General features: G+C 53.2%; 117 protein-coding genes, 1 pseudogene, 3 riboswitches and 1 other annotated feature (1 of these 122 running past the window's edge). Of the genes and pseudogenes, 83 read left to right on the forward strand and 35 right to left on the reverse strand.

What is annotated here, in order from left to right; genetic code table 11:
• From NI000_RS18505 to NI000_RS18540, 8 genes are all read left to right on the forward strand, one after another.
• Positions 1 to 930, forward strand: a 930-nt coding sequence (locus NI000_RS18505; RefSeq protein ID WP_253412947.1) for a zinc ribbon domain-containing protein, incomplete at its 5' end; no start/stop codon positions are given.
• 449 nt (positions 931 to 1,379) lie between these two features.
• Positions 1,380 to 2,246, forward strand: a complete 867-nt coding sequence (locus NI000_RS18510; protein WP_253412948.1) for a hypothetical protein — start codon at positions 1,380 to 1,382, stop codon at positions 2,244 to 2,246.
• 366 nt (positions 2,247 to 2,612) lie between these two features.
• Positions 2,613 to 3,608: a DNA cytosine methyltransferase gene (locus NI000_RS18515; protein WP_253412949.1), complete on the forward strand. Its 996-nt coding sequence runs from the start codon at positions 2,613 to 2,615 to the stop codon at positions 3,606 to 3,608.
• Positions 3,592 to 4,476, forward strand: a complete 885-nt coding sequence (locus tag NI000_RS18520) for an NgoMIV family type II restriction endonuclease (RefSeq protein WP_253412950.1) — start codon at positions 3,592 to 3,594, stop codon at positions 4,474 to 4,476. Before NI000_RS18515 ends, NI000_RS18520 begins: the two co-directional genes overlap by 17 nt.
• A gap of 133 nt (positions 4,477 to 4,609) precedes the next feature.
• Complete coding sequence (locus tag NI000_RS18525; RefSeq protein ID WP_253412951.1) at positions 4,610 to 5,551, forward strand: hypothetical protein; 942 nt, start codon at positions 4,610 to 4,612, stop codon at positions 5,549 to 5,551.
• A gap of 7 nt (positions 5,552 to 5,558) precedes the next feature.
• Positions 5,559 to 6,041: a hypothetical protein gene (locus NI000_RS18530; RefSeq protein WP_253412952.1), complete on the forward strand. Its 483-nt coding sequence runs from the start codon at positions 5,559 to 5,561 to the stop codon at positions 6,039 to 6,041.
• Between the two features lie 47 nt (positions 6,042 to 6,088).
• On the forward strand, positions 6,089 to 6,538 hold the full coding sequence (locus tag NI000_RS18535; RefSeq protein WP_253412953.1) for a very short patch repair endonuclease: 450 nt from the start codon (positions 6,089 to 6,091) through the stop codon (positions 6,536 to 6,538).
• Between the two features lie 332 nt (positions 6,539 to 6,870).
• Complete coding sequence (locus tag NI000_RS18540) at positions 6,871 to 7,494, forward strand: cupin domain-containing protein (protein ID WP_301292575.1); 624 nt, start codon at positions 6,871 to 6,873, stop codon at positions 7,492 to 7,494.
• Positions 7,495 to 7,631: 137 nt separating this feature from the next.
• Here the strand turns inward: NI000_RS18540 and NI000_RS18545 are convergent, their stop codons facing one another.
• On the reverse strand, positions 7,632 to 8,255 hold the full coding sequence (locus tag NI000_RS18545; RefSeq protein WP_253412954.1) for a flavin reductase family protein: 624 nt from the start codon (positions 8,253 to 8,255) through the stop codon (positions 7,632 to 7,634).
• A gap of 192 nt (positions 8,256 to 8,447) precedes the next feature.
• Here NI000_RS18545 and NI000_RS18550 point away from each other — a divergent pair, with 192 nt between their 5' ends.
• Together NI000_RS18550 and NI000_RS18555 are read left to right on the forward strand one after the other, a co-directional pair.
• The gene (locus tag NI000_RS18550) at positions 8,448 to 9,101 is read left to right on the forward strand and encodes a TetR/AcrR family transcriptional regulator (RefSeq protein WP_253412955.1); all 654 of its coding nucleotides are present in this window, start codon (positions 8,448 to 8,450) and stop codon (positions 9,099 to 9,101) included.
• Positions 9,102 to 9,119: 18 nt separating this feature from the next.
• A complete protein-coding gene (locus NI000_RS18555; RefSeq protein WP_253412956.1) occupies positions 9,120 to 9,800 on the forward strand; it encodes a formylglycine-generating enzyme family protein in 681 nt (226 codons plus the stop codon).
• A gap of 99 nt (positions 9,801 to 9,899) precedes the next feature.
• On the opposite strand, the gene NI000_RS18560 is transcribed toward NI000_RS18555, so the two are convergent.
• Entirely contained in the window at positions 9,900 to 10,364 is a 465-nt protein-coding gene (locus NI000_RS18560; protein WP_253412957.1) for a DinB family protein, read from the reverse strand.
• A gap of 180 nt (positions 10,365 to 10,544) precedes the next feature.
• On the opposite strand from NI000_RS18560, the gene NI000_RS18565 reads away from it, so the two are divergent.
• The 3 genes from NI000_RS18565 (at position 10,545) to NI000_RS18575 (ending at position 12,730) form a co-directional block, all read left to right on the forward strand.
• Positions 10,545 to 11,456, forward strand: a complete 912-nt coding sequence (locus tag NI000_RS18565) for a LysR family transcriptional regulator (RefSeq protein WP_253412958.1) — start codon at positions 10,545 to 10,547, stop codon at positions 11,454 to 11,456.
• A 36-nt stretch (positions 11,457 to 11,492) separates the two neighbouring features.
• Positions 11,493 to 12,482, forward strand: coding sequence for a hypothetical protein (locus NI000_RS18570; protein ID WP_253412959.1), 990 nt, complete (start codon positions 11,493 to 11,495; stop codon positions 12,480 to 12,482).
• Between the two features lie 62 nt (positions 12,483 to 12,544).
• Positions 12,545 to 12,730, forward strand: coding sequence for a type II toxin-antitoxin system PemK/MazF family toxin (locus NI000_RS18575; protein WP_253412960.1), 186 nt, complete (start codon positions 12,545 to 12,547; stop codon positions 12,728 to 12,730).
• On the opposite strand, the gene NI000_RS18580 is transcribed toward NI000_RS18575, so the two are convergent.
• Positions 12,717 to 13,595 carry a LysR family transcriptional regulator gene (locus NI000_RS18580; protein WP_253412961.1) on the reverse strand — a complete coding sequence of 293 codons (879 nt, stop codon included), beginning with the start codon at positions 13,593 to 13,595 and terminating at the stop codon, positions 12,717 to 12,719. The genes NI000_RS18575 and NI000_RS18580 overlap by 14 nt on opposite strands.
• A gap of 102 nt (positions 13,596 to 13,697) precedes the next feature.
• Here NI000_RS18580 and NI000_RS18585 point away from each other — a divergent pair, with 102 nt between their 5' ends.
• A complete protein-coding gene (locus tag NI000_RS18585; RefSeq protein ID WP_253412962.1) occupies positions 13,698 to 14,288 on the forward strand; it encodes a DJ-1/PfpI family protein in 591 nt (196 codons plus the stop codon).
• Between the two features lie 63 nt (positions 14,289 to 14,351).
• Here NI000_RS18585 and NI000_RS18590 read toward each other — a convergent pair whose 3' ends face one another.
• Positions 14,352 to 15,239, reverse strand: coding sequence for a fructose bisphosphate aldolase (locus tag NI000_RS18590; RefSeq protein ID WP_253412963.1), 888 nt, complete (start codon positions 15,237 to 15,239; stop codon positions 14,352 to 14,354).
• Between the two features lie 194 nt (positions 15,240 to 15,433).
• Between NI000_RS18590 and NI000_RS18595 the strand changes: the two genes are divergently transcribed.
• The 7 genes and pseudogenes from NI000_RS18595 (at position 15,434) to NI000_RS18625 (ending at position 23,528) form a co-directional block, all read left to right on the forward strand.
• Positions 15,434 to 18,097, forward strand: a complete 2,664-nt coding sequence (locus NI000_RS18595; protein ID WP_253412964.1) for a LuxR C-terminal-related transcriptional regulator — start codon at positions 15,434 to 15,436, stop codon at positions 18,095 to 18,097.
• Positions 18,098 to 18,175: 78 nt separating this feature from the next.
• Positions 18,176 to 18,456 (forward strand): annotated as a pseudogene (locus NI000_RS18600) (zinc-binding dehydrogenase); the annotation flags it as partial.
• Between the two features lie 30 nt (positions 18,457 to 18,486).
• The gene (locus NI000_RS18605; protein WP_253412965.1) at positions 18,487 to 19,080 is read left to right on the forward strand and encodes a hypothetical protein; all 594 of its coding nucleotides are present in this window, start codon (positions 18,487 to 18,489) and stop codon (positions 19,078 to 19,080) included.
• A gap of 257 nt (positions 19,081 to 19,337) precedes the next feature.
• Entirely contained in the window at positions 19,338 to 20,006 is a 669-nt protein-coding gene (locus NI000_RS18610; protein ID WP_253412966.1) for a FusB/FusC family EF-G-binding protein, read from the forward strand.
• Positions 19,996 to 21,396 (forward strand): MFS transporter, encoded by a 1,401-nt coding sequence (locus NI000_RS18615; protein WP_253412967.1) that lies wholly within the window; start codon positions 19,996 to 19,998, stop codon positions 21,394 to 21,396. Before NI000_RS18610 ends, NI000_RS18615 begins: the two co-directional genes overlap by 11 nt.
• 151 nt (positions 21,397 to 21,547) lie before the next feature.
• Positions 21,548 to 21,973: a MarR family winged helix-turn-helix transcriptional regulator gene (locus tag NI000_RS18620; RefSeq protein ID WP_054973530.1), complete on the forward strand. Its 426-nt coding sequence runs from the start codon at positions 21,548 to 21,550 to the stop codon at positions 21,971 to 21,973.
• A 178-nt stretch (positions 21,974 to 22,151) separates the two neighbouring features.
• Positions 22,152 to 23,528, forward strand: coding sequence for an MFS transporter (locus tag NI000_RS18625; protein ID WP_253412968.1), 1,377 nt, complete (start codon positions 22,152 to 22,154; stop codon positions 23,526 to 23,528).
• Here the strand turns inward: NI000_RS18625 and NI000_RS18630 are convergent.
• Positions 23,525 to 24,556: a serine hydrolase domain-containing protein gene (locus NI000_RS18630; protein WP_253412969.1), complete on the reverse strand. Its 1,032-nt coding sequence runs from the start codon at positions 24,554 to 24,556 to the stop codon at positions 23,525 to 23,527. The genes NI000_RS18625 and NI000_RS18630 overlap by 4 nt on opposite strands.
• Before the next feature lie 444 nt (positions 24,557 to 25,000).
• Between NI000_RS18630 and NI000_RS18635 the strand changes: the two genes are divergently transcribed.
• The 4 genes from NI000_RS18635 (at position 25,001) to NI000_RS18650 (ending at position 28,404) form a co-directional block, all read left to right on the forward strand.
• Entirely contained in the window at positions 25,001 to 25,291 is a 291-nt protein-coding gene (locus NI000_RS18635; protein WP_127458932.1) for an ArsR/SmtB family transcription factor, read from the forward strand.
• 79 nt (positions 25,292 to 25,370) lie between these two features.
• Complete coding sequence (locus NI000_RS18640) at positions 25,371 to 26,552, forward strand: MFS transporter (RefSeq protein WP_253412970.1); 1,182 nt, start codon at positions 25,371 to 25,373, stop codon at positions 26,550 to 26,552.
• Between the two features lie 18 nt (positions 26,553 to 26,570).
• The gene (locus NI000_RS18645; RefSeq protein ID WP_253412971.1) at positions 26,571 to 27,806 is read left to right on the forward strand and encodes an ISL3 family transposase; all 1,236 of its coding nucleotides are present in this window, start codon (positions 26,571 to 26,573) and stop codon (positions 27,804 to 27,806) included.
• Positions 27,807 to 27,819: 13 nt separating this feature from the next.
• A complete protein-coding gene (locus NI000_RS18650; protein ID WP_253412972.1) occupies positions 27,820 to 28,404 on the forward strand; it encodes a DUF5991 domain-containing protein in 585 nt (194 codons plus the stop codon).
• Positions 28,405 to 28,453: 49 nt separating this feature from the next.
• Here the strand turns inward: NI000_RS18650 and NI000_RS18655 are convergent, their stop codons facing one another.
• Positions 28,454 to 29,356 carry a LysR family transcriptional regulator gene (locus NI000_RS18655; RefSeq protein WP_253412973.1) on the reverse strand — a complete coding sequence of 301 codons (903 nt, stop codon included), beginning with the start codon at positions 29,354 to 29,356 and terminating at the stop codon, positions 28,454 to 28,456.
• Positions 29,357 to 29,480: 124 nt separating this feature from the next.
• Here NI000_RS18655 and NI000_RS18660 point away from each other — a divergent pair, with 124 nt between their 5' ends.
• Both NI000_RS18660 and NI000_RS18665 read left to right on the forward strand, forming a co-directional pair.
• Positions 29,481 to 30,152 carry an O-methyltransferase gene (locus NI000_RS18660; protein ID WP_253412974.1) on the forward strand — a complete coding sequence of 224 codons (672 nt, stop codon included), beginning with the start codon at positions 29,481 to 29,483 and terminating at the stop codon, positions 30,150 to 30,152.
• Positions 30,153 to 30,285: 133 nt separating this feature from the next.
• Positions 30,286 to 30,765, forward strand: coding sequence for a VOC family protein (locus NI000_RS18665; RefSeq protein WP_253412975.1), 480 nt, complete (start codon positions 30,286 to 30,288; stop codon positions 30,763 to 30,765).
• A gap of 62 nt (positions 30,766 to 30,827) precedes the next feature.
• On the opposite strand, the gene NI000_RS18670 is transcribed toward NI000_RS18665, so the two are convergent.
• Positions 30,828 to 31,994, reverse strand: a complete 1,167-nt coding sequence (locus tag NI000_RS18670; protein WP_253412976.1) for an MFS transporter — start codon at positions 31,992 to 31,994, stop codon at positions 30,828 to 30,830.
• Between the two features lie 196 nt (positions 31,995 to 32,190).
• Between NI000_RS18670 and NI000_RS18675 the strand changes: the two genes are divergently transcribed.
• Entirely contained in the window at positions 32,191 to 32,553 is a 363-nt protein-coding gene (locus NI000_RS18675) for a winged helix-turn-helix transcriptional regulator (RefSeq protein WP_253412977.1), read from the forward strand.
• A gap of 66 nt (positions 32,554 to 32,619) precedes the next feature.
• Here the strand turns inward: NI000_RS18675 and NI000_RS18680 are convergent, their stop codons facing one another.
• Positions 32,620 to 33,498 (reverse strand): LysR family transcriptional regulator, encoded by an 879-nt coding sequence (locus tag NI000_RS18680; protein ID WP_253412978.1) that lies wholly within the window; start codon positions 33,496 to 33,498, stop codon positions 32,620 to 32,622.
• 96 nt (positions 33,499 to 33,594) lie between these two features.
• On the opposite strand from NI000_RS18680, the gene NI000_RS18685 reads away from it, so the two are divergent.
• The 10 genes from NI000_RS18685 to NI000_RS18730 all read left to right on the forward strand — a co-directional run bounded on the left by NI000_RS18685 (position 33,595) and on the right by NI000_RS18730 (position 42,964).
• Entirely contained in the window at positions 33,595 to 34,500 is a 906-nt protein-coding gene (locus NI000_RS18685) for a DMT family transporter (RefSeq protein WP_253412979.1), read from the forward strand.
• A gap of 139 nt (positions 34,501 to 34,639) precedes the next feature.
• Positions 34,640 to 35,041 (forward strand): Rrf2 family transcriptional regulator, encoded by a 402-nt coding sequence (locus NI000_RS18690; protein WP_253412980.1) that lies wholly within the window; start codon positions 34,640 to 34,642, stop codon positions 35,039 to 35,041.
• Between the two features lie 81 nt (positions 35,042 to 35,122).
• On the forward strand, positions 35,123 to 36,235 hold the full coding sequence (locus NI000_RS18695; RefSeq protein ID WP_253412981.1) for an AbrB family transcriptional regulator: 1,113 nt from the start codon (positions 35,123 to 35,125) through the stop codon (positions 36,233 to 36,235).
• 41 nt (positions 36,236 to 36,276) lie between these two features.
• Positions 36,277 to 36,801 carry an isochorismatase family protein gene (locus tag NI000_RS18700; RefSeq protein WP_253413164.1) on the forward strand — a complete coding sequence of 175 codons (525 nt, stop codon included), beginning with the start codon at positions 36,277 to 36,279 and terminating at the stop codon, positions 36,799 to 36,801.
• A 48-nt stretch (positions 36,802 to 36,849) separates the two neighbouring features.
• Positions 36,850 to 37,080, forward strand: a binding site (T-box leader).
• 98 nt (positions 37,081 to 37,178) lie between these two features.
• Positions 37,179 to 38,717, forward strand: a complete 1,539-nt coding sequence (locus tag NI000_RS18705) for a 2-isopropylmalate synthase (protein ID WP_253412982.1) — start codon at positions 37,179 to 37,181, stop codon at positions 38,715 to 38,717.
• 38 nt (positions 38,718 to 38,755) lie between these two features.
• Positions 38,756 to 39,241: a YbaK/EbsC family protein gene (locus NI000_RS18710; protein WP_253412983.1), complete on the forward strand. Its 486-nt coding sequence runs from the start codon at positions 38,756 to 38,758 to the stop codon at positions 39,239 to 39,241.
• Positions 39,242 to 39,405: 164 nt separating this feature from the next.
• Positions 39,406 to 41,286, forward strand: a complete 1,881-nt coding sequence (gene htpG, locus NI000_RS18715) for a molecular chaperone HtpG (protein WP_253412984.1) — start codon at positions 39,406 to 39,408, stop codon at positions 41,284 to 41,286.
• A gap of 364 nt (positions 41,287 to 41,650) precedes the next feature.
• Positions 41,651 to 41,953, forward strand: coding sequence for an ArsR/SmtB family transcription factor (locus NI000_RS18720; RefSeq protein ID WP_253412985.1), 303 nt, complete (start codon positions 41,651 to 41,653; stop codon positions 41,951 to 41,953).
• 87 nt (positions 41,954 to 42,040) lie between these two features.
• Entirely contained in the window at positions 42,041 to 42,523 is a 483-nt protein-coding gene (locus NI000_RS18725; protein WP_253412986.1) for an SRPBCC family protein, read from the forward strand.
• 42 nt (positions 42,524 to 42,565) lie between these two features.
• On the forward strand, positions 42,566 to 42,964 hold the full coding sequence (locus tag NI000_RS18730) for a DoxX family protein (RefSeq protein ID WP_253412987.1): 399 nt from the start codon (positions 42,566 to 42,568) through the stop codon (positions 42,962 to 42,964).
• A 46-nt stretch (positions 42,965 to 43,010) separates the two neighbouring features.
• Here the strand turns inward: NI000_RS18730 and NI000_RS18735 are convergent, their stop codons facing one another.
• The 5 genes from NI000_RS18735 to NI000_RS18755 form a co-directional block, all read right to left on the reverse strand.
• The gene (locus NI000_RS18735) at positions 43,011 to 43,868 is read right to left on the reverse strand and encodes an NAD-dependent epimerase/dehydratase family protein (protein WP_253412988.1); all 858 of its coding nucleotides are present in this window, start codon (positions 43,866 to 43,868) and stop codon (positions 43,011 to 43,013) included.
• 109 nt (positions 43,869 to 43,977) lie between these two features.
• Positions 43,978 to 44,175 carry a helix-turn-helix domain-containing protein gene (locus NI000_RS18740; RefSeq protein WP_309247916.1) on the reverse strand — a complete coding sequence of 66 codons (198 nt, stop codon included), beginning with the start codon at positions 44,173 to 44,175 and terminating at the stop codon, positions 43,978 to 43,980.
• Between the two features lie 338 nt (positions 44,176 to 44,513).
• The gene (locus NI000_RS18745) at positions 44,514 to 44,699 is read right to left on the reverse strand and encodes a hypothetical protein (RefSeq protein ID WP_253412989.1); all 186 of its coding nucleotides are present in this window, start codon (positions 44,697 to 44,699) and stop codon (positions 44,514 to 44,516) included.
• 64 nt (positions 44,700 to 44,763) lie between these two features.
• A riboswitch (cyclic di-GMP riboswitch) is annotated at positions 44,764 to 44,847 on the reverse strand.
• Positions 44,848 to 44,997: 150 nt separating this feature from the next.
• Positions 44,998 to 45,783: a CAP domain-containing protein gene (locus NI000_RS18750; RefSeq protein WP_253412990.1), complete on the reverse strand. Its 786-nt coding sequence runs from the start codon at positions 45,781 to 45,783 to the stop codon at positions 44,998 to 45,000.
• A gap of 5 nt (positions 45,784 to 45,788) precedes the next feature.
• Positions 45,789 to 45,923: riboswitch (cyclic di-AMP (ydaO/yuaA leader) on the reverse strand.
• Positions 45,924 to 46,047: 124 nt separating this feature from the next.
• The gene (locus NI000_RS18755) at positions 46,048 to 46,395 is read right to left on the reverse strand and encodes a hypothetical protein (protein ID WP_253412991.1); all 348 of its coding nucleotides are present in this window, start codon (positions 46,393 to 46,395) and stop codon (positions 46,048 to 46,050) included.
• A 222-nt stretch (positions 46,396 to 46,617) separates the two neighbouring features.
• On the opposite strand from NI000_RS18755, the gene NI000_RS18760 reads away from it, so the two are divergent.
• The 10 genes from NI000_RS18760 to NI000_RS18805 all read left to right on the forward strand — a co-directional run bounded on the left by NI000_RS18760 (position 46,618) and on the right by NI000_RS18805 (position 55,560).
• On the forward strand, positions 46,618 to 47,667 hold the full coding sequence (locus NI000_RS18760) for a FecCD family ABC transporter permease (protein ID WP_253412992.1): 1,050 nt from the start codon (positions 46,618 to 46,620) through the stop codon (positions 47,665 to 47,667).
• Positions 47,664 to 48,464, forward strand: a complete 801-nt coding sequence (locus NI000_RS18765; RefSeq protein WP_253412993.1) for an ABC transporter ATP-binding protein — start codon at positions 47,664 to 47,666, stop codon at positions 48,462 to 48,464. Before NI000_RS18760 ends, NI000_RS18765 begins: the two co-directional genes overlap by 4 nt.
• A 13-nt stretch (positions 48,465 to 48,477) precedes the next feature.
• Positions 48,478 to 49,548 (forward strand): ABC transporter substrate-binding protein, encoded by a 1,071-nt coding sequence (locus NI000_RS18770; RefSeq protein WP_253412994.1) that lies wholly within the window; start codon positions 48,478 to 48,480, stop codon positions 49,546 to 49,548.
• Complete coding sequence (locus NI000_RS18775) at positions 49,545 to 50,498, forward strand: ferrochelatase (protein ID WP_253412995.1); 954 nt, start codon at positions 49,545 to 49,547, stop codon at positions 50,496 to 50,498. Before NI000_RS18770 ends, NI000_RS18775 begins: the two co-directional genes overlap by 4 nt.
• Positions 50,499 to 50,702: 204 nt before the next feature.
• Positions 50,703 to 51,926: a GTP-binding protein gene (locus tag NI000_RS18780; protein ID WP_253412996.1), complete on the forward strand. Its 1,224-nt coding sequence runs from the start codon at positions 50,703 to 50,705 to the stop codon at positions 51,924 to 51,926.
• Between the two features lie 31 nt (positions 51,927 to 51,957).
• The gene (gene rpmG / locus NI000_RS18785) at positions 51,958 to 52,107 is read left to right on the forward strand and encodes a 50S ribosomal protein L33 (protein WP_253412997.1); all 150 of its coding nucleotides are present in this window, start codon (positions 51,958 to 51,960) and stop codon (positions 52,105 to 52,107) included.
• 82 nt (positions 52,108 to 52,189) lie between these two features.
• A riboswitch (cobalamin riboswitch) is annotated at positions 52,190 to 52,391 on the forward strand.
• A gap of 176 nt (positions 52,392 to 52,567) precedes the next feature.
• Positions 52,568 to 52,942, forward strand: coding sequence for a (2Fe-2S) ferredoxin domain-containing protein (locus NI000_RS18790; RefSeq protein WP_253412998.1), 375 nt, complete (start codon positions 52,568 to 52,570; stop codon positions 52,940 to 52,942).
• 187 nt (positions 52,943 to 53,129) lie between these two features.
• On the forward strand, positions 53,130 to 54,017 hold the full coding sequence (locus tag NI000_RS18795; RefSeq protein ID WP_253412999.1) for a cation diffusion facilitator family transporter: 888 nt from the start codon (positions 53,130 to 53,132) through the stop codon (positions 54,015 to 54,017).
• Between the two features lie 26 nt (positions 54,018 to 54,043).
• Positions 54,044 to 54,826, forward strand: coding sequence for an ABC transporter ATP-binding protein (locus NI000_RS18800; RefSeq protein ID WP_253413000.1), 783 nt, complete (start codon positions 54,044 to 54,046; stop codon positions 54,824 to 54,826).
• Positions 54,808 to 55,560: an ABC transporter permease gene (locus tag NI000_RS18805; protein ID WP_253413001.1), complete on the forward strand. Its 753-nt coding sequence runs from the start codon at positions 54,808 to 54,810 to the stop codon at positions 55,558 to 55,560. The genes NI000_RS18800 and NI000_RS18805 overlap by 19 nt, the downstream gene beginning before the upstream one ends.
• Positions 55,561 to 55,594: 34 nt before the next feature.
• Here the strand turns inward: NI000_RS18805 and NI000_RS18810 are convergent, their stop codons facing one another.
• Entirely contained in the window at positions 55,595 to 56,350 is a 756-nt protein-coding gene (locus NI000_RS18810; protein ID WP_253413002.1) for a hypothetical protein, read from the reverse strand.
• A 280-nt stretch (positions 56,351 to 56,630) separates the two neighbouring features.
• Here NI000_RS18810 and NI000_RS18815 point away from each other — a divergent pair, with 280 nt between their 5' ends.
• The 4 genes from NI000_RS18815 to NI000_RS18830 all read left to right on the forward strand — a co-directional run bounded on the left by NI000_RS18815 (position 56,631) and on the right by NI000_RS18830 (position 60,264).
• Positions 56,631 to 57,596, forward strand: coding sequence for a Gfo/Idh/MocA family protein (locus NI000_RS18815; RefSeq protein WP_253413003.1), 966 nt, complete (start codon positions 56,631 to 56,633; stop codon positions 57,594 to 57,596).
• A gap of 60 nt (positions 57,597 to 57,656) precedes the next feature.
• Complete coding sequence (locus tag NI000_RS18820; protein ID WP_253413004.1) at positions 57,657 to 58,514, forward strand: amidohydrolase family protein; 858 nt, start codon at positions 57,657 to 57,659, stop codon at positions 58,512 to 58,514.
• Between the two features lie 165 nt (positions 58,515 to 58,679).
• Complete coding sequence (locus NI000_RS18825) at positions 58,680 to 59,474, forward strand: sugar phosphate isomerase/epimerase family protein (RefSeq protein WP_253413005.1); 795 nt, start codon at positions 58,680 to 58,682, stop codon at positions 59,472 to 59,474.
• Between the two features lie 127 nt (positions 59,475 to 59,601).
• Complete coding sequence (locus tag NI000_RS18830; RefSeq protein WP_253413006.1) at positions 59,602 to 60,264, forward strand: hypothetical protein; 663 nt, start codon at positions 59,602 to 59,604, stop codon at positions 60,262 to 60,264.
• A gap of 60 nt (positions 60,265 to 60,324) precedes the next feature.
• On the opposite strand, the gene NI000_RS18835 is transcribed toward NI000_RS18830, so the two are convergent.
• Genes NI000_RS18835 through NI000_RS18845 form a run of 3 tightly spaced genes read right to left on the reverse strand, consistent with a single transcriptional unit; the run spans position 60,325 to position 63,938 of the window.
• Entirely contained in the window at positions 60,325 to 61,464 is a 1,140-nt protein-coding gene (locus NI000_RS18835; RefSeq protein WP_253413007.1) for a glycoside hydrolase family 18 protein, read from the reverse strand.
• A 5-nt stretch (positions 61,465 to 61,469) separates the two neighbouring features.
• Positions 61,470 to 62,570, reverse strand: coding sequence for an acyltransferase (locus NI000_RS18840; RefSeq protein ID WP_253413008.1), 1,101 nt, complete (start codon positions 62,568 to 62,570; stop codon positions 61,470 to 61,472).
• Between the two features lie 42 nt (positions 62,571 to 62,612).
• Entirely contained in the window at positions 62,613 to 63,938 is a 1,326-nt protein-coding gene (locus NI000_RS18845; protein ID WP_253413009.1) for a glycosyltransferase family 2 protein, read from the reverse strand.
• A 498-nt stretch (positions 63,939 to 64,436) separates the two neighbouring features.
• Here NI000_RS18845 and NI000_RS18850 point away from each other — a divergent pair, with 498 nt between their 5' ends.
• Positions 64,437 to 64,913 (forward strand): hypothetical protein, encoded by a 477-nt coding sequence (locus NI000_RS18850; protein WP_253413010.1) that lies wholly within the window; start codon positions 64,437 to 64,439, stop codon positions 64,911 to 64,913.
• On the opposite strand, the gene NI000_RS18855 is transcribed toward NI000_RS18850, so the two are convergent.
• The gene (locus NI000_RS18855; protein ID WP_253413011.1) at positions 64,908 to 65,858 is read right to left on the reverse strand and encodes an SPL family radical SAM protein; all 951 of its coding nucleotides are present in this window, start codon (positions 65,856 to 65,858) and stop codon (positions 64,908 to 64,910) included. The genes NI000_RS18850 and NI000_RS18855 overlap by 6 nt on opposite strands.
• A 110-nt stretch (positions 65,859 to 65,968) precedes the next feature.
• Here NI000_RS18855 and NI000_RS18860 point away from each other — a divergent pair, with 110 nt between their 5' ends.
• The 5 genes from NI000_RS18860 (at position 65,969) to pflA (ending at position 72,983) form a co-directional block, all read left to right on the forward strand.
• Entirely contained in the window at positions 65,969 to 66,247 is a 279-nt protein-coding gene (locus tag NI000_RS18860; protein WP_054977745.1) for an alpha/beta-type small acid-soluble spore protein, read from the forward strand.
• A gap of 361 nt (positions 66,248 to 66,608) precedes the next feature.
• Positions 66,609 to 67,139: a hemerythrin domain-containing protein gene (locus NI000_RS18865; protein WP_063179882.1), complete on the forward strand. Its 531-nt coding sequence runs from the start codon at positions 66,609 to 66,611 to the stop codon at positions 67,137 to 67,139.
• A gap of 190 nt (positions 67,140 to 67,329) precedes the next feature.
• The gene (adhE, locus tag NI000_RS18870) at positions 67,330 to 69,954 is read left to right on the forward strand and encodes a bifunctional acetaldehyde-CoA/alcohol dehydrogenase (RefSeq protein ID WP_301292578.1); all 2,625 of its coding nucleotides are present in this window, start codon (positions 67,330 to 67,332) and stop codon (positions 69,952 to 69,954) included.
• A gap of 33 nt (positions 69,955 to 69,987) precedes the next feature.
• Entirely contained in the window at positions 69,988 to 72,261 is a 2,274-nt protein-coding gene (pflB, locus tag NI000_RS18875) for a formate C-acetyltransferase (protein ID WP_253413013.1), read from the forward strand.
• A complete protein-coding gene (pflA, locus tag NI000_RS18880) occupies positions 72,258 to 72,983 on the forward strand; it encodes a pyruvate formate-lyase-activating protein (RefSeq protein ID WP_253413014.1) in 726 nt (241 codons plus the stop codon). Before pflB ends, pflA begins: the two co-directional genes overlap by 4 nt.
• 44 nt (positions 72,984 to 73,027) lie before the next feature.
• Here the strand turns inward: pflA and NI000_RS18885 are convergent, their stop codons facing one another.
• The gene (locus NI000_RS18885; RefSeq protein ID WP_253413015.1) at positions 73,028 to 73,156 is read right to left on the reverse strand and encodes a DUF6254 family protein; all 129 of its coding nucleotides are present in this window, start codon (positions 73,154 to 73,156) and stop codon (positions 73,028 to 73,030) included.
• A gap of 207 nt (positions 73,157 to 73,363) precedes the next feature.
• Here NI000_RS18885 and NI000_RS18890 point away from each other — a divergent pair, with 207 nt between their 5' ends.
• Both NI000_RS18890 and NI000_RS18895 read left to right on the forward strand, forming a co-directional pair.
• On the forward strand, positions 73,364 to 74,941 hold the full coding sequence (locus NI000_RS18890) for a basic secretory protein-like protein (protein WP_253413016.1): 1,578 nt from the start codon (positions 73,364 to 73,366) through the stop codon (positions 74,939 to 74,941).
• 196 nt (positions 74,942 to 75,137) lie between these two features.
• Positions 75,138 to 76,175 (forward strand): HD-GYP domain-containing protein, encoded by a 1,038-nt coding sequence (locus NI000_RS18895; protein ID WP_253413165.1) that lies wholly within the window; start codon positions 75,138 to 75,140, stop codon positions 76,173 to 76,175.
• A gap of 145 nt (positions 76,176 to 76,320) precedes the next feature.
• On the opposite strand, the gene NI000_RS18900 is transcribed toward NI000_RS18895, so the two are convergent.
• From NI000_RS18900 to NI000_RS18915, 4 genes are all read right to left on the reverse strand, one after another.
• Positions 76,321 to 77,574 carry a CynX/NimT family MFS transporter gene (locus NI000_RS18900; RefSeq protein WP_253413017.1) on the reverse strand — a complete coding sequence of 418 codons (1,254 nt, stop codon included), beginning with the start codon at positions 77,572 to 77,574 and terminating at the stop codon, positions 76,321 to 76,323.
• Positions 77,571 to 78,275 carry a FadR/GntR family transcriptional regulator gene (locus NI000_RS18905; protein WP_253413166.1) on the reverse strand — a complete coding sequence of 235 codons (705 nt, stop codon included), beginning with the start codon at positions 78,273 to 78,275 and terminating at the stop codon, positions 77,571 to 77,573. The genes NI000_RS18900 and NI000_RS18905 overlap by 4 nt, the downstream gene beginning before the upstream one ends.
• Before the next feature lie 176 nt (positions 78,276 to 78,451).
• On the reverse strand, positions 78,452 to 78,634 hold the full coding sequence (locus tag NI000_RS18910) for a hypothetical protein (protein ID WP_253413018.1): 183 nt from the start codon (positions 78,632 to 78,634) through the stop codon (positions 78,452 to 78,454).
• Between the two features lie 105 nt (positions 78,635 to 78,739).
• A complete protein-coding gene (locus NI000_RS18915) occupies positions 78,740 to 79,177 on the reverse strand; it encodes a MarR family winged helix-turn-helix transcriptional regulator (protein WP_054977682.1) in 438 nt (145 codons plus the stop codon).
• A 216-nt stretch (positions 79,178 to 79,393) separates the two neighbouring features.
• On the opposite strand from NI000_RS18915, the gene NI000_RS18920 reads away from it, so the two are divergent.
• The 10 genes from NI000_RS18920 (at position 79,394) to NI000_RS18965 (ending at position 89,383) form a co-directional block, all read left to right on the forward strand.
• Positions 79,394 to 79,816, forward strand: a complete 423-nt coding sequence (locus tag NI000_RS18920) for a MarR family winged helix-turn-helix transcriptional regulator (RefSeq protein ID WP_253413019.1) — start codon at positions 79,394 to 79,396, stop codon at positions 79,814 to 79,816.
• A gap of 46 nt (positions 79,817 to 79,862) precedes the next feature.
• The gene (locus NI000_RS18925; RefSeq protein ID WP_253413020.1) at positions 79,863 to 80,516 is read left to right on the forward strand and encodes an HlyD family secretion protein; all 654 of its coding nucleotides are present in this window, start codon (positions 79,863 to 79,865) and stop codon (positions 80,514 to 80,516) included.
• A 33-nt stretch (positions 80,517 to 80,549) separates the two neighbouring features.
• The gene (locus NI000_RS18930) at positions 80,550 to 82,124 is read left to right on the forward strand and encodes a DHA2 family efflux MFS transporter permease subunit (RefSeq protein WP_253413021.1); all 1,575 of its coding nucleotides are present in this window, start codon (positions 80,550 to 80,552) and stop codon (positions 82,122 to 82,124) included.
• A 58-nt stretch (positions 82,125 to 82,182) separates the two neighbouring features.
• Complete coding sequence (locus NI000_RS18935) at positions 82,183 to 83,421, forward strand: efflux RND transporter periplasmic adaptor subunit (RefSeq protein WP_253413022.1); 1,239 nt, start codon at positions 82,183 to 82,185, stop codon at positions 83,419 to 83,421.
• 49 nt (positions 83,422 to 83,470) lie between these two features.
• Positions 83,471 to 85,210 carry a hypothetical protein gene (locus tag NI000_RS18940; protein WP_253413023.1) on the forward strand — a complete coding sequence of 580 codons (1,740 nt, stop codon included), beginning with the start codon at positions 83,471 to 83,473 and terminating at the stop codon, positions 85,208 to 85,210.
• A 218-nt stretch (positions 85,211 to 85,428) separates the two neighbouring features.
• On the forward strand, positions 85,429 to 86,391 hold the full coding sequence (locus tag NI000_RS18945; RefSeq protein WP_253413024.1) for a D-2-hydroxyacid dehydrogenase: 963 nt from the start codon (positions 85,429 to 85,431) through the stop codon (positions 86,389 to 86,391).
• Positions 86,392 to 86,430: 39 nt separating this feature from the next.
• Positions 86,431 to 86,691, forward strand: a complete 261-nt coding sequence (locus NI000_RS18950) for a YciI family protein (RefSeq protein WP_253413025.1) — start codon at positions 86,431 to 86,433, stop codon at positions 86,689 to 86,691.
• Positions 86,692 to 86,851: 160 nt separating this feature from the next.
• Positions 86,852 to 87,661 carry a DeoR/GlpR family DNA-binding transcription regulator gene (locus NI000_RS18955; RefSeq protein WP_253413026.1) on the forward strand — a complete coding sequence of 270 codons (810 nt, stop codon included), beginning with the start codon at positions 86,852 to 86,854 and terminating at the stop codon, positions 87,659 to 87,661.
• Between the two features lie 44 nt (positions 87,662 to 87,705).
• Positions 87,706 to 88,677, forward strand: coding sequence for an ROK family protein (locus tag NI000_RS18960; protein WP_253413027.1), 972 nt, complete (start codon positions 87,706 to 87,708; stop codon positions 88,675 to 88,677).
• 385 nt (positions 88,678 to 89,062) lie between these two features.
• Positions 89,063 to 89,383, forward strand: a complete 321-nt coding sequence (locus tag NI000_RS18965; RefSeq protein ID WP_253413028.1) for a hypothetical protein — start codon at positions 89,063 to 89,065, stop codon at positions 89,381 to 89,383.
• A 153-nt stretch (positions 89,384 to 89,536) separates the two neighbouring features.
• On the opposite strand, the gene NI000_RS18970 is transcribed toward NI000_RS18965, so the two are convergent.
• From NI000_RS18970 to NI000_RS18985, 4 genes are all read right to left on the reverse strand, one after another.
• Positions 89,537 to 90,910: a polysaccharide deacetylase family protein gene (locus NI000_RS18970; RefSeq protein WP_253413029.1), complete on the reverse strand. Its 1,374-nt coding sequence runs from the start codon at positions 90,908 to 90,910 to the stop codon at positions 89,537 to 89,539.
• Positions 90,903 to 92,072, reverse strand: a complete 1,170-nt coding sequence (locus NI000_RS18975) for an MFS transporter (protein WP_253413030.1) — start codon at positions 92,070 to 92,072, stop codon at positions 90,903 to 90,905. The genes NI000_RS18970 and NI000_RS18975 overlap by 8 nt, the downstream gene beginning before the upstream one ends.
• A 49-nt stretch (positions 92,073 to 92,121) precedes the next feature.
• Complete coding sequence (locus NI000_RS18980; protein ID WP_253413031.1) at positions 92,122 to 93,261, reverse strand: MGDG synthase family glycosyltransferase; 1,140 nt, start codon at positions 93,259 to 93,261, stop codon at positions 92,122 to 92,124.
• A gap of 236 nt (positions 93,262 to 93,497) precedes the next feature.
• Positions 93,498 to 94,124 carry an FMN-dependent NADH-azoreductase gene (locus NI000_RS18985; RefSeq protein WP_253413032.1) on the reverse strand — a complete coding sequence of 209 codons (627 nt, stop codon included), beginning with the start codon at positions 94,122 to 94,124 and terminating at the stop codon, positions 93,498 to 93,500.
• Positions 94,125 to 94,318: 194 nt separating this feature from the next.
• Here NI000_RS18985 and NI000_RS18990 point away from each other — a divergent pair, with 194 nt between their 5' ends.
• Complete coding sequence (locus NI000_RS18990) at positions 94,319 to 94,681, forward strand: hypothetical protein (RefSeq protein ID WP_253413033.1); 363 nt, start codon at positions 94,319 to 94,321, stop codon at positions 94,679 to 94,681.
• Positions 94,682 to 94,753: 72 nt separating this feature from the next.
• On the opposite strand, the gene NI000_RS18995 is transcribed toward NI000_RS18990, so the two are convergent.
• On the reverse strand, positions 94,754 to 95,029 hold the full coding sequence (locus tag NI000_RS18995) for a hypothetical protein (protein WP_253413034.1): 276 nt from the start codon (positions 95,027 to 95,029) through the stop codon (positions 94,754 to 94,756).
• A gap of 198 nt (positions 95,030 to 95,227) precedes the next feature.
• Between NI000_RS18995 and NI000_RS19000 the strand changes: the two genes are divergently transcribed.
• Entirely contained in the window at positions 95,228 to 95,893 is a 666-nt protein-coding gene (locus NI000_RS19000) for a tetratricopeptide repeat protein (protein WP_253413035.1), read from the forward strand.
• Here the strand turns inward: NI000_RS19000 and thiO are convergent.
• Entirely contained in the window at positions 95,888 to 97,036 is a 1,149-nt protein-coding gene (gene thiO, locus NI000_RS19005) for a glycine oxidase ThiO (RefSeq protein WP_253413036.1), read from the reverse strand. The genes NI000_RS19000 and thiO overlap by 6 nt on opposite strands.
• A complete protein-coding gene (locus NI000_RS19010; RefSeq protein WP_253413037.1) occupies positions 97,033 to 97,677 on the reverse strand; it encodes a thiamine phosphate synthase in 645 nt (214 codons plus the stop codon). The genes thiO and NI000_RS19010 overlap by 4 nt, the downstream gene beginning before the upstream one ends.
• Before the next feature lie 198 nt (positions 97,678 to 97,875).
• Between NI000_RS19010 and thiD the strand changes: the two genes are divergently transcribed.
• Complete coding sequence (gene thiD, locus NI000_RS19015; protein ID WP_253413038.1) at positions 97,876 to 98,685, forward strand: bifunctional hydroxymethylpyrimidine kinase/phosphomethylpyrimidine kinase; 810 nt, start codon at positions 97,876 to 97,878, stop codon at positions 98,683 to 98,685.
• A 136-nt stretch (positions 98,686 to 98,821) separates the two neighbouring features.
• On the forward strand, positions 98,822 to 99,277 hold the full coding sequence (locus NI000_RS19020; RefSeq protein ID WP_253413039.1) for a DUF86 domain-containing protein: 456 nt from the start codon (positions 98,822 to 98,824) through the stop codon (positions 99,275 to 99,277).
• Between the two features lie 31 nt (positions 99,278 to 99,308).
• Here NI000_RS19020 and NI000_RS36970 read toward each other — a convergent pair whose 3' ends face one another.
• Complete coding sequence (locus NI000_RS36970) at positions 99,309 to 99,698, reverse strand: GyrI-like domain-containing protein (RefSeq protein ID WP_309247914.1); 390 nt, start codon at positions 99,696 to 99,698, stop codon at positions 99,309 to 99,311.
• A 502-nt stretch (positions 99,699 to 100,200) separates the two neighbouring features.
• On the opposite strand from NI000_RS36970, the gene NI000_RS19030 reads away from it, so the two are divergent.
• Positions 100,201 to 100,839 carry a helix-turn-helix transcriptional regulator gene (locus NI000_RS19030; protein ID WP_054977330.1) on the forward strand — a complete coding sequence of 213 codons (639 nt, stop codon included), beginning with the start codon at positions 100,201 to 100,203 and terminating at the stop codon, positions 100,837 to 100,839.
• Between the two features lie 51 nt (positions 100,840 to 100,890).
• Here the strand turns inward: NI000_RS19030 and NI000_RS19035 are convergent, their stop codons facing one another.
• Together NI000_RS19035 and NI000_RS19040 are read right to left on the reverse strand one after the other, a co-directional pair.
• Complete coding sequence (locus NI000_RS19035) at positions 100,891 to 102,300, reverse strand: DUF2339 domain-containing protein (RefSeq protein WP_253413041.1); 1,410 nt, start codon at positions 102,298 to 102,300, stop codon at positions 100,891 to 100,893.
• 198 nt (positions 102,301 to 102,498) lie between these two features.
• Positions 102,499 to 103,626, reverse strand: coding sequence for an LCP family protein (locus NI000_RS19040; protein WP_253413042.1), 1,128 nt, complete (start codon positions 103,624 to 103,626; stop codon positions 102,499 to 102,501).
• Positions 103,627 to 103,918: 292 nt separating this feature from the next.
• On the opposite strand from NI000_RS19040, the gene NI000_RS19045 reads away from it, so the two are divergent.
• The 4 genes from NI000_RS19045 to NI000_RS19060 all read left to right on the forward strand — a co-directional run bounded on the left by NI000_RS19045 (position 103,919) and on the right by NI000_RS19060 (position 107,985).
• Complete coding sequence (locus NI000_RS19045; RefSeq protein WP_253413043.1) at positions 103,919 to 105,181, forward strand: hypothetical protein; 1,263 nt, start codon at positions 103,919 to 103,921, stop codon at positions 105,179 to 105,181.
• Positions 105,174 to 105,881 (forward strand): response regulator transcription factor, encoded by a 708-nt coding sequence (locus NI000_RS19050; protein WP_253413044.1) that lies wholly within the window; start codon positions 105,174 to 105,176, stop codon positions 105,879 to 105,881. The genes NI000_RS19045 and NI000_RS19050 overlap by 8 nt, the downstream gene beginning before the upstream one ends.
• Positions 105,878 to 107,344 (forward strand): sensor histidine kinase, encoded by a 1,467-nt coding sequence (locus NI000_RS19055; RefSeq protein ID WP_253413045.1) that lies wholly within the window; start codon positions 105,878 to 105,880, stop codon positions 107,342 to 107,344. Before NI000_RS19050 ends, NI000_RS19055 begins: the two co-directional genes overlap by 4 nt.
• 74 nt (positions 107,345 to 107,418) lie before the next feature.
• On the forward strand, positions 107,419 to 107,985 hold the full coding sequence (locus NI000_RS19060; protein ID WP_088833992.1) for an NAD(P)/FAD-dependent oxidoreductase: 567 nt from the start codon (positions 107,419 to 107,421) through the stop codon (positions 107,983 to 107,985).
• Positions 107,986 to 108,640: 655 nt separating this feature from the next.
• Here NI000_RS19060 and NI000_RS19065 read toward each other — a convergent pair.
• On the reverse strand, positions 108,641 to 109,276 hold the full coding sequence (locus NI000_RS19065; RefSeq protein WP_253413046.1) for a bifunctional 4-hydroxy-2-oxoglutarate aldolase/2-dehydro-3-deoxy-phosphogluconate aldolase: 636 nt from the start codon (positions 109,274 to 109,276) through the stop codon (positions 108,641 to 108,643).
• A gap of 151 nt (positions 109,277 to 109,427) precedes the next feature.
• Here NI000_RS19065 and selD point away from each other — a divergent pair, with 151 nt between their 5' ends.
• From selD to NI000_RS19085, 4 genes are all read left to right on the forward strand, one after another.
• The gene (gene selD / locus NI000_RS19070; protein WP_253413047.1) at positions 109,428 to 110,486 is read left to right on the forward strand and encodes a selenide, water dikinase SelD; all 1,059 of its coding nucleotides are present in this window, start codon (positions 109,428 to 109,430) and stop codon (positions 110,484 to 110,486) included.
• Positions 110,487 to 110,552: 66 nt separating this feature from the next.
• Positions 110,553 to 111,584: a tRNA 2-selenouridine(34) synthase MnmH gene (mnmH, locus tag NI000_RS19075; RefSeq protein ID WP_253413048.1), complete on the forward strand. Its 1,032-nt coding sequence runs from the start codon at positions 110,553 to 110,555 to the stop codon at positions 111,582 to 111,584.
• 163 nt (positions 111,585 to 111,747) lie between these two features.
• On the forward strand, positions 111,748 to 112,191 hold the full coding sequence (locus NI000_RS19080; protein ID WP_253413049.1) for a DUF948 domain-containing protein: 444 nt from the start codon (positions 111,748 to 111,750) through the stop codon (positions 112,189 to 112,191).
• A gap of 6 nt (positions 112,192 to 112,197) precedes the next feature.
• Positions 112,198 to 112,602, forward strand: a complete 405-nt coding sequence (locus tag NI000_RS19085; protein ID WP_253413050.1) for a YtxH domain-containing protein — start codon at positions 112,198 to 112,200, stop codon at positions 112,600 to 112,602.
• Positions 112,603 to 112,672: 70 nt separating this feature from the next.
• On the opposite strand, the gene NI000_RS19090 is transcribed toward NI000_RS19085, so the two are convergent.
• Positions 112,673 to 113,318 carry the 3' portion of a phosphodiester glycosidase family protein gene (locus NI000_RS19090; protein ID WP_253413167.1) on the reverse strand. Its footprint extends 368 nt past the window's final position, so the window shows 646 of its 1,014 coding nt (coding positions 369-1,014); its start codon lies beyond the right edge, outside the window — the gene reads right to left on this strand; its stop codon occupies positions 112,673 to 112,675.

The following is a 113,318-nucleotide window of genomic DNA, read 5'->3' on the forward strand; positions in this document are numbered from 1 at the left end:
GAATCCACTTACCTAATGAAGCATTCATTTACTATGATGCCAACGGATAGTTGGGTAAAACCAACTGAACAAGTCAAAAGCTTGGTTATTGTACCTGAACATATTTGGGATAAGGTTCAACAAATACGCATTGGGAGGAATCCTGAAAACACGAACGACCCAAATGTTGAAAAAATAAAAGTAACTAAGAGTCCTCTTTTGTTTGTAGGAATGATAAATTGTGGTTATTGTGGTGCCCCTTTAACGACAACTTACAATAGAAAAAAATATACCCTAGCTGATGGAACTGAACAGAAATGGGTATCCGCAAAATATCGTTGTAGCGGGAAGGCATTAACGAAAACAAAATGTACCGGACAGACGGTGTATGCACCTAATAAAATAGAAACAACCGTTATGAGCGAATTGCAATATTATCTTAACGAACTAAGAACAGTTGATCTTTCCAAAGAAATCGACAAGTACTACAAAGAAAATTTACTACGAGAAAATAACGAATTGGAACTAAAGCAAAAAGAAATCGAAAAGTATTATACGGAGCTTTCGGCACTCAAAAATGAGATCACAAAAAGTATTATGGGAGAAAGTGCTTTTAAACCCGAAATACTTAATGATCTTATTGAAAAAAAGGAAGAGCAGATAAGCCTTCTATCTGAAAAAATAAGGCAAATACAATCAAACATAAAAGACAACAGTATTGAACTTCATACTATTGAAGAATTAAAAAATAATCTGCCGAAGTGGAAAACGGTATTTGATGAAGCTTCAATTGAAAGAAAGAAGATGATGCTAAAAAGTCTCATTGATAATATTGTAGTGTTTAGAGATGGTATTGAATTAAATATCAAGCTAAACATAAAAAGCTTTCTTTCGTCTGCCAATGGTAGTGTAATTGAATCACTAGGGAGAGCGCATCGCTGGCAGCGATGAGGTCAGGGGTTCGATCCCCCTAGGCTCCATATTTGGAAAACCCTTGAGAAATCAGGGGTTTTTCCTTTTTTATGGACTGCAGAATGATCTGAGATTGGCCCGTTCTTGCTCCGTGATCACATCCGCGCTCACCAAAAGTTTTTATGCTCACGATTGATCACAATTCGAGCAAATAAAAAGGCTCTGTCCGTATGAATATCATCATACGAGCAAAGTTACAGCCAAGTTCAATTATGAGCTTCAGCACAATGGAACTGATTGGACAGTTCGAAACAAGATGTTCTACGATAACGAACGCAGAGCTGAGAAGTAAGGGAATCATGTGAATGGAATCGCGCCCATGAGGCGCTTTTCTTATGCCCCAAAAGAGGGATACGCGCTGTTTCTGTCGAACATTTAGGCGAATAATCGAATGCTCGGTGGAAGAATAGCTTGAACGTAATGGAGTGATGGTATTGTCGATATTGAATACATCCAGCCCTGACGCTTTGTATGATTCGTTAGCTAAGATATTCTCAGCTCCTAGACATATGATCGAATACGCTGTAATTAGAAATACTGCTGCGTTTCAAAGGTTAAGTTCGGCTGAAGAAGTCGACTTGAAGAGTATAAAAAAAACCATCGAGGATAAGACAGGTACTGAAACCATTATGGGCGATTTCGACTATGCTACGGTAACCCATCTAACCACGCGCAGTGAATCCTCGGTAAGGAACCCTGAGCCTATTTATAACCTTCATGATTTGCTTCTACGTGACACAGAGCTATCAATGAAGCTGAGGGAGTCAGGTATTACATTCAGCAAATCGAAGAACGGGATCGATACCTACTTAAATGGGGAACTTGTCGATTGGGAGACCATGATTCCAAGAAGTAATGAGGAACCATGTATCAGGATGGTTATGCGCAGATTGCAACCAAACCGTTTTTTCCCTGAGGCTGATAAGTGTATTAACGGCTTTCTGTTTGGCGGGGATATTTGGGAGAACAGTGATGTACGTCATATTGTGGTTATGCCAGAGTTTGCGGAGAACATCCTAAGAGTACTGAGTAAACATAAGGCTATTAATGATTGGAGAGCCACAGTTAAACCGTATGTAATCACCTTTCAAGTACCAATAAGCGGGATCGTCTTCGATGGCTCAAACAAACTAAACAGGCGGCAGACGCAGTTACGCTTGGTACGTCATGCATTTTACTATCTAAGTAAGATAAGGCAAGATGAGTGGGATCAGTGGTATAATCCTATTATCCGACTAGATGATGAGCTTAGTGTGGATGCTAACCAGGTTCTATCGATAACCCCAGTGATCTAGGAGGAGGATGTATTGTTCCAGTGTAAAGAATGCGGGGGGCTCTTATTGTAATTGGCGTCGAATCGCCCCCAGATCACTTAACCAAGCAGGAGAAGCTTGTAATAACCGAGTCCGTGACGTTCAATGTGCTGATTGTAAGAAGGTATATTATTCACAACCGTACGATTTCGGCAAGAGGCTGAATAGTGTTCGTAAAGTGACCAAATAAAAAAGACCTCCAAGAAGGTGCGTCCTTCCCGAGGTCTTAGCTGCCGATGCTTTCGGACAATTTAAAATTACTATGCTTAGTTAATTGTTTCAATTAATTTAGATGGATTCCTACCTTATGTTTTATTATAATGGAAACATATGTTTGGAGGTGCGCTTATGGCAAGAATACTTACTTCTTTGGAAATTTGTGCGGGTGCTGGCGGTCAAGCCATAGGCCTTGAACAAGCAGGGTTTGAACATCTTGCTCTTGTCGAAATTGATGAAAATGCATGTAACACACTAAGAACTAATAGGCCTTCGTGGAATGTTGTTCCTGAAGATTTGAGGAATTTTAGCGCGAAGCCATTCAAAGGAAGCATTGACTTATTAGCTGGAGGGCCGCCATGTCAACCTTTCTCTACAGGTGGAAACCAATTAGGTGAATTGGACGAAAGGAACTTGATGCCTGAAGTCCCGAGATTGGTTAAAGAATGCTCTCCAAACGCAATTATGATCGAGAATGTTGCAGGGTTGATGTCATCTACTTTTGACGAATATAGAAATACACTTACAACCATCATCGAAAAACTAGGATATAAGGGAGAGTGGAGGTTATTTAATTCCTCTGACTTTGGTGTTCCACAATTAAGACCTAGAGTGGTGTTTGTAGCTTTGAAAAAGAAGTACTGGAAACACTTTGCTTGGCCAGTCCCGATTCCTGAGCAAGCACCTACTGTAGGTGATGTTCTTTATGAAGAGATGGCAAGTAATGGATGGCTTGGTGTTGATGCCTGGAGAGAACAGGCTAATGTTATAGCACCAACGCTTGTAGGAGGATCAAAAAAACATGGAGGCCCTGATCTCGGCCCAACAAGAGCTAAGCGGGCTTGGGCAAACCTTGGGGTAGACGGAGGCGGTGTAGCAAATGAGCCCCCATCTGCTGATTTTGTGGGTATGCCAAAGTTGACTGTGAAGATGACGGCATTGCTGCAAGGGTTCCCAGAAGATTGGATAATTACTGGAAGGAAGACAGCTGCTTATAGACAGGTAGGGAATGCATTCCCTCCGCCAGTTGCTAAGGCAGTAGGAGCTCAAATATACAAAGCAATATCCGCAGCAGAGACCAAATCCATAAATTCAAAGGAGTCGAAGTTGATTGAGCAAAGAGCTTGATATAACCAATAGTGAAGCCCTGATAGCGAAAGCTAGAAAGAAATATCATACTTCCTTGCTAGCTGGGCCGTTATCAATAAGCGATAAAGGGATTCCAAGTAATGCAGACGGTAGTAATGGTAATTCCGTATTATTTGCTAAAAGTATTATGGATGCTCTTAATTATGAAACTACTCGTGAGAAAGCCGCGGGACAAACTAGCGGGAATCAATTCGAGGAGATTAATGTGAGTTTCTTAAAGGAGACATTCCTATCTCTAGGCCACATTAGACCTGGTGGCTGGAGTATTAAGAAGGTCGGAAGCAGATCGCAGCTTGCAATTGCTGAATATGAACAGTATCATCATCTGGTTTCCTTGCGAAATGCCTCTAAATCTAATCCAGAGCTGGCTGCTGCACTAGGTAATGACTATGTAATTGCTCCAGACGTAGTAATTGAGCAATCATTGTGGAGTGATGACCAGATTAACAACACCGAATTAATTGTAGATTCATCGATTAGCAACTATACAGCTATAAGGGGAGCAAATGGAGGCAAACCACTACTCCATGCAAGCATATCATCAAAATGGACAATAAGATCTGATAGGAGCCAAAACAGTAGGTCTGAAGCTCTGAACTTAATCCGCAATCGAAAAGGCCATCTTCCACATATTGTTGTAGTTACTGCTGAACCGCTTCCTAGCAGGTTATCTTCTATTGCTCTCGGAACTGGTGATATTGACTGCGTCTATCACTTCGCATTGCATGAACTTATAAATGCAGTAGATATGCACGGTTCAGATGACTCAAAGGAGATGCTAAATATCATGGTCGACGGAAAGAGGCTTAAGGACATTTCTGATTTACCGTTAGACCTTGCCCAGTAACCGATAATTCCATGATAGCTTCATGAAACCTCATTTGGCAAGCAAGCATAATATCAAACACCAAGACGCGGAGCCTGCTACATGTATACAGGCTCTTTTTCTTTTTCTATTATCACTAAGGGGGAACAATACAATGGCTACTATTAATCGTAAGATTCATTTCTTCAGAATCAATATGTCAGAGTTACGTCAGGGGTCCAACTCCTTACACCCACATACTGATCCTTATGGGGTGTTTGATTATATAAGTAAGCTTCAATTCAATGATAATGATCCTTTATCTAGGTACCTTTATCTGCCAAGCGGGGATGTCAATCTTATCGAGATGGATTCGACAAGTACCGCATCAGAAATCAAAGGACGATTTGCTGTGTCTCGAAGAACCTCTCTACCAGAGCTAGAAGACCAAGGAGTACTTACTGGGCTAAACATTCCCGCGAATGCTGGACTAGCAGAGATCACGCACTTTATTTATTATCCGATAGCTGGGGTTATTGGTCTGGAATTCAATTTCTATGGACCAAGAGCAACCGCCTTGAAGGATTATGTGGTTGAAAAAAGCCGAACTTATTCTAATCCTACGGTTCACATCGAAATTACGCCAATACTTAATCTTGATGTGGATCGCCAGGTAAGATCAATTGGAGATGAGGTTAGCTTAGTACAAATTGAAATGGCAAAGAACTCAATTGCAATTACTGAGCAGTTGGATACAAGCCTTAAGAATGCATTCGAAGCAGCAGCTTCAATATCGGAAGCTGAGACAGTGGAAGTCATTCTCCGTAAAAAGAAGTACTCAAAGAATGGATTTGGGTTCCCGTTCGTTAAGCAGAAACTCATCGATTTTCTCTCTCAGCAGACGAACCGAGAACAGATTCATCGCTTCAAGATGGTTGGTGAAGACACCACATCTGAGAAGAATAAGGCCTTTGACTTGTTAGAAGATAAGATGATATCAACTAAAAGCGTGATCACGATTGATGATAAACGACGGGCGGTAGAGTCAACTAGCATGTATAATGCAATTAATGAAGCGTATCACGAGTTGAGGGATAATTTCGCAAGGGTGGAATGATGTCCTGATGAAGAAGATTATAGATGTGTATGATAAGTATTTCCTCTTCATGGAACTTCTCTTATCAATCGTGGTATCCGTTATAATTCTTTGGGTAATCAATAAATACAGCCTACAGGGTGAGGTAATGAATGTATTAAAAGGTTCGCGATCAGCTCTATATGGAGCGATTGCTGGAGTGGCTGGTTCCCTGCTTGGCTTTGTCATTACTGGATTATCAATTCTGCTTGTTACTGGCAATAGCTCGGGTATGAATGCCTTGAGATCAAGTAAGTACTATCAACAAATCTTTAAGGTATTCTTAAACACGAGTAAATACCTAGGGTTGTTAGTTGTGCTTTCACTTGTATCTCTAATCATCGACCGTGATACTGCTCCATTATTTGAGTTGAATATGATTGTGCTATGGGGAGTTATTATTGTAACGTTCAGGATTTTAAGATGCCTGTGGGTGTTGGAGAATATAATTGGGATTAACAAGCAAAAATAAGGATGTATTCGCAACGGATTAGCTTGATATAGAAACAGGTGATTGCAATGGCAGATAAGATATCCAAAGAGGCCAGAAGCAAGAACATGAGCGCGATACGGTCCAAAGGAACCCAATTAGAGGATCGTGTTTCCAAGGAATTGTGGCGCCGCGGATATCGGTTCAGAAAGAATGTGAAGGCCTTATTTGGAAAGCCAGATATCGCCATTAAGAAATTCAAAGTGGTCATCTTTCTAGACTCATGTTTTTGGCATGGGTGCGACATCCATTACCGAATACCCAAAAGTAACTACGATTACTGGTTTAATAAGATTGAACGGAATCGTGCCAGGGATAAAGAGGTTACACTTTACTATCAACAACATGGTTGGGCCGTTATCCGAATATGGGATCATGAGGTTAAGGAAGATTTTGATACTGTAGTCAATCGAATCGAGCAAGCCATACAGGCAAGAAGATTGGATGTACGTGATCACAACCATGATCACAAACCCTAAATAACTTGCGGAAATTCAGGGAAACACATAGACAGACCGAAGTCCGAAAACCCGCATGGGAGTAGGCTTTCGGACATTTCGGTAGATTGCAGGACACTGTGCATACCACACTGGCAGCGATGAGGTCGGGGGTTCGATCCCCCTAGACTCCACCAAATAAGACATGACACGCAACCTATTAGGGGTTGCGTTTTTATTTTGGTAAAGCCTAAGAGGGAAGAACGCTGTAAGAGGAAATTGATTGGTCCTCCAAGAGAGGGCGGCCGATTTATGATCAATACGTACGTTTTATAAATATAGGCATATGATGTCATTATAAAACTATGGAGGGAATGACAGAGGTGCATCATATACCTAAATCGTATTTTAATCCAATGTACTCATATCCTTACTGCGCTGGTATGAATTCACCCGTATATTACCCAAGCTATATGTCTAGAAATCATCAAAATAATTATCCTTTAAATCAAAGTGCATTTATACACTCTTATCCTGTTGCAGTTGATAATGCTCCACGATTTGAGTCTTTAGATGAGCGAGTAGTAAAGGATCATGGAGCAAGACCATATGTAGTTAATATTGATAAGGTTACAAAACAAAACAATACTTACCGAACCGCAATATGGACAGGGAAACACTTTCAAGTGACCGTAATGAGTATCAATGTTCGAGATGACATCGGCTTAGAAGTTCATCCGCATACTGATCAATTCATACGAATTGAAGAAGGTCAAGGACTTGTTCAAATGGGTGATACCAAGGATAGATTGAATTTTCAAGAAAAAGCCTATGATGGCTACGCAATTATGATACCTGCGGGAAAGTGGCATAATGTGATCAATACCGGGAATAAACCACTTAAAATTTACGTGATCTATGCGCCGCCTCATCATCCATACGGGACAGTTCAACAAACAAAAGCAATGGCAATGACTCCTCATTCCAGGCCGACGTAGAGAGCTGTATGGGAGCTTCGGGGCTCCTTTTTATAATTGCATGTCATCTGCTACCTGTCATTTGTCCAAATAAAATAGCCACCAAACGGTGGCTCCTCCCATGCTTATCTATCCCCATGCGCCCCTCTTTTTCGGTATTATTTTGCAGAACCCGGTCCGAAGACCGGCGCTAGTTTTGATGCAGACAGTTGCTCGCTAAGACCGAAATATTCGCAGAAATTCATAATCATCGGATTCCATTTCGAAGGATCGATATAGTTTGAGTTTGCATCCATTAGAAGATCAGCTTCGATATGAACTTTTTCGATGCGTACTTCAATAGCGACAAGGGAACTCGGTTCTTCGAACGGATGTAGTTTCACCAACTTGGCTTCCAGATGGACGGGGCATTCTTTGACGCGCGGTGCTTGAACAAGCTGTGACGGAAGCTGGGTTAGCCCTGCAATACCAAACTTATGCGCTTCATGTTTATAGCCCCGCATGGCTTTGGATTCAGGCACCGGATTTCGACCTGTTAACAGGGTCAGCCGATCAATCGCGGGAATCAAGTCAATGGACGGGAGATTAAGTACACACTCGTGCTCACGGATCAAATTCTGAACGGTCTGAGACTTGCTGCTTAAACCGAGCATACACGATTGATTGAGCCACCAGGCAGAGGACATGGGAGCCAAATTGGGCGTGCCGTCTTCGTTGATCGTACTTATAAGCACGACAGAGGTCCCAAAGTAAAGAATTTTGGGTTCGATGACCGTATGCATAACCTTTCCACATCTCCTTAATGATCCTTTTTTAATGAATATATCACAAGCTTTTTGCGGGATATATGGATATGGAGTAAGAGAGCAAGATGTCAAAAGTTTGGAATTGTGATTGACAACATAATCCATTATTAGGTACACTTTATTTATTCCGACTGTTCGGTATAAATAAATATGGGATAAGGTGAAACCATGCCCAAATTAGGAATGGAACCAAAGCGCCGGGCAGACGTCATCAACGCCACGTTAACCTGCATCAGCCTTCACGGGATTGATGGCATGACTCTGGATAAGGTTGCTGAATATGCCGGCTGCTCTAAGGGAGTTGTCACTTATTATTACAAAAATAAGGATCATCTGACGATCGAAGCCTTCAAGTCGTTCTTGGCCTATTATGGTCTAAAGATAGAATCCGAGATTGAAAGCACGATGACAGCCGGCCAAATGATAGACGTCACGTTGAAACATATACTACCGCCATACGATGAGGATACGGGGAAGGGGATTAACGTTTCGCAGCTTGATGGAGTCGAAAAGATGTGTATACCGCATGAAGATCAAGCCAGGCTTTTTCTGCAGTTTTTCTCAAAGGCCGTGTTGGATCGCAATTTGCAGGAAATCGTATCCAAGAGCTATATGGCTGATCTCCATGGCATAGCCAAGATTTTTAATTACGGTAACATGAAGGGACAAATGTCTGTAGAAGATCCCCAAAGCGCCGCCTATGGGCTGTTAGCGATGGTAGTGGGTCTAAGCTTTTTTAGAGTAGCGAATATTCCGCCGACCCACGGTGAAGATAACCGGTACATTTGCGAGGATTACGTGAAAAGGTTCACCACGGGATGAGGAGCGGGAGGAAAACAGGTGTCAAACGAACGGCATAGTTATGCGGAGTATCCCATCGTGACTATTCCTGCGGGTGAAGTTGAATTAAGGGACGATCGGATAAAAACGACATGGACGGCTCAGGTGAGTTCTTTTTTGCTTGCACCGGTTCCGGTTACGAAACAATTATATTTCTCGATCGCGCAAAAGACGGTTGGACCTGATGACGAATCTCAGGCTCCGGTTGTAGATGTCTCATGGAACGATGCGATCTTATTTTGTAATTTGCTTTCCCGGCACTCGGGGCTACAGGAATGTTACTTGATAAGCGATGACGGTGAAAATGTTGTCTGGAACCGGGAGGCGGATGGCTATCGTCTTCCTACGGAAGCGGAATGGCAGTATGCGTGTAAAGCGGGGACTGGCGGTTACCGGTACGGGGAACTTGATGAAATCGCTTGGTATGATGAAAACTCTGGGGGCATGGTACATGAGGTAGGTCAAAAGCGGCCAAATGCGTGGGGGCTCTATGATATGTTAGGAAACGTTTGGGAGTGGTGTTGGGACGTATACGATGCGAAAGTATACGGTTCCTACAGAATTTTCCGCGGTGGCAGTTGGGCCGAAGAGGCCAGAGGCTGTGGAGCGACGTGCCGCCGCCGCAGTCACCCTACGTTTCGAATCGATGATCTCGGCTTTCGTCTTGCCAGATCCCTGTAAGGTGGCGGATCACTAGGTTCCACTATATAGCGATATAAGAAGTAACGCAGCCGATAAGGGCTGCGTTTTTGTATAGGCGAAGATCGGATCTGCTAAGTTTCATTGGATCGTTTTAAGCTGGCTTGTTATTGTGCCAAGGTGAATGGCTTCGTGAATCAGCGCGAAGTTGAATAATTCGCCGGCGGTGCTGAATTGGAACGGCCCCATCACAAACGGTGCTTCAAGCACATTATCCAGCATTTCAGGTGTCACCTCGGATAGGCGGGAAAGCTGCGCCGTTAACCCTTGAAGCAGCTCATCCTTAGATGGGGGGGCAATGGTCCAATTCGAAGGCTTGGTTCCGGAGCCGAACAGCGTCTCGTAGTGTTCAGGAATAGCGGACAGTGAGCCGAAGCTAAGGGTAGAGTACTTATCCATCCAATAGATCATATGACCGATATTCCATCGGATGGTATTGTTGAAGCCAGCCGGTTGAACGTCGAATTGTGCCTCCGAAATCCCTTGAACCTGCCCGATGACGACTTGACGCAGAACTTGACTTGTGTGAATAATCGATTGAGTCATGATTGAAGTGCCTCCTCAATTTATGGTTGATGTGGTTCGCTTTCATAAACCAAGTGTAGCTTTTCATCCATGATGCAACAATCACGTAATTCCGATGAAAATGATCACTATAACTAATGACCGACCTGCACGATATTTTTGATGCTCAAACGATGATTTTTACGAAGGAGTTGCGGAAGAATGGAACTCAGACAGCTTCAATACTTTGCCGCCATATGTAAGGAGATGCATTTCTCCAAAGCAGCCGAGTCTCTCTGCACCACGCAGTCGAATCTTAGCCAGCAGATCAAGTTTTTGGAGAACGAGCTGGGGCTTCCTCTATTCGACCGCATCGGCAAACGGATCGCGTTAACCGAAGCAGGCAAAATCCTTTTGGAGCAAAGTGAGCTTATCTTTGAGCGGATGGATTATATTCAAAGGGCGATCTCGGATCTGAAAAAGATGGAAGGCGGCAGGCTGGATATCGGGATACTTCCCGGCGATGGGGATTTGCTGTTTGATGCTTTGCTGGTCGATTTCCATCGGTCCTACCCCAAGCTTTCGCTTACCGTCACGGAATCGACGGAGGTGTATAAGGAGGTCGTCGCAGGCACGCGGGATCTTGGCGTAACAACGGTACCTGAGAATCCCGACGAACGTATTGTCATCGAACCGCTTTTTCACGAGGAATTTGCTTTGGCCATCCGATCGGATCACCCCCTGACGAAGTCAAAGGCGATCCCGTTCGAACAAATCCAGCCATTGAAGCTGGTCATGTTCGGTTCCGAACATCAGATTACGAAGTTAATTCAGTATCATTGCCAGGAGAAAGGGGTAGTGCTGGACAATCCGATTGTGACCTCAACGTTATCGTCGCTGCTTTTGCTGGTTGAGCAGGGGATTGGAGCCTGCATTTTACCCCGAATGCTATTAGATTATTTGAATCGTGAAAACATCACCGCCGTTACCCTGCTGCATCCTACCCCGAGCCAAGACATCTGTATCATTTATCGGAAGGACAAGTTTTTGGGGCAGGCGGCCCGATTGTTCATGGAAGTCCTGCAATCTTTCGTTCAAAATGTAGTGGATCGTACCAGCCGTTCTTTAGGGTGAAGCTAATTTTAGAATTCGGATGAGGAGGCGATGTATATGCGCCCAATCAACTTTATTGAGCCGTATATGATCATTACAATGAATAAACCAAAAACAATGAATGAACTAAAAAGAATGCTGCTGGCATTAAAAAGGTATGCAGAAGAAGATTCAAGTTTTATGGTTTATTTAAATGAGACCAGTAAGCAAACGATCATTGCAGGTAACGGGGAACAACATCTCCATAGCATTGTTGACCGTTTATCTAGCGAGTTTGATTTAGATATAGATGCTCTGAAGCCACAAGCATTATACAAGGAAACCATTAGGAAAAAAGTAAGATCTGAAGGGAGATTTGTAAGGCAGTCATCAAGTTTATGCAGATACGGTCACTGTTGGATTGAACTTGAACCCAAATTGCGTGATACCGGTAATGAATTTGTAAATAACATTGTTGACGAAAATGTAATACCAAGCGAGTATATTCCGTCTGTTCACGAAGGCATTCAGCGGGCTATGACTTGTGGGGTATTAGGTAATTTTCCGGTTGTGGATGTGAAAGTAACGCTGTATAACGGGTCATTTCATGAATATGATTCATGTCAAATGTCTTACAGGATTGCAGGATCAATGGCATTAAAGAATGGGATGAAACAAGCAGACCCCGTGATTTTAGAACCCATAATGAAATTAACGGTTGAAGCTGCACAATGCAATTTACCTGGTGTTATAAATGAAATGCCCTCGATGTGGGGAAGAAAAGAAGAAATTGAATCGAAAGACGGGATCTCGATCTGGACTGCGGATGTTCCATTGAGGGAACTGACGAACTTTACTGATACGTTGAAGTTCAAAATCGGGGGAAGAGGGAAGTTTTCTGTAGTATTTGGATGTTACGATGCAGTTCCAGAAAATAGGAAAGAAACGATAATCTATGAATCAAGCTTACGGGATGCTTATTATCAAGACTTATTTTTCTGGAGTAAATGGGGAAAGGAAGAAGAGGAATACCATTTAAACAACTTTATCGAATCGTTTTGGGAATAGTACATGTGAACAACGGAGAAAGCGGTATCCACTGGAGAGCCGCAAGGACGGGGGCCATGGTAATGAATCCGTACGTGCCGGATCGCGGCGACTTGGTGTGGTTGCAATTTAACCCACATGCAGGTCGTGAGCAAGCTGGGAAGCGTTCCGCCTTAGTTATTTCACCAGATGTTTGCCTTCCGAGGGGTTCTTCGGAAGGCATTTTGGCTTGGGATCAAATGGACCGGAAAAGGTTTATCTGCTCTTAACCATCTCAATGAACTTCCGGTGAGCTTTTGACAACCATTTGTTTTTATGGTACGTGATTTGTGCGTAAAACATTAGATTTTCACAAGCGGATTCTATCACTTTCATTTTTTTATCGTGCAGGAGCGCTTCCACACTGATGGAAGGCATCAAGCTAATCCCTAACCCGCTTACAACACACTCCTTCATGGCCTCCATGCTGTTAAATTCCAAGTAATTACACGTATCTATTCCTTTCTGAATTAAGTACTCCTCAAAAAATCGCCTTAACGCACAATCTTTCTCGCTAAAAATGATACACTCGCCATTTGATTCTTCGATAGTTTTTATGGAATGATTACTTTCTCCTACAAAGACTAACGGTTCCTCCGAGTAAATTTCGGTTATGAGCTGCGGATCGCATACCTGTGGTTCTAAGGTGATCGCAATGTCTAGCTCTCCGGAGTGGAGTCTCTGTCGTAAGGCGGAACAGTGATCGTTGATAAGAGAGATGGTAACCTCAGGGTAATTCTTTTTATACTTTGATAGCACGGGCCCTAGTTTGTATGCGGTTAAGGTTGCTGATGCGCCGATGCGGAGTTGGCCTTTGACCGTAGAGTCATCGGAAGAAATTTGTTTTATTTTTGAATATGCGGTTAGCAATTCTACTACATAATGATACAGTTCCTGTCCAACCATGGTGAGTTTAATTTGTTTTCCTAATCGGTCAAACAATGGAACCCCGATTTCATGCTCGATTTGCTGAATATGAGAAGTAATCGTGGCCTGTGAGTACTGAAGAGCGTGAGCTGCTTTTGTAAAGCTATTTAATTCCGCAACGGCTTTAAAGGATTGAAATTGACGAATGTCGATTTTTATCCCCCCCATAGATGTGTATTGTTATCAGAAATTCTAAATATAAAGATTAGTTATTTCAATTTTACTAATGATTAATTGTATCATATGATTCTTGAAAAGGAGATGAATCATATGAAAAAAGTATGTTTACTATTGCCGAATGGCTTTGAAGCCGTGGAAGCAAGCGTGTTTACAGATGTGATCGGATGGAACAAGGATGAGGGGGATGGATCAACGCAGCTCGTTACCGTCGGAACCCGAAACGAATTAAAATGCACCTGGAATTTTACCGTCATCCCCGAAAAGGTAATTTCCGAGGTGACCGTCCAGGAGTTCGATGCGCTGGCCTTGCCTGGCGGTTTTGAAGAAGCCGGATTTTATGAGGATGCTTATCGCCCCGATGTCCTTGAATTTATACGTGAATTCGACCGGCAGGGAAAAATCATTGCCTCGATTTGTGTAGGAGCTTTACCGCTTGGCAAAAGCGGCATTCTGCAAGGAAGACAGGCGACGACCTACAATCTGAATAACCGCAAGCGGCAAATGCAGCTGGAAGCCATGGGAGCCCACGTCATTCCGGACCAGCCCGTCGTAAGAGACGGAAATATCATTACTTCTTTTAACCCATCGACCGCATTCGCTGTAGCTTTTGACCTTCTTGAATCCCTTACTTCGACAGAAAATGCCAACAACGTGAAAAGGCTCATGGGATTCCTCACATAACTTCAGATTGTTTGACATAAGAAACGACCCCGAGCTTAGAACAAGTTCGGGGTCGTGAAATATTTATTTAATGGAGGCTTCATAAATGTCCTGAACAGATTTGGACAGCAGTGCGTTGAATTCCTCGTCGGTTTGCCCGGCGGTAAGGTCCTGCGATAACGCGCGCGAGAAGCTTGCGATCAATCCGTGATTTTGCGCCAGCTTTTCGTTGGCTTCCGCTTGCGAATAGCCGCCCGACAAAGCGACAATCCGTACAACGTGCGGGTCCTTCATCAGATCGCTGTAGAAATTGTTTTCCGTCGGTATGGAAAGCTTAAGCATGATCTTTGCGTCTTTGTCGAGGGCGGATAATTGAGCGGAAATTTCGTCCTTCAATAGTTTTTCCGATGCTACTTTATCCGCGCTGTAAATATCCACTTCCGGCTCGATGATCGGAACCAGTCCCATCTCCACGATTTGTTTCCCGATGGCAAACTGCTGCTCAACGACTTTTTTGATTCCGGCCGGATTGGCTTCTTTAATCAGCGAGCGCATTTTCGTCCCGAAGATGTTTCGTTCAACCGCCCGTTTCAGAAGGTCGTTTAAATCAGGCATGGGTTTCATGAGCTGAACCCCGTCTTCCAGATCGGCGAGTCCTTTATCCACTTTCAGAAAAGGCACGATCCCTTTCTTTTCCCAAAGATAATCCGCAGTCAATTGGCCGTCAATGGAACGATCCATCGTGTTCTCAAATAAGATTGCGCCCAAAATGTACCGGGAATCAAAAGCGGGACTTTTAATAATTCGCGTTCTCATCTCGTGAACCAGAGCATACATCTCTTCTTCGTTGGAGTAGCTCGATTCTTGGACGCCGTATTGGGCCAGCGCTTTAGGGGTGCTGCCGCCGCTTTGGTCCAAGGCCGCGATAAAGCCTTTTCCGGTATGGATTCTCTCCAATTGTTTTGTATTCATGAATGCTTCTCCTTCCTTATTGTGGACTGAATAACATTTTGAATTCTTTTATTATAGCACTTTTAGTTGCAAACATACATTGATGAAGATCACCGGGGTGCTGGAAAGGGCGCAAAAGGGAAATACAGTGAAACTGTCGAACATAATTATGAAACGTGATCGCCACCATTGACTTCGTAGAAACGGTGATAATGATGTCTATCCCAATTGTGTCCACCAAACTATACATCCCTCCTCCCCGGGCAAAAGCTGTCCCTCGTCCCCGCCTGATCGAGCGTCTGCATGAAGGGATGCACCGTAAGTTGACCCTCATTTCCGCTTCGGCAGGATGCGGTAAAACCACGCTTGTCAGCGAATGGCTCGCGGGTTGCCCGCAACCGGCCGCCTGGCTGTCACTGGAAGAGGCGGATAGCGATCCGGCGCGCTTTCTGACTTACCTTTTCGCTGCTTTGCAGACGATCGGAATTCATAGTGGGGAAGGCGTGATGGGTAGGCTCCAAGCCCCTGGCCCTTTGCCGATGGAAACGATGTTGACAGTGCTGCTCAATAAAATCACCGCCATTCCGGACCATTTCATTCTCGTCCTTGACGATTACCACGTAATAGATTCCAGACCGATTGACGATGCCATCGGCTTTCTGCTTGAGCGCATGCCGATACAGATGCATCTGGTCATCGCCACCCGCGAGGACCCCAATCTGCCCTTGGCCCGTCTGCGCGTGCGGGACCAGTTGACTGAAGTGCGTACCGCTGACTTGCGGTTTACATCCACCGAAGCGGCTGAATTTCTGGGCCGGGTTATGGGTCTCAGCCTTTCGCAGGAAGACGTCGCCGTGCTTGAATCCCGTACGGAAGGCTGGATCGCCGGTCTGCAATTAGCCGCGCTTTCCATGCAGGGACATAAAGACGCCGCCAGCTTGATCCAATCTTTTACCGGCAGCCATCGTTTCGTACTGGACTATCTGGTTGAAGAAGTGCTGCAGCAGCAATCCGCAAGCATTCAGGCTTTTATGCTGCGCACGTCCATCCTCGACCGGTTGTGCGGCCCGCTGTGCGATGCCGTTCTTTGTGGGGAAACCGACGAGCTTCTCTCCGGACAAGAAACCTTGCAATATCTTGAACGCGCCAACCTGTTCATCGTTCCCTTGGATAATGAGAGGCGCTGGTACCGTTATCACCATCTCTTTGCGGATTTGCTGCGGCAGCGATTGTACCAAACCGTGGGTTCGTCCAAAGGGGAAGCGAAGCGGGACGTGGCGGAACTGCATCTGCGTGCCAGCGAGTGGTACGAAGACCATGGCCTGGATCTTGAAGCTTTTCACCATGCGGCAGCTGCCCATGATGTTGAACGAGCCGTACGTCTGATCGAGGGGGAAGGGATGCCTTTGCTCTTCCGCGGTGCGATAGCCCCTGTCCTGAATTGGCTGGATTCGATACCGAAGGAGGAGCTGGACGCGAGGCCCGTGTTGAGCGTCATGCATGCCTCTGCCTTGCTCATGGTCGGTCAACCAGCCGATGTGGAACGGAAACTGCAAGCTGCCGAAAAAGGGCTTCGAGATGCCGCACAGGACGATAAGACCCGGGATCTAAAAGGGCATATCGCCGCTATACGTGCCACGCTGGCTGTCAACACGCACCAGGCCGACGCCATCATTTCCGAGTCGCAACGCGCCTTGGACTATTTGCACCCGGACAACCTGCCTGTCCGTACGGCGACAACATGGACGCTGGGATATGCTTACCAGCTCCAAGGGGATCGTGCTGCGGCAAGCCAAGCCTATACTGAAGCTTTATCCATCAGCCGGAGGATCGGGCATTTGATGATCACACTTATGGCTACACTCGGACTAGGGAACATCCAGGAAGCGGACAATCAGCTGTATGTGGCGGCTGAGACGTATCGGCACGCTCTGCAATTGGCCGGCGATCCCCCTCTGCCGGTTGCATGCGAAGCGCATCTTGGTTTGGCCCGTATTTATTACGAATGGAACGATCTGGAGACCGCGATGCACCACGGGCAGCAAGCTGTCCGACTGGCGCAGCAGCTGCAGCATACGGACAGAGTCGTTGCAGGCGAGGTAGTTCTCGCCCGACTGAAGCTTGCACGGGGAGAGGTGACCGAAGCGGCCGCTAGTTTAGCGAAGGCTGAGCATATCGCCCGCCGGCAAAATTTCGTGAAGCAGACGCCTCATATCGTTGCCGCGCAGGTGCTTGTTTTGCTTCATCAGGGCCTGGTGGCTGCTGCTGCCCATCTGGCGCAGAAGCACGAGCTTCCCGTCAGCCAGGCGCGGGTTCATCTGGCACAGGGAGAGGCGTCCGCGGCACTGGCGCTGCTGCAGCCGCTGCGAGAGCAGGCAGAGGCTAAGGGATGGGAGGATGAGCGGCTCCAAGTCATGGTTCTGCAAGCCGTCGCTCTGCATGCGCAAGGCGAAAAGATCAAGGCTGTGCAACTGCTGGTTGAAGCTCTGACCATAGCCCAGTCCGGCGGTTGTATTCGGACCTTTGTCGATGAAGGCATTCCGATGAGAAGGCTGCTGCGCGAAGCGGTTACTCATGAGAGGATGCCGAATTATGCGGGTAAGCTGCTCGAAGAATTTGAAGAGGAACGATTGAACGGTGAAAGCAAATCCGGTCCGCGCCAAGTCCGGACAGACAAATCCCTGATCGAACCCCTGAGCACGCGGGAGTTGGAAATATTGCAGCTCATCGCCCAAGGACTCTCGAATCATGAGATTAGCGGGCGGCTGTTCCTCGCGTTAAGCACGGTGAAAGGGCATAACCGGAGTATCTTCGACAAGCTGCAGGTAAAGCGGCGTACCGAAGCGGTGGCACGCGCCCGCGACTTGGGGCTGTTGTAGGTCAGCGTCCGGCCATGAGCAAAACCATACTTAAGTAGCTATATTCCATCCTGTGCTCCAGCTATTCTGATTGGGCTTTACGACATTATCTTCGATGCGGTAGGGAAACATTCGAAATCGAATTCGAAGAAAGTGTTGGCTCCGAACGGGCAATACATCTCCGTCGCGGGGCAGGGAGTAGCGAAGGTCCGTACGGAAGATTTATTGCTCCTCAAAGGCTGATGGAAAAGGGAGTACTAAAGCCGGTCATAGATCGGCGCTACTCGCTCGAACAAATGGCCGACGCTCACAGGTATGTCGAAAAAGGACATAAGAAGGGGCGCGTAGCCATCAAGGTGGGGCATGATCGTGAATTGTGATGAGGCCATGTAAAAGGAGAGTGACAAACGGTGTCCGACAACGAACTTCTGACACGGCAGCACGAGCTGCAAATCGAAGCGAAAGCTGTAGCGGAGCAATTGAAAATCGATGAATTGCTATCATCGGCGGGCCATCCTGTTCGAGTTGGAAGTGCTGCTCTCGGGCTGATGGTCTGGAGAGATCTGGATATTACCGTGGTATGCTCCAAGCTCGACCTTGATGTAGTAACTCGGATCGCTTCCGAACTCATGATTCGCCAGGGGGTACGGGAGCTGCGGTTCCTGAATGACTCCGGCGTCTGGAATACGGATACCAGCTATCCTGACGGGCTGTATATCGGATTACGGTATAGAGCGCTGAACGGGATGGATTGGAAGCTCGATATCTGGTTCGTCGACGAACCGGACAAACAGCCTGACCTCAAGCATATCCGGACAATGCCCGAGCGGCTTACCCCGGAGCTGCGGGAAGCTATTCTGACCATCAAAGATAGCTGGGCCACGCGAGCTGAATACGGAAAAGAAGTGAAAAGCTACGACATTTATACGGCCGTATTGGACGATTACGTGCGGACACCGCTTCAATTCCAAGAGTGGTTAGACAACAAAAACGAAATTCGGTGAACTTTCGTTATAATCGATTTTGCAATTGCGATCAAGGTCGATTTCTTTTATAATGGCGGATGAATGGAGGCGGTTGAAATGGCAAAGTATTTTGCCGGAACAAGAAGCAGCTCATGCAAAGCCTAACATTAGGGCGATACTTTGCATGGGCCGGACGGTTATTTCGTTAACCTTGTCGCCCGAGAAAGCTTGGATCGTTTCTAATCATGGGCTTTGCACCTATTTTTGTATTCATCAAAAATAAGGGGCTGAAAGCCATGGTCAAACCATTCCCATTTATTAGAAACCATCAATATAATTTCATCAAAAAGCAGGTCGAGCTGCTGGAGCGTGCCTGCAATTCCGTTACCGATCCGAAAGTGGTGAAATCGGTAAGATATAGCGTTCACTTCAATATTCTGGAAGCATTCCCGCAGGCCGATGGGCTTCAAAGGCAAGTGTTGGAAAAGGTTTCCACGTTGCGTACGGAGGGAGAATTCCGGCATTATTTGCATTCGTTGGAGCCTTATTTGGCACAATTTCCGGAAGTGACGGGAAAGCAGCTTGCCAAGCTGTTCCCCAAAAACAAAAAGCTAAAGCTTCCCGATTTAACCGCGATCGATTACCGCTATGTCACTTATCTTGGCTGGGTGGACATCGCGACAAATAAATTGTTCATCGTGTACCGTCTGAACGGGCAGCCCGTCGGCATGGAAGGAAGATATATCCCGGCGAATAAAGGCGTATGCTTTTTGTGCAATCGGCATGCGGAAGTTGCGTTGTTTTCGGCGGTCACCAGATCGAAGCCAGCGAACGCTTCGCCCGACTACTATAAGGCGATCGGCAACTACTTGTGTGTGGACAGCGAGCTTTGCAACAAGAACATCACGGATGTCACCGCGCTTGAAAGGTTCATTCGAGAGGTGGTGGGGACCCATGAATCGTAATTGGGTTCTCGTATCCATTCTCATCGTCATGTTCTTGAGCGCGATGGAAGCGACGATCGTCACCACAGCGATGAAATCCATCGTCGATGACTTGAAGGGCATGGAACTGATGAACATGACGTTCTCCGTTTACCTGCTCATCACGGCCGTCACCACGCCGATCTACGGCAAGCTCGCGGACCTGTACGGCCGCAAGCGCATTCTCATGATCGCCATCGCCGTTTTTTTGCTTGGCTCCGTCCTCTGCGGGGCGGCGGCAACGATGCTGCAGCTTGTTATCTTCCGGGCCGTTCAGGCGCTGGGCGCCGGGGCGATCTTTCCGATCACGATGACCATTATCGGCGACATCTATACGCCGGAGGAACAGACGCGGCTGCAGGGGATTTTCAGCAGCGTATGGGCTCTCTCCAGCATCGTCGGTCCGTTGATCGGAGGGGTGATCATCCAATTCGCCGACTGGCGATGGATTTTCTTCCTCAACCTGCCGCTCGGTCTGGCGTCGTTGCTGCTGCTCTCGTTCGCGTTCCGGGAGACATTCCGGCCGGAGGGCAGATCCATCGATTGGATCGGGGCGGTCTCGTTCCTGGCGAGTATTTCGTCGCTGCTCATCGTGCTGCTGTTCGGGGGAGAGAGCGGCTTCGTTTCGCCGGTCAATCTGGTGTTCGCAGCTATGTTCGTGCTGTTCGGCATCGTTTTTGTGGCGGTCGAGCGGCGCGTATCCGAGCCGTTCATGCCGCTGGAGCTGTTTCGGAACAAGGTTATCCTGATTCCGAACCTGTTCAGCTTTGTGGCGTACGCCTTTCCTATCGCGACGACGGTCTATTTCCCGCTTTGGCTGCAATCGCTCAAGCATCAATCGCCGATCGTATCGGGCTTCGCAGTCGCCATTGCGACGGTCGGATGGCCGCTCGGCGCCACAGCCGCGGGCAAGCTCATGAAACGGTTTCCGCCCAAGCGGGTCACCGTCCTCGGAGCAGGCCTACTCGTCATCAGCGGTCTGATGCTGGCAACGATCACGACGGCAACACCGGTGCCGGTGTTCTTCGTCATCATGCTTCTGGCGGGTTTCGGCCTCGGTGTTAGCCGAACCGTGCTCGCGATTCTGATGCAGAACGCGGTCGAGAACCGCCAGCGCGGCATCGCCATGTCGACGAGCGCACTCATGAATACGTTAGGTCAGACGGTGTTTATTGCGATTTTCGGCGTCGTGTTTAATGCATTCGCGTCCACTGGCGAAGCCGCGGATCTGGCGTACGGCATTCGCGTCGTCTTCGCCTGCGTCTCCGTCGTTACGGTGCTGGCCTTTCTGGTCTTGCTGGGGCTTCCGGGCATTTCCAACAAGGAGCTGTTCGGCAGCGGAAAAGGCGCTGCGGTGCAAAAGAAAACGTAAGCAGATAAGAAAAAGGCAGTTTCAGGGGCGATCCCTGAGCTGCCTTTTTGCTTTTGATCAAACTAACCATTTCGCGGATTGACAGCGCCGGATTTGGAAAATATAATGGTCATAGCAACTATAATCATGTCGACTATGATGGAGGCTTCCATTGGAATTAGAAAAGTATATCGGCGTTATCGTACACCGCGCGGATTTGAAGCTTAACAATTATTATCAAAAGGTCGTTAACCCTTTCGATATTACCGTGGATCAGTGGGAGATATTGGTCATTCTCTGGGAAAAGGAGGGGATCACCCAAAAAGAGCTTGCGGAAAGGCTGTATAAAGATCAGACGAACATTGCCCGGATGCTGTTCAAGCTGGAAAAGAAGGGCTTCGTTCATCGTGTCACCCACGAGACGGACCGCAGGTCTCTGCGGGTATATTTAACGCCGAAAGGCAGAGAAATCAAAGAGGACATCCTTGCTCCGTCGATCGAAGCTTATAAGAAAACGGTCGAAGGGTTGTCCGAGGAAGAAGTCGAGACCTTTAGAAGAATACTTGCCGTTATGTATAATAACGTGAAGGATTTGTAGAGATTTGCCCGTTTTACTGTGTTGAGTTTTTTTAATCATATAGTTGCTATAGCAACTATAGACAAGACTATTTTTTAGTTTCTTAAATTCAGCTTAGGTGTTAACAGCTACAACTTTATTTAGTTTTATACTTGCTAAAGCAACTAATGTTCTGGCAAGTAGATGGGAGGATAAGAGAATGGAACAAGGTGAAAGCAAGGCAACTATTTTTGACGCCCGTTACCGGGCACTGACCATCGGTATCATTTTGGCTGTAACTACCGTAGCGTTCGAAGGCTTGGCGATTACGACCATCGCGCCGGATTTGGCGCAGCATTTGAACGGCATTTCGTTATACGGCTGGATCTTCAGCGCATTTCTGTTGACGCAAATCTTGGGCACGATGGTCATCGGTCAGCAAATCGGCAAAATCGGCGTGTATCGCTCTTTTTCTTTGTCTATCGTTATTTTTGTGGCCGGTATTTTGGTTGCCGCCACCTCCGTGAATATGCCGATGTTAATCGCGGGGAGAGCGTTACAAGGCTTTGGCGCAGGCGCTATTGTCACATGCGTGTACTACAGCATTACCTTAAGCTATCCCGATGCGCTCCGGACGAAAATTTTGGCCGCATTTTCCAGCGCCTATATTTTGCCGGCGTTGATCGGTCCTTATATTGCCGGCCTGTTGGCCGAATATGTTTCATGGAGATTTGTGTTCTGGCTTGTATTGCCCTTGATCGCATTGGCCGTCTTGCTGACGCTTCCTTCCTTTCGCAAGCTTCAAACGGATAACGCTCCGGTTCAGAAAAGCGGCCGCAAGGAAGGATACGCTGTGTTGCTGACGGTAGGCACAGGGCTGCTGCTTAGCGGGCTGGGCTTTGTTTCCGATTGGAAGGGTATTGCGCTTGCACTTATCGGGTTGATCGTCATGGTCCGGCCTATACAGAAACTGCTCCCTGCGGGAACGTTCTCCCTCAAAAAAGGACTGCCGGCCACCATTGTGTCAAGAGGGCTGTATGTTGCGTGCTATGTTGCTACCGAGAGTTATGTCGTCTTGGCGCTGACGGAAGTCAAAGGCTTACCCGCAGACCTTGCCGGGTTGATCGTCGCCGCAGGTGCGTTAAGCTGGTCCACCGCAGCTTGGCTGCAATCCAAACTGGATGAAAAGGATAATGGCCGGGGCAGAAAAAAACGGATTACAGCCGGTATCGGCTTAATGATCGTCGGCGTATCGCTGGTCATCACGGCTGTAGGACTGGAGAGCGGGGGAATTGAGTTTGCCGTCATCTCGCAAATCTTTACCGGCTTCGGCATTGGGTTGGCCAATCCGACGACAGGAGCCATTGCGCTGCAGCATGCCCGCTCAGGCGAGGAAGGCGAGATTTCCGCGTATCTTCAATTCGTCGACGCTTTTTGCCCGGGAGTGAGCATCGGAATCGGCGGGGCTTTAATCGCGGTAAGCGAGCATCTTGGCCAAGGCATCTTTACGGGAATCATGCTGGCCTTATTGACTCAGCTGCTCTTCATCGTCCTGAGCTTTCTTATCTCTTTTCGTATTGCCAAGAGAGCCGATTAACCTTCCATAAACAGCTTCTTGGTCAGCATGGTGGCTAAATGATCGACAGACATCACTTGAATGCCAATCAGAGGCGCGATCTGGCTCCAAATCGAAGAGCCGTGGTTCGATAAAATAACCAGCCCCGTCTCTTTTTCGCGGTTAAAGGTGATAAAGGAACTCGATCCATACGTTCCTCCGTTGTGCCAATGCGTAGTTGTGCCGTCCTTTTCTTTGAACCTCATCCAACCGAAACCGATTCCGATCCCTCGGCCCGGCATTATGGCATAATGCTCCTCTAAGCATTCCGCAATCGCCGGGCCGAGGGGAGCATCGAAATGGCTTAAATGCGCATCCAAATAGTTAAGCATATCGGTTATCGTCGAACGGACCGCCCCGGCGCCCCCCATCGTATCAAGGAAGTCCCAATGCTGCATAGGCTTGCCTTTGGCGTTGAATACGGGAAGAAGCTGTCCGGCCTGTTGTCGGCTCGTGCCTGTTCCGGAATCCGTCATGCCAAGAGGATTAAATATTTGTCCGGCCAGCGCTTCATTCAAGCTCATGCCCAACCGTCTGGAAAGCAGCCAGCCAAGTAAACCGAAGCCGTAATTGGAATAGCGGTGTTTGCTGTTCTTCTTGGGACTCTCCGACAAAACAGCCTCGATGAAGCGGGTATCGTCATAATTCGCGTAAGGATTCAACCGATTGGTTATGGCGGATCTAAAATTCCCCGGTACGTCGGGCAGGCCGGCGGTGTGCGTAACAAGCTCCAACAGCGTTGTTTGATTGGCAAATGAGCTGGAAGACCATTCCGGGACGAAAGCCGAAAGCCGATCGGAACGGCTCCACATCCCGTTCTGTTCTCCTATGGCGAGTAAGAGGCCGATCAAGGTTTTGGTAATCGAGCCGATCTCATAGATCGACTTCGTGCAGTCAACTTCTTCGGATTGTTGCCCAGTCCATATCGTTCGTGCGGATTTCCGGATCAAACCGACCGTTAAACGATGTGTCGGGAGATTCGCCCATCGGTGAATGCGTTTCTGAGACATGATATTTGCCATAGTGTTATTCAAGCTAACTCACCTCGATTAGCGTTTTTTATTTTTGATATTATAATGATATCATTATTAGAAGTAATTTACAATTGGCGTATAAAAAATAAACGTCGTCCTTTCGGAGCGACGTGAGCTTGTTGAAAAAGTGGTGACTTGAGGCAATAGAGGTGTACGAGGGGGTGGGGTATCTACTTCCGGTCGCTGTTGTCAGCGGGAAATTTTAATTGAAGCCGCTTAACAGCGGGTATTTCCCGCAGACAAAGGCGAACGCTATCGCTCCTCCAGTAGATACCCCACCTCCGTATGTTTTTCTATTTCAATCAAAAATCTCTTTCTCAACACTCTGAAACGCCATCCTATTGGGGCGACTAAATCGGAGAATATGGTGGTATTTTGCTAAAGCCTTGATTTGTAGCAATATCGTAGTACAATGGTTTTATGACTACTCAAATAATGTTTAATGATGAGCAAAGGGTCAAAATATTTAAGGCATTAGCTGATGAAACAAGACTGGATATCATTCGAACGCTGTACACCAACAAGAAGGAGATGAATTGCGGAGAAGTAATGGACATTCGCGATACTTCGAAATCGAATACTTCGTATCATTTGCGTACATTAAGGGAGGCGAAATTGATCAAGGTACGAAAAGAAGCTCAAACGAAGTATATGAGTATCGATATAGAGACTTTTCAAACTTACTTGCCCGGATTTCTGGATACGCTGTAGAAAGAAATCTATTTTTTTGTTTATTAGTTCAATAGTTATTCAACTACAAAACTAATTTCGATAGGAGAAGGTAATTAGCATGAAAAAATTAACAGCATTATTTTTCCTCATCATGTTTGTGATCGGTACCGATACATTTTTGATTTCTCCGCTCATCCCCACCCTTCAGAGCTTGTTTCATATCTCGACCGAGTATTCCGGTTGGATGGTGGGAGCCTATGCTTTAGGTTATGCCGTATTTGCACTGATTGCCGGACCGCTTTCCGATGGATGGGATCGAAAAAAAGTCATGCTTTCCGGCATGGTTTGCTTCTCGGTTTCAACAATATTATGTGGCTTTGCCACAGGCTTTTGGTCGATGTTTTTATTCCGTTTTTTAGCCGGAGTCAGCGCAGCATTTACAGCGCCTCAAGTCTGGGCATCCATTCCGGCTCTGTTTCCTGCGCCAAAGATCGCCAAAGTATCAGGAATCGTAATGGCAGGCTTGGCTGCTTCCCAAGCGTTCGGCATACCTATTGGAAGCCTGCTTGCTACAACCCATTGGTCTTATCCTTTTTTTACAATCGGTGCATGTTCGCTGTTGGTGGCGATATTTATTTTTTATGCTTTGCCCGAAATGAAACCGAAGCAAGACCAAAGATCCAAGGTTCCAATATTTAAAAGATACGTCCCACTATTGACAAGCCGAATAGCGAGAATATCTTTCCTGGCTCATTTCTTCTTTCAATGTGGATTCTTTGCTGCCTTTTCTTTCATTGGAAAATGGATGACGGACCGCTTTCACCTTTCGATTGATCAAGTGGGGTACGTGATGTTTTTTCTTGGTCTTGGAAATATGGTCGGGAGCATTAGCGGTGCTTATGTGATCAAAATACTGAACCGTTTCAATACGATGGTTGTGGGTTTTCTTGTCTCTATTGCATGTTTTATTGCTTTGCCTTACCTGCCATCGGTTTCGGCTTTCGAAGGTGTATACTTTTTAATTTTTGTTAATATGGGAATCGCATTTCCGCTGATTTTGGGACTGCTGAATTCGTTAAATCCGGCAATCCGCGGCACGATCTCAGGCTTGGCCAATTCGATCATGTACGCTGCGACAACACTCGGCTCTTGGATCGCAGGCTTGATTTATGCGACTTTTAACGGTTTTTCTGCCGTAGGCATTTTTGCAGCTATTTGCTTTGCCGGTTCGTTGTTATCTTTTATATTCAGTGGTATTTTGACTACTCACTCGAAAACAAAAAAGGAACTTGCATCTTAAATGCATATAAGAGTTCAAATGGATGATATTCCAAATCTTCCGAAATTCAACATACTAAGTATTCGTGAGAATGAATTTGATTTTCTAATACAAGTGGTGACGAGCTCTTCACCTTTTGCTTGCCCTCATTGTGGATGCATAGCGAATCTCTATAAGCACGATAACAGGGAACATATTTGTATGGATTTGCCTATCCACGGAAAGTGTGTAGGACTTCTTATAAAGCGTCAGAGGTATCGTTGTCGTGAATGTTCTCAAACCTTCTGGGAACGTTTAGACCACACCATTGACGAAAGACGGAACTGCACCAAGCGATTGTTGACTTACATTGAGAAGCAGAGTCTTAAACGAACATTCGTCAGTATTTCAGAAGACGTAGGGCTTAACGAAAAGACGATACGCAATATTTTTCGGGATTATATTAACCGTCTGAAAGAAACGTTACGGTTTGAAACCCCTAATTGGCTTGGTATAGACGAAATTCACATGATTAAACCAAGATGCGTTCTGACCAACATCGAGGAACGTACTTTGTTAGACGTTCTGCCCAATCGGAGCAAGGAAAAGATTGTAGGCTACCTCTCACGCCTTCCAAACAGAGGACGAATACAGTACGTTGCTATGAATATGTGGCAACCGTACAAGGACGCTGTGAAGGCTGTATTGCCCAAGGCGACTATCATTATTGACAAGTTTCACGTTGTCCGTATGGCGAATCAAGCGTTAGAAACCATCCGCAAACAGCTTCGAGAGGGCTTAACACCGAAGGAACGTCGGGGGCTTATGCACGACCGTTTTATCCTTCCGAAACGCCGCAAAGAGCTCACTGAGATGGAAAAGATAACGCTTGACCTGTGGACTGAGAATTACCCTTCTCTCGGTATTGCGTATGAATTAAAGGAGTCCTTTTTCGATATTTGGGAAAGCGATACAAGACAAAAGGCATTCCTCAAATACCACGTTTGGAAATCTAAAATACCCAAGGAACTCCTATACGCTTTTGAGCCTCTTACAAAGGCTATGGCAAACTGGGAAGAAGAGATATTCGCCTACTTCGACCATCGCATCACAAACGCCTATACGGAGTCTCTGAACAGCCTTGTCCATGTCATTAACCGTTTAGGCAGGGGCTATTCATTTGAAGCCCTACGAGCCAAAGTTCTCTTTACAGAAGGACTTACAAAGGAGCGTGGAGAACTTCTTGGTATCGACATTTCAACCATGATAGAGAAATTGGAGAAGGGCGAAATATAAGCCCTTTTCCACTATGATTGGAAGGATCGATGTAAGTGAACGACAAGGAGAATCCCATAATATGATACATAAAGTGATAGCGAGATCAATAGGCAGCGCAATCCTCGCCCTCGTCATGGCTTCGATGATCGGATGCGGTACGAGTACTCCAACTTCAGCCTTAAACGATAACGTTCAGCATGCGCCTTCGGGAAATAAGCCGGAAGAAGTGAAAACGACCATAGCTTCTTCGCCATTGGAATCGTGGGTCGGGGAGTATGAATTTTCGGAATACGCCCCTCCGGATCAAAATATGTTTTATCGAATTTCGATATATAAAGAGGATAAAAGCTACTACGCGAAAATAGAAATCGATGGCTTTCAAACGATGAAAAGACTTCAGGCACACGTGGAGGGGGACGGCAAAGCGGTAAAAATCATTTTTGACAAATATTTGCCCGATAACTTATGGGAGTCGTATAATCCCGGAGACATCTTATTGCGTTTGGAAAAAACGGATTCGGCCTTGAACACGTTTTGGGAGAAAATCCAACCCATGCTCAAGGATCAGGGCGAATCCGGCGATACTTACTTTAAGGCGGCGGCTCGCTCAAGCTGAACTCGGGGCGGCAATAAAACCGGAGATTTCATGGCTGGGAGAGATTTGTCTATTGTGCCGCATCCTCTCCGGATTGACGAATAATCCGAACGAGATTTGCGGCAGCGGCGGACAAAGGCTCGTTTTTGCGGGTACAGATGGCAATTGTATTTTGCAACCGGACGTCCTGAACGTAAACCCGGCATAACTCGCCGCGCTGTACATATTCCCGTACGACCAGCGAAGAAACGAAGTTGGCGCCATAGCCGGCGATAACGGCCATGATCGCTTCATGCAATCCGTTGAATTGCAGCGTGATTCGGGGTTTGGATACGTTATAGGTTCGGCATAAAGCCAGCAGCCTTTCCCGTGTCGAGCTTCCTTCCTCCCGCATGACGAAAGGCTCCTTCATCATTTCGGCCAGCGAAACTTGCTGATTCGCATATTTGTGATTCGGCGCTACCACGAACCACAGCTCGTCGCGAAACAACTCTTCCGTTTGAATCGTATCCGGGTATTCTTCCGCCAGTCCTCCATAAACCGCAAGGTCCACTTCCATCTGTAAAAGCTGCTTGAGCGCATCGCTTGAATTCGTCGTTGTAATCGTCATTTCTACCTGTTCGTATTGCTGTTTAAACTTCGCGATCCAAGCGGGGATCAGAAACTGGGCCGGCAAATAGGTTGCAGCCAATCGAATATGTCCGTTCGTGCCGTTGCGGTATTCGTGACAAAATTGATCGATTTGCTGTTCTACCGCAAACAGCCTTTTTGCGAGCAGCGCCATTTTTTCACCGGCATCCGTCAGGGCAATTCCTCTTCCACTAGGCTTCAATAGAGGAATGGAGAGCTCCTTTTCAAATTTTTTGATCTGAGCCGTAATGGCCGGTTGGCTAATATTCAACAGTTCGGAGGCGCGGGTTACATTTCCGGTAGAAGCGATCGTATGAAATAGCCGCAGGGCATGCAGATTCATGACAAGTCTCCTTAATTCTATATATAAAATATATGGAACAGTCAAAACAATATATTATATTTATGGTTCTAAATCAATTAAAATCAACGTTGAAGTCAAATACAATACAAGGAGATGGGATAAAATGAATGCATTGGACATGTGGAGCCGGGTCGATCAGTATATAACGGAGAAACTCATTCCTCACGACACCGTGCTGGAGCAGGCTTTGTCCGCAAACCGGCAAGCGGGCTTGCCGCCGTATGACGTATCCGCAGCCCAAGGAAAGCTGCTGCAATTATTTGTCCGGATGCAAAATGCCAAGCGAATTCTGGAAATCGGGACGTTGGGAGGCTACAGCACCATTTGGATGGCAAGGGCGCTGCCGGCGGGTGGACGTCTCGTTACCCTGGAGCTCGATCCGCGGCATGCGGAGGTTGCGCAGGCGAATGTATCCCTTGCTCAGGTGGCGGGCGTTGTGGAAATCCGGGTAGGGAACGCGCTCGAACAGCTGGCTAAGCTGGAAGAAGAAGGAACCGCGCCTTTTGATCTCATATTCATTGACGCGGATAAGCCGAATAACCCCGGATATTTGAAATGGGCACTTCGCTTGTCCCGCCCCGGGACGATCATTATTGGGGATAATGTCATCCGCGGCGGCGAGATCCTTGACGAAGCCAGCACAGATCCTCGTGTCAATGGCGTCAGGGAGTTTTATGACCTGCTGGCGCAAGAAGCCCGAATCTCCGCTACGGCGATTCAGACCGTTGGCAGTAAGGGATACGATGGGTTCGTCTTAGGCGTCGTTAACGGATAATTCGGCGAAAGCAATGCGCGAGGCAGAATAGCAATCCGCAAGAAACCGTGCCCCTTTTTATATGCTAAGATGGAGCAGTAAGGTCAGGCGATAGGACATTCATTCCAATCGAATGCAAAAGGAGCGGATTCGTATGCAAAAAATTACCCCTTTCTTGTGGTTTGACGGCAAAGCGGAAGAAGCGATGAATTTTTATACCTCCATCTTTGCAGATTCGAAGATCGAAAGCGTCACACGCTACGGAGAAGGCGGACCCGGTCCGAAGGGAGGGGTCATGTCGGGAACGTTCCGGCTTAACGGGCAAACGTTTATGGCCTTAAACGGCGGTCCGCAGTTTACCTTTTCCCCGGCCGTCTCGTTCTTCGTGAACTGCGAGACGCAGCAGGAGATCGACGAGCTGTGGGAGAAGCTCTCCGAAGGCGGGGAGAAAGGAAGATGCGGCTGGCTCACGGACAAGTTTGGGCTCTCGTGGCAGATCGTCCCCAAGCTTTTGGGCGAGCTGTTGCAGGACAAGGATGCCGGGAAATCGGCGAGAGTGATGCAGGCCATGCTTCAAATGGATAAACTGGACATCGAAGCTTTAAAGCGGGCTTATGAGGGATCGCTCGACTAACGCACTATTCCGGGCCGTACTCTCTTTTGAAGAGGGGTACGGCCTTCTTTTTATTTTCACCGTTAGGCGGGCTTGACTAAAATCTTCTTCCCCCTCGTGAAGCTGACCAAGGCAGCCGCGAGTCCCATCACCAGGATGAAGCTTGCGGCCCAAGGATTAAACTGGAGAGTGGAAGTAGCGTTGACCATGAATCCCCCTGTCCCGGCTCCCGCCGCCAATCCCAAATGCACGATCGATGTGTTCAGGCTAAGAACCAGATTCGACGACTCGGGCGCTTGTTGAATGAAATAGCTTTGGATCGCCGGGCCGTTCGCGAACATGGAAAATACGATGACGGCCAGCAGCGCCAGCCCGATCCCGGGCACATCCGTAACGAAAGGCAGCACAGCCAGCGATGCGATATGAACGGCAATGCTGAACGTAATAACCCTGGCCGCTCCCCATCGATCGACACCGTAGCCGCCCAGACGGGAGCCGATGGCGCCGAAAATGCCGAAAGCCAGCATAATGATGCTAATGTTCGAGGCTTTGACATGAAGGATGCCTTGAAGATACGGCGTCAAATAAGTAAACAAGATCGAATTTCCCGATTCCCGGAAAAACGTGAGCAGCAGGCCGCTTACGATAACGACGCTTCCCAGCACTTTGAACTGCTGACGGAAGGAAACCGGCGCGTCCCCTTCGATATCCGGGAGAAGTCGCAAGATGACAACGGCAATGAGTAAGCTGAATAAGCCCAGAATCAAGAAGATGGATTGCCAATTCAGCCAATTCGTTATGGCGATCCCGATCGGAACGCCTAAGATCATGGCGCTGCTAAAGCCTAGAACGATGGTACCGATGGCGCTGCCCAGTTTCTCGCGGGGGACCAATTTGGCGGCCACGCCCAGCGCTACAACAAGATAGACGCCCGCGCTTAGCCCCAATATGACGCGGGAAGTCATCAGGATGACGATGTTCGAGCTCCCGAACGATACCAAACAGCCCATGATAAAAAGCGCCAGCGAGCCTAGCAATACTTTTCTGCGTCCCAAACGGGCAGTGACGGATACCACAACCGGGGTACCAATGGCGAAGGCAAGGGAGTAAGCGGTAATCAATTGCCCGGCAAGGGCGAGTGAAATGTTTAAGCTATCGGCAATAACATTCAGAATGCCGGATACGACGAGCTCGGAGGTTGCCGTTAAAAACACGCCTAGCGCAAGAGTGTAAATAGACATGCGATGCATTAGAAATCATTCCTTTCCGCTGTCCGGGACAGCAGCCGAAATCGAGGCATGGCCGGCGTATGCCGATTCGGCAGTTGGGATTGCGAGATCTCTTGGTTGTATTATAATAAGGGTACATATTTTATGTAAGAAGGCAAAGTGTTTGGATATTATCCAATTATTTTGACTAACTAAATAAAAGTAAGTAGGTGGAGGCATGGAGCCTGCAAAAGAAGAGGAGAAAGGGTTCTCGAACATCTGCTCGGTGCTGCAAATTTTAGGGGCGAAATGGGCTTTCCTGGTGATTGCGGAGCTATCCAAGGGCCCAAAACGGTTCAAGCAGCTTCATCGGGATGTGGCGATCGTCCGGACGCAATCTTTAACGGATGTGCTGCGGCATTTGGAGAATAACGGGATTGTCCGTCGCGAAGTATTTCCCACGGTTCCCGTAACCGTACAATACTCGTTGACGGAAAAAGGTTTGGATTTTCAAGCTGCTCTCAAGGAAATGGAGAAATGGGCAGCCAAGTGGGGAAAGCCGGAGGACGGGAACCCGCCGGAGGAACAAAGGCAAGCCTAATTAGAAGAACCGCGGTCCATTCGCTGGATTCGCGGTTCTTTCACGTTGCCGGAGCGCGCCGGCTTTTTAAGATTTCGCAAACAAGTCCCGTGCGGTTTGGATAAACAGCTTTACGGCGATGGAAGCTTCTTGCAGGGAAGGTACTGCCAGGTTAATTTCTCTGTAAGGGTGAGGCGTTAAAGCATGCATTCGCACGTTGGGAGGCAAGGTAGACAGAGATATCGAGATGTTCGACATGATCGCCACGCCGAGACCTTCTTGGATCATGTTCAACGAGGTGTTAACGTTGTGAACGATATATTTTACCTGAAGACACGCCCCGGCTTCCCGAAATCGCTCGTAGATCGGGATTTCGTAGCCTCCGTTGCATATGATCATCGCCTCGTCGCTCAATTCTTGCAAATGAATGGTCGAACGGCCCGCCAGAGGATGGTCGTCCCGGATGAACAGAAACATCTCTTCTTTCAGCAAAGGCGTAATTTCAAATTCGTCGTGCGGTGGAATGAGAAAAGCGACATCGATCATTCTGGAGGCCAGCCGTTCTCTGAGGTCGTCGATGGTACCTTCGTAAAGATCGAATTGAATGCGGGGATATTTCTCCCCGATAACTCTGAAAATTTTGGGCAGAAAATAGGCGGAAGCCGAGGGAAAGGAACCAATCCGAATCGTCCCGACTTCGAAGCCTTTTTCGGCCATCACTTCCTGCTCCACCTTCTCGAAGCCCTGCAAAATATCCCGGAAAACGATCAAGAGGCGTTCGCCGATGTCCGTCAAAATAATTCCGTTCCTTCGGTCGCGGATCAGGAGCGTCACGCCCAATTCGGCTTCCAGCGTGGAGACGGCGCGGCTAACGGCAGGCTGTGTCATATTCAGTTCATGACCGGCTTTGGTAAAGCTCCCGGTTTCGGCGATTTTGACGAACAGCTGAATTTGGGAATGGGTCATAACACTTATGGTATGCTCCTTATAATAAACATTCATTTTATTTATTTCGATAGTTATTGTATCATGAGAAAACATTGACAACAAGGAGTGTTCATCGTGTTGCAGCTCTCACGCTCGCGGGCGGCTTTGTACCTCACTTTTCTCGTCATCGTCTGGGGAATCAACTGGCCGTTGTCCAAATATACGCTTTCCTTTTCGCCGCCTTTATTATTTGCAGGCTTGAGGACGTGCATCGGGGGATTGATTCTCATCTGCGTTGCCTTGCCCGGGTACAAGAAGCTCAATTGGAAGCAGACGTGGCCCGTTTATGTGATTTCGTCCGTGCTGAACATCATTCTCTTTTACGGTCTTCAAACGATAGGACTGAACTATTTGCCGGCCGGTCTCTTTTCGGCCATTGTCTTCTTGCAGCCCGTGCTGCTGGGCATTTTATCCTGGCTGTGGCTGGGGGAAGAGATGTTCGGCTTGAAATGGATCGGGCTTGTGCTCGGTTTTCTAGGCGTATTCGAGATCAGCGCAAGCAGTCTGGCCGGACATTTGTCCGTTACCGGGATCGTGCTCGCTCTCGGCTGTGCGGTCAGTTGGGCCTTGGGCACGCTGTATACGAAGAAAATGTCGGCGCGGGTCGATATGGTTTGGGCCGTGGCGCTTCAATTGATGATCGGCGGCATTTTGTTGTTAGGCTCGGGTTCCCTCATGGAAAAATGGACGGATATCGTCTGGAACGTTCCGTTCGTATCGAGTCTGCTGTTTATTTCGGTTTTCGTGATTGCGTTGGGCTGGCTCGCTTACTTTAAGCTCGTCGGCTCCGGCGAAGCCGGCAAGGTCGGAGCGTTTACATTTCTGATCCCGCTGATTGCGATTACTTGCAGCGTCTTCTTTTTGGGCGAGCGAATATCGGTTAATTTGGTGGCGGGACTCGTTCTCATCGTCGGCAGCATCCTGCTGGTCAATGCAAGATCGATACGCCTGGTGAAAAAGCCGACAGGATTGCAGAGGTAATAGGCGAAAAATGACCCTCGACGCTTGCTTGCGTTTGCCGGAAGGTTTGGCGCAAGCGCCAGGGGATTGTTTTTTGTTTTAAAATGTGCTAAATTAAGCACATTAAAAGCTGTGGCCGGAGGAGGCTGTTCAGGGCAACATGGCACAAATTAAGCGGTTCGGCTTCGGGCTCCAAGCCTTAATCGTATTGGCCTTAACTTCGGAGCAGCGTTCTAGCGCCGAAATCGCGGAAGAGATCCGCTGCGAGCCGACGGCGCTCCGCAAAATTTTGGCTCAACTGGCGGAAGCGGGCATCGTGGAAGTGAAGCAGGGCAGATCGGGGGGGTACCAATTGACCCGAAAGCCCGGGGAGATTACGCTGTCCGAGATCTACAACGCTTTGCACGAGGAAGAGCCTTTATGGAACCAGATGCTGGATACGACAGGAAATCATCTGTTTGGAAAAAAGGTCAACGAATCGTTTCAGAAAATCATGACCGATATCATTGTGCAGGTAGACCATGTGCTGGGCACTTATACAATTGCCGACCTGCTGGAGTGACCTCTTTTTTTACTCTAATATGTGCATAATAATGCACATATTATTCGAAAATTTCTATAGAAAGATAGGGAGGGAGAGAAAATGGATAAACGAAAAGCCCCGACCCGCTTTCCCGGGATCTTGTACTCTCTGATTGCGGCTGTCATCGGCGGCATCGCGTTCAAGCTGCTGCATCTGCCGATTCCCTGGCTGCTGGGTCCGATGTTCGCCGTTTTGATCGGATCGAATGTGTTCAAGGGACGTTTCGCATGGCCCGGGCAGTTCAGAAACGCAGGCATGATCATCGTCGGGTACACGATCGGGCTGGCCATGACAGCGGCGGCGCTGAAGGAGATGTCTTACCAGCTGCCGTGGATGCTGTTCATGACGCTGCTCCTGCTGCTTTGGTGCGCGGGCATCGCCTATCCCGTCTCCAGGCTGGCGGAGATCGATTACAAATCCTCGCTGCTGGGAAGCATACCCGGAGGGCTGACGCAGGTTCTTGTGTTGGCAGAGGAAACCGACGGGGTCAATCTCACGGTCGTCACCGTCACGCAGGTGATCCGGCTGATCCTGATTATCACATGCGTGCCATTGCTGGTAACGAGCCCGCTCTTCGGGCAAGCGCACGAGGGTTCGGGGGCCGGCGCTCCATTGTCCGCCGTTTCGGCGGGTTGGAGCAGCGGGATGATTCCGAACCTGCTCGTTTATGCGCTGGTCAGCGTGGGATGCGCCATTTTGGGGAACAAGATCAAATTTCCGACCGCTTTTTTGCTGGGTCCGGCTATCGGAACGGCGGCTCTTCAGCTGACCGGCATTCCGGGACCGGCGCTTCCAGCCTTTGTCCTTAACGCGGCGCAGCTCATGATTGGCGTTCACGTAGGGCTGATGTTGAAGCCGGACCGGTTGACCCATAAGGTGCGGACGATCTCGCTGGCGGTCGGCAGCGGACTGCTGCTGATGGTCGGGGCCTTGGGCTTGAGCGTGCTGCTGACCAAGCTCCAGCCCGTATCCGCCTCCACCGGGCTGTTAAGCCTCGCTCCCGGGGGGATGGATCAAATGGGCATTATCGCCCATGAGATTCATGCGGATTTGTCGATGGTGGCCGGCTATCAGCTGTTTCGTACCTTTTTCATCTTTTTCGCGGTACCGCCTTTGCTGAAGGCGATCTTCCGATACAATCGTAAATCAACCAAACGGAGGGAAACGCAATGACGCCATTAAACGTAAATTTTCAAAAAACAGCTTAGGTCCTTATCGATCTGCAAAAAGGAATCGTCGCAAGCTCGAATGGACAAGACGTGGTCGAGAAGGCTGTCCCGCTTGTCCGGCTGTTCCGTGAAAAAGGCGGATTTATCGCGTTTGTCAATGTCGATTTCCATGACGGGGTGGACCGGTTAAAGCCGGCAACGGATCAGCCGGTTCCGGCCGTTCAGCCTCCTAGAGGCTGGGCCGAGTTTGTCCCGGAGCTGGGCGTCCGCCCGGATGATTACGTGGTCACGAAACGGCAGTGGGGCGCTTTTTTCGGTACGGACCTGGATCTTCAGCTTCGCCGGAGATGGATCGATACGATCGTTTTGTGCGGAATTGCCACCAATATCGGGGTGGAAAGCACGGCGAGGGAAGCATTCCAGTTTGGCTATCACCAAATCTTCATCACCGATGCGATGAAGACCTACAGCCAGGAGGAGCACGAGGCTTCTTGCAACTACATTTTCCCGAGAATCGGCAAGGTCCGAATCGCCGAGCAATTTCTGGCGGAAGCAGGCGGCACAGATTAGGTTTGACAAAACGATCGGGTTACCCTATAATAACCAATAATCCAATATTCAAATGTGAAGATTAGAAATAGTAGAAGTGCAATGACCTTTCAGAGAGCCGTTGGTTGGTGCGAAACGGTAACGTCGTTCATTTCGAACTCGTCTATGAACAGCTGCCTGACATGTAGGGTAAGCCGGAGTTCCACCGTTACAGGGATAGATGGTGATGGCCATCGAATTGAGCTCATTTCTTCAGGAAATGAATTAGAGTGGTACCGCGGGTTCAACCTCGTCTCTATACGTAGAGACGGGGTTTTTTTGTTGATTAAATTCCGGGTTTAATCAACCCCGCTTCATTTATAGATATCGAAAAAATGCGATTTCGGGAGGAATAGAGGATGAAACGTAAAATTATGGTGTTCGATACCACGCTGCGCGACGGTGAGCAAGTTCCAGGGGCGAAGCTGAATCTTCATCAAAAAATAGAGATCGCCCAGCAATTAAAGCGGCTGAATGTCGATATTATCGAAGCAGGCTTTCCCGCCTCGTCCGCGGGAGATTTTCAAGCGGTTCAAGAAATTGCCCGCAGCGTAGGCAACAGCGTCTCGATTACGGCCTTGGCCCGAGCAGTCAAAAGCGACATCGACGCGGTCTATGAAAGCATCAAGCTGGCGCAGAACCCGCTCATTCATATTGTGCTCGGCACCTCGAACATCCATGTGGAGAAGAAGTTCAGCCGGTCCAAGGAAGCCGTCCTGCAGATGGGGGTTGACGCGGTCAAGTATGCCAAGACGCTGCTTCCGCAAGTACAGTATTCCACGGAAGACGCATCGAGGTCGGATTTCGAATACTTGTGGGAGACGATCGAAGCCGTCGTGAAAGCGGGAGCGACCATGATTAACGTGCCCGATACAGTGGGCTATGCCGTTCCGGAGGAATTTGGCGAGCTGATCCGCAAAATCAACGAACGGCTCAAAAATTTGGACGACCGCGTCATTCTTAGCGTCCATTGCCACAACGACCTTGGACTGGCCACGGCGAATACGCTGAGTGCGATCAAGAACGGGGCGGAAAAAGTCGAGTGCACCATTAACGGCTTAGGCGAGCGGGCAGGCAACGCTTCGCTGGAGGAAGTCGTGATGGGGCTTAAAGTTAGGGAAAACTATTTCAACGGCTACACCAATATCAATACGACGGAGCTGCACAGAACCTCCAAGCTGGTCAGCCATTTGACGGGGCTGGATGTGCAGGTCAACAAAGCGATTACCGGCGACAACGCCTTCGCGCACTCCTCCGGCATCCATCAGGACGGCCTGCTGAAAGACAAGCGCGTATATGAAATCATGTCGCCCGAAGAGGTCGGGGCGGACAGCATGGAGCTGATCCTGACCGCCCGTTCCGGACGGCACGCCTTCAAGAACGCCGTAGAGAAAATGGGCTTCGATACGAGCGATGCCGACGATTTCGAGCAGCTGTTCGCGAAGTTCCTGACCTTGGCTGATGCCAAGAAAGAAGTTTACGATCACGACGTATTTTATCTCGTGACGAATCACCGGACCGTGGAGCAGAGCAGCAAGCAATTATACGAGCTGGAGTCCTTCCAGGTGGTCAGCAACGATCTGTATCCGACGGCCACTGTCAAATTGAACAAGGGCACCGAATCAATGAAAGGGAGCGCCGTGGGCGACGGCCCGATCGATGCCTTGTACAGCGCCATTAAAACGTTGGTCGGTCTGGAGATTGAGCTGAAGGATTACAAAATCAACAGCTTGTCCCGAGGCATGGAGGCCGTCGGCAGGGTCAACATCCGTGTGGAGCATCAAGGCAAAATCTACTCCGGACGGGCGATGGACACAGATATTATCAAGGCCAGCGCGAATGCTTTCCTGAACGGGATTAACGGCATCCTGCTGGACCTTGCGAAAGATGAAAAATAGGCCGGACATCCGGTCCGAATCTATCGGAGGGAAACGTGGTGAGCAGTCAGTTAAAGGAAAGCGCGCAGCGGGTACAGGATAAATTAACGAAGTTGGGATATCCGAACCGGGTTGTGGAACTGCCGGACAGCGCGCGAACCGCCCAGGAAGCGGCGGACGCCATAGGCTGTGAGGTGGCGCAAATTGCAAAATCGATCATTTTCCGGCTCAAGCCTTCGAATAAGCCGCTTCTGGTTGTCGCCAGCGGCGTGAACCGCGTGGATGAGAAGCTCATCTCCAGTCGGATTGACGATAAGCTTGTCAAGGCCGATGCGGATTTCGTGCGGGAGCATACGGGCTTTGTCATCGGGGGCGTTGCGCCAATCGGACATCCGGAGCCGATCCTGACGATGATCGACGAAGATCTGTTTCAATACCCAACCTTATGGGCGGCGGCAGGACATCCGAAAGCCGTATTCGAGCTAACGCCCGATGATCTGGCCGCCATGACGTACGGGCAAGTAACGTCGGTGAAAAAGGGATAAAAACGCGAGACGCTTGGGCTTCCAAGCGTTTTTTCTTTTGGGTTGACATTAAAATGGAGGAATGTTATAAAAAATAAAGAATGGCACTCGGAGGTGGAGAGTGCTAACAACGTGGTCATTTGCAGCCATTGTCACCGTTATTGTCAAAAAAGGAGAGATTTCGAATGGAAAAGAAGCAGTTTCAAGCCGAATCCAAGCGATTGTTGGAAATGATGATCAATTCGATTTATACGCAAAAAGAAATCTTTCTTCGCGAATTGATTTCGAATGCCAGCGATGCCATCGACAAGATTTATTACAAGGCGTTGACCGACGATAAACTGGTTTTCGACAAAGACAGCTACTATATTAAAGTGGTTCCGGACAAGGACAGCAGAACATTGACGATCCTCGATACCGGGATCGGGATGACCAAGGAAGAGCTGGAGACGAACCTTGGCGTGATCGCCAAGAGCGGCTCGCTCGCTTTTAAGAAAGAAAACGAATTAAAGGACGGTCACGATATCATCGGTCAATTCGGCGTCGGCTTTTATTCGGCCTTTATGGTCGCCGACGTGGTAACGGTGATCAGCAAAGCCTTGGGCAGCGACAGCGCGTACAAGTGGGAATCGGCGGGTGCGGAAGGCTATACGATCGAGCCTTGCGACAAAGAAACGGTCGGCACGGAAATTATTCTGAAGATCAAGGAGAATACCGAGGACGAGAGCTACGAGGAGTTTTTGGAAGTATACCGTCTGAAGGGAATCATTAAGAAATATTCGGATTTTATCCGCTATCCGATTAAGATGGATGTTACCTCCAAGCGGTTGAAGGAAGGCAGCGACAACGAATTTGAGGATTACACGGAAGAGCAGCACATTAACAGCATGGTTCCGATCTGGAGAAAAAACAAAAGCGAGCTGACTGCCGAGGATTACGAGAAGTTTTATGCGGAGAAGCATTACGGCTTCGACAAGCCGATCAAGCATATCCATATCAGCGCGGACGGGGCTGTCGTTTACCAGGCGATCCTGTTTATCCCGGAAAATATTCCTTTCGACTACTACACGAAGGAATACGAGAAGGGGCTGGAGCTGTATTCCAACGGCGTGCTGATTATGAACAAATGCTCCGATCTGCTGCCGGACTATTTCAGCTTCGTCAAAGGGATGGTCGATTCGGAGAGCCTGTCGCTCAACATTTCCAGAGAAATGCTGCAGCACGACCGCCAATTGAAGCTGATCGCCAAAAATATCGAGAGCAAAATCAAAAGCCAGCTGCTAAGCCTGCTTAAGGATGAAAGAGAGAAGTACGAGCAGTTCTACAAATCGTTCGGCAGACAGCTGAAATTCGGAGTTTACAGCGATTACGGCAGTCATAAAGAGGTACTGCAGGATCTGGTCATGTTCTACTCCTCCAAAGAGAAGAAGCTGGCCACGCTGGAGGAATACGTATCGAGAATGCCGGAGGACCAAAAGTATATTTACTATGCTTCCGGACCGTCGAACGAACGAATCGAGAAGCTTCCGCAGACCGAGCTCGTCGCCGAGAAGGGCTACGAAATCTTGTACTTCACCGACGATATCGACGAGTTCGCCGTCAAGATGCTGATGAAATACAAGGATAAAGAATTCAAGTCCGTCTCCAGCGGCGATCTGGGCTTTGAAACGGAAGACAACAAGGACAGCGACGATGCCGACAAAAACGATCACAAAGAGCTGTTTGACTACATGAAGGGGCTGCTGGAAGGCAAAGTAACCAGCGTCAGAGCCTCGAAGCGGTTGAAGTCTCACCCCGTATGTCTGACTACGGAGGGTGACGTCAGTATCGAGATGGAGAAAATATTGAACGCCATGCCGAATAATCCGAGTGTCAAAGCGGAAAAGGTGCTGGAAATCAACATCCATCATGAGGTGTTCCAATCGCTGCAGACGTCGTACGAGCAGGATAAAGAGAAGCTGAATCTGTATACGGCACTCTTGTACAACCAAGCGCTGTTGATCGAAGGACTGCCGATTGAAGATCCGGTCGAATTTACGAATGATATTTGTAAAATTATGGTGTAATACAGGCTCACGCCCATAAAAACCGGCCCTAGAGGGGGGCGGTGAGCTTGTTGAGAAACCCGCTTCGCGTATAAAATTCTCAGCATACGCCGGTGGGGTATATCCCTCCAGCCGCTCTTGAAACCCGTGAATTTGATTAGAATTAGCGGTATTTTCACGGGTTCCAAAGGCGGACGTAAACTCTTACGGGATATACCCCACCTCTATTTGTCTGAGATTTTCTACTTCTAGGTTTTCTCAACACTCTCGCCGACCCTGGAAAGGGTCGGTTTTTTCGTCGTTCGTCCTGGTAGAAGGGGGGAGTAGCTAAAAACGCTTTAAATATTCCTTGACAGGAATATTCCTTTTCGGGTATATTTAGAGCATGAATTCGACCTTTCGAACTCTTGCCGAGCCGAATCGGCTGCGCATGGTGGAGCTCTTGCGGGAAGGGCCTTTAACCGTAGGAGAAATTGCCAATCGGCTTGGACTCAGTCAGCCGCAAGCTTCCAAGCATCTTCGCGCGCTAAGCGACGCGGGGTTCGTCGAGATGCAGGCGATCGCCAACCGACGGATCTGCAAGCTTAGACCTCAGCCGTTGCTTGAGCTGAAGGCATGGCTGGAATCTTTTCGCTGCAGTTGGGACGAGAAGCTCGACCGTTTGGGTAATTACATGCAGGAGCTATAAAGGAAGGAAAGGAAGTGAGCGACGGCGATCAGCAGTCGTCCTGCCGAGGAGCTTTAAACAACAACACGATGTGGAGGAATGAAAATCATGACAGAAAACAATTCAACAAGCAACACCGTGACGTCCGTCGAAGGCCGGGAGCTTACAGTTAAGCGCGTCTTTCAGGCATCCCGCGAGCTGGTGTACAAGACATGGACGGACCCTGTACATTTGCCGCAATGGTGGGGACCGAAAGGGTTTACGATTACGGTTCAAGAAATCGATGTGCGACCGGGCGGCGTATGGCGCTATATCATGCACGGTCCCGACGGTACCGATTATGACAATGAGATCCGTTATATCGAAGTGGCAAGCCCGGAACGGCTCGTCTACGCCCATGGCGGAGACGGAGAAGACGAATTTCACGTGACCGTTACGTTTGAAGAGCGGGAAGGCGTTACTGAATTGACCATGAGAACGCTCTTTAAGTCAGCGGCAGAGCTGGAGCGGGTGGTCAAGGAGTACGGCGCGATCGAAGGCGCGAAATCGACGCTTGGCCGTCTCGAAGAGCAGTTGGCGAAGCTTAAGTAAATCGGGAATAACACGACTCTTATTGAAGGAAGAGGGATGAGAATGAAGAAGATCGTAACTGTTTACTGGATTTTTACAGGACTGCTGGCGGCGTTGATGGCTTTCGGTTCGATTCCGGATATTTTGTCTGTTCCTGAGGCTGTTGCCTTATTCGACCATCTGGGGTATCCCGCTTATCTCCTTCCGTTTATCGGCACGGCGAAATTATTAGGGGTTATTGCGCTCCTGGTTCCGGGATTCCCCAGAATTAAGGAATGGGCTTACGCGGGGTTTGTCATTGATTTGGCAGGGGCGATGTATTCGAGCATTGCCGTAGGCGACCCGGCCAGCGGCTGGCTTGTATTCTTCATCGGTTTCGGATTAATTGCCGGCTCATATATTTTTCATCACCGCAAGCTGCAAGTGCAAGCAACGAAAAGTCAGCAAGCAAGACTGTCATGAAAAGGGTAAAGGGCTGTCGGGAATCATCCCGACTGCCCTTTTTCGTCTACGTTTGCAAGTTTGCCGGGAAGCCTTCGCGCCAAGTCGGATAAAGCGGCTTCCAGCCATAATCTTTACGCGCCTTGGCATTGTCTGCACCGCGTTCGCCGCGGTTGCTGCCTTCCTGGATTTCCGGCTCAGGCGCACCGATGGCTGCGGCATAGAAGGGCAGCCACTCCGTTCCCGGAGCCGGTTCGTCGTCCACGACGTTCACCGGCCCGTTCGGCCATTCCAGCGCAGCAACCGCTGCACGCGCCGCGTCTTCGACATGCAGAAAGGAAGTTACTCCTTCCGTCGCCTTCAGCTCTTTGCGCCGCACCTTCTCGGCCATGAGCCCGCTGCGGTCGTACCAAGTTCCGGGACCGTAGAGCAGACCGTATCGAAGAATGACGTATTCCGGCATTTCGGCGACCGCCTGCTCCAGAGCCAGCACGCCGTCAACGGTCCTTTTTCGCGGCTGCGGCGCTTCCAAATCTAAAGATTCGTCTTCCTTGGCAGGATGATTTCCCGGTTCGTAGGTCCACGATATGCTTTGCGCGATCATGCGTCTCACCCCGACCGCTTGCGATGCGTCAACCAGATTTCGGGTTCCGATCGTCCGGATTCGGGCATTGTCCTCCAAGTTGTAACTGCTTAAAGAAGTGAGCTGATGGATGACGACTTCCGGACGCGCCTCCCGAAGTGCAGCGATCACGGACTCCCGGTCCAAAGCATCCGCAATCAGAGGAGACGCCCCCATTTCGGAAATGAGGCTTTTCGAGGCTTCGTTACGCGTCATGCCAATCACCTCATGGCCTTCCCGTACCAGAATAGGCAGCAGCGAACGACCGATGACGCCGGTTGCTCCGGCGATTAAGATTTTCATACTCCTTGCCTCCCGTTGAACGGCACTCTAAATATGCCTTGTATTTTGACTCATTATACAAGACAGAAGCGGGGGGCATTTTGTGACATTGAGGCTTTATCGATCCTTCTTATGCTCCATGATATCGTTCGGCTGGACGCCGAAATGTGTACAAATCTATCTTATCGATGATCTCCAGCGAGACGTATTCGTCCTTCCCTAATTTTGCGAGTGTTGCAGTGGACAAGCCCAAGCTTTCCCGAAATTCGGTTTTCGTCAATTCTTGATCAACAAGCAATTTCCATAATGGTTTATAGGAAAAAGGCATAAGGGGGTATGGGTATTGGTCGAAGAGTTGAAGGGGGATATAATTATCCAACCTCTATCTGTTGTTAATATGTACACGGTCTTGGGGAATTATTTAGCGGTCCCCATTTTGGATGCACGAAGCGAAAGGGATATCGCCGTGACTGCGGGCTGCTAGTCTGATTCGCCGGGAGACGCCTCAAGATGGGACAACCTCCCGGAGCGACGAATGCGAGGATGTGGAGAACCGGGGTGCCCCCGTCCTTGGGAAACGGCGATCCTGGCTGGTGGGGGAAGTGCTGCTTATAAAGGGGAAAAAACGGTCTGTTTTCGGTTCCTCCGGGGGTTAACGAGCCGCAATCAAATTTCGGAAGACGGACGCAGAGAAGCTTCGGAATAATCGGCTGCCGCCCGGTTCTCGTTCATGATTATTTCATGGGTTTCTGTGTTCATATGTTTAAGCTGCTCTTTTTTCCACGCTTCGAATTTTTCCAGCGGGATCTCTAATTGTTCGATGAGAAGTTGACAATCTATCGGTTGTTTCATTTAGGATACCCCCTAGTTAGAAAAAGGATTAAAAAACAAAAACCACCTTTCCTAGCGATGGCTAAGAAAGATGGTCCGGTTGCACTACTAGCTCCCTCGAATCCAAGTGCCCATATACAGATTCGAATTCATTGCTTACCAAGCTTCATGATACCAGTAAACAATTGAATATGTCTGTATCGTTTCATACGGAATTTTCTAAAAAAAATTTTAGAAATGCCCGTTCTTCAAAAATAAAAGCAAAAATCGATCCCCAGGCAAGGGGACCGATCCGATATCTTTAGGAAAATAGGCATTATTAGTTCGCGATAAACTCTTGAACCCATACGCCGTTGTAGTAAGCAACGCCGATTTTTGTAAAGTTCGGGCTAAGAATGTTTTTGCGGTGGCCGTCGCTGTTCATCCACGCATTCATTACCTCTTGTGGAGAACGCTGGCCTTTTGCGATATTTTCACCCGCATACGAATAACGAATGCCGAAAGATCTCATCATATCGAATGGAGACCCGTACGTCGGGGATGTGTGATCGAAGTAACCGTTGTTATACATGTCTTTCGCTTTGGCCAAGGCCATACCTGTCAAGGCGCTATCGGAAGCAAGCGGCTGCAGGCCGGCTTTCGCACGCTCTTGGTTGACGAGGTTCACCACTTGGCTGGCAAAAGCAGACTGGCTGGTTTCTTGCTGGGAACCGGAATCCGGTTTTGCCGGAGTTGTCGGCTGCTGCTGGACCGGAGTCGTCGGTTGCGGCTTGGCCGGAGTTGTCGGCTGAGGCTTCACCGGAGTCGTCGGTTGCGGCTTAGCAGGAACCGGCTGCGGTTTCGCCGGAGTCGTCGGCTGCTGCCATCCATTGCCGAATCCCGGAATATTGATGACCATTCCTTTCCAAATAACATTCGGATTGGAAAGCTGCGGATTCGAATTCAGCAGCGAGGACAGATCAATGCCGTATTTTTGAGAAATCGTCGACAACGTATCGTTATCGGTAACGACGCATGGTGCGGCGGAAGCAGATGCCATACCAGCTCCGAACACCGAAGTAAGGGCCAAAACACTCACCAAAGCAGCTTTCTTCATGCGATTCAAAAAAGATCCTCTCCTTTTTCGGCCTGCGAGGTTAGCTGACGGGTTCGGGTCAAAGAGCAATCACCCGGCCATAGCATATGGCTTCACCCCAAAGGATGGGTTCCCCCGCGCTTCCAAAGAAGCTTCGGCCTTGAATGTAGTTGTCCTCTCGACAGAACCGGTTAAGCCGAACGTCTCGTCCCACCCGGTCTCTCAAGGGCCCTTACAGTCTATCACGAGGATCGCTAGATTTCACCCCACAAAGTATTCCAGCCTTAGCGCCGCTTACTTCCACTTCATCAGGATAAACCCGCCGACGATAATGAGAAGTCCGACCCACGTTTTCCACGTAGGCATCTCCTGCATGAACATATATCCCATAAGCAGACATACCAGAAGTTCGACAATTTTGGCCGATACGAGAGCCGTTGTCAGTTGACCGAAGCTTTGCTGTACCCAGCGGACGCCGTATCCGATCAACAGATTCGCCGGAAGAAACAAAGGGAGCATCTTCAATTGAAAAATAAACGTCGATCCGAAGGCGGGATCAATGTGCTTGCTTTGATAAGAATAGACGGCATTGACGATCACCAGACCGACGAACAGACACGCAAAGCCGAGAACAGCGGACATGTATCGAAAGACCTCCTCATAGTTGAAAACAAGTGAAGAGCCAGAGGGCTCTCTTGAATGTTTCCCTAAAATAACAAATTTTATTGACTATAAGAAAATTTCCTTATAGAATAAATTTTGCATTAGGTAAAAATATTTGCACGTAGACAAATGTTTTTTTGCCGCCCGCCGCCGAACATCTCGCTAAGCGGGCATACACCGAAATCATAAGGAGGATTCCTATTGTTCAAGCGTCGGCATCTTTTGTTTTCCTCCCCGTTTTTTGTTTTTGGACTGCTTTTCGTGCTTCTCCTAGCCAGTATCGTGATGGCTGCTGGCTTCGGGCCTGTGTCCGTTCCGTTTAAACAAACGTTTGCCCTGCTGCTGGAAAAATTGGCCATTCCGCTGGACAGCACGGCGGGGGAACGGGAACGGCTGGTGATAGAGCAGGTACGGCTGCCGCGCGTGCTGATCGGCGCGCTTGTAGGAGCGGCGCTCGGCATCTCGGGCGCTTCGATGCAAGGATTGTTTCGCAATCCACTCGTTGAGCCGGGCTATGTCGGCGTATCCAGCGGAGCCGCTGCCGGGGCCGTGTGCGCCTTATATTTCGGCTTGACGCATCTGGGGGTATGGTTGCTCCCGGCCGCCGCTTTTACCGGAGCGCTGCTTGCCGTCTGCGTCATCCTGGCGGTTTGGCGGTGGAGCAGCCGTTCTACGGTGACGACGCTTTTGCTGCTTGGGATTGGCCTGAACGCTTTGCTGTCCGCCGTTATCAACATTCTGGTCGCCAGCTCGCGGAACGAGCAGGAGCTGCGCAGCATTATATTCTGGCTTCAAGGCGGGCTGGAAGCCCGGACTTGGGGACACGTGCAGCTGATTGCCGTGCCGATTCTTGTTTCTTGCGTCCTACTCTGCGCCTTTGCCCGGGATTTGAACTTACTGCTGCTTGGCGACGAGCATGCCCAAAGCAGCGGCATGAAGGTGCGCGCGGTGCGTTACCTGATTCTGGGCCTCGCTTCGCTCATGACCGGCTCGGCCGTTGCAGTGAGCGGGATCATCGGGTTCGTCGGCTTGGTCGTTCCGCATATGATCCGCTTATGGACCGGACCGGATCACCGGGTGCTGCTGCCGGCCAGTGCGCTCGGAGGAGCCATATTTTTAGTTGTTGCGGATCTGATATCCCGGATGGTTCTCCAGCCGGTGACGCTGCAGGTCGGCGTCGTCTGCGCTTTCATCGGGGCGCCGTTGTTTTTGGGCATGGTATTGAAATCTGGAAAAGGGGCGGTGACATGAGCACGGTTATTGCGGTACGGAAGCTGTGGCAGCGGGCTGAATCGAAGACGATCCTGCATGACGTCAATTTGGATTTGAGGCCCGGACGCTTCATTGGCTTGATCGGCCCGAACGGCAGCGGCAAATCGACGCTGCTTCGCGCCATGGGCGGCTTGCGCCGGCCCGCTGCCGGAGAAGTGCTGTTGGATGGGGCCTGCTTGCACCGAATGAAGCCTAAGGCGGTCGCCCGACATATCGCGTATGTGCCGCAGGATTTGAGCTCGGAGCTTGATTTTACGGCGGAAGAGATCGTGATGCTGGGGCGTTATGCCCACCGGGGGCGGTTTGCTTCCGCCTCTGCGGCAGACCGCGAAGCGGTGCATGAGGCGATGCGGACAACCGGGATTACCTCGCTTGCGGACCGGAGGGTGACGGAGCTGTCCGGCGGGCAGCGGCAAATGGTATTCATCGCCAAGGCGCTTGCCCAGCAGCCGCGGATTTTGCTGCTCGACGAACCGATTTCGGCGCTGGATATCCGGCATCAGCTGCGTGTCATGAAGCTGCTGAGGGAAAGAACGAATGCTGGGCTGCTCGTCGTTGCCGCTTTGCACGATTTGAATTTGGCGGCGCGGTTTTGCGACGAGCTGATTCTGCTTCGGCACGGACATGTGCTGGCTTCCGGGGCGCCGGAGTGCGTCGTGACATCCGAACGGCTCCGGCAGGCTTACGGGGTGGAGGCCTCGATCCGCCGTGACGAACGGACCGGCAAGCCTGCGGTTACCGCCTTGGACGAAGTCCGGATGCAGGCGGCTTATTAACTACATAGAAAAAATGGAAAAGGTGAGAGTCATGCTGCATCAGGATCAAATAAAAAATAAAAGATCGGGTTTCAAGCCCTGGCGGCTCGGAGGAACGATCGCGCTGCTGCTGCTCGCGACGGCGTGCGGTTCCCAAGCGGCGCCTGCCGGACCAGTCGACGGACAGGAGGGGAAGGCTCCGGCCGGAGCCTATCCGAGAACGATTGTAACAAGCGGGAAGCACGAAGTGGTCGTTCCGGCCAAACCGGAGCGCATTGCCGCACTGTCGCTGGATACGGCCGAGATGGCGCTGGAGCTGGCCGATCCTTCTCGCTTCGTCGTTGCGCCCCGCAGCTTGGACAACGAGCAGTTGTCCGTTCATGCCGCGCAAGGCAAATTGATTGGCACCAAAATAACGGGCGCAACGAAGCTCGATCCGGAGCAGGTGCTGTCCTACAAGCCCGATCTGGTGCTGATGACGACGATTCATGACGGGGAGAAGGACGCCGATCCGATTTTGAAGCAGGCGGGCATTCCCGTGCTGACCTTTAAGGAATGGGGCACGGTTCGGCAAATCATGGACCAACTGAACCTGATCGGGCAGGCGCTCGGCGAAGAGGAGAAGGCCAAGGCCGTGACAGACCGGATGAAGAGCAAGCTGGAAGCGGCCCGGAACAAGGTTGAGAAGCGTAAAGCGGTTTCCAAACCGACGGTGCTCGTGCTTTCGCCGGTAGGTCCGAATACGGGACCATATATGATGGGGCCGGACAATATTTCCAGCGATCTGGTGCGGCTGGCAGGCGGCGTGCCCGCTGCCGAAGCGATGGGGCTGCCCCGCACGACGAAAGCGACGATCGAGCAGATTATTCAGGCGGACCCGGATTGCATCCTGCTCTCCGACTGGGAAGGGAAGAAGGAGCAGGCGTTCCGGGAACTGACCGGGAACCCGGGCTGGAGCGCTCTAAAGGCGGTGAAAGAAGGCCGGGTCCGGGTCATGGCGGCCAAGCAGCTTGTGAACGCCAATCCGGCCGTCGTTGATTCGATCGCAGAGATTGCCGATGTACTGGAGCCGGCTTCCGGCGTGAAAAAGGAGGCCGGAGCATGATCGGGATACTGCTGCCGGTGTACGGGCTGGTCAGGTCCATCGACGAGATCGAGCCGTTCTATACGCATATTTTCCACGGGCAGCCTCCGGGCGAAGCGCGGCTGCAGGATGCGATCTGGCGCTACCGGCAGCTTGGCACCTGCGATCCGCTCGCCTCCGTCACCCTAAGACAAGCGGAAGCGCTGGAGCGAAGGATCGGAGCGCTGCTATTGGACGAGGTTAGAGTCTACGTCGGCTGCAAGCATACGCCGCCTTTTGTCCCCGATGCGGCGGAGCAAATGATCCGGGACGGCGTACGTCGCGTGGCGACGCTTCCGGTAACGCCGCTGTATACGCGGTCCGGTACGGGAGCGTACCGCAAGCAGCTCCGGGACGCACTCCAGCGAACCGGCGTGGACCTCCCGGTTGTCGATATCGAGGGCTGGTGGGCCGAGCCGCGGTTCATCGACCTGTTGGGGCGGCGTCTTCGCTCGGCAGTAAACTGGTTGTCCGCAGACGGGCGGAGCGATTTCGTCGTGCTCTTCACCGCGCACAGCCAGCCGGGGCTGCCGCAGGCTAACGAGCGGTTCTGCACGGAGTTTGAAGCTTTGGCGGCAAGCGTCGCCAGAGCGGCGGGCGGCTATCCATGGAGGCTGGCGTACCGCAGTGGAGGACCGGCGCCGCAGGTTTGGCTGGGCCCGGATGTACGGGAGGTCATTGAGGCGGAAGCCGCGGCCGGACGCAAAGCCGTCGTCGTATGCGAGCTGATGTCGTTGACCGAAAATGTGGAGGTGCTGTACGACGCGGGCATTGACTGCTGGGAGCTGGCCGCAAGGTGCGGGCTGGAGTTCGCGCGCACGGAGTTTCTAAACGATGCGTACGAGTTTATGGATATGCTGAGCCGTTACGCCGCCCGCCGCATCAGGTGCAAGGACGATGCGTGCGGCACGGCTGGCGTGCTTAGAACCTGAGATGAATAAAGCGAGGACCTGCTTTCCGGCCATCGTTGCTGCCGGGCTGCGGGTCCTTTTTTTGTATAACAATAATGGGCGTCGGTCTCTCAAACAAAGGAAAGTGCATGCTGCGGACTGAAATTTGTTCGTTGACAAACGACGGGCGCATCAGTACAATGAATTTTATTAGTAATAATTACGTTTAAGGAAGGTTTGCTGACAATGGAACACAACACAACGAAAATACCGGTAACGGTGCTGAGCGGTTATTTGGGCGCCGGGAAGACGACCATCTTAAATTATGTGCTGAATCACCGCCATGGGTTGAAGGTGGCGGTCATCGTCAACGATCTAAGCGAAGTAAACGTCGATGCGGCGCTGATTCAAGACGGAGGCGGACTGTCCCGCACGGACGAAAAGCTTGTGGAAATGTCGAACGGCTGCATCTGCTGCACGCTGCGGGAAGACTTGCTGCGCGAGGTGGAGCGGCTGGCGCTTGAAGGTCGGTTCGATTATATCCTGATCGAATCGACCGGGGTGGGCGAGCCGGTGCCGGTGGCGCAGACGTTCACGTACATCGACGAAGAGCACGGCATTGATCTGTCCCGCTGGTGCCGGTTGGACTGTATGGTCACAGTGGTCGACGCCTACCGGTTCTGGCACGACTATTCCTCCGGCGAGTCGCTGCTGGAGAGGCAGCAGGCCGTAGGCGCGGACGATACGCGCGATGTGGTCGACCTGCTGATCAACCAGATCGAGTTCTGCGACGTGCTTATCTTGAATAAATGCGATCTTGTCGAAGAGGAAGAGCTGAACGAGCTGGAGGGCGTCCTGAGAAAGCTTCAACCGCGAGCCAAGCTGCTGCGTGCGGAGCGGGGACAGGTGAATCCAGAGGAGATTTTGGACACCGGCTTGTTCGACTTCGAAGCCGCAAGTACCTCGGCGGGATGGATGCAGGAGCTGATGAACGACCATCATACGCCCGAGACGGAAGAGTACGGCATCTCCTCGTTCGTGTACGAACGCCGCCGTCCGTTCCATCCCGAACGGCTTACGGCGTGGATGTCCGACTGGCCGGAGGCCATCGTCCGCGCGAAGGGGACGGTATGGCTGGCGAGCCGCAACGCGCTTGCGCAAAGCTTGAGCCAGGCCGGCCCTTCGATTCAATTCGGCCCGGCCGGTTACTGGGTGGCCGCGCTCCCGGAAGCGGAGCGTCAGGCCATACTAGCCGAGGAGCCGGAGCTCGCGCAGCATTGGGATCCTGTCTTCGGGGACCGGACGACGAAGCTGGTCTTGATCGGGATTGCACCGGATAAGCGGCGGATCGAGGAGGAACTGGACGCGTGTCTGCTCACGGATGAGGAAATGGCCGGGGACTGGAGCTTGCTGCCCGACAGGCTACCGAACGTGTCGACGGAGCAACTGGAAGCGGGATTATTGCAATAAAACCGACATAGATTGGAAAGGAGTGTCCCTTATGCGCGTCATCGTTACATTAGCCTGCACGGAATGCGGCGACCGGAATTACACTACAACCAAGAACAAGAAAACTCATCCGGGCCGGCTCGAGCTTCGCAAATACTGCTCCCGGCTCAAGAAGGTAACCCTGTACCGGGAAACGCGGTAGGACGCGGCAGGACGCGACAGGTATAGGATCAGGAACATATTGACAATGCATCCTCCCCTCGGGTATCGTTAGGTTCATAACAACCGAATACCGGGAATCGGGTGCTTCGGACCTCGTCCGAAGCTTAAAAGGGAAGACGAGTGCAACTCCGTCGCGGTCCCGCCACTGTGAAGGGCGCTTGATTCAAGCTATCGCTCGGCAGCATGCCACTGAAGACATATCTTCGGGAAGGCGCCGAACGGGAAGCCCTAAGCCAGGATACCTGCCTGATCCGATAACACGTTGAACCCTACGGAGCATAGGGGGTGTTAGGATACGAAGAACGGATATGCCGATGCACGGGCTGCTGTCTTACAGACAGCGCATTCGGGCATGCACATACGGGTCTGAAGGGAGTATTTCTAACCGACAGGGTTGGAATGCTCCTTTTTCTTTTTTCGAAAAGGAGGAGGCAGGAATAATGACAACATGGAATTTGTCCGGAACGCGCCACCATGTGCTTATCTGCAACGGCGGCAGCTGTATGAGGCAGCAGGGCGAGGAGGTAACCAAGGCAATCCGGGAGGAGATTGCCCGGCACCAGGCGGACGCGGTCGTTCACACGACAAGAACGCGGTGCAACGGACGGTGCGAAGACGGTTGTATCGTCATCGTCTATCCGGAGGGCGTCTGGTACAAGGAAATGACCCCCGAGCTGGGCCGGGAGCTGGTGCAGGAGCATTTGCTCGGCGGACGGCCGATGCAGGAGCAGGTCCTCTATACGTATCAGGAAGGATTCGTCGGGACGATCCGCGGGTCTGAAGGAACGCCGAAACCGCAGCCTTCGGACGGCTGATGAGCAGCGGTTTTGCAACCAACCGGATTCCGTGCTATAATGATCGATGTTATTTTTTGAGCGTGGTGATGGTTATGATTCTGCATAGGACTGATTTGCCTCATAAAAAAGCTTTTCCAACCCTTGGCCGGACGGCTGGGGGTTTTTTGTTTCCTATGGGAAAAAGTTCTGGCGGGGGTCATAAATGATGAGTAAGGGGAACAATGCTTCCATTGCGGCCGTATGGATCAGCCTGATCAGCAATATCGTTCTTACGCTGCTCAAGCTGATCGTCGGCTTTCTATCCGGCAGCCAAGTGCTGCTTGCGGACGGTGTGCACAATGCCGGCGACGTCATTGCGACGGCCGCGGCATTAAGCTCGATGCGGATTTCCAAGCGTCCGGCGGACGAGGACCATCCGTACGGACACGGCAAAGCCGAGGTGCTCGGCTCCGCCTTCGTAGCCATTGTGCTGGCGCTCGCCGCCTTGTTCATCGGTTATCACGCCGCTGCCGCGTTGTTCGAGGAACCGGCGGAAGCCAGCGTGCTGGCGCTGACCGCGGCCTTGGTTTCATTGGTCTGGAAGCAGGCCCTGTATATGTACACGATCCGGATCGGAAGACAGACGAACAGCAAAGGGCTGATCGCCACAGCTTACGACCATCTGGCCGACGTCTACGCGTCGCTTGCGGCCGTCGTAGGCATCGCGCTTGCGATGCTCGGCGAGGCTTGGAGCATCCCGTACTTGGCCTACGGCGATCCGCTCGCCGGGATTATCGTTTCGATTCTTGTCCTGAAGCTGGCTTACTCGATGGGGCAGGAATCGTTCGACGTGCTGATGGAAAAAGCGGTGAAGCCGGAGAAGCTGGGCGAATACGCGGCTCTCATCCAAACGATTCCGCAGGTGAAGCGGATCGACCGGCTTCGGGCGAGAGAGCACGGGCATTACATTTTGGTCGATCTACGGGTCAGCATTCCTGGCGAGCTTACGGTCCAGGAAGGGCATGATATTTCCCGGCAAATCAAGCGGGCGATCATGGAGCGGCATGCCGATGTCGATGAAGTGCTCATCCATTTGAATCCATGGTACGAATAAGCTTTTCGAAAAAGGGGGCGCTCGGATTGGCATCCGTATTATCGATGGAAAAGCTTGCGAAATACCGGCAGCGGGGCGGTGAAGGAAGTGCTGCGTTATTCAGCGGCATAACAGCCGAACTGGAGGAAGGCGGCATGGTCGCGCTGCTCGGCGCTTCCGGGCAGGGCAAAAGCACGCTGCTGCGCATCCTCGCGTGGCTGGACGCCGCAGACGAGGGGGAGCTGCGGCTGGGCGGCAAGTCAGCTTCCGCATGGAAGCCGCAGGAGTGGCGGACGAAGGTAGCTTACGTCGCTCAGCAGGCCGTCATGCTGCCGGGAACCGTGGAGGACAATCTGTGCACGGTCAGCCGCCTGCACCGCCGCCCGTTCGACCGTCAGCTTGCCGCCCGCTGCATGGAAGCGCTTGGTCTCGGCGGGATGGCTTGGAGCAAGCCTGCGGGCGAGCTGTCCGGCGGTGAAAAGCAGCGGCTCGCGCTGGTCCGCTCGCTCCTGCTTCGGCCGGCTGTTCTGCTGCTCGACGAAGTTACCGCATCCTTGGACCCGCACAGCCGGACGGCAGCCGAGCGGCTGCTGCGGGAATGGAACGAGCAGGAAGGGACTGCGCAGCTGTGGGTGACGCACGATCTGGAGCAGGCGCGCAGCGTCAGCCGGCGCGTATGGTTTATGGCCGAGGGAACGCTGCTGGAGAATCGGGAAACGCAGGACTTCTTTCATGCTCCGGACACGGAGCACGGCCGCCGGTTCGCGGCAGCGTTATCCGTTGCGGCCGCCCCGGGGAAGGAGTGTGCGGAATGTCCAACCTGGCGTTAATCAGCACGCTGGTGTTCGTCGTCGTGACGATGCTCGTCTCCGTCTGGCAGAAGCTCGGCCTGGAGAAAGACATAGCGATCGGCACCATTCGATCCGCGGTACAGCTGCTGCTCGTCGGGTATGTGCTCCAGTTCGTCTTCCATACGGACAATCCCTGGTTCATGGTGTTGATCGTCAGCGTGATGATTGCGGTCGCTTCATGGAACGCCGGGCAGCGTGCCAAAGGCGTCGTCGGCATCCGGCTGCGCATTGCCGTCGCGATTACGGCAACGGAAGTGATCACGATGACGCTACTGCTAGGCCTCGGTATTATTCAGCCGACGCCGCAGTACATCATCCCGATCAGCGGCATTACGATCGGCACTGCGATGATCGTCTCGGGCTTGCTGCTGAACCAGATGAAGCGGGAGCTGGAATCCTCCCGCGGCGAGATCGAAGCCTTGCTGGCGCTCGGCGCGACGCTGCGGCAGGCGATTCAGCAATCGCTCAAGCGCTCGATCAAGTCCAGCATGATCCCGACGATCGATTCGATGAAGACGGTCGGCCTCGTTCAGCTTCCGGGCATGATGACCGGGATGATCGTGGCAGGAGCGAATCCGGTCGAAGCGGTGCGGTACCAGATCTTGATCATGTTTGTGCTTTCCTCTTCAGCGGCGATTACGGGAATGCTGCTTGGGTTGATCAGCTACAAGCTGTGGTTTACCCGTGACGGCCGTTTGCGGCCGGGCGGATAGGATGCGGAGAATTTAGGACAGCCCATTGGACTTGTCACGATTCTTGTTTTTGAATTTTAGACGGATTGTTGATTTTGTACGGTACGGGATGCCGCGTAAGCTTCTTGGCGATGATCTTTGCCTCAAAGGTAATCGTGTCGCCGATATCAAGTTCCAGCTTCTTCATCGTGGCGCTGTTGCTGGACCAGGCTTCGCCGATTTCGGTCGCCGGCTCGGCGATGGAAACCGCCTCGTAAATAATCACTTCATCGTCATTGTCGGAGAAATTGTTCGGTACGGTTGTAAATTGTTTTACCGTGGCGGTCATTTTAACTTTTTCTTCCGGAAGCTGCAGCTTCGGCGCTTTTTCTTTCTTGGTCTTCCCCTTTGTCGGCTGTTCTGCGGTCTCCGGCTCTTCGGCCTGAGGCTTCTTAACCTCGGGGGCTTCAAGCTCCGGGGGAGGCTCTAATGATGTTTCGGTTGCCGTAACCGCTGGAACGGCGCTGACCGGTTCCGCCGCATCCTCTGCACCGACGGCTGACTTCTGCCCGTAAGTTGAAGCCTGCATCTCCTTCAGATAGGACGGGTGGATGCAGTGCAGCCGCTTGTCTTCCAATTCGATGACAGCCGTCATTTTATCGACAAAGCCGATCAACCGGCAGGCCAACATGAGTCCGTTTCTCTTGTAGAAAAAGGTTTTGGCTTTGGACGCTTTCTCCGAAAGCAAATTCCATTCTTTGCATTGCTCAATGAGTGCCGCCTCGTCGCTAAAAGCGGTATAAGCCGCAGGCTCGATAAGGAATAGTTGCACCTGATCTTCTCTCCATTTCGTTTATACTGCCGCGTTTAGTTTATAGTTCCCTGAAGCATGATTTTCTTTTATCGTTCCAACTAGAGTATACAGCATCTGCAATGGAATATAAATGTAGGCCTAAACGGCTTGTTTTTCAGCGGAGCCGATCCACCTCTTGCTCATTATTGCGCGGTTTTGTCGGATCTTGATCTATACATTTAAAAAGCGCTGCGTTAGAATGGGAATCAATTTAGCGGATGTTTCGCGACTAACAATAGATGCGGAGGTTCGTCAGCCTATGAAAGCGCTGTTGGCGGGTTTGGGAGTCGCCGGGTTCGGCATGTACAAAAAGCTAAAGCAGCACGGGGGGATTGAAGTGGCGGTCGTCGAGCCCAATCCGGCGATGAAGGAGAAGCTCGGTGCGGACGATACGCCTTTTTATACTTCGCTGGAGGAAGCGCTTGCAGCGGAAAAGCCGGATATTTTCGTCAATGTGACGCCGCCCAATGTGCATACCGCGATCAACAACCGGGTATTCGATCTCGGGCTGCCGGTGCTGTGCGAGAAGCCTATCGCTTTCGATTACAACGATTCGATTCAGATCGTGGAACGGTCCGTGCAAGAGCGAATTCCGTTCATGATCGCGGAAAACTACCGCCGCTTCCCGTACATGCGGAAGCTGAAAGCGCTGCTCGACGCCGGAACGATCGGCCGGATTTCGACCATCGACGTTCAGTTTTACCGGTACCACCACACGCAGCGCAACTATACCGTCAGCCTGCCGGACGATATCGCGGTGCACCATTTTGATCTGATGCGCTATTTGACCGCGAAGGAGGGCGTCCGTATTTTTGCCCGGAATTTCAATCCGGTCGGCAGTTGGAGCGGGGAGCCGGCGAACATTAACCTGTACGCGTTTCTGGAGATGGAGGACGGGATCGCGGTAAGCTATACCGGCTCGATTACGTCCCGGGGCGAACAAACCGAATGGGGCGGGAATTGGCGAATCGAAGGGACGACAGGCGTCATCGAAGTGAAAAAAAAGGAGCTGCTTCTGTTCAAGGAAGGTGCCGTCACCCGTTTCGACGATTACAGCGACGTTGTGGCAACGGATACGCTCACCGAGTTCCTGGATTCGCTGCGCGAAGGCCGGGAAAGCGAGACGAGCGGACGCGATTACCTTCGGACGCAAGGACTGGTGTATTATGCGGCCGAATCGAGTCGCGAAGGCCGGGCTCTGGAAATTCAGCTGCACTGCATATAAAATGAAGACGAGAGCACGATGTTCAGTAGGTGATAGCGGCATGCTTAAGGAGGAACTAAGGTGAGAATCGATGCGCACCAGCATTACTGGAAGCTGGAACGAGGCGATTACGGCTGGATTACGCCGGAGATGAGCGCGTTGTACCGGGATTACGAGCCCTGTGATCTAGAGGCTCATCTGGCGACGAACCGGATCGATCGGACGATTGTCGTTCAAGCGGCGCCTACGCTGTCGGACACGGACTATATGCTGGAGCTGGCCGGGCGATCCGAACGCATTGCAGGGGTTGTCGGCTGGATCGATCTGGAGAGTCCGGATTACCGGGAGCAGTACCGGAATTTTAAGCGGCATCCGGCGTTCGTCGGCTTTCGGACCATGATTCAAGAGATGGAGCGGGCGGAAGACATGCTCCGGCCGCACATCGTCGAGGCGATGCGATTTTTTGCCGAGGAAGACTTTCCGGTGGACCTGCTGCTGAAATCGCATCAGCTGCCGGCGGTGCTCAAGCTGCTGGAACAGACGCCGAACCTGCGGGCGGTGATCGACCATATCGCGAAGCCGCATATCGCCGCAGGCGAATGGGAGCCTTGGAGCGCTCAATTGGCGGAGGCTGCAGCGTCAAACCCGCGGCTGTACTGCAAACTGTCGGGAATGGTCACGGAGGCCGACCACCGGAATTGGAAGCCGGAGCAGATCGTCCGGTATGTGAGGCATGTGGTGTCCGTTTTTGGCACGGACCGGGTCATGTTCGGCAGCGATTGGCCCGTCTGCCTGCTGGCGGCAAGCTATGATCAGGTCGTGGAGCTGCTGGACAGCGCACTGCCCGACGGGCTAGGGGAATCGGAGAGGGAAGCCGTCTTTGGCGGCAACGCCCTTCGATTTTACAAGCTGGAGCATCTGCTGTTAAGCGGATCGTAAAAACGCAGGTGTAGCGTAGAAGAGACACGCGTCCATAGAGCGCGGTCTCTTTTTTTTACAAACGGTCGGTTATTTCCCGGGTAGAGGGGGATAGCATTCTTGACGAAAGCTTCGGCGTGGGCTATGCTTCCTTGAAGATATTTTGATGCGGGAGGGACTGCTTGGATGGCACAGTCTTACGAGAACAAGCTGTATATCGGCACAATTTTGCTGGAACGGAACCGGTGGGCGGCGGAGCGCAAGCCGTCCTATGCGGTCAGCGATTGGCAGGAACGGTTTCGCGAGGACGGCTTCGATGGCATGGAGCTGTGGGAAAATCACGCGCTTCTGGCGGACGAACGGGAGCAATCGGCGCTAGAGGCTTCGGGCAGCGTAGCGATCGTCAATTCGTATATTGGATTTGAGGATGGCGATGAGGCGGAGAGGAAGCGTGAGGTGGCTGCGGCTCTGGTGAAACGGCTGCGCGCACCCGCGGTGAAATTCAATCTCGGTGCCGATCCAGCCCAGCTTCCTATTTACATAGCCAACGTCAAGCGCTGGGCGGAGCTGCTGCCGACAGAATGCCGAATATTGTGCGAGTGTCACCCGGGGACGGCCGCGGAGCATCCCGATGCCGCCGCGGAAATGCTGCGCCGGTTAGGGGACGGGCCGTTCCAAGTGATTGTGCATCCGTTCTACTGCACGGGAGAACTCGAAGATTGGTTCAAAAAGCTGGGGTCCGCGATTACTCATGCACACGTGCAGCTTCGCGACGAGGACAATCATTTTATCGGGTTAAGCCGACGGTCGGAGCTCGTGAAAGACCGGCTGGCTTTGATGAAAAGCATGGGCTTTCGCGGCTCGTTTACGCTGGAATTCACTGAGGGAGTCCGCGTGAATGAAGACCGGGAAGCATTGTATGAAGCGGTGCTCAAAGATTTGCAAATTTTGCGTAACATTTGGAGCGGAAATCCGTCTTAAAGATTGGAGGGAGGTTGGATGCTGCCAGCGGCCCTCTTATATCCCGACGGCTGTCGAAAGGAGAGGAGTGATCTGGAGCTATTTTGCACATGATCAAAGACATAAAGGATAGCGGGGAGGAGAGTACATGGAATTTGCCATTTCCATAGCGCTTTCCACATTAGAGACGGTTGCCATATTTGTATTGATATTCGTGCTGTTCCGATACAGGGAATCGTATCATCTTTGGGCTGTTGCGGGTTTAGGCATTGGTCTTGCCGCCTGGTCTTTATTGACACGGAAGGTTTTATTGCTGGCAACGGTGGATGTATTGTTTCAATTGATAGCCATGTACATATTTTTAAAATTTGTTTACCGCATTCGCTGGTTTTACGCGTCGATTATGCTATTTTTCGCTTACGGGCTGTATCTGTTACTCCAAGGCCTGCTTGCGATAGTTATTACCTATGGTTTTGGTTACGTAATGAATGATTACAGCGATATGACTACGATCCAAACGTTCATACTCCAACTAGTTACGTTCCTAACCGCACTTGGTATTGCACGGATGGTGAAAAAGAAAAACTGGGGCTTCACCTTCATCTCCTACCATAGGCTACGAGAGGAAAGATGGACCGAAGTCAATCGAAGCATTCTCGGCAGTTTAATCGGGATCGGTGTGCTCTTACCCAGCGGTGTACTTACCGCAGTGTATGGATATAGCAACGTATATTCCCTGATTATGTTTTGTATTTTCTTTTTTTGGGTTTATTTGCTTTTGCTATTTTTTCAAAAAGATTACTCCGAATAAATCGGTTTTATTTATACGCACCTTATCGCGTTTGCGGTAAGGTGCGCTTGCCGATCTCCCCTACATTTGCAGCTGCTCCGACAAAAACTTGATCAATCCGTGCTCCGCATCCTGGGAATATTCCCACACCATGGCGCCGGCCAAATCCTTTTGTTGAATGTAAGCAATTTTGGCCTTCAAAGCTTCCTTGTCCTCGTACGATATGAACGTCTTGCCGTCGTACAGGTAAGCGGCCTTGGCGTGATCGTCGTAGTAACGTTTAAAGCCGTTCTTGCCGATATACTTCGCTTCAATCGTTTTGTAGCTCAAGTCCACCTTGTCGATGTCGATCGGCTTGCCCTCCGCAAATAATCCGTCGCTATCGCTCTTGACCTCTTCCCAGCCGTAAGAATAAGCCGGTATGCCCATCAGGAGCTTCCGCGGATCGATTCCGTGCTCCAGATACATCGTGATGACGGCGTCAACGCTATGCGCCGTTTTGTTCCCCGCATCGGCATACAGATTGGAGTTATAGCCCGTTGTTTGCGACCAGCGTCCAGTTAGGTCATAGCTCATCACATTGATGAAATCGACATATTTCTCGACCTTCTTGACTTCGACGTTCCGGAAATACCAGTCCTGGGTCCCCGAAGCGAAGGTCAGCAAATATTTTTTTTGTTTCTTATGCGGCAGCCGGTTCAGCTTCTCCCGGAGCTCCTTCATGAGGTAAGTGAAGTTTTGCGTATCCTCGGGCCGGGATTTCTGCGTGTTCCATGCATCCGAAGCCGGGTACTCCCAGTCGATGTCGATGCCGTCCAAGTCCAGCTCTTTCACCAGAGCCACGATATTGTCCGTAAATTGCCCGCGGTTCTCCGCCAGACTCGCGTCCGAGAAGCCGTCGGCCCCATAGCCGCCTACGCCCAGCACAAGATTCGTTTGGCGGTTATTCGCCCGGAGCGTCTTGATATTTTCTTTGATTTCGGCATCGGCGGCAGGGTCCGTATGGAAATAAAGCCCGTTTTTATCGATCTTCGCAAAAGCGATAAAGGCGATATCGACACGCGGATTCGATAGGTTGATCCGATCGATGTCGCCGCCGGTCGGAACGATATAGACCGAAGTGATTTTACGATCGCTGGTTTGCTGCTGGACGTAGAAATATACCCCCATTCCTGCGATCAGCAGGACGATAAAGATCTTGGTGTAGATGCTGATTTTCATCTGATTTAGCCTCTTCCGCCGAATAATACGCGCGTCACGAATTTATTGAGATTCAATATTTTTACGACGATGTAGCTGATGACGAACACCATGCCCAGATTGAGCAGCAGCGTGAAGACGGTTTCCGGGGCGGACCCTTCGCTTTCCACCCTGCGGGAAATCGTCAGCTCAACCAAAAGATGGATCAAATAAATACTGAAGCTCGCCTTGGCTATGGAGCCGATCAGCTTCTGAAGCTTGTAATTCAGCTTTTCGCCCAAAATAGAATTCTTCTCTTGAAAGTATAGAAACAGCCCGATCGCCATGAAGAAGGTCGTAATCGAATAATTGCCGTAGAACACTTCGTCCAGTACCCCGCTATAAAAGGAAGCAAAATAAGTCGCAACCGGCGTCACGAAAAAAGAGACGACTCCGATATTAAACAGCAGCGACTTCACCTTCGCAGGCAGCTCGTAATGGAAGAGATAGTACCCGAGAATGAAATAACCGAGATATCCCATAAACAAAGGGATGTTCAGGATCGGGACATAGATGCTTTCGGAGGCGACCCGGAACACCATATCCGATATGAAACGGTAGACGATGCTTATCGCGAACCAGAGGGTCAAATAATACCGCAGTTCCTTTTCCGAACACGCTTTGACGAGCCGGCTGACCAAAGGCACCGTGACATAGATGGCGATGATCGCGTACAGGAACCACAGGTGTATGTAATTGCGGTCGATGATAAGCCGATAGACGAAATCGGTAAAAAACTGAAGGATCGTCAAGTTGCTCTTCAGAATAAAATATTGGTTGTAGGCATCGTAGATGAGCGACCAGCTTACGAGCGGGATGGCCAACGGCACGATGCGCTTCTTATAAAATTCCTTGTAGGAGGAGACTTCGATCCGCAAAATCATGGCCCCGCTAATCATGAAAAAGACGGGAACCGCGAATCGGGCGATCGAATTCAGCACATTGCTGATCCACCACGATATCGTATTGAAATCATTCGTCCGGGTCAGCAAATCCGCAGTAATATGCAGGATGATTACGGCGAGAATGGAGATGATCCGCAGCAAGTCGATGTAGATGATGCGGTTGTTTTTCATTAGGTTGTCCATAAGCATCCTCCTCCGAGTCAGTCGTCAATGAATTGCAGGGGTTCAGCTAATGGAAGCGACGCCTTTCCGCTCCACGTATCCCCAGCCTTCGTCGTTATCGAAATACTTGAGCGTTCCGACAATATTGATGTATAGTACGACGTTCCGGTACGTCAGCAGCTCCGCCTGACTGAAAAGGAACATGCGGATGTAATCTTTCATCGTGTAGGTGCTTCCGAATTTTTTGCATAGGTAAAAGGCGATGATCATCTGCACCGCATTGACGGCTACCGTAATGGCGAACAATACCAGCGCATGCCCCAAGCTTTGACGGCTTATCAGCAATTGAACGATATAAATCAAACTGGTGAAGGCCGTAATCGTGCCGAGAACAAATCCGTCGATGGCAAAAAACAGACTGACGCCCCGGCTAAAGTGATGCGAGAGCTTGGACCAATAAAGGAGGATGCAGTCGATGAACGCTTTTTGCCAACGAATCCGCTGCTTGTAGAAATTGGGCATATTTTCCGGGCATTCGGTATAGCAGACCGCTTCCGGCGCGTAGACGAGCTTTTTGGCCAACCGGTTCGCTTTCATATATTCGTGAATCTTCAATGTAATGTCGATATCTTCGCCGACCGTACTGCGAAAGCCGTTCACCCGGACCAGAATATCCTTGTAAAACGCGCCGAATGCGCCGGAGATGACGACGATGGAATTAAAGACGGATTGCGTCAGCTTCCGAACGTAGAAGCCATGGATATAGTTGATGATTTGGGTCTTGATGATTCCTTTTCCCGTAAATTTCTCGACGATGACGCCGTTCTTCTTCTCCGCGCCTTGTACGATCTTCACCGTGCCGCCCAAAGCGATCACATCCGGGTCATGGAAATATTGACTCACATACTGAAGGGAACGGGCTTCAAGCATACTGTCAGCATCGAGCGTAATCACGATGTCGGACACGGCGTAATCAATGCCCGCGTTCAACGAATCGGCTTTGCCGCCGTTATGCTTGTCGATAACGAAGATGTGAAGGTACCTCGCAGATTGATAGAAGCCTTTGACCGGCTTGTAGACAAGCTGTCCGCCGGGCTCCCGATGCCGGGACTCCAGAACAAGCAGCTCATGCAACTTCGAGAGCGTATCGTCCTTGGAACCGTCGTTGACGATAATCACCTCGTGATTGCGGTAGTTCAGGCCGTTCATCGCATCGATGCAATTTTTGATCGTCAGCTCTTCGTTGTAAGCGGGAACCAACACCGAAATGGACTTCTCGGGCAGGCTTTCGTCAAGCTTCTTCACCTTGCCGAACAACAAGGGAATAACCGTGTACAACAGCTGGAAGACAAGGAACACGATCGTTGTGACATATAAAACGTACTGCATCTCCTACTCCCTCTACTTTCTCTATTATCTGTGTTTTGCGGTGAAACGGCTGCCTATTTGGCCTAGGACTAGGTTTTTCCTGTAAAATTTAGTCCTTTTTAGCTATCATAGTGGACGATCCATTTTGTGTAAAACTGCTACAAATTTCAATAAAACGAATACATTGCTATTTTTCTGCGGGAATCTCCTAATACATCCATTTTCTTCATGGATCATGCTCACAAGATTTGTTAGTTTAGTTTATTTTTTCTTGACTTTTTTAGGGGCAGTTTGCTTGGTGAATGTTGTAGAAAGATGTAGAAAGCTGCCGTTTTTCGGCTGGGGGCGGATCGCCGGAGATGCGGAACAGGGCTAATGGGGAAGGAATACTGCTGCCTCTCACTGCGGGACTATCAGACTCTTGAACGTTATTGGGGGAAAGAAACGACATGCATGCATAGCCGCCTTCCTTCGGACGGATACTTTACCTATCGCTGCCTGAAGCGAAGGAGGTATGGCATGAAAAAGTTGTTGCTTTCGTTATGGATCGTTCTTCTATGCGCGTTGTCCGCCCCGGCGAGTGCGCAAGAGGGCAGTCTGCCGGTTCCTTATAGCCAGGAAGATATCGATATGCTCGGCGGTCCACAGGGCAGTTACCAGACGGAGGCTTACCGCTCGGGACGAGGGGGCTACTCCAGCGGCCGAAGGGGATATACACCGGCGCCGGGCACAAGGACGCCCGTAGGCAATGTCCGCACACCCCCGGCGACTCCGGCACCGGGAACGGCCCCGCCTCCTGCCCGGGGCGGATTGGGCGGCATCCTGGGGGGCTTTGCGGCCGGCGCGCTTCTCGGCAGCATCCTGAACCCGTTCGGCTTGTTTGGAGGAGGGGTTGCGCCAGTACATGGGGGGTTCTCGCTTCTCGGCATCCTTTTTTGGGGCGTGGTCTTGTTCTTTTTGTACCGCTTGTGGAAAGGGTTCCGAAAATCCTCATAAATCAAGCGCAAAAGCGAGCTGCACCGGCTTATCGTCTTCGGGGCTTTCCGCTTGCGTCGGCTTGGTTTCGATCACAGGCAGGTACTCAGGAAGGCTATACCGTTCAAGAAGGCGGGCAAGCTGCGTGCGGATCTGCTCCCGGTACGCTTTGGGCGCGGTCGGGGAATGTCCGTACCAATCGGCATACGAGCCGACCAAGCGGGGATATGCTTGCCGGATCGTCCCGAAAAACCACGATTTCACTTCGGACGTATTCAAGCGGAGCACCGATCCCATCACGAAGCACGCTTTGGCTTCGGCGGCTTGCTCTACGACCTGCTCCATTTCTTCCAGTTGGTCGGTCAGGAAGGGCAGAATCGGGGCCATAAAAATTCCGGCTTCGATGCCTTCCTGCCTTAACCCTTGAAGCGCCTTGAGCCGCTGGGCCGGAGCGGGAGACATCGGCTCGAAGCTGCGCCAAATGCGCTTATCGAGCGTATTCAGGCTGATGTTGACCGAGCTTCCCGGCAGCTTGCGGAGCAAATCGATATCGCGCAAAATCAAGGGAGAACGCGTCGTTATGCTGACCGGCAGCCGGTAGGTAACCAGCACTTCGAGACATTGGCGCGTGAGCGTCAAGCGGCCCTCGAGCGGCTGGTAAGGGTCCGTAGCGGTGCCGATCGCGATTCGGCCCAGCCTGCTTCGTCCGCCCTTGGCGCGCAGCATGCGTTCGACTTGCGCTTGCAGCGCTTCCGGCGCATTGTCTTTGTACAGGATGTGATGCTGAAACGTATCGTCGGCTTCCATGCCGAGGAAGGCATGGGTGGAACGGGCATAGCAGAAGCTGCAGCCGTGCTGGCAGCCGCGGTACGGATTGATCGACCAATCGAACGGCATGGACGGGGCTTTAACGGGATTCAGCAGTTGTTTGGCGCGGACAGGCTCGTATCGGGTTTGCGTCGGCAAGGCGAACACCTCCATATTTAACGGATACACGAATATATGTTCTGTTTATTAGGTTAAAGTATACATGGGAACAAGTGTTCCTGCAACTGGGAAACAAAGGAGGAGTTGCGATGGCAAGAAGACGCAGCCGCACGCCGGTCGTGCCCGGAGCGAATCAGGCGCTGGACCGGTTGAAGTCGGAGGTTATGCGCCGGGAAGGCTATGCCGTCGATCCGAACCGCCCGGATTTGGTAAAATACGAGGTGGCCAAGACGCTCGGGATTCCGCTGAGCCCCGGAAATAACGGCCAGCTCTCGACCGAACAAGCGGGCAAGATCGGCGGGCCGATCGGCGGAAGCATGGTGCGCGAGATGGTTCGGCTCGCCCAAGAACAGTTGGCTAAACGCTGACCCGCAGAATAACCGCATGAAACCAAGTTCCATCCGAAAGGGCCGGTCATGCAGACCGAGCTCTTTTTTGCCGTGCTGAAAATTAGGCGGATTGCGGAGAAGATGTCCGGTGCGATAACGTTCCTTCAATTTCACAAGATTGTCGAATGATATCGAAATATATTGAAACGAGTAAAAAGGAATTTGCAGAAACAAGCGGATTTCCCGTGTTTATCGGGTTTCAATGGCAAAATTGAGCCGAGTTTTTGTCGGTTTTTGTTGTCGGATTATGTCCCTTTTGTGACTAGTGATTTTTTTCACAGTGTATTTCTTCCATTGCGATTACAATGAAGGCAATCCCAATACGAGGAGGATTGTTTCAATGAGTACGATAACGGAAGCCAGCGTTCAAAGCGCGCGTCCGACCCGGTTTATGGACGCGGTGGACCGTCTGAAGGAAGAGCACGACGCCTTAAAAATCCGGCTGTCCGCGGTGCAGGCCAAGGCTCAATCGGTCGGAAAGATGAAAACTGTTCCGGAAGCGATGGCGCTTCTCCAGCAGCTGAGGGAGGAGATTACGGATTTCCGCACCGAATTGGACCGGCATGCGACCTGGGAGGAACGGGAGCTGTTCCCTTTACTCTGTAGTTACTTCAATAAATATTCCGGTCCGTCCATGATGCCTTCCTTCTGGGTGATGGAAAAAGATCATGAGCTTGCGGAAACGTTCATCGATTCTTTTATCGAATCGGTGGATCGGCTGTCCTTGCCAAGCCGGGAAGCCATCCGGGAAACGAGCTCGCATCTGATTCAGGCTTGCCTCATTCTGAACGAGCACCTGAATCTGGAGGAAGACGTCGTCTATCCGATGGCGGAACAGATTCTTGACGATATCGATAGTTTATTTTCTTAATATAAAGCTTTGAGTCAGGCCAAAGGAAGGAGGATGCCGATGAATCTTATCACCTGTGAGCAATGCGGCAAGACGAAGGGCGAAGGCCCGAAAGGCACTTCGTGGATTTGCAACGACTGCCGCGTTGTTCCACAACCAAATTCTGGACGAATAAGCTCGGAACCGTCTATACTATTGTTAAACGACACGAATGGAGGAAACATCAATGGCCGTTAAAGAAGTGAAAGCCGACGCAAAAGCAGCCGCGCTCGAGGAAGTGAACAAGCTTGTAGCCCGGGCAAGAAAAGCGCAAGAAGCATATCTGAAGCTGGATCAATCCCAAGTGGACGACATTGTGCAGCATATGGCGCTTGCCGGGCTCGATCGGCATATGGTATTGGCGAAAATGGCGGTGGAGGAAACCGGCCGCGGAGTATACGAAGACAAAATCACCAAAAACATATTCGCTACCGAGTACATCTACCACAGCATCAAGCATAACAAGACGGTCGGCGTGATCGATAACAATCCGTACGAGCATTACAAGACGGTGGCTGAACCGGTCGGAATCATCGCCGGGGTGACGCCGGTCACGAACCCGACGTCGACGACGATGTTCAAGTCGCTGATCGCCGCCAAAACGCGCAACCCGATCATCTTCGCGTTCCATCCGTCGGCGCAGCGCTCCAGCGTAGCGGCTGCCTCTACGCTGCTGGAAGCGGCTGTGAAGCACGGAGCTCCGGAGCACGCCATTCAGTGGGTAGAGAATCCGTCCGTAGAGGCGACTCAGCTTCTGATGAATCATCCGGACGTAGCGCTGGTGCTCGCAACGGGTGGTTCCTCCATGGTGAAAGCAGCTTACAGCACCGGCAAGCCGGCGCTTGGCGTAGGGCCGGGCAACGTTCCTTGCTTTATCGAGAAAACGGCTGATCTGCCGCAGGCGGTAACGGACCTGATTCTTTCCAAAACATTCGACAACGGGATGATTTGCGCTTCCGAGCAAGCGGTCATTCTGGAAGAACCGATTTACGAGCAAGCCAAAAAGCTGATGAAGGAGCTGGGCTGCTACTTCCTGAACGCCGAAGAAACCGAAGCGGTATCGAAGTTGGTCATCAACTCCGAGAAATGCGCGGTTAACGCGGTTATCGTCGGCCAACCGGCCGTCAAGATCGCAGCCATGGCTGGCCTTACGGTACCAAGCGATACGAAGGTGCTCGTAGCCGAGCTCAAGGGCGTAGGTGACGCTTACCCGCTGTCTGCGGAGAAGCTGAGCCCGGTGCTCGCTTGTTATAAAGTGAAAAATGCAGCGCAAGGCATCGAGCGCGCGGCAGAAATCGTCGCCTTCGGCGGCATGGGGCATTCCTCGGTCATCCATTCCAAGAACGAGGAAATCGTTCAGGCATTCGCGGCTCGACTGCAAACCGGACGCGTCATCGTCAATGCGCCATCGACACACGGGGCGATTGGAGACATCTACAACACGAACCTGCCTTCGCTGACGCTCGGCTGCGGCTCCTACGGGCATAACTCGACGACCGCCAACGTTTCCGCCGTCAACTTGCTCAACCTGAAGCGTGTCGCCGAAAGGACGGTCAATATGCAGTGGTTCAAGGTGCCGCCGAAAGTATATTTTGAAAAAGGCTCGACGCAATATTTGGAGAAAATGCCCGATATTACCCGGGTGATGATCGTCACCGACGCGATGATGGTGAAGCTCGGCTACGTGGAGCGCTTGGAGTATTATCTGCGCAAGCGGAAGCAGCCGGTTGCTATCGAGGTGTTCTCCGAGGTTGAGCCGGATCCTTCCGTCGATACGGTAGACCGCGGTACGGCCCGTATGGCAGCATTCAAGCCGGACTGCATTATCGCGCTGGGCGGCGGATCGCCGATGGACGCGGCCAAAGCGATGTGGCTGTTCTACGAATATCCGGACACGAGCTTCGATTCGCTCAAGCAGAAGTTTCTCGATATCCGCAAACGGGTGTACAAATATCCGCGCCTCGGTCAGAAAGCGAAGTTCGTCGCAATCCCGACGACATCGGGCACAGGCTCGGAAGTGACTTCTTTTGCAGTCATTACGGATAATCATAAAGGCAACACCAAGTACCCGCTTGCCGATTACGAGCTGACGCCGGACGTGGCGATTATCGATCCGGAATTCGTCTACAGCTTGCCGAAAACAGCCGTTGCGGATACGGGGATGGACGTGCTTACGCATGCGATTGAAGCGTACGTCTCGGTGATGGCGAACGATTATACGGACGGATTGGCGATGAAAGCCATTCAGCTTGTATTCGAGCATCTGGAAAATTCGTTCCACACCGGCGACCCGCTGGCACGGGAAAAAATGCATAACGCTTCGACGATTGCTGGTATGGCCTTCGCCAATGCCTTCTTGGGCATCAACCACAGCTTGGCGCACAAATGGGGCGGCGAATACCATACGGCGCACGGCCGCACGAACGCGATTCTGATGCCGCACGTCATCCGGTACAATGCGCAGAAGCCGACCAAGTTCGCATCGTTCCCGAAATACAATCATTTCATCGCGGACAAACGGTATGCTGAGATTGCTCGAGTACTGGGCCTGCCGGCGAAGACGACGGAAGAAGGCGTGAACAGCCTGATCGCCGCGGTGCGCAAGCTGAATCAATCGCTTGGCATTCCGGAGAGATTCCAGGATCTCGGCTTCGATCCGGCAGACTTCGAAGCGAAGGTCGATGTGCTCGCGGACCGCGCGTTCGAGGACCAATGTACGACAGCGAATCCGCGCCTGCCGCTCGTGACGGAGCTGGCGGACGTTTACCGCAACGCGTTCTACGGGAAATTCGAATAAAAAGAGACGACTTCTTGGAGAGGAGACCCAACTATGAGCTTGAAAGAAACAGAATTGAACCGGAATCCCGAACCATCGGAGGCTTGGCGCCAGTTCGTGTCGGGCAAGTGGCAGCATCGGATCGACGTAAAAGATTTCATCGACCGGAATATTTCACCCTATACGGGAGGCTCGGAATTTCTGGCCGGACCGACGGAAGCAACGACGGATCTCTGGCAGCAGCTTAGCGTACTGATGCGCAAGGAACGGGAAAACGGAGGGGTGCTGGACGTTGATGTCCACACCGTCTCCACCATTACTTCCCATGCGCCGGGGTACATTGACAAAGAAAAAGAACGGATCGTCGGTCTCCAGACCGACGCCCCGCTCAAACGTTCCGTCCAGCCGTTCGGCGGCATCCGCATGGTGGTCGACGCCTGCAAGGCTTACGGCTTCGAACTGCCGCAAGAGCTGGTGCAGCTGTTCACCGACATCCGGAAAACACATAACCAAGGCGTATTCGACGCTTATACGACTGACATGAAGACCGCAAGAAAGGCCGGGATTATCACCGGGCTGCCGGACGCCTACGGCCGCGGCCGTATCATCGGCGACTACCGCCGCGTAGCGCTTTACGGTACGGACCGGTTGATCGCGGACAAGAAGAACGATCTGCTTCAGCTGGAAACCGATGCGATCACGGAAGACATCATCCGCGCCAGAGAAGAGCTGTCGGAGCAAATCCGCAGCTTGGACGAACTGAAGCGGATGGCGCAATCGTACGGCTACGACATCTCGGTCCCGGCCACGAATGCGCAGGAAGCGGTACAGTGGCTGTACTTTGCTTACCTCGGCGCGATTAAGGAACAGAACGGCGCCGCGATGAGCTTGGGCCGCGTCTCCAGCTTCCTTGACATCTACATTGAACGGGATTTGCAGAACGGCACGCTGACTGAGGAAGAAGCGCAGGAGCTGATCGACCAATTCGTCATGAAGCTGCGGATCGTGAAATTTTTGCGCACGCCGGACTACAACGAACTGTTCAGCGGCGACCCGACTTGGGTGACGGAATCCGTCGGCGGCATGGGGATGAACGGCGTGACGCGGGTAACGAAGAACTCCTTCCGCTTCCTGCACACGCTCTACAACCTCGGCCCGGCGCCCGAGCCGAACTTGACCGTGTTGTGGTCGGCCGATCTGCCGGATGCCTTTAAGCAATATTGCGCCAAAGTGTCGATCGAGACGAGCTCGATTCAATACGAGAACGACGATTTGATGCGGATGGAGTACGGCGACGACTACGGGATCGCCTGCTGCGTATCCGCGATGCGGATCGGCAAGCAGATGCAGTTCTTCGGAGCGCGGGCGAACCTTGCCAAAGCGCTGCTGTATGCGATCAACGGAGGCGTCGACGAGAAGCTCGGCATTCAAGTCGGGCCGGAGACGGTGCCGATTACCTCGGATGAGCTCTCGTACGACGAAGTCATGAGCAAATACGACAAAATGTTGGATTGGCTCGCGAAGCTTTACATGAACACACTCAACGTCATTCATTATATGCACGACAAGTACAGCTACGAGCGGCTGGAGATGGCGCTGCACGACCGGGAGATTTTGCGGACGATGGCTTGCGGCATCGCGGGCTTGTCCGTCGTGGCGGACAGCTTGAGCGCCATCCGTTATGCCAAGGTGAAGCCGATCCGCAACGAAAAAGGCATCGCCGTCGATTTCGAGATTACCGGCGAGTATCCGCAGTACGGCAACAACGACGAACGGGTTGACCGGATGGCCGTAGAGCTGGCTGAGTCCTTCATGAACAAGCTGCGCAAGCATAAGACGTACCGCGGCGCGCTGCCTACAATGTCCGTGCTGACGATTACGTCGAACGTCGTCTACGGCAAGAAGACCGGCAGCACGCCGGACGGCCGGAAAGCCGGCGAGCCGTTCGCACCTGGTGCGAACCCGATGCATGGCCGCGACCGCAAAGGCGCGCTCGCTTCGCTGGCATCGGTAGCCAAGCTGCCTTACGAGCACTGCCTCGACGGCATCTCGAACACGTTCTCCATCGTGCCGAAGGCGCTCGGCCGGGAGACAGACGTGAGATCGCAAAATCTCGTCGCGATGCTGGACGGCTACGCGACAAGCGGCGGCCACCACTTGAACGTGAACGTGTTCAACCGCGAGCAACTGCTGGATGCAATGGAGCATCCGGAGGAATATCCGCAGCTGACGATCCGCGTATCGGGCTATGCCGTCAACTTCATCAAGCTGACCCGGGAGCAGCAGCTTGACGTCATCAACCGGACGTTCCACGGCTCGATCGGATGAAAGGACGCATCCATTCGCTCGATACGTTCGGCACGGTAGACGGGCCGGGCATCCGCTTCGTGCTCTTTATGCAGGGCTGCGCTCTGCAATGCGGGTTCTGCCATAATCCCGACACGTGGGAGACGGCCACAGGCCGTGTGGTAGAGGTCGCGTCCGTGCTGGACGAAATCGAGCCGTTTCTTCCGTATTACCGCAGCTCGAACGGCGGATTGACCGTGACCGGCGGCGAACCTACGCTTCAGGCTCCCTTTGTGGCCGCGCTGTTTCGGGAAGCGAAGAAACGATGGAATTTGCATACCGCGCTGGACTCGTCGGGCTTCTGCGAGCCGGAGCATGCAGGGGAACTGATGGACGTGACGGATCTCGTCCTGCTGGACCTCAAGCATATCCGCAGCGACAAGCATCGGGCGCTGACAAGCCAGCCGAACGAACGAATACTCCGGTTTGCCCGCTGGTTGTCGGACCGCGGACAGCCGGTCTGGATCCGCCATGTGCTGATCCCGGGCGTCACCGACGACGCGGGGGATCTGCTGGAGCTTGGCCGCTTCATCGGGTCGCTGGGCAACGTGCAAAAAGTGGAGGTGCTGCCTTACCACCGGATGGGCGTCTACAAGTGGGAGCAGCTCGGAAAAGCCTATCCGCTGGAGCATGTGCCGACGCCAAGCGACCGGGAGCTGGAGCGGGCGAAACGTTTGATTGATCAGGGAAGAGAGCAAGCTTAGAAGGAAGACCCTGCGGACATGCCATCCGCAGGGTCTTTCGCGTTTTAGCGGCTGGGCTGCTGCGCGTCGTACTCGTCCGAATACGCAGCCAAGGACTTGATTTTACCGTGCGGCTGCTGGGTTTGCTTGCGGATTTTCCATTGGTTTTCCTTGCGGCGTTTTGAATGGCTCATCGCAATTCAGCTCCTTTGGGCATGGTAAAAATCGGCCTTGCCTCCTTAGGATGGCGGCAGAAAGGTTATTTCATGTATTGGAATAATATGGAATTAATGATACTATATTAGTAGTCTTGCATTTGCAGAGAGGAGGGTGCCGCGATCATCGTTTCATAGGCTTTCTAAGGCTGAAAGGCCGAGTATACGATAAGGAGGAATATTAGGATGAAGAAGAGTCTTTTGTTAGCCGCTATGATGCTTGCAGGTGCGACCACATCGGTCTTTGCCGATGCTTCCCCGCAAGCCGCCGCCTTTCCCATTGAGAGAACGCAAGGCGGCACGGTGACGTCCAACGGCCAAAGCCCGGCCGAGGAGGAGAAGGAGAACTCGTTCGATAATCTCTTGAAGACTAAGTGGTTGACCTTTCAAAGCACAGGGTGGCTTCAGTATGCTTTTCCGAACCAAAGCTCTTATGTGATTACTTCCTACTCGATTACCGCCGCAAATGATTTCCCCGAGCGTGACCCGAAGGATTGGACCTTGAAAGGCTCCAACAACGGAACGGACTGGACCGTGCTGGATACCCGCCAGAATGAAAGCTTCGATTGGCGGTTCCAGACGAAGACGTACAACATCCCGAACCAAACGGCGTATAAGTATTATCGGCTGGAATTAAGCAACCATAGCGGATCGATTCTTCAGCTTTCCGAGGTGAAGCTTTACGATGCGCAGCAGTGGCCCGAACCGGCCAAGGCACAGATTACGGCAAGCGGCGAAAACCTGCCGGACGAAGGCAAGGACAAGCTGAACGACGGGTCCAGTCTGACCAAATGGCTGACCTTCCAGAAGTCCGGTTGGGTCACTTATCGTTTCGACCGGCCGATTGCCATCGACGGTTATGCTTTGACTTCGGCTAACGACTTCCAAGAGCGCGATCCGGCCGAATGGACGCTTCAAGCATCAAACGATGGGAAGCAGTGGGTTACTTTGGATACCCGCAAGGGAGAGCAATTCCGATACCGCTATCAGCGGACCGGCTACAGCGTCCGTTCCGACGCGAAATACAGCTATTATAAGCTAAACATGAAAGCCAACGGAGGCAACGAGCTGCAGCTTGCGGAAATTGAGTTCATCCCTAAAGATAGCCCGTTTCAAAGCATCCTGCCCGGCATTGAAATCCGCAATCTGGATGCCCAAGGAAACGGCAAGCTGTTCGATCAAGCTCTTCCGGATGCGCAGGAGCAAATCAAGTTGATTATTTTGAAACTAAACGAAATCTTGTACGGACAACCGAACCGGATGGATGTGGGTCCGAAGAAGGTCGTCATTTTCATTAAAGACGAGGATGGGGTCGCCTGGGCCGGCGGGACCCCTGTGGAGGGGCAGGTCACCATCAGCTCGCGGCATCTTAAAAACGTCAGCAATTCCAGCACGCCGCTGCGGCATGAGATTTTGGGCATTTTGTATCATGAGCTGACGCATCTTTATCAATTGGATGACGACCGCTACGATCAGATCGGGTATATGATCGAAGGCATGGCTGATGCGATTCGCTTCAAAGTCGGTTATCACGACCGTCTCTCGGTACGAAAAGGAGGCACCTGGAAGGACGGCTACGGGGTGACGGGCAATTTCTTCGTTTGGATCGACGAGCATAAGCGTCCCGGATTTTTGCGGGAGCTGAACCAGAGCCTGTCGCCATTCGACGGCGTGGAATGGAACGAGAGCGTATTCCAGAAGCTGACGGGTTCCGATGTCCTCTCTTTGTGGAACGAGTACCAGCTCTCTTTGCCGAATCCGTAAGCGGCTGATCCGGTCTCCGTCGTATTTTTGCGGCGATGCTGCCTTAACCTTAATCTCTTGTATCCGTCCCGTTTTTGAGACTTTCGTCGCGCAACTTTCGTTGACAAGGCCCATCCCGGGGTGTACGCTTAGGGTTATGTAGGTCGAATTACCCGGTTCTGCCAATCCATACTACGGGAGGGGAACGATAGTGAAGATGGAATGGATCAAGTCCGAATCCGGGGCGGGTGCCATGGAGTCCGAAGAGCTCTGGCATACGGGGATTCGGATCGGCGGCAATACGTATTTTTGTCCGGTATCGTTGGGAAGGAAAATCAGCTACGGGCTGTGGCTGGTCATGTTCGTCAGCCTGCTCGCTGCGGTCTGGATCAACATGAATGTCCAGTCGCCGGCGCTGCTCGGGTTATATGCGGTTCCCGTGCTCATATTTGCTTTGTTCGTGTTCAACGTTTATTTGGTCGGCGCATTTTCGGCGGGGGTTACGGCACTGTGGGTGTATTTTACAGGGGCCGGATGGCCCGGTCTGGCCGGAGCGGGGGGATTGCTGCTGCTCGCATTGCTGGTGCAGCGGGTCGTCATTGTGTCCCGGCGCAACTTCCGGCAGCGCGAAGAGTATGAGGAGCTGTTCATGAACACGATTCTCTCGTTCTCCAAAAGCATCGACGCGCGTGACCCGTACACGGCGTTCCATTCGAAGAATGTGGCCGATTACGCTCGGGATATCGCCGTAGAGTTGGGTTTGTCCAAGCAGGAGACGGAGGCCGTTCATCTGGCCGGACTCATTCACGACATCGGCAAAATCGGTACGCCGGAATCGATACTCAAGAAGGAAAGCCGGCTCACCGAAGAGGAATACGACATCATGAAGCGTCATGCGGAAGACGGCTACCAGATCATCAAAGGCATCAAACGACTGCAGGAGCTCGGCGTCACCGCGATGGTCCGGCACCATCATGAACGGATGGACGGTAAAGGCTATCCGATGGGCTTAAAAGGCGAAGAAATCCCGCTGGGGGCGCGCATACTCGCGGCCAGCGATTCCTTCGACGCGATGACGACGAACCGGTCCTACCGGGCGAAGCTGTCGACGGAGACGGCGGCCGAAGAGCTTCGGCGGTACAGCGGAACGCAGTTCGACCCGGAGGTCGCCCAAGCGCTGCTAAGGGTGCTCGTCCGTCAAGGCAAGCTGCCGGCAGCGGAGCCGCAACCCGCAGGACAAGTACAGCCGGCTTGACCGAGATGAATATATGGCGTTATCGCCCGATACAGATCGTTCCCGATCGATCGTATCGGGCTTTTTTTGCGCTCGCACGTCGGGAGAATAACGTGAAAAAACGCGGGAAGCCCTCTCCGGACTTCCCGCGTTTTGACGTACCTGCTCAGCGATTCCCTTTTGCAGCTTCCTTTTCCTTGTCAGCTTCAGCCATCACGTAGCCGTATTTCCCGGCCTTCAGACCGGCCAACAGCAGCCCGCCTGCAGCGACGAGAAGCAGGATTAGGGGAATGGTCCAGCCGCCTGTCGAGTCGTGAATGAAGCCGAAGAGCGTCGGGCCGACCGCAGCCAGCAAATACCCGAACGATTGGGCCATGCCGGACATCTCTGCGGATTGACGAACCGACTTCGTGCGCAGGGCGAAGAACATGACGGCCAGCCCGAAGCCAGACCCTGCGCCGATGCCGACGAGAATGACCCAGAGTGGAACGAGCCAGGCCGTATCGGTAACCAGCAGCCCGAGATATCCAACTAAAAATAGGGAAGCGACGCCGACGGCCAAGCCCCGCTGATCGGCACGCCGCCCGGCAAGGATCGGCATAAAGAACGTCGCCGGTAGGCTTGCGAACTGCATGATCGAAATCATCCAACCGGCGGACACCGCGCTCATGCCGCGATCCTGCAATATGGCAGGGAACCAGGAAATATTGACATAGAAAAACAGCGACTGCAGTCCCATGAACAGCGTAATTTGCCAAGCCAGCGGAGAGCGCCAGAGCGAATCGCTTTTGACGGCCGCACTCGTCTGTACCGCTTGCGGAAGCTGGCGCGAACGAAGCATCGGCAGCCAAGCGGCGAGGGAGACGATGGCCAGAAGCGCCCAACTGCCGAGCGCCCCCCGCCATCCCAAGCCTAGCCCCTGCGAAATCGGGATACTAACCCCCGAAGCGACGGCGGCGCACAGATTCATGGAGACGGAATAAATCCCGGTCATCGTTCCGACGTTGTTCGGGAACTCCCGCTTGATCAAGGCCGGCACCAGCACGTTGCTCACGGCAATGGCGACACCGATAAGCGCCGTGCCTGCGAACAGTGCCGCGACCGAAGAAAGCGAGCGCAGCAAAATGCCTGCAAGCAGGACGATCAGACCGGCGAACAGCGTATGCTCCATGCCCAGCCGCCGGGCGATCCGCGGCGAGAGCGGTGAAAGGAGCGCGAAAGCAAGCAGCGGGAGCGTGGTCATCATGCCCGCCCACGTATTGGAAATCCCCGTTTCCCCGCGTATTTCTCCGATAATCGGCCCGACGGCCGTTAACGGAGCGCGCAGGTTGGCGGCAATCAGGACGATGCCGATAATAAGCAGGCTTAGACCGGCACGGGTCTGCACTCGAGAGCTGACGGCATCTTGAGCCGGAATCATACGGACCCCTCCTTGCGCACATCTTCTTGCAGAAGGTTCAGCGATTCCCGGATATAGCGGCGTACGGCTTCGGCGGCCGCAGCCGGGTCTTGGGCGGCGATGGCGTCGACCATTTGGCAGTGCGAGCGAGAGGCTCCGTCTACGATGACCGAGAGGTCGAGGGTCTGGTCGATGGACGATTCCAAGGCATCGGTCATGTGCTCATAGAGGTCGATCAAGACGCTATTGCCGGTTGCCCGGACGATCGCATGATGCAGCTTCAGGTCCGCTTCGATGTAGCCTTCGATGTCCTGCGCCGCCGCAGCGGCATCGCATGCCGACAGCAGGGAGCGGAACGTCTCGATGTCCTCCGGCGTACGCCGCATGGCAGCCAGCCTTGCCGCCTCCTGTTCGAGCGCGCAGCGGACCTCCAGCGTCTCTGTGGCGTTCGAGCGCCGCAACCGGCGCACGAGAGCGGGACCGAGGCTGCTTGAAGAGCGCACGTAAGTGCCGTCGCCCTGGCGTGCCGTCAGAAGTCCGGCGTGGATTAGGGCCCGCACCCCCTCGCGAACGGTATTCCGGCTGACGCCTAACTGCTTGACGAGCTCAGGCTCGACCGGGATGCGCGATCCGACCGGCCATTGACCGGATTCGATAAGCGATTCCATCTGGGAAACGACCTGTTCCACCAGCGTGGAGCGCGTGGTTTGTTTCAATTCCATCTTGTAAACCTCCAAACATCCGATGATTGGGATATTGGATAATATAGCACGTATTCGTTCTGCGGGCAAGACATGTGCGACGTGGGAAATCGTGCGGCTTTTGTCTGCCGTGAAAGAAACGCGTTATAAAAATAAGAGCCCCCAAGCGATATCGCCGCCCGGGAGCCTCGTATACGTCATTTCCATTCTTTCCGTCCGTCCAGGTGCAAATCCTCCAGCGTGTACTTATGATTCCACAAATATTCCATATCGTAATCGGTCGTATCGCGCAGAACGAACTCCAGCAGCACAGCCATAAAAGCGACAATGATCATGCCGAGCAGCATCAGGCACATGAGAAACGAGATCGTATGGACCAAGGTGATCGCATCCTTTCCTGCCGTATGCTACCAGTTTATGAACGTTTCGCGAAAAAATGATAGAAAAGCAAAACGAAGGCTTCCCGACCGGGTTGCCTTCGCCGCTTACACGTTTACTTCTTGCGTTTCAGTCAATATCGCTTTGCAAATGCGGGTCAAATGTTTAATGTCCTCGTCGGGCAGCTTTCCGAAATACTCCTCGACCACTCGCTGGCGGTGCAGGTGGAGCTCCTCGATGATTTCTTTTCCCTTCTCGGTAATCTCCATATAGACCACTCTCCGGTCTTCCTCGGAGCGGGTTCTTTCGGCGAATCCGCCGGAAATCAGCTTATCGGAAAGCGATGTCACCGCGCCCGACGTGATCCAGAGCGCGTCGGCGATTTGTGAGACCTTCAGCGGACCTTCGTTTTGCAATTTTTCCAGAATAACCGCTTGCGAGGCGGAGACGCCATGCGCTTCAAAGCGGGTCCAACTGGCTTTCACTTTGCGAAACATTAGGCGGAACGCTTCCTCCAGCTCATATAAATCTTGTCGGTGTACCATAATAGCCCCCTTAAATTGTTACCGGTAAAGATAGAGTTCGACAAAATATTAAGTAATACGCAGGTTGCCCCCTTTGGTTTCAAAAAGTTTTCAACGCCACATTTTTGTCATGAAAATTTTGATTGACGCTAAAAATTTTCCGTGTTAATTTATTTAATGTTAAATCATTGCACTATAAAATTATTTTAATCTAAAAATAATAAGAGGAGGGAAGCCTTGAGCAATCTGGAGCAAAAGCTGACGGAGCTGGAAGGACTGATTGCCGTCGCCGTGCGCCACGCCCGCCGCTGGTCGCCACCTGATGCAGACTTGTCGAAGCAGCAAATCCAATTGCTGCATGCCTTGTGCGGCAAGCAGCGGGTGACCGTGACCGAGCTGGCGGAGGAACTGCAGCTATCGGCAAGCGCGACGACGATCGCGGTGAACCGGCTGGAGCAAGCCGGCTTTGTGAAGCGGAGCCGGGACGAAGCGGACCGCCGCGTCGTTTGGCTCGAGCCGTCCGATGAGGCGGTCAATCACATGAAGGAATTTCGGCTGTTCAAACAAAAGCTGCTGATGCAAATGTTCGGCGGCTTATCGGAGGAAGAGACGGAGCAGTTTATCGCATTGGTCCGCAAAATGATCTCCACGCTGGCTTGAGCATTAAGACACCGACACGGGACCTTAGGAAAGGAGCTTCATCCGAATGAAGAAAAAAATCATTATGCTGACCGTACTGGCTTTGGTGCTGGTGGGGGGAGGGACCGCCGGTGCGTACTACTACAATATCGCGAGCAAGTACATAACGACAGAGGATGCGAAAGTGCAGGGCGATCTGCGCGCCATCGGCTCGCTGGCCGCCGGGAAGCTGATCGAGTGGCGCTATAAGGAGGGCGACTCGTTCGGCAAAGGCGACGTGCTCGGCATTGTGGAGACATCGCCGGCCAAAGGAACGACCCCGGCCATGACGGCGGAGATCATTGCTCCGGATGCCGGAACGATGATTCAATCGAACGCGGTGAAGGATCAGACGGTTGCGCCTGGCGGGACGCTTGCTTTGAATGCCGATCTGAATCAGCTGTACGTTACGGCCAATTTACAGGAAACGGAAATCACAAGCGTCCAAGTGGGCAACAAAGTGACGATCCGGATCGACGCGTTCAAGGACACGGAGTTTACGGGACGGGTGGAGCGGATCGGCCTCGGGACTAATTCTTCTTTTTCCCTGCTTCCTTCCTCTAACGCCAGCGGCAATTATACGAAGGTGATTCAGCGGATTCCGGTCAAAATCGCACTGGACGATTTCCAAGGGAAACGGCTCATTCCGGGTTTGAATGCAACCGTCAAAATCGAGAAATAGGGGCATCCGGGAACGGAAGGAGGAACACTCGGAATGAACGACCAAGCCACAGATCAGGCTAAAGCCTCTTCCAAAGGGTCCGGACTTGCCATGCTGGCCATTATTCTCGGCGTCTTCATGGCGATTCTCGATACGAGCATCGTCAACGTGGCGATCCCGAAAATGATGAACGTCTTCGGCGTCAGCCAATCGCAGATCGAGTGGGTCGTCACAGCTTATTCGCTGGTCAGCGGGGCGCTCGTGCCGGCGACGGGCTATCTGGGCGACCGCTTCGGCTATAAGCGGATGTATGTCATTTCGCTTGTTATTTTTACGATCGGCTCCGGACTGTGCGGCATCGCATGGAGCAACGAAAGCATGATTGTGTTCCGGATCATTCAGGCGATCGGCGGCGGCGCGATGATGCCGATCAGCATGTCGATGATCTTTCGCATGTTCCCGGTCGAGAAGCGGGGCATGGCGATGGGACTGTTCGGAATCGCGATCATGTTCGCCCCGGCTACCGGCCCGACGCTGAGCGGCTATATCGTCGAATATTTGGACTGGCGGCTTATTTTTACGATCAACGTGCCTATCGGGATTGTGGACATCTTCCTGTCGATGGCCGTACTGCAGGAATTCAAGATGGAAGTCAAAAAGCGCTTCGACGTCTGGGGATTTCTTACGTCGAGCACCGGGCTGGCCACGCTGCTTTACGGCATCGGCAAAGTGTCGGAAAAAGGCTGGGGCGACAGCGAGGTCGTCGTATTTCTTACCCTAGGGTTCGCGTTCCTGGTGACCTTCGTTGTTTTGGAGCTGACCGTGAAGGAACCGATGCTCGATTTAAGCCTGCTGAAAAACGGCATGTATACGTTGTCGCTGCTCGTTTCGAGCCTCGTGACCGTCATCATGATGGGGATGCTGTTTCTGCTCCCGATTTTCCTGCAGAACATTTCGGGCTTATCTGCGGTCGAAACCGGCTTGATTTTGCTGCCGCAAGCGATCGCTTCCGGCATTATGATGCCGATCGCCGGCGGGTTGTTCGATAAATTCGGGGCGCGTCCCTTGGCAGTCATCGGACTGCTGATTACGGCGGCAGCGCTGTTTCTAACCTCGAATCTGAGCATGGAAACCTCGCGCGCGACGATCATTTTCTGGCTGACGCTTCGTGCGGTCGGCATGGGGCTTATGATGATGCCGGTACAGACCGTAGGCATGAATACCGTGCCGATGGAGAAGGTCGGTCAAGGGACCGCGCTTTCCAATACGATCCGGCAGGTGAGCGGCGCGTTCGGCATTGCCTGGCTGTCGCTGTTATTCGGGGACCGGAAAGATTTTCATACGGCTTACTTGTCCGATCAGCTGAATAGGGTATCGACAACGGTGATCGACCAAGTGACGAAAATTCAAAATCAGTTTATCGCGATGGGTCAGTCGGCCGCGCAGGCCAAAATGAGCGCCATGAACTATATCGGAGGACAGGTGCAGATTCAATCGACGATCATTGCGCTGGATGACGTCTTTTATTTGACCGCCGGACTTTCGTTGCTTGCCGTTGTTCTCAGCCTGTTTCTCAAAGGCGCAAAAGCCAAAGGCGGGTCCGGCGGCGTGCATATGATGGGCGAATAAACTCAACAGGACGAACGGGCGGCCGAACGTTCGGTAAAGCAAAGGAGCGGGGAAATCCATGACCTATAAAAACCAAGAGAACGCCGGCTGGAAGCGGAGCGCGCTGGCCGGGCTGGCCATTCTGCTGACCGCTGCCACAGCCGCGGGCTGCTCGACGGCGAACGCGGGGGAGAGCGGGCCCAAGCCCGTGAAGGTGGCTGCCGTCTCGAAGATGCAGCTGGACGGTTCGTCGGAGCAGGACGCCGATGCGGTTCCGTACTCGCAGGCCAATGTCGTCGTCAAAACGAACGGCGATGTGGCGGAACTGTTCAAAAAACGCGGGGACGCGGTCGCGGCGGGCGAAGTGCTGTTTCGGCTAGATTCCACGGATGCCGTCCGCAACAAGGAGAAAAACCGGTTGTCGCGGCAAAACCTCGAATCGCAATTGGATAAAACAAGCAAGGATATTGCCACCAATAAAGGCGTCCTGAACAATACGATCGAGAAGCTGGAGCTGCAAATCGCCGATCTCGAAAAAGCATACAATAACGCGCGGAACGACTATGATGCGGGCACGGCCCCCAAATCGCAGGTGGACAAGGCGGAGACCCAGCTGAAAACGGCCCTTCTTGATCTGGACACATCGAAGAAGCAGCTTGCGAATCTGGAATCGACCGATCCGCTCGCTCCGCTGCAAATCCAGATCGAAAGCACGGACCTGGCGCTGCAGGATATCGAGAAGAATTTGTCCGACTTCGACGTGAAGGCGCCGATTGGCGGGCTGTTGACGGACTTGTATCCCGAGCAGGGCGTGACCGTTGCTCCCGGGTATGTCGCGGGCGTCATTCAGCAGATCGATCCGATCAAGCTGCATGCCGACGTGACCGAGACGACGGCGAAGCTGGCCCGCGGCAAAAAGGACATTCCGTTCGTCATCCAGGACACGGGCGAGAAAATGACGGGGAGCGTCGCCTATATGGCCGATGTGATGAGCCCGCAAAGCAAAACCTATGTGCTGGAGCTGACCGCGCCTAACCCGGATCAGAAGCTGAAGCCGGGCATGCGGGTGAAGCTGCAGCTCGGCAGCGATGCGAAGCAGGAGGCGCTGACCGTTCCGGCTTCGGGCATCGTGAAGGAAGGGAACGATAACTTCGTCTTCGTGCTGGCAGGCGACCATGCCGAGAAGCGCAAGGTAACGCTCGGACGGGAAAGCGGATCGAACCGCGAGGTGCTCGGCGGGGTGAAGGAAGGCGAGCAGGTGATCGTATCCGGGCAGCGGGAGCTGAAAGATCAAGACAAGGCGGTTGTCCGCAACTGACGCTTCGCCGCCGACAAACGAACGACTTACGAATAATGGAGGACATCCTATGCATACATGGAAAAGAGTAGTTTCAACGGCGCTGATTGTGTCCTTGGCCTTGTCTTTTCAAGGAGCCGTACGGGCGGAAAATCCGCAGCCGGCCGTCGATGTGCGGTATCCGGCCGTGCTGTCCGGTCCGATGCAGGTGAAGGTGAAGAGCCTGCTCAGCGAACGGGCGAACGGCGGTACACGCATCGGCGTCGTCGTGAAAATGTATAACGTCTGGGGGAGTGCGGCCCGCGTGCCGGATTATGAGCTGCGCGTCGTCACGTCGGCGGGTACCAGCTATGTGCTTAAGCCAAGCGCAGACAATCCCGGCTCCGTACCCGCGTCCTCTTCGGTCGAGCTTAGCTATATGGCGCAAATCGACCGTACCGATGCGGTGCAGCCGACCGATCTCGTATGGGTGGACGTGAACAAAGACGTCTATCCGAAAGTGGAGACCTCCATGCTAAAGCTGCCGGTAAGCAGCTTGGTCTGGTATGGGGACGCGACGGATAACGGTTCGATTCCCGTCAAAGCATGGGGGACGCCGTTTGCCATCCCGGGCATCGAATCTTCCTTGGAGTATGCGCCGGTCGGCTTGACCAAACAATTCAAGGATGGGGCGCCTGTCGAGCTGCTTCAACTGCTGGTGACCAATACCGGTACCCAGACCGAGACAGTTCCGGCGTTTACGGTGGACGGCAAGGCGGCCGGTCAAATTTACAAAGGGTCCCGCCAGGATCAAGCGGCCGTCAACGTCGATCCGAAAGAGAAAAAGTACTTATACATCTCGATTCCTTACGAAGCCGACAAGCCGCTCGAAAGTTTGACCGTGCAGACGCCGGATAGCTACAAAATTCCGAACCGGACGGATGCGGCGGCAGCCGTCAGCTATTCCGTTGGCCGGCTGCGCATAGCGCTTTCCGAGACGCAGCCCGGCAGCCCAAGTGCGCTTCCTACGGTGGAAGGCTTCGGCACGCGGCTTGCCTTCGATTCGCTGAACAGCGCGGTGCATCCCGACCTGGCCGTATCGGTCGTGGACTTCCGGCTGTACGAAAACAAAGGGCAGAGCTATCAGACCGGCGTCGTAAAGCTGAAGCTGGATAACCGCAGTGACAAGCCGCTGCCGGTGCCTCAATTGGCGGCGGAGCTGATCGGCGCGAGCGCCTCCTCGTACACGGGCAGCCAGCAAAAGACGGCGGCGCAGGAGGTGCTGCCCGGAACGGCGTACGTGATGAATTACACCTTCATGCTGCCGCTTGCCGGTGATGGGGATCATTTTACACTGAAGTTCAGCGATAGCAAAACCGCTGCACCGTACAAAACGGCAATCGGGCAGGTTGGTTTGAACGTGAATCAGACGAAGAACGAGGAAGGGTCCGTCTTCTTCTATCCGTATGAGCTTAAGGTGAAAGACTGGTCGCTGACTTATACGACCGGTACAAACCCGACCACGAGGTCGTATACCTATACGTACAAGCTGAAATGGAACGTCGATCTGAAGACGACCGAACCGGTCATCGTGGACGCGGGCTATTCCAAGCTGCAGCTGGTGATCGAGGGCAGCGATACCCGCGAAGTCGCCAGACAGACGCTCAGCTTGACGGGCGAGGGGCGCGTAGAGAACGGCGAGCAGTCGATTTACTTTACCGACACGCCGTCGGACCAATTCGATCATCCACTGACGATGCGGGTATATGAAACGGTCGACACGCCGTACGGTCCGGCCCGCCGGTTGATCGGGACGCTGCAGCAGCCGTGACCCGGACACGGCTTCAGGCTTGACGGAAAGTTCCGCTTGCAAGGTCTTGAATAGACTTTGCAGTCGGGACTTTTTTCGTTGAAGGATGAAGCAGAAAGCGTGAGCGGTTTCAATTTACGCCTTACGGAAAAAGCGGTATGATGAAGATAATTGGGTCAAGCTTCCTCCTGTCGGATGATCGGGCGGAACGGGACTTTAGGGCTGATATGGAGGTTGGAATGGAGCAGATTGTCGTACTTGACGGCTATACGCTGAATCCCGGCGATCTGAGCTGGGAAGGGCTGGAACGATTAGGATCGGTTGCTCTGTACGACCGGACGCCGGTCGAGGAGATTGTGGATCGGGCAAGAGCCGCCGGTATCGTGCTGACAAACAAAACGCCGCTGTCGGCGGATACGATTGCGCAGCTGCCGAATCTTCGTTACATCGGGGTGCTGGCGACGGGATACAACATTATTGATACCGAAGCGGCGTTGGCGCGGGGCATTGTCGTCACCAACGTGCCGGATTACGGCACGCATGGGGTGGCGCAGTTCGTGTTCGCCCTGCTGCTGGAGCTGTGCCAGCGCGTCGGGCGGCACGACGAAGCGGTGAAATCCGGGGAATGGAGCGTTTCCCCGGATTTCAGTTTCACGAAGACGCCGCTCGTGGAGCTGGCGGGGAAAACGATGGGCCTGATCGGGCTCGGCCGCATCGGGCGGCAAACCGCGCGCATCGCCGAAGCGTTCGGCATGCGCGTCATCGCCGTCGGCAGCGGACGCACCCAGTCCACCCCCGTGGAGGGGGTGGACTGGGTGACGCTGCCGGAGCTGCTGCAGCAGGCTGACGTCATCAGCCTGCACTGCCCGCTCACGCCCGCGACGCACGGGCTGATCAACCAAGACCGCATCGCCCTCATGAAGCCTTCGGCGATGCTGATCAACACCGCCCGCGGCCCGCTCGTCGTCGAGAGTGACCTGGCCGCGGCGCTGCGCGAAGGCCGCCTTGCGGGCGCGGGTCTGGACGTGCTGTCGACGGAGCCGCCGCACCCGGACAACCCGCTGCTCGCGGCCCCGAACTGCATCGTCACCCCGCATATCGCTTGGGCGACGAAGGAAGCGCGGGCCCGCCTGATGGACACGGCGTGCGCGAACGTCCGGGCTTTCCTCGAAGGAAAGCCCGTCAATACGGTGCCGGAATAGTCGGCCCGTCATTATAATACAGAAACGAGGTATTTCAGAATGAAGCATTTCGTTGTGTTTTTGCCGATGCTTGATGAAGCAAAGAGCGTGACCTATCGGCCCGAGCATTTGGCTTATTTGGAGGCGCTGCGCGGTCAAGGGCGTATTTTCGCCAGTGGACGGTTTGTGGACGGCGCCGGCGGCATGGTCGTATACAAGGCCGAGTCGCTGGAAGAGGCGACGGCCTGGGCGGAGAACGACCCGTACGTGCTCCACGGCGCCCGCCGTTATGAGATTCACGAGTGGGACATGGTGCAATAAGCTTGTCTCAACGCGCTCGCCGCTCCCTGCTTAGCAACGTTCGTTCACAAGGGGATAGCCCCCTTCTTTCCGTTTGATTGAAATTGATTGATATCGTCAAAAAAATGATTTATTATTTCATTAGATTGTCAAACGGATGGGAACGACAGGAGGGGACGCCATGAGCGGAAAGATGCTCAGCAAGGGCGACCGGCGGCGCGAGCAGATTATGAACTTGCTGAAACGCCAAGGAAAAATTACGATTCAAGAGATCATTGACAAGTTCGCTTGTTCGGAAGCGACCGCCCGGCGCGACTTGGACCTGCTGGAGAAGCAGGGAGGGTTGATCCGCAGCCTGGGCGGCGCGCAGTTGGATACGCCATCTCCGTCCGCCGGCAGGGAAGTCCCATTCAACGAGAAGAAGGAGCTGCTGTGGCTGGAAAAGGAAGCCATCGCGGCCAAGGCCGCTTCGCTGGTGGAGGAAGGCGACGTCATCGGGTTGAGCGGGGGCACGACGACGTTTCTCATCGCCCGGGAGCTCAAGCTGCGCAGGGGCATCACCGTCGTGACCAACGCGGTGAACATCGCCATGGAGCTGTCCGAGAGCGACGGCATTCAGGTGGTGCTGACCGGCGGAGTGATGCGGAGCAACAGCTTCGAGCTGTGCGGCCCGCTTGCGGAGAAAATTGTGGATAGCGTCAACATCGGCATGATGTTTTTGGGCGTGGACGGCGTTACCGAAGAGCAGGGCTTGACCACCTTCTCCGAGCAGGAAGCCGACATCGCCCGGCTGATGTTGAAGCGCTCGCGCCGGACGGTTGCCGTCTTCGACCATACGAAGGTCGGACGGACTTCGCTGTTCAGCATTGCGCCGCTGACGGCCGTGCAGGGCTGCATGACGAACCAGCCGGCTGACGAGAAGCTGAAGCGGTATTTGGAAGAGCAGGGGATCGCACTGTACTTGGCGGAGCCAGCGGCTCCCGTCCTCTGATGGGGAGATTACTAGAGCGAAACGCAAAGAAAAGAGGAGATCCGGTGAAACATTACGTAGGAATCGATATCGGCGGTACCAATATGGTTTGCGGTTTGACGGACGAGACGGGGCGGACGCTGCGCATGACGAAGGTGGCGACCGAGGCGCAGCGGGGCAGCGAGGACGTGATTGAGCGGCTGGGAAAGGCCGTGAGCGCATTGATCGCGGAAGCCGGCGTATCGCCTGAGGCGGTCGGCATCGGGATTCCCGGGTTCGTCGACCATGTGAACGGCGTGTCGGTGCTCGCCGTCAACCTCGGTTGGAAAAACGTCCCAATAACGTCGGAGCTGAGCAAGCATCTCGGCGGACTGCCTGTTTACCTCAACCACGATGTGCGGATGTATGTGTACGGCGAGGCAGTAGCCGGAGCCGGACAAGGCTACAAGCACGTATTCGGTCTTACGGTCGGGACGGGCCTCGCGGCGGCGATGGTGAACGAAGGCAGACTGTATTACGGCAGCGGCGGACGCGCCGGCGAATTCGGACACATCCCGGTGCCTGGCCTTGAATACCATTGCAATTGCGGGATGACCGGGTGCCTGGAGACGGCCGTCTCGGCAACGGGCATTGCCCGTCAAGCGAGGGAAGCGGTACAGCGGGGCGAATCGACGATATTGGCCGAGCGTTTCGCCGGAGACAAGCTTCAGCAGCTGACGGCCGCGGACGTATCCCGCGCATACGACGAAGGAGACCCTGCGGCGATTGCCGTGATGGAGCGCACGGGGACGCTGCTTGGCCGGGGCTTGGCGGCGGCGATTCCGCTGTTCAGCCCGGAGGCGATCGTGATCGGCGGCGGCGGGTCGCTGGCGGGCGAGCGATTGTTCGCGCCGATGCGCAAAGAAATCGAGCGGTCCACGCTTTCGTTCTACTTGGACGATCTCGCCATCAAGCCGGCTGAACGGATTGAAGATGCGGGCGTCGTCGGCAGCGCGCTGTATGCGAAGCAGCGTCTGAACGGAACGGATATTGTATAACAATAAAAAATGGAACCGTCACTGTCCGGGGGCAGCGTGCGGTTCCATTTCTTTTTGTGCTTATCCAGTAAACGTCTCTGTTTCTCATGCAGCGTCGGGGTCGCGCGTTCGACGGGAACGACGCCGTGCCAGCTTCCGCGGTTCAGCTCGGGATTGCGAGAGCCTTCGCGCTCCAGCTTCCGCCGTTTTTTCCATGCTTGACTTTTGGCCATGTCGGCACCTCCTGAATCGGTATCCATTTTATTATACGCTTCTTGAAGGACGATGACCAGACGGCGGGAGTTTGACAGTTTTGCGGCGAACTGTGCAACCGGTTGTACCGCTTCTTCTTTCATGGTAACCTTGGAAGGGATAAACATGCGACTGAACAGGAGTGGGACTTGCCTTGACATACGATGCGATTTATTGGCTCATGTTGGGAGCCGGATTTGTAGTAACGGGACTCGTTGGGATTCTGATGATGTGGAAGACGGAAAAGCTGCTGATTTCGTTTCTGGCAGGGACAGCCGTCAACATTCTGCTGACGGCGGGTGCGGTCTGGTGGTGGTCGTCGGCTTTTGCGGGCTCCGAGCAGCAGTTTTCCCGGATGTTCGGTCTGTTCGGACTGGGCGTTTCGTTTGCGAATAATGAGGTGCTGCTGTTTTTCGCCCAACTGATTATGAAGAAAAAAATCGGCGGCGACCCGGCCCCAGACGCAGACGCCTAGTTACAGGAATCATTCAAATGTAACAAAACTGTAATCTGAATTTCATCCTGCGTTAACGTTCCTTGCCTATAATAACAATCGACCCCCTTTTTAATATATAAATTCCTTGACAGCCTGCAATCCCAAAGATTGCAGGCTCTTTGTTTTTGGCGCTTACATCCCTTGATACATGCTTTCGTCGTAGCCTCTTCCGGCTGTCAGCGGGTTCGAGGTCAGCTTCGGATTGGGGAAGCTGCTCGACGGGTATCTTCGGCGCACTTCGTTTGCGGAGATCGCGATCATTTTCGGCGTCAGCAGCGCGGTCTTCGTGTCCAGTCTCCGCTTGCCCTGCGGGTGGATGACGTACAGCAGCCACCGTAAATAAAGCTTGGAACAGAATAAAAAGATGCCCTTGGGCAGATCGGAGACGGTAAATCCGAGCTGCGAAGCGCCGCGATGAATGATCGAGACGCCGTATAAGCCTTTCACGTCACGGAGCGCCGGATCGGTGGCCAGCCGTTCGGATACGTGCGGCAAGCACCGCTCCATCGCACGGATTAATTGTACAGCCAGCTGCATTGGAGATCTGGCCTGCATCCCGAAGCCGAGCAGCGTCGCATTGTCGAGGTGAAGCTCCATGACGTGGTCGCCCGGTTCGATGAATTGTCCGTCATTCAGCGGAATCCGTTTGCCATGATACCGGCACAGCCGAAACTGGAGCAGCGCGTTCGACGGATCGATCGGCCGCACATGAAGCAGCAATTGAAAGAACCGTTCCCACTGCAGCCAGACCGCGGCAATCCATCGTTTTCGCTTCGGCCGGTCCGCAGGCAGACGATCCTCCGGCTCGCTCAGCGGAAACCGCTCGTCGATGCGGACGAACGTGAAGCCGCGGCGCGCCGTTTCCGTCAAAAATTCATCGAGCGCGGCGATCATGAGCTCCGGCGCATCCGGGTCCGCTCCGAGCGTATCGCCGCTGTCATGAAGCACGATCACCGAACCGCTCTGAAGCTGGGCGAACAACCGCTGCTTGATGGTGTCCTTGCCCGTCCGGTTGAGCCAATCCCCCACAATAAGCGACCAGAGCACGATGCGGAATCGCCGGGACAGAAAAAAGTCAAAGATGTTCACAACCCCCCAGGGGGGACGATAAAATTGAGGGGACTTGCCGGTAATTTTCTCGATCGCCTCGGCGGTCCGGTTAATTTGCTTTCTGACCTTCCAAGGCATCATCAAGGCATTGGTGCGGTGGACATAATTGTGAACCCCGATCAGGTGGCCCTCGTTGTGCATGCGCAGAATCAATTCGGGGTAACGTTCCGCCTTGGACCCGAGCACGAAAAAGGTCGCTTTGACACCGTGCCGTGCCAGCAGGTCGAGCAGAATCGGCGTATATTTCGGGTCCGGACCGTCATCGAAGGTGAGCGCAATGCCGTGCTCGGTGTTTTCTTTCGGGTAGGCGCCCAGCGAGAAGACGCGCATGAGAAACGTAGGGATTAGCGTATATAAAGTAAGGACGATAACGAGAATCGTGATCGATTCAGCCATGCTCCATCACTCTTTCTACAGGAACGAAACAATAAAACAAAGCAATCCCCCCTAGCAGAGCTGCACTGGTCAATACGGCGGCCGGTTCATGAAACGCGGCGGCCAGCCATCCGCCGATCACCGGACCGATGGCGACACCGATCCCTTCCACGCTTGAAAACAATCCCCAGCCGAGGCCCTGCTGGTTTTTCGGCACATAGTCCGCCAGAAGGGCATTCCACGCCGGAAGGACGGCTGAGTAGGCAAAGCCGAGGACCGCGGCGATCAAGACGGCGGTAGACAGCGTCGTAACCCTGGTGAGAAGGAAGAGAGCGGCAGCCATCGCCCCGAACCCGAGGATGAGAAACCATTTGCGTCCCCGGCGGTCGGACCATTTTCCCATCGGGATCAGGAATAGGACCGTTAAAGCGCCTCCGGCCATTAGAACGAGCGAGTAGCCGCTGTGACTGATGCCCAGCGTATTGGCGGCAAAGCTCGGCAGGATCGGAACGAGCATGCCGGCAGCCGCCGTTTGCAGAATCATGCCGGGAAGCAGAGGCTTCATCGTTTTCATTCGTTCCCACAGAAGCTCCGCCTGACGTTTCAGCGGGATGTAGGTTTGCTTGGAGGCGACTTCGTTTTTCATCCGCAGCGCCAGCAACCATCCGAGAGCCCACAAGCCGACCATTAGCCAGAAGGAGAGCCGGTATCCTTTATCGATCAAAAAGTTGATAACGACCGGCCCGGACCCTAAGCCGACCAGCCATATCGTATAAAGGATGCCCATTTGGGACGCCCGATTCTCCTCCTTAATTTTACTGAGGCAGACAAGCCATACCGGAGAGACGCCAATGCCGAATACGGCGGCCGCTGCAATAAGCACCCATGCCTGATGGAAGTAGTACATGGCGAGCAGGCCGAGCAGCGAAACGAACAAACCGGAATGAAGAATAAGCCGGAGCGAAAAGCGATCGAGCAAATAACCGGCCAAGCATTTGATCGCCGTATCCGAGACGTAATGGACGGACACGGCGGCGCCGACAACGGCGACGGAAAGACCAAGAATACCCGTAGCATAGGTCGGCAAAAAGGAGACCAGATAGGCGCCCCGAACGAATTCGACCAAAAACAAAATGAGCGCAAGCGGTAGTACGTCTTTGTCTATTGCGATTTTTCGCAGCACCTGTCCTAAACACCTCCTGTATGACAAGCAAAAAGCCGAGCCTCCCGCTCTAGCCGAAAAGTCCGGTCCTGGTAGGGGAGAGACTTTCGAGCATATCCGAGACGACCGCCTCCGCCGCATCTCCGCGGTACAATTCCTCCATGGCAGCCTTCATTCGTTCCGTTTGTCCGGGGAGAGAGACGATCCGCTTCACGAGCGAAGTCAACTCATCCGGGCGCTGCGCAATTTCGACCGCTCCTTGCTGCGCCAAGAAGCGGGCATTTTCTTTCTCCTGGCCGGGAAGGGGGCGGAAGACGATAACCGGCAGACGCATGGCCAGTGCTTCCGAGAGCGTAATGCCTCCGGCTTTCGTAATTAAGCACGACGAGATCGCCATAAGCTCATGAATGTGCTCCACGTAGCCGAGAATGCGGACGCGGGAATGCCCGGCAAACGATGCTTCGATCTGCTCCTGAAGCGGTTTGTTTCTGCCGCATACAAAGACAAGCTCGATTTCGTCCAACCGGAGCAGCGCGTGCCCCATCCGGCTGATGTGCTTCAAGACGCCGTAGGCTCCGGCCATCAGGAGAACGACGGGCTTGGAAGGCTCGATGCCATGCTTCCGGCAGACGTCCTGCCGCCGGATCGGCTCGCTGAACGGGCTGCGCAGCGGGATGCCGCTCACCTCAATGCGGTGCTCCGGCACGCCGGAAGCGGCGATCTGCCGCTTTAACTGCTCCGTGGCTACGTAATATTTATCAATATCCGGGTGAATCCAGCGCTGGTGAAGGACAAAGTCGGTTAATATGGTATACGTCCGGACGGCCGTACCGTTGCCGGATATCAGCCCGGAGACGACCGGCAGCGGAAACGTATAAATAATCGCATCGGGCCGTTCGGCCTGCAGCATTTGCTTGAATTTGCGCGTACCGAACCGGTTCAGCATTTTTGTAAACGCCGTATCGTGCTTTAAATGCTGGGTCAAATAAAAGCTCCAGCCGTATAAATCCGGCCCCAAGGTAGAGCTTTTCAGATAAACGTAACGGGTAACGGCATTCATGAAGGGGTGGGCCTCCGCAAGCAGGTCCACAAGCTTGACCCGGTCGACTCCCAAGCGGGCAAAACGCTGTTGCAGCGCTTTGGCCACCTGGAGATGGCCGTCGCCGTAGCTGGCGTATAAAATCAAAATGTTGGGGTTAGCTTCAGTCATAGTTTTTCACGCACCTTAGTTCTCATTCAGATTCGCGAAACAATGGTGAAGTTGTGGAAGGGGGGCAAGAAGGCCCCATCATTATCATATACGAGTTTGCGAAAAGGTACAAAAAATTGAGGAAATTTTCTGATTTGTCCCATAGGACATCCTATTCGCCCGGAGTGCAACTTAGGCGCAAAGCCAAAAAAATCGGCTCCTTGGATAGGAGCCGACGGTGTATCGAAGCTGTGAAATTAGAACGTGGACGCGGCTTGCGCGGCTTGACGAAGACCGGCTTCCACGATTTCCGCGTTGCGGTCCGGGAATTGGTTGTGGCCTTCGACAACGACCGAAGTCAGGTGCGTTACGCCGATGAAGCCCATGATCGTTTTAACATAATTCAGCGACATTTCCATGGATGTCATCGGTCCTTCGGAATAAACGCTGCCGCGTGCGTTCAGCAGAGCAACCTTTTTATCGGTAACGAGACCTTGCGGTCCTTGCTCCGTATATTTAAACGTTTTGCCGGCTTGGCAGAGGTAATACAGGTACGTCGTCAATTGAGCCGGAATCGTGAAGTTCCAGAGCGGGAACGCGAAGACGACTTTGTCCGCAGCCAGGAATTGATCCAGATAGGCGTTGGCGACATCGGCCGCCGCTTTTTCTTCCGCAGTCAGCTCCATGCCTTTGCCTTGCTTGAACAGGCCGGTCATCATGACGGAATTGTAATAAGGCGGGTTGGCTGCAAACAGGTCGAGCTCGGTGATTTGGTCTTGCGGGTTAGCTTCACGGTACGATTTCAGGAATTCGTCATACAGCTTTACGCTAACGGCTTGATCGGCCGGGCGGTCGTTCGCTTTAATAAAAAGTACGTTGGACATAAAAATAAAGCCTCCTTTTAATGTGGCAAAAAAGTTATTGGGTCAATCAAAATTAATAACTTACTTTATGTAAGTATAATAAAACATGTAACTTACTAAAGTCAAGTGTTAATTTTAAATTTAAAATAAAAGTATAGCCGGTTTCCGGGAGTGGGAAGCTAATCGCAGCGAAGCGACGGAAAGGAAGAATGGCTATGAATCCGATTGAACATGTGGTATGCCGCCGGGTGTTGGAACGCGGCGACCAGCTATGCGCGGATGTCGAAGTTCGTGTCAAAGGGAGGGACAACCATCTGGTGGTGTTGTTCGCGGAGTCGCAGGATAACAATTACGATATGGTGATGGTGCTGGAAAAAGATGCGGACCGCGATATCGATTGGTACGACAATGATTTGCATGCCGCTTACGTCGATGTCACGGAGAAGCTGTTCGCGGACGAAGCGGGAGAGACGCATTGGAATCCGAGGGAAGCGTTTAAAGAGCAGGTACTGAGCTACGGGGACGTTCGGGAGCAGATCCGGCAGCAGCTGAAGGAAGCGCGGTTGCAGAAGGTGTAAGCCATACGGCAGGAAAACAAAAAACAGACGTCTGCGCCTTGAGGCGGGCCGTCTGTTTCTTAATTTGCCAGCTCAGCGCTTCTTGTTCGTCGGGCGCGGCGTGTATTTGCGCTCGTTTCCGTCCCAACGGAAGTTCGCGATAAAAAAGCCGATAATCCCGAATACGATGATGCGGATCGTAAACCAGGACGCCGTAAGCGTTTGCTGCGTGAGCCATTCGATCGCCGTGAACAGCACCGCCAGCGAGATCCCCCACATAGCAACGCCGTAGTACATGACATATCTCGCTTTGCCTAACTGCCGCGTTTTTTGCCACTTGGCGGCCTTGTCTTCATTTGCTGTACTCATGGACTGGTTGTTCCCCCCGATTGCTTCATGGACAAACCATTCGCGAAGCAGCCGGTAAATTCCTGCCTGTTCGGGAAACGTTCACAACTGATTTTTTGAAAGACGGCTCGTGACGTACGGGCGGGGCAAACCGTGACCGATTATGGCAATTTGTGGTACAATCGGTGGGAGAATAAGCGAAAGGCAGGTACGCCAGGCGTGAGCAAAGTCTTTATCTTTTCTTTATTATGGTGGGTCACCGGAAATCCGTTTGTGGCCTTTCTTGTGCTGCTGATCATCCTGTACATGGTTGACCGCCGCTTTGTCGGCTTGACCCCAAGTATTTTCCAGCCGCTGAAGAGGGCGCGGCGTTTGTCCCGCCTGAAGGAGGAGCTTCGGCTCAATCCGCATCATACGTCGACCAAGCTGGAAATCGCCCGAATTTATATGGAGCAAAAAAAATACGGCGAGGCGCTCGAACTGTTGGTTGAGGTGGCGAGAGTGATGGACGATTCCGCGGACGTGCTCAGCGAGCAGGGCATCTGCGAATTGAAGCTGGGACGGACGGAGGAGGGCGAACGCCTCTTGCTGCGCGCGCTGGAGCTGAACCCGCGGGTAAAGTACGGCGAGCCTTATTTGCGGCTGGGCGAAGCGTTCGCAGCCAGCGATCCGGAGAAGGCGATCCGTTATCTGGAGCGGTTCGGGGAAGTCAACTCTTCGTCCTGCGAAGCATATTACCGGCTCGGTCTGCTGTACCGGGGGCTCGGGCGAAACGAAGAAGCCCGCCGGGCGTTCCGCGAAGCAGTGGAACTGTACCGGGGGCTTCCCAAATACAAGCGGCGCCACGAACGGCGCTGGGCGCTTCTCGCCCGCATGAAATCATAAGACGGCGGCTGTACCGGCGGCAATCCGGGCGGGCGTGAACGGCGCCAAGTCCGCCGAAGTCGGCCGGCCTTGCGCCAGCTCGGCGACAATCCGCGCGGTAGCCGGTGCGAGCAGAATGCCGTTGCGGTAGTGGCCGGTAGCGAAAATCAGGCCGGGTGCAGCGTCCCACGTGCCGAGGAACGGCAGGGCGTCCCGCGTGCCGGGCCGCAGTCCCGCCCAAGTAGAGACGAATTCGGCATCGGCCAGTCGCGGCAGCAGCGCTGCCGCTTTGGCGTGCAGCTCGCCGATGACCTTGGCGGTCGGCCGTTTGTCGAAGCCGGTTTCCGTCTGGGTTGCACCGACAATGTAGCTGCCATCCCGTTTCGGCACGACGTAGCAGCCTTTGGTGAAGACGGTGGAGCGGATGAGCGGCGCTTCGGTCTTGAGCGAAATGCATTGGCCTTTGACCGGGAACATGGGCAAGCTCAGTCCGAGCGGTTCGGTCAACGCCGGGCTCCAAGCACCTGCAGCAAGCACGACGAGGTCCGCGTACAGCGGGCCTTCCGACGTCTGTACGCCGCGGATCCGGCCGCTCCCGGGCTCCGTCAGCAGCCGGATGACCGGCGTCCACTCGCGGATCGTGCAGCCCTGCTTCGCTATCGCGGCTTGCAGCGTCTTGGCGAGCCAGACCGGGTGCACGTGATGATCGGCAGGCAAATACAGCCCGCCGCGTACGGCGGTGGTCAGCTCGGGCTCCAGCTTCAGCATCTCCGCAGGCTGAACCCACTCGGCGTCCCGAATCCACGACAAGCGGCCGCGCAGCTCGGCCTCATCTTCTTCCGTAAGGGCCGTGCGGACGATTCCCTCCGCGACATATTGGGCCGTGAGGCCGCTGAACTGCTCCAACTCGTCCGTCCAAGCGTGGTACAGCTGCTGGCTCAGACGGCACAGCTCGTAGTAAGGGCCGGGCCGGTGCGTTTCGGACTGAGCCCCCAGCATCCCTGCGGCGGCGGTGGACGCCTCCTGATTCAGCGCCCCTTTCTCGATCAGCGTGCAGGCAAAGCCGGCCTTGCCGAGCTCGTAGGCTGCGCTGCAGCCGATAATGCCGCCGCCGACGATGATAACGGTCGGCTTGGTGCCGCTATGACTTGAATCCGTACTCATGACAATCCTCTCCTTGGGGTATGCTTCGTCCGATCAAGAGCTTCCCGGAATGCGGCAATTTGTCCCGCCGGGTCCGTGTGCAGCAGCACCGAGGACAGCACGGCAATGCCGGCTGCGCCGGTGGACAAGACATCGTCCACGAGATGCGGCTCGATGCCCCCGATCGCCAGGACGGGCACGTCCGCCGCTTCCACGGCTTCCGTCAATCCGGTCAGGCCGCGCGGTTCTAGTCCCGGCTTCGAGCCGGTCACGTACACATGGCCGAAGAGCGCGTAATCGGCTCCCTGCCGGCCCGCCTCGGCGGCTTCCTTGGCCGAATGGACAGAGCAGCCGAGCGTCATGCTGCGGGGAGCGATGGCCCGCGCCTCAGCCGGCGACAAGCTGCCGCCGGTAAGCTGTACGCCGTCCGCCCGGGCGGCCAGCGCGGCATCCAGGCGGTCGTTCAGCAGGACCGCCGTATGCGGCAGCAGCGGTTTCAACCGCGCATGCCAGCTTACCAGCTCGCTGGCGCTGCGGTGTTTTTCGCGGATGTGCAGCGCGTCCACCAGCTCGAACGGACAGCGGGACACAATGGCGGCTACCTCTTCCAGCTCCTGCCGACCGGTCGTAATGACGTGCAGCGCATGGGTTCTCCGGGACATACGGGATCGGACCTTCCTTTTCTCCATTGAAATGTATTTTCATCATAACGCTTTCGCTTCCGCGGCGTCAAAGCGTTTGTCCCACTTGTCATAAAATGATCACGAACCGGAGGATACGGGTCTGCCGGGCTTCTTGACGGTCGGGAAGGAGAAGACTAAACTTATGGAAGGTATAGCGATTCGGGAGGCAGGTGCAGCATGACGATATTCAAAGCATTGACCATCGCAGGTTCGGACAGCGGAGGCGGAGCGGGGATTCAGGCGGATTTGAAAACGTTCCAGATGCTCGACGTGTACGGGATGTCCGCGATTACGGCGATCACCGCGCAGAACACGCTGGGCGTTCACGGCATTTACGATATCCCGCTGGAGGGGATCGAGAAGCAGATTGACGCCGTGCTGTCTGATCTCGGAGCCGACGCGGCCAAAACCGGCATGCTGTCGCAGCCGGAAATTATCGAGCTGGTCGCGGGATGCATCCGCAAGCACGGGCTGAAGCAGCTTGTCGTCGACCCGGTGATGGTCGCCAAGGGCGGAGCCAGCCTGCTTGCCGGCAATGCGCAGAACGCGCTGCGCGAGAAGCTGCTGCCGTTGGCCGCGCTTGTGACGCCCAATATCCCGGAGGCGGAAGTTATTACAGGTCTCTCGATCACCACGATAGAGGACATGAAGGAGGCCGCGCGGCGCATCGTCAAGGAATTCGGCGCGGGCGCGGCGATCGTCAAAGGCGGCCACCGCAGCGGCGAGCCGACAGACGTGCTGTACGACGGCGAGGCGTTCCATCTGCTGACGGGTGAGCGGTACGAAACGCGCCATACGCATGGGACAGGCTGCACCTTCTCCGCGGCCATCTGTGCGGAACTTGCCAAAGGGAAGACGCTGCTGGAGGCCGCCCACACGGCCAAGAAATTTATTACGCTTGCGATCCGGCATACGCTCGGCATCGGCGCCGGTCACGGTCCGACAAACCATTGGGCTTACGTGCGCGAGCGCGCTGCGGCCGAATAGCAGACGAAGGAGCATCCGATATCATGAGCTATGAATACTTGATGCAGGCGGTTTTGCTCATCGTCCTGCTCATCGCCTTTTTTCCCGCCATCGCGCTGTGGTCCAAGTGGAAAAAGAAGAAACGGAGATAAGCGATATGTACTATGTCAATCAGGAACAAATCGATGCCCGGCTGGCGTTCGTGCCGGATTTACTGAAAGCTTGCGCTGCCTTGGAGTCCGCTTGGGAAGTCCGGGGAAAGACCGGCGCAGAGGAATCGGATTCGGAACTGCTGCTGCATTTGGCGCAGGAGCGGACGCTTCATCTGGCGATTGAGACGGTGACCGACGTCGGCAGCTTGCTGATCGACGCATTCATGATGCGGGACGCCAGCAGCTATGAGGATATCGTCGAGATTCTTGCCGGCGAAGGCGTGTTCGGGGCCGACGTTGCGCTCGTTCTGACGGAGCTTGTGAAGCTGCGCCGTCCGCTGACGCAGGAGTACAACACGCTGCCCCGCAGCGGGCTGCATCCGATGATCGCAAAGCTGCCCGGGGCGCTGAGCGCTTTTGCCAAAGCCGTACCGGCATTTATCAGCAAAGAAATGCTGTAGCGCCGCTGCTGCAGACCAGGGACCGTCCGGATCAGGACAGGTCCCTTTGTTCTACCGGGAAGCGCAGAATCGTTTTCCAGCCGGAAGGCGGGGTTTTTCGGGGATCGGTCAAATAAATTTCATGATGCAATCCGTTTTGAACCAGTCCGAGTGCTTCCATATAAACGTGCATGCGCTCCACCGTTTCCGGCTCCGTCTCGTAAGGACCGACGTGAAGCATCTGCACGGACAACCCTTCGGCCATCGTCTCGTACGCCACATGAGCGATGCCGCTGCGAGCTCTTTTTTCTTCAGGGCCGTCTTCTCTTTGGCCTCGGCTGCCAGGGCCCCGGTGACGAAGTCGGGCATGCGGATCAGCAGCTTCCAGCGCCATTCCTGCCGAGGGACTTCCAGTGCGGGCTTGTCGGATTCCACCCACCATAGCCCTTCCAGCTTTGGTACCGTAAAATCGGTTCCCCGCGCTTTGCCAAGCGCCTTGACGCCGTAAGCGGCTGCGTACAGCGCCGCGGCAGCCTCGGCGAACCGTTCGCCGTTCGGGTCGCCTTGCCCGGCAATGGTCAAGTACGGCGCTTCGCCGAATCCTACAAGCTCCGGCTCCGTGCCCGCTTTGTAATAGGTTTTGTATGCTTTGGCAAGATCGAGCTTGTCCATTCGTGCACGTCCTCTCTTCGTTTCGGATAGGATATAGCTCCAGCTTAACGGGTTATCCCTGACAACTTATTGTCAGCGTAGCGAGCGGCTTCGAAATTTTTCTCCATTTTATACTCCGCCAGCCTTTTCCTCGGTTAGTATTTTACATACATAGTAGTATATTAATTTACTTATCGTCTCATTTCGTATACAATATTTTTATTCATACGGTACAGCAAAGCTTCGCCAGAATAAAACAGGCGGCCTGCATACAAGAAGGACGGTGAGACCGGATGAACCAGGAAACCGACGTATCAACGCGTCGCGTCATCCTCACGATGCTCAAGACCAAAGGGGCGCTCAGCGTCGGGGACATGTCGAAGCAGCTAGGCATCACGGAAATGGCGGTGCGGCGGCACCTGAACACGCTGGAGCGGGATAATTTGATCGAATCGAAGCTGGTGCGGCAGGCGATGGGACGACCTTCGCATCTGTATTCGCTGACATCGAATGCCGACGACTTATTTCCTAAAAAGTATCAGCATCTCGCGTTGGATCTGTTGGAAGAGCTGGAAGCTTCCCTGGGGGAAAGCAACGTGAACCTGCTGTTCGAGCGGCGCAAGGAGAGGCTGATCGGCCGCTATGGGGAGCGCATGAAGGACAAGCCGTTCGACGGACGCGTCCAAGAACTGGCTGAGATTCAGAATGCGAATGGCTACATGGTCGAATTGGAGCCGACGGAGGGCGGAGGGTATTTGCTGAAGGAGTATAATTGCCCGATCTCTCAGGTAGCCAATCAATATACCCATGCTTGCCAATGCGAGCTCGCGATGTTTCAGCGTTTGCTCGGTCCGGAAGCCGAAGTGGAACGGACGGAATGTCTCGCCAAAGGCGGCGGTAAATGTACGTATGCCATTCGGCCCAACCAATAAAAAAACCATCTCTTCTGCCGGATCTTCCGCAAGAGATGGTTTTTTGCCGTTTCAGGAAGGGGGAGCCGCGTCGTTTTCGGGCTTGGGCCGTTTGTTTTGGACCGTTCGCAGGTTCGTCGTATAAGTGATGCCGACAGACAGCAGCCCGAACAGGAAGAACGCGATAATCTTGTCCATAGCCGGGCTCCCGGACAGATCGAACAGTATCGTTTTGACCGCGAGGCAGATCAGCGTCAAGGAGCCCAAGGCTTGAAGCGGCTTCCGCTTCCGGTAAGCGCCCCACAACAGCAGCAATAGCGCGTACAAGCCCCAGACGGCCGACAAAGTAAGCTGCAGGTTAAGTCGTGGGGCTAGGCCGTAATAGGCGAAGAAGCTGTGCGTTCCGCAGGCAAGTCCTCCGCCGACGGCCAGATGGCTGAGAAAAGTGAATCCATTGGAGAGCATCCGGTTGTCGTCTTCCCGCAATCGTTCGAAGCGGCCTTTGGCCGACAAATAAAACCCTACGGCGGCCAGCAGCGTCCAAGCCGGCATATTCCCGTGGGCGAACGGAGAGGGATTGCCGAACGGGTTCGCCTCAGCTTCATTCCAAGCGCCCAAAAGCCAATAGCCGAAGACGCCCAGCCAGATGACGGCCGCTCCGCCTCGGAGCGCATCCCATCGTTTTACGGTGCCAAGTCCCAGCATGGCGATGGCGGCGGGAAGCCACAGAAATACATGGGTGACCGGTTCCAAGGTCCGTTCCTTGAGAAAATGGAGCGCTGCGAGGAGAATGAGCATTATCCCGCCGAACAGCTTCATCAGGACGATCGTAGATAATTCGGGTAACCAGCGTCGGATCAGGCAGGCCAGGATGACGTACAGCATCCCCATGAACAGCATCGGGTAGGCGATCGGCACGACCCGTTCCCACAAGACGAACGCCCAGAAGCCGAACACGGCGGCATTCGCGATGCCCAGGAACAGGTCGGTGCCTTCGTCTATCCGTTTCTTCCATATCGAGACGGACAAGGCGCCAATGTAAAAAATATAAGTCAGAAGCGCATAACGGTACGCAAGGCTCCAACCTTCGGCGGCGTCCGGCTGAAGCTTCAAGTAAAATACGAAATACAACAGCCATGTGCCTGTAAACGCGGTGAATTTCAGCTCGTTCCAATCGAGCCGGAGGCTGAGGGCAAAATAGACGATATTCAATGCCAATAAGCCGGCCCAGAGCATCCAGCCTTCATCCGGGCCCGGGCTTACAATCAGGAGCGCCGGCCATCCTCCGAGCAGCGATACGTTCAAGAGAAGTCTCGACCGCCATTTGAAGGCGATCCAGCTAGCCCCTGCCGCAGTGGCCAGCATACCTACACCCGACGGAGGCCCTTGGTCTAGCGTAAGGCAGAGCCCGTATAGAAAGATTCCCAGAATCACCACGGCTCCGGGCCAAAATGAAGGCAACCTGCGCAGCCGTTCTTTCATGCCTAGCGTTCCTCCCCCGATATCGTTTTCCGTACTTAGTTACAATAATTGTAAGGGAACGGGGGAGGAGGGGATAAGTACTAATTTCATCTAGTACTGGAACGTGCGTTCGTATACCGTCGGTTACTTGTTTAATGGAACATTTTCCGAACCGAGCTACAGAAGGTTCAAAATAAAGAAACAACAGGTCTGCCGCGGTTAGCGGGACCTGCTGTTCTTGGTTATCGTGCCGGTTTCCTTTTCCTTGATTTTCACGGGAGCCGGATCGATTCCGAAGCGCTTGCTGTAGACGCTGTAGGTCGAACCGGTTACGGTAGTCCCCGGGATTGCGGCCGGAAGGCCCCGCTGCGTCCGCAAAGCGGCGATCGCTGCGGTAAGCTCGTCTTCTTTTACAACAATGTAGGGGCTATCCCATCGTCCATCCAGATGGATGAATTCGATATGGTCGGGCTTCAGCTTCTGGAAGGAAAGCAGAAACCGGCGAAGCTCATCGGAAGGGATATCTGTTTTTACGCTTTCTCCGGCAATTTTCAGCAATCCGCTCCATTGGGTAATCCCGCTGAACGACGTCATCTTTTGCAGCAGCTTATCGAGCACTTCCTGCTGGCGCTGGTTGCGGGCGAGGTCCGAGGACTCTTCGGTGCCCCGGTTGGATTTGCGGTAGCGCAAGAAATCAAGCGTTTGCTTGCCGTTTAACGTCTGCAACCCTTTTTTCAGATTGATATCCGTGCCGTCTTCTTCATCGACGTAACGCATATCCATATCGACGTTCATTTCGATGCCGCCGAGCTCGTCTACGACATTGCGGAAGCCGTCGAAATCGATCGCCGCCATATAATCGATCGGCACGTTGAACATGTCGCCGTACAGCTCTTTTGTTTTCTGAATCGCGGTTTCCTTGTCCTGTATGTAATAGTAGGCGTAATAGTAGTTCGCTTTTTGGCTGGAAAGGCCGAACTCCCTCGGTTTCATCTCCAGATCGCGGGGGATGGAAACGATTGTGGCGGAGCGGGTCTCCGGATTCAGCGAGACGAGCATGAGCACATCGGTGTTCAGCGTGCCGCCGCTGCCTTGACGGCTGTCGATGCCTGTCAGCAAAAAGGTCATCGGTTTGAAATTCTCCGAAGGAGCAACCAGACCGTTCAATCCTTGCTGGGTCGTCTTTACCGGCGGAGCCACGGACATATTTTCGAGTGCCTTGTCGGCTTGATGCAGCAAATATCCGGCATAGGCAACGGCGCCTACGCCAAGCAGGGCAAGACCTATAATAACATTCCGCAAGGATTTGCGGGGTTTGATCGTTAGATTTTGTCGGGAAGGAACCATTATTCAACCTCCTGTCAATGCTCTTTCGAAACACTGTCTACCATAATAACGCAAAACATGGAGCAAAAGGTTACAAAAATATTAAAAATTCGCCAATTCTTTTGTCATCGTTTTGTTACCTTCTTTTTTCGACAAACGTTTACAATGGAGAAAGGTACTCTTTTTTACCCTAAAATGAGCCGGATCACACGTATCCCGGCCCCGTCGATTGATTTTTGCAAAAGGAAAGGCTATCATGTGAAAAAACGAAACCCGGACGTTCGGATCACCGCTTGGGGAGTGACATATGACGATGAAGAGAAAAGCGGCGGCGGCTTGGCTGGCGCTGGTTTTAGGCTGTACGGGCTGCGGCTTCATGGGACAGCCTGGGGCATATATGCGGCTGCCGAAGCTCCCGGCCGAGCAGGAGGCACTCAAGCTGACGATCGAACGGTCGCTGCCGGAAGGCGCGGCGTTGATCCGCCCCCGCAAGGCGGAGCAGAAGGGCGCGTTCTCGCTGATCGATTTGGACGGTGACGGCAGCGAGGAAGCGGTGTTCTTCTATAAGATCAAAAACAAGGAACAGCTGAATGGCGAAATATGGAGAATGAAGGATGACTCGTGGCAGCGTCTTGACCGGTTCGAGGGCGCTGGCTTCGAGCTGGATTCGCTGACGTTTGACGATGTGGTGCAGAAGGGCCGGAAGGATGTTATCGCGGGCTATTCGACGGGGGCGGAATCGGCCAAAGGCTTGGCGGTCTATTCCTTGGAGGCCGGACGGATGGTGAAAAAGCTGGAGCTGCCGTATACGGACTATGTCATTGACGATCTGAACGGAGACGGAAAGAAAGATGTAACGGTCATTGTACACGACAGGGGAGTATCGTCCAACGCGGCCCTCTATCAATATGAAAACGAGCTTCGCAAGATGGATAGCGTCCGTTTGGATTCGACCGTGAACGATTATTATAACGTGCTCGGAGGGCGCGTGTCAGCGGACAAGCGGGGCGTCGTGCTGGATGCTTCGATAGGCGCTCATTCCTCGTATACCGAACTGCTTGTATACGAGGGAGGGAAGCTTAAGCGGGCGTTTAATCCTCAAACGACCTACAAAGCTTACTCGGGCAAAAGCGAAGACGCCGACGGCGACGGCATCATCGAAATATCCGGCATGTACGATCCGCCGGGCTACGAGAACGAGGCGATGGTCAACATCCCTTGGATCGAGACCTTTGCCAAATGGGACGGTGCACGCGGGCTTACGACGGTGCTGGAGCGTTATTTTAACGGCGAATACGGATATACCTTTGACATTCCCCCGGAGTGGAAAGGACGGTTTACGGTGAAGAAATCGGAGACTTCCGTCCGCTTCTTGAATACCGGGGACGGGAAGCTGCTGGCCGAGATCCGGGTATTTCCACAGGCGGAATGGACGGATGACGATAAGTCATGGACCGTGTTGAGCCGGACGATGGATCAAGTGTATGCCATCGATGCGAACGGGGCGGCTTATCGAAGCTTTTTCCGGTTGCTATCGGAAGTAAGAGCCGAAGGGGGGAGCCAGATGCATGAGTAAAATACTTATTCTGGAAGACGAAGATTCGATCCGCAGCTTTGTCGTCGTCAATCTGAAGCGGCAGGGGTACGACATTACGGAGGCGGTTACCGGAGACGAGGCGCTGGCGCTGCTGAAGCGGGACGACAGCTTCGATATTGCGCTGCTCGACGTCATGGTGCCGGGGATCGATGGGTTCGAGGTGTGCCGGCGGGTGCGGGAATTCAACGAGCGGATCGGCATCATCTTCCTGACCGCCAAAGTGCAGGAGCAGGACAAAGTGATGGGGCTGTCGCTCGGAGCGGACGATCATATCGGCAAGCCGTTCAGTCCGGGAGAGCTGATGGCGCGCATCGGGTCGCTGCTGCGCCGTGTCCGCAGGGAGCCGGCCGGCGGGGAGGACGGCGGCACGCTGCGCTCCGGCCCGTTCGAAATTCATCCGGAGAAAGTCGAGCTCTGCAAAAACGGAGAACGGATCGATCTGACCCCGACCGAGTTTGCTTTGATCCAGCGCCTGATCGAAAAAGAAGGCTCCCCGCTGAGCCGAAACGATCTGCTCGATGAGATCTGGGGCGTCCAATACATCGGAGATCCGAAAATCGTCGATGTCAATATTCGCAGGCTCCGTCAAAAAGTAGAGGAGGATCCGTCCGCTCCGAAATTTATCGAGACGGTATGGGGCTTCGGCTACCGCTGGCAGGGGCAGGACGCCTCGACATGAAGCTGCGGAGAAGTTTAAAGCGGCAGGTCGTCATGCGCTTTTTGGGGATCGTTCTGCTGACGCTCCTCCTGATGGAAGGCGTCTTCTTCTTTGCCGTCCGCCAGTTTTATTATAACGGCATCGCCAATGTGCTGACCAACCATGCCGTCGTCTCGGCGAACTTCTACGCCAATTTTGCGGGGGACTTGTTTTACAATAATTTGATCCAGCATTTAAACCGGATGGTGCAGTATTTCGCTTACGAAACGGCGGAGCTGGAAATCGTGGACCGTAACGGCACGGTGCTGGCGGCATCCAGCGGCTTTGCCGTCCAGGAGCGCATTCGGACAAGCGATGTGAAGGAGGCTTGGGCGGGTCGGACAGGGGTGTGGACCGGGAATCAAGCGGTGACCAACGAGCGCGTGATGGCGGTCTCCAACCCGCTCGTCTATCAAGGGCAGACGCTGGCGGTGGTCCGATATGTCACTTCCTTGACGGAGGTAGACCGGGTGCTGCGCACGATTTACGCCGTATCGGCCGGCGTCGGCGTCGGCGTGCTGCTGCTGGTGCTGCTTGTCAGCCTTCCCTTCGCCAATTCGATCGTCCGGCCGATCAAACGGATGACGGCCGCATCGGCCGAGATGGCCAAAGGGCGGTTCGATGTGCGGGTCAATGAAGCGTATGACAACGAGATCGGCGAGCTGGCGGGGACGCTGAATTATATGGCTCGGGAGATCGTGCGCAGCGAGTCGCTAAAGAACGATTTTATTTCTTCCATTTCTCACGAAATTCGGACGCCGCTGAGCAGCATTAAGGGGTGGAGCGAAACGATTCTGACAGGCGGCATGGAGGACAAAGAGGAGACGCGGCTCGGGCTGGGCATTATCGCGAAGGAAACCGACCGCTTGATCGGCCTTGTCGAGGAGCTGCTTGATTTCTCTAGACTGCATCAGAAAAGCATTACGCTCGATCTCGCCCGGGTGCCGATGAACGAGCTGCTGGGAGAGGCGGTGCTGCAAATGCGTTCCAAAGCGGAGCAAAAGCGGATCGACCTTCGATTGAGCATACCTTCCGAACTCGTGGCGGTCATCGGGGATACGAATCGGCTGAAGCAGGTTTGTTTGAATTTGATCGATAACGCGATCAAATTTACCGGGCCGGGCGGACGCATTGCTATTTCTCTGGAGCGGGAGGACCGGGACGCCGTCGTGCGAATCTCGGATAACGGCATCGGGATATCGCGCGAGCATCTAGGAAACGTCCAAACGAAGTTCTACCAGGCGGACCCGAAAGCGGAAGGAACCGGTATCGGACTCGCCATTTGCCGGGAAATCGTCGACCTGCATCAAGGTGCGATTCGGCTCGATTCGGCAGAAGGGGAGGGGACGACGGTCACGGTCTGGCTGCCGTTGGAAGAGGCTGAAGCTCAAGACGCGGAAGCCTCCGGAACGTCATTTGACAAGCCCGAAGCCGATGGGGGATAATGGAAAAGATCGGGGCGAATCCGCATCCATTCGCACGTTCGACTTTTTCACTTTCTGGAAAGGGAGGATGAATGATGTCTTACGATGTAGCGATTATCGGAGCAGGACCTGCAGGAGCAAGCGCTGCCCTCTTCACGGCGAAGGCGGGCAAGAAGACGCTGGTGATTGACAGCGATCAGAGCATTACGAAACGCGCTTGGGTGGAGAACCACTACGGCGTGGCCGAGATTACCGGGCCGGACCTGGTGGAGATCGGGAAGAAACAGGCGGCCAAGTTCGGAGCCGAGCTGGTACAAGGCAAAGTTGTCACCGTTGCGAAGGAAGGCGAAGGATTCCGCTTGGAGACGGAGAACGGAAGCTATGAAGCGAAGCATGTCGTGCTCGCCACGGGGCTGAACGCCGAGCTGGCGCAGCAGATCGGCGTGAATACGAAGCCGGGAACCGAGCCGCGGATCAAAACCGTAGTCGACGCTACCCCGGAGGGCAAGACGAACGTGCCGGGCATTTGGGCGGCCGGGACGGCGGCGGGCGTGAGCGTGCATACGATCATTACCGCAGGCGACGGGGCCAAGGTTGCGATCAATTTGATCAGCGAGCTGAACGGCGAGCGTTATGTCGACCATGACGTGTTGAAAGCATAAATGATGTGCAAAAAGGCGGCCTCCAGCTGTGGAGGGTCGCCGTTTTTTGTTTTGTAGGGCCGCATCCGGCGTCCTTTGATGGTTAAGAGATGCAAGGGCCATCGGATTGATTTCCTTCTCACGAAAGGTTACGTTTACCTGTCCAAATGCGCAATCTGAGAGACAGCAAGGGGTCAGTTGATAAGGCTTAAAAATAGAGGAACCAGGATGAGTTATTTGAATGCTAAGGGCCGATGATGAGTACATAGCGGAACTCAAAGTGCATTAACCTTGTCGAAAAATGTGCAAGCTGCCGAGAACGAAGGCGTTAAGGCACTACCGGTTCCGCTATTAAGAATAAGCAAGCGAAGTTCAATCGAGTAACGCATGGCAGTTCCGCTATTTTGTCTTGGGACCAAGTTACAAGCGCCCAAGAGCATGCCTTCGTTCACCATCCCGTCTCTCCGCTAATAACTCCTCGGTTCGTAACTCGCCATTCGTAGATCGTCACTTGTAACTGTCCGCTGTGATACCCACTGCTTAACTCTTCCATTTGTAACTCGCCACCGCCACTTGTAACTTTCATCGCTAAGGAACCCCTACACTAGCGCCTAAAGTGCGCTGGTGAGGCCGATTCGCATGGTGCTTTAAGGCAGCAGGACTCCTCCGACGCGATTCAGCCTCTGGACCGCTCTACGAGCCGGGCCGCTTTATCCCGCACCCAAGTAAAGTTGCCGGCAGCGATTTCCTTCAGGTTTACGAGCGAGCCGCCGATGCCGACCCCGTAGCAGCCGATCTTCATAAACTCGGCGATATTGTCCTCGTTCACGCCGCCGACCGCCATCATCGGGATGTGATTCAGCGGGCCCATCAATTCCTTGATATAGCCGATTCCGAGGCTGGCGCCCGGAAATATTTTCACCGCCGTCGCCCCGGCTTTCCATGCTTTCACAACTTCCGTCGGCGTCATCGCTCCAGGGAAAATCGGAGCGCCGCGCTCCACAGCGTAGCGAATCACCTGCTCGTCCGTGTTCGGAGTAACCAAATACGACGCACCGGCGTCCAGCGCCTTTCGTGCGTCGTCTACGTCTACGACGGTCCCTGCGCCGATGTACATCTGCTCCCCGAACCGGGCTTGAAGCCGTTCGATCATGCCAAGCGCTCCCGGCGTATTCAGCGTTACTTCCATGACCGGCACCCCGCCGCTGACCAGCGCATCCGCTAATCCCTCAATATGCTGTTCCTCCACGCCGCGCACAATGGCGACGATCTTTACTTTCTCGATCAACTGCAGTCCTTGTTCCCGATTCATCCGTTGTATCCTCCCGTTATGACCTGTTTTTATCCTATTGTCGCAGAGATAGGCCGCCATTTCATTGACTTCATTATACCTTCTTTTTTTTAAATGCCAACTGTGCTAACCTGTATTTTATGGAAACCATGTTTAGGAGCTGATCCGATAGATGAGCGTTAACGAACTGGTCAAATTAACCTCTTACTCTACGAAAGGCGGGTGCGGCTGCAAAATCGGTCCCGCGGATCTGCAGCAAGTGATCCGGACCCTTCCGCCGGCGACGCCCGATCCGAATCTCCTCGTCGGTCTCGATACGAGCGACGATGCCGGGGTATACAAGCTGACGGACGAGCTGGCGCTGGTCCAAACCGTTGACTTCTTTACGCCCATCGTCGACGATCCTTACGCTTTCGGTCAGGTTGCAGCGGCCAATGCGCTCAGCGACATTTATGCGATGGGCGGGAAGCCGCTAACGGTGCTGAACATCGTAGCCTTTCCGATCAAGAAGCTGGATAAACAAGTGCTGGCCGACATTTTGCGCGGCGCGGGAGACAAGGTCAAAGAAGCCGGAGCGACGCTCGTAGGAGGCCACTCCATTGACGATAACGAGCCGAAGTTCGGTCTCGCCGTCACCGGACTGGTGCACCCGTCCAAAGCGAAGACGAATGCGGGAGCCCAGCCGGGGGACAAGCTGATCCTGACCAAGCCGATCGGCGTCGGCATCTTGACGACCTCGATCAAGAAAGACGCTTTAAGCCCGGAAGAAATCGAACGGGTTACCAAGGTAATGACCACATTGAACAAGACGGCTGCAGAAACGATGGAGCCGTACGACGTGCACGGCTGCACCGACGTGACCGGCTTCGGACTTCTCGGTCACGCGGCCGAGATGTCCAAAGGCAGCGGCGTAGGCGTGCGCATCGGGAAGGCCCAGGTGCCTGTGCTGCCGCGCGTCCGTGAGCTGGCCGAGGCGGGCTTTGTCCCGGGCGGCACCAAGAACAATTATGCGCACCTCGAAGGCACCGTCGCCTTCGCCGAATCCATCGATCAGTTTGATCAATGGATTCTCTGCGACGCGGTGACCTCCGGCGGGCTGCTGATCGCCGTCGCCGCGGACAAAGCCGACGCCCTGCTGGGCGACTTGTGCCGCGCAGGCGTCGAAGCTGCGATCATCGGCGAGACGACCGCCGACCATCCGGGCGAAATCCGCGTCCTGGAATCGCTGTAAGCAGCCGCCCAGGACGTGCAGCTATGCCGCAGCACGCCCCATATGAAGCAAAGGAGCGAGGACGCGTTGCAACAAGACATTACCGTGCAGGAGCTGTTGCGTCTGCATCAGGAACGGGAGCTGACGCTTGTCGACGTCCGCTCTCCGGGAGAGTTCAAAGAATTCACGATCCCCGGCAGCTTGAACATACCGCTTTTCGACGACCAGGAGCGAGCGGAGATCGGCACAACCTATAAGCAGGTCAGCATCGACGCGGCCAAGCAGCGCGGGCTTGAGATCGTGTCCGCCAAGCTGCCGGCCTTCATCCGGGAATTTCAGGCGCTTGGTCCGAACAAGGCTGTTTTCTGCTGGCGGGGCGGCATGCGAAGCCGGACGTCGGCTACGCTGCTGTCGCTTATGGGCATCCGCGCCTACCGGCTGGCCGGAGGTATCCGGGCCTACCGGCAGTGGGTCGTACAGACGCTTGAGTCGTTCGAGCACAAACCCAAGGTCGTCGTTATCGCCGGCCATACCGGCACCGGCAAGTCGCTGATCCTTCGCAAGCTGGCCGAGCGGGGCTATCCCGTGCTCGATCTGGAGCGGATGGCCGGACACCGCGGCTCCATTTTCGGGCAGATCGGACTTGCGCCGAACAACCAAAAGACGTTCGAATCGCTGCTTGTCCACGAACTGCTGCGCTATCAAGACCGGCCCTTTGTACTGATGGAGGCGGAAAGCCGCCGGATCGGCCGGGCGGTGATGCCCAGCTTTTTGGCAGAAGCCAAAACAAGCGGCATCCCGATCCGGATTGAGGTACCGTTGGAAGAACGGATACGGCACATCGTGCAGGAGTATCGGCCGGAGGAGCACGCGGACGCCTGCCTCGCTGCTTTTCGGCAAATTCACCGCCGGCTTCATACGCCGGTTGCCGCGCAAATCGAGCGGTATCTGCTGGACCATGAATTCGAGGAAGCCGCGAGGCTGCTGCTCGAATATTACTACGATCCGCGCTACGAGCACGCGGAAGAACGTTATACCACGGAGCCGATCCGACTCCGCGTCCGTCATGCGGATGAAGCCGTGCAGCGAATCGAGCAAGAGCTGAAGCGGCTGTTCTAAGCCAAACTTTAAAGCCTGGGCAACCGGGCTTTTTTTGCTGCCTTTTTTGGCAGAAGCCCGTCCTTTTTTTCCGAAGTTGTGTCAAAATGGGCGCCTCCGTCTTATACTGTACTATCTCATAGGCATTCGTCTAGAAGCAGATGGGATGACGGAGGTGAAGGCCATGTGGTGGCAATGGGGAGCGGCGGCCTGCATTTTTGCCTTTCTGGTGCTCATCGGGTTGGCTATACGCTTTGCGTATTTGGCGATTCGTGCCCTGAGGCATGCCGAGACTGCGCTTGACACGATGCAGCAGCAAGTTCGGCAAACGACGGAGAGCACCGAAAGCTTGCTTCGGGTGTCGACCGAGGTTATGCAGGACCTGCAAGGCAAAATGCAAGCGGTCGATGCTTGGTTTGTGGCGGCGGAGGAGACGGGCGAAGCGGTGCAGCGGGTATCCCGAATCGTGAAGTCCGTGTCGCTCTCCATCGAGAGCACGGCACTTGAGGCGCGCAAAGCGTTACATAGCCATCGGGATACCGCAAACGACCTGATGGAGCTGACAGCCGCCGGCCTGCAGCTCTGGCATCGCCTGCAAGCTTCCAGACCCATGAAATCAAAGGAGTGAAGAACGATGGCAGCGGAAAAAAGAAATAAGGATTTGCTTGTCGGAGCCGTAATCGGCGGTGTGCTTGGCGCGGTGACGGCACTGCTGTTTGCGCCTAAATCCGGACGCGAGCTGCGCGCCGACTTGAAAGAAGGCTATCAACAGGTGAGCGAGAAGACGCAGCAAATCGCAGGCGACGTTGCGGAAAAATCGAAGCGGATCGTCTCCGCCGTATCGGATAAAGCGCAGACTGCGGCGGAAAACATCGGACGCACGACGTCGGAGATGGCTGGAAAAGCGAAGCAGGCTGCTGTTCAGGTGAGTCAAGAAGTGAAATCGTGGCGCAGCTGCAAACCGGAAAACGGCACAGACGATGTAGCCGCAGCCGAAGCGTCTATAGCAGCTACGACGGTCGAACGCGAGGAGCACTAAAGCTTGACTTGCAAAAAAAACGGGATCTTCGGCGCCATGGCCGAGATCCCGTTTGGTTTTTGACGGATGATTACCATTTGGACGGATCGATCTTGCTCGGGTCGAGTCCTTCCCAAATGTTCTTGATATTCGCTTTGGCCGAGTCTTCGAACACCAGCCAAGCGGTAGGCAAATACCGTTCGCCGTACTCGCTGGAAGGCTTGTTCAAGATCTTGTTATCCTTGACCAGTACGGTCGAGGAGCCGCCGTCCAGGTTGGCCGCTGTGACCGCGCCATGCTCCAGAAAAATATTCTGGATGTCATACAACGTCGCCCCGATGCTGTATCCCGGCTGGCGTCCATCGATGATGGCGAACATGATGGTACCGTCGGCTTTTTGCGCCATCGAGGTGCGGGGGGCGATCCCCCAGCCGTCGGCCTGATTTTTGATCATGCCCACGCCGTTGACGATAAACTTCGGAGCGAACGTGACCGCTTCCTGAACTCCCATCTTGATCAGCTCGGTCGGCGTATATTTGCCCGCGATCAGCTTGCCTTCTTTATCGATGGCAACGATGTGATTGCGCGTGTTCATGCCGCCATCGTTATAAAAGATCTTTCCTCCCGACATGACGAGGCCGGTCGGCTGAAAGCCGTTGCCTTTCCATTCCGGATCGACGAACCCGCCCGCATTGACGCCGGCAATGGCCCCCAGTCGTTTAACCATCGAGGAAACC

The organism is Paenibacillus tyrphae, from assembly GCF_024158745.1.
Lineage (GTDB): Bacteria > Bacillota > Bacilli > Paenibacillales > NBRC-103111 > Paenibacillus_G > Paenibacillus_G tyrfis_A.

Coding starts and splice junctions, on each gene's coding strand:
- NI000_RS18825 (WP_253413005.1), top strand. CDS start 58,680: ATGGCACAGTCTTACGAGAACAAGCTGTATATCGGCACAATTTTGCTG.
- NI000_RS18530 (WP_253412952.1), top strand. CDS start 5,559: ATGAAGAAGATTATAGATGTGTATGATAAGTATTTCCTCTTCATGGAA.
- NI000_RS36970 (WP_309247914.1), bottom strand. CDS start 99,698: ATGGTGGGTGGAATCCGACAAGCCCGCACTGGAAGTCCCTCGGCAGGA.
- htpG (WP_253412984.1), top strand. CDS start 39,406: ATGGAAAAGAAGCAGTTTCAAGCCGAATCCAAGCGATTGTTGGAAATG.
- NI000_RS18795 (WP_253412999.1), top strand. CDS start 53,130: ATGAGTAAGGGGAACAATGCTTCCATTGCGGCCGTATGGATCAGCCTG.
- NI000_RS18540 (WP_301292575.1), top strand. CDS start 6,871: ATGACAGAGGTGCATCATATACCTAAATCGTATTTTAATCCAATGTAC.
- NI000_RS19030 (WP_054977330.1), top strand. CDS start 100,201: ATGAACCAGGAAACCGACGTATCAACGCGTCGCGTCATCCTCACGATG.
- NI000_RS18845 (WP_253413009.1), bottom strand. CDS start 63,938: ATGCAGTACGTTTTATATGTCACAACGATCGTGTTCCTTGTCTTCCAG.
- NI000_RS18535 (WP_253412953.1), top strand. CDS start 6,089: ATGGCAGATAAGATATCCAAAGAGGCCAGAAGCAAGAACATGAGCGCG.
- NI000_RS19060 (WP_088833992.1), top strand. CDS start 107,419: ATGTCTTACGATGTAGCGATTATCGGAGCAGGACCTGCAGGAGCAAGC.
- NI000_RS18805 (WP_253413001.1), top strand. CDS start 54,808: ATGTCCAACCTGGCGTTAATCAGCACGCTGGTGTTCGTCGTCGTGACG.
- NI000_RS18735 (WP_253412988.1), bottom strand. CDS start 43,868: ATGAAAATCTTAATCGCCGGAGCAACCGGCGTCATCGGTCGTTCGCTG.
- NI000_RS18815 (WP_253413003.1), top strand. CDS start 56,631: ATGAAAGCGCTGTTGGCGGGTTTGGGAGTCGCCGGGTTCGGCATGTAC.
- NI000_RS18655 (WP_253412973.1), bottom strand. CDS start 29,356: ATGAATCTGCATGCCCTGCGGCTATTTCATACGATCGCTTCTACCGGA.
- NI000_RS18705 (WP_253412982.1), top strand. CDS start 37,179: ATGAAACGTAAAATTATGGTGTTCGATACCACGCTGCGCGACGGTGAG.
- NI000_RS18585 (WP_253412962.1), top strand. CDS start 13,698: ATGAAAAAAGTATGTTTACTATTGCCGAATGGCTTTGAAGCCGTGGAA.
- NI000_RS18615 (WP_253412967.1), top strand. CDS start 19,996: ATGAATCGTAATTGGGTTCTCGTATCCATTCTCATCGTCATGTTCTTG.
- NI000_RS18590 (WP_253412963.1), bottom strand. CDS start 15,239: ATGAATACAAAACAATTGGAGAGAATCCATACCGGAAAAGGCTTTATC.
- NI000_RS18865 (WP_063179882.1), top strand. CDS start 66,609: ATGAGTACGATAACGGAAGCCAGCGTTCAAAGCGCGCGTCCGACCCGG.
- thiD (WP_253413038.1), top strand. CDS start 97,876: ATGACGATATTCAAAGCATTGACCATCGCAGGTTCGGACAGCGGAGGC.
- NI000_RS18955 (WP_253413026.1), top strand. CDS start 86,852: ATGAGCGGAAAGATGCTCAGCAAGGGCGACCGGCGGCGCGAGCAGATT.
- NI000_RS18665 (WP_253412975.1), top strand. CDS start 30,286: ATGCAAAAAATTACCCCTTTCTTGTGGTTTGACGGCAAAGCGGAAGAA.
- NI000_RS18720 (WP_253412985.1), top strand. CDS start 41,651: ATGAATTCGACCTTTCGAACTCTTGCCGAGCCGAATCGGCTGCGCATG.
- NI000_RS18980 (WP_253413031.1), bottom strand. CDS start 93,261: ATGACTGAAGCTAACCCCAACATTTTGATTTTATACGCCAGCTACGGC.
- NI000_RS18650 (WP_253412972.1), top strand. CDS start 27,820: ATGATTGGAAGGATCGATGTAAGTGAACGACAAGGAGAATCCCATAAT.
- NI000_RS18835 (WP_253413007.1), bottom strand. CDS start 61,464: ATGAAAATCAGCATCTACACCAAGATCTTTATCGTCCTGCTGATCGCA.
- thiO (WP_253413036.1), bottom strand. CDS start 97,036: ATGAGTACGGATTCAAGTCATAGCGGCACCAAGCCGACCGTTATCATC.
- NI000_RS19010 (WP_253413037.1), bottom strand. CDS start 97,677: ATGTCCCGGAGAACCCATGCGCTGCACGTCATTACGACCGGTCGGCAG.
- NI000_RS18575 (WP_253412960.1), top strand. CDS start 12,545: ATGAATCCGTACGTGCCGGATCGCGGCGACTTGGTGTGGTTGCAATTT.
- NI000_RS19045 (WP_253413043.1), top strand. CDS start 103,919: ATGAAGAGAAAAGCGGCGGCGGCTTGGCTGGCGCTGGTTTTAGGCTGT.
- NI000_RS18630 (WP_253412969.1), bottom strand. CDS start 24,556: ATGTCTCAGAAACGCATTCACCGATGGGCGAATCTCCCGACACATCGT.
- NI000_RS18690 (WP_253412980.1), top strand. CDS start 34,640: ATGGCACAAATTAAGCGGTTCGGCTTCGGGCTCCAAGCCTTAATCGTA.
- NI000_RS18670 (WP_253412976.1), bottom strand. CDS start 31,994: ATGCATCGCATGTCTATTTACACTCTTGCGCTAGGCGTGTTTTTAACG.
- pflB (WP_253413013.1), top strand. CDS start 69,988: ATGAGCTTGAAAGAAACAGAATTGAACCGGAATCCCGAACCATCGGAG.
- NI000_RS18640 (WP_253412970.1), top strand. CDS start 25,371: ATGAAAAAATTAACAGCATTATTTTTCCTCATCATGTTTGTGATCGGT.
- NI000_RS18675 (WP_253412977.1), top strand. CDS start 32,191: ATGGAGCCTGCAAAAGAAGAGGAGAAAGGGTTCTCGAACATCTGCTCG.
- NI000_RS18570 (WP_253412959.1), top strand. CDS start 11,493: ATGCGCCCAATCAACTTTATTGAGCCGTATATGATCATTACAATGAAT.
- NI000_RS18915 (WP_054977682.1), bottom strand. CDS start 79,177: ATGGTACACCGACAAGATTTATATGAGCTGGAGGAAGCGTTCCGCCTA.
- NI000_RS19065 (WP_253413046.1), bottom strand. CDS start 109,276: ATGAATCGGGAACAAGGACTGCAGTTGATCGAGAAAGTAAAGATCGTC.
- NI000_RS18985 (WP_253413032.1), bottom strand. CDS start 94,124: ATGTCCAACGTACTTTTTATTAAAGCGAACGACCGCCCGGCCGATCAA.
- NI000_RS19035 (WP_253413041.1), bottom strand. CDS start 102,300: ATGAAAGAACGGCTGCGCAGGTTGCCTTCATTTTGGCCCGGAGCCGTG.
- pflA (WP_253413014.1), top strand. CDS start 72,258: ATGAAAGGACGCATCCATTCGCTCGATACGTTCGGCACGGTAGACGGG.
- NI000_RS18625 (WP_253412968.1), top strand. CDS start 22,152: ATGGAACAAGGTGAAAGCAAGGCAACTATTTTTGACGCCCGTTACCGG.
- NI000_RS18545 (WP_253412954.1), bottom strand. CDS start 8,255: ATGCATACGGTCATCGAACCCAAAATTCTTTACTTTGGGACCTCTGTC.
- NI000_RS18995 (WP_253413034.1), bottom strand. CDS start 95,029: ATGAGTACAGCAAATGAAGACAAGGCCGCCAAGTGGCAAAAAACGCGG.
- selD (WP_253413047.1), top strand. CDS start 109,428: ATGAGCGTTAACGAACTGGTCAAATTAACCTCTTACTCTACGAAAGGC.
- NI000_RS18890 (WP_253413016.1), top strand. CDS start 73,364: ATGAAGAAGAGTCTTTTGTTAGCCGCTATGATGCTTGCAGGTGCGACC.
- rpmG (WP_253412997.1), top strand. CDS start 51,958: ATGCGCGTCATCGTTACATTAGCCTGCACGGAATGCGGCGACCGGAAT.
- NI000_RS19080 (WP_253413049.1), top strand. CDS start 111,748: ATGTGGTGGCAATGGGGAGCGGCGGCCTGCATTTTTGCCTTTCTGGTG.
- NI000_RS18595 (WP_253412964.1), top strand. CDS start 15,434: ATGTCTATCCCAATTGTGTCCACCAAACTATACATCCCTCCTCCCCGG.
- adhE (WP_301292578.1), top strand. CDS start 67,330: ATGGAGGAAACATCAATGGCCGTTAAAGAAGTGAAAGCCGACGCAAAA.
- NI000_RS18860 (WP_054977745.1), top strand. CDS start 65,969: ATGGCAAGAAGACGCAGCCGCACGCCGGTCGTGCCCGGAGCGAATCAG.
- NI000_RS18950 (WP_253413025.1), top strand. CDS start 86,431: ATGAAGCATTTCGTTGTGTTTTTGCCGATGCTTGATGAAGCAAAGAGC.
- NI000_RS18635 (WP_127458932.1), top strand. CDS start 25,001: ATGACTACTCAAATAATGTTTAATGATGAGCAAAGGGTCAAAATATTT.
- NI000_RS18990 (WP_253413033.1), top strand. CDS start 94,319: ATGAATCCGATTGAACATGTGGTATGCCGCCGGGTGTTGGAACGCGGC.
- NI000_RS18905 (WP_253413166.1), bottom strand. CDS start 78,275: ATGGAATTGAAACAAACCACGCGCTCCACGCTGGTGGAACAGGTCGTT.
- NI000_RS18770 (WP_253412994.1), top strand. CDS start 48,478: ATGGAAAAGGTGAGAGTCATGCTGCATCAGGATCAAATAAAAAATAAA.
- NI000_RS18935 (WP_253413022.1), top strand. CDS start 82,183: ATGACCTATAAAAACCAAGAGAACGCCGGCTGGAAGCGGAGCGCGCTG.
- NI000_RS18515 (WP_253412949.1), top strand. CDS start 2,613: ATGGCAAGAATACTTACTTCTTTGGAAATTTGTGCGGGTGCTGGCGGT.
- NI000_RS18895 (WP_253413165.1), top strand. CDS start 75,138: ATGGAATGGATCAAGTCCGAATCCGGGGCGGGTGCCATGGAGTCCGAA.
- NI000_RS18780 (WP_253412996.1), top strand. CDS start 50,703: ATGGAACACAACACAACGAAAATACCGGTAACGGTGCTGAGCGGTTAT.
- NI000_RS18550 (WP_253412955.1), top strand. CDS start 8,448: ATGCCCAAATTAGGAATGGAACCAAAGCGCCGGGCAGACGTCATCAAC.
- NI000_RS18725 (WP_253412986.1), top strand. CDS start 42,041: ATGACAGAAAACAATTCAACAAGCAACACCGTGACGTCCGTCGAAGGC.
- NI000_RS19020 (WP_253413039.1), top strand. CDS start 98,822: ATGTACTATGTCAATCAGGAACAAATCGATGCCCGGCTGGCGTTCGTG.
- NI000_RS18660 (WP_253412974.1), top strand. CDS start 29,481: ATGAATGCATTGGACATGTGGAGCCGGGTCGATCAGTATATAACGGAG.
- NI000_RS18850 (WP_253413010.1), top strand. CDS start 64,437: ATGAAAAAGTTGTTGCTTTCGTTATGGATCGTTCTTCTATGCGCGTTG.
- NI000_RS18610 (WP_253412966.1), top strand. CDS start 19,338: ATGGTCAAACCATTCCCATTTATTAGAAACCATCAATATAATTTCATC.
- NI000_RS18790 (WP_253412998.1), top strand. CDS start 52,568: ATGACAACATGGAATTTGTCCGGAACGCGCCACCATGTGCTTATCTGC.
- NI000_RS18830 (WP_253413006.1), top strand. CDS start 59,602: ATGGAATTTGCCATTTCCATAGCGCTTTCCACATTAGAGACGGTTGCC.
- NI000_RS18765 (WP_253412993.1), top strand. CDS start 47,664: ATGAGCACGGTTATTGCGGTACGGAAGCTGTGGCAGCGGGCTGAATCG.
- NI000_RS18695 (WP_253412981.1), top strand. CDS start 35,123: ATGGATAAACGAAAAGCCCCGACCCGCTTTCCCGGGATCTTGTACTCT.
- NI000_RS18525 (WP_253412951.1), top strand. CDS start 4,610: ATGGCTACTATTAATCGTAAGATTCATTTCTTCAGAATCAATATGTCA.
- NI000_RS18645 (WP_253412971.1), top strand. CDS start 26,571: ATGGATGATATTCCAAATCTTCCGAAATTCAACATACTAAGTATTCGT.
- NI000_RS18745 (WP_253412989.1), bottom strand. CDS start 44,699: ATGAAACAACCGATAGATTGTCAACTTCTCATCGAACAATTAGAGATC.
- NI000_RS18940 (WP_253413023.1), top strand. CDS start 83,471: ATGCATACATGGAAAAGAGTAGTTTCAACGGCGCTGATTGTGTCCTTG.
- NI000_RS18680 (WP_253412978.1), bottom strand. CDS start 33,498: ATGACCCATTCCCAAATTCAGCTGTTCGTCAAAATCGCCGAAACCGGG.
- NI000_RS19055 (WP_253413045.1), top strand. CDS start 105,878: ATGAAGCTGCGGAGAAGTTTAAAGCGGCAGGTCGTCATGCGCTTTTTG.
- NI000_RS19040 (WP_253413042.1), bottom strand. CDS start 103,626: ATGGTTCCTTCCCGACAAAATCTAACGATCAAACCCCGCAAATCCTTG.
- NI000_RS18970 (WP_253413029.1), bottom strand. CDS start 90,910: ATGGCTGAATCGATCACGATTCTCGTTATCGTCCTTACTTTATATACG.
- NI000_RS18565 (WP_253412958.1), top strand. CDS start 10,545: ATGGAACTCAGACAGCTTCAATACTTTGCCGCCATATGTAAGGAGATG.
- NI000_RS18755 (WP_253412991.1), bottom strand. CDS start 46,395: ATGTCCGCTGTTCTCGGCTTTGCGTGTCTGTTCGTCGGTCTGGTGATC.
- NI000_RS18925 (WP_253413020.1), top strand. CDS start 79,863: ATGAAGAAAAAAATCATTATGCTGACCGTACTGGCTTTGGTGCTGGTG.
- NI000_RS18580 (WP_253412961.1), bottom strand. CDS start 13,595: ATGGGGGGGATAAAAATCGACATTCGTCAATTTCAATCCTTTAAAGCC.
- NI000_RS18775 (WP_253412995.1), top strand. CDS start 49,545: ATGATCGGGATACTGCTGCCGGTGTACGGGCTGGTCAGGTCCATCGAC.
- NI000_RS19085 (WP_253413050.1), top strand. CDS start 112,198: ATGGCAGCGGAAAAAAGAAATAAGGATTTGCTTGTCGGAGCCGTAATC.
- NI000_RS18840 (WP_253413008.1), bottom strand. CDS start 62,570: ATGGACAACCTAATGAAAAACAACCGCATCATCTACATCGACTTGCTG.
- NI000_RS18945 (WP_253413024.1), top strand. CDS start 85,429: ATGGAGCAGATTGTCGTACTTGACGGCTATACGCTGAATCCCGGCGAT.
- NI000_RS18560 (WP_253412957.1), bottom strand. CDS start 10,364: ATGACTCAATCGATTATTCACACAAGTCAAGTTCTGCGTCAAGTCGTC.
- NI000_RS18930 (WP_253413021.1), top strand. CDS start 80,550: ATGAACGACCAAGCCACAGATCAGGCTAAAGCCTCTTCCAAAGGGTCC.
- NI000_RS18730 (WP_253412987.1), top strand. CDS start 42,566: ATGAAGAAGATCGTAACTGTTTACTGGATTTTTACAGGACTGCTGGCG.
- NI000_RS18885 (WP_253413015.1), bottom strand. CDS start 73,156: ATGAGCCATTCAAAACGCCGCAAGGAAAACCAATGGAAAATCCGCAAG.
- NI000_RS18740 (WP_309247916.1), bottom strand. CDS start 44,175: ATGCCTTTTTCCTATAAACCATTATGGAAATTGCTTGTTGATCAAGAA.
- NI000_RS18510 (WP_253412948.1), top strand. CDS start 1,380: ATGGTATTGTCGATATTGAATACATCCAGCCCTGACGCTTTGTATGAT.
- NI000_RS18900 (WP_253413017.1), bottom strand. CDS start 77,574: ATGATTCCGGCTCAAGATGCCGTCAGCTCTCGAGTGCAGACCCGTGCC.
- NI000_RS19050 (WP_253413044.1), top strand. CDS start 105,174: ATGAGTAAAATACTTATTCTGGAAGACGAAGATTCGATCCGCAGCTTT.